Genomic DNA, 111176 nt, shown 5'->3' with positions numbered 1-111176 from the left:
CCGGCTACATCGGCAGCGTAGTGACGGCCGCCCTGCTGGCCGGCGGTCACGACGTCACCGTGCTCGACGACCTCTCCACCGGGCACGCCGACGCGGTGCCGTCGGGCGCCACCCTGGCGGAGGTCTCGCTGCACGACTCGGCTCCCGTGCTCGCCGAGGTCCGGCCGGACGCGGTGCTGCACTTCGCGGCGAAGTCGCTGGTCGGTGTCTCGCAGCAGCAGCCCGAGGACTACTGGCACACGAACGTCGGTGGGTCGCTGGCGCTGCTGGAGGCGATGCGGGCGGCCGGCTGCCGGCGGATCGTCTTCTCCTCCACGGCCGCGACGTACGGGGAGCCCGACGTCGTCCCCATCCGCGAGGACTCCCCCACCCGCCCGACGAACACCTACGGCGCCTCCAAGCTCGCCGTCGACCACATGCTGACCTCCTACGCCGTGGCCCACGGGTTCGCCGCGGTGAGCCTGCGCTACTTCAACGTGGCCGGCGCCGCGTTCGGGCTCGGCGAGCGGCACGCCACCGAGACGCACCTCATCCCGCTCGCGCTGCAGGTCGCGGCGGGGCAGCGCCAGTCGCTCACCGTCTACGGCCGCGACTACCCGACGCCGGACGGCACCTGCATCCGCGACTACGTGCACGTCGAGGACCTCTCCGACGCCCACCTGCTGGCCCTGCCGGCCCCGGCGGACGGCGAGCACCGGATCTACAACCTCGGCAACGGCCGCGGCTTCTCGGTGCAGGAGGTGGTCGACGCCGCCCGTGAGGTGACCGGGCACGAGATCCCGACGGTCGACGGCGACCGCCGCCCGGGTGACCCGGCGCAGCTGGTGGCCTCCAGCGACCGCATCCGCGCCGACCTCGGCTGGACGTCGCGGCACACCGACCTGGTCGGCATCGTGCGCGACGCCTGGGAGGTCGCGCGGTCCCGCTAGGTGGTCGCCGCCTCGCCGTCCTCGTCCGCGCCGTCCTCCGCGGCCGACGTCGGCGGCGGGTCGACCCGGAGCCGTGCGATCCGGCGCCCGTCGAGCTCGAGCACGGTGATGGGCCGGCCCTCGACCTCGATCGAGTCGCCGACCTCGGGGAGCCGGCCGAGCTCGGCCAGCACGAAACCGGCGGCGGTCTCGTAGGGGCCCTCGGGCAGCTCCAGCCCGGTGGACTCGGTGAAGTCGTCGAGGTTGAGCAGCCCGTCGACCTCGCGCGGGGCGTCGGGCGCGGGACGGGACTCGGGCTCGACCTCGGCGTCGTACTCGTCGTAGATCTCCCCGATGACCTCCTCGATGAGGTCCTCGAGGGTCACGATGCCGTCGGTGCCGCCGTACTCGTCCACGACGATGGCCAGGTGCTGGTTCTCCCGGCGCATCTCGGACAGCGCGGTCAGCACGGCGGCGGTGCCGGGGAGCCGCTTGACCTCGCGGGCCAGGTCCCCGACGGTCGCGGCGCGGCCGGCCGGGTGGCTGGGGAGGAACAGGTCGCGCACGTGCACGAAGCCGACGACGTCGTCCTCGTCGCGGCCGGACACCGGGAAGCGCGACCAGTTCGAGTCCGCGACCAGCTTGGCCGCCCGGCTGGCGGTCATCGAGGCGTCGAGGAAGCCGACCTCGGTGCGGGGCGTCATCACCTCGCGCACCTCCCGCTCGCCGGCGCGGAACACCTCGTCGATCAGCCGGCGCTCGTCGCTGCTCAGCGACTCGTGCGCGGCCACGAGGTCGCGCAGCTCCTCCTGGCTGATCGACTCACCGCTGGCCTTCGGGTCACCGCCGAGCAGCCGCACCAGGCCGTTGGTGGACTTCGACAGCAGCCAGATGACCGGCCGGGAGAGCTTGGCGATCGCGTTGAGCGGCGCGGCGACGATGAGCGAGAAGCCCTCGGCCCGCTGCAGGGCCAGCCGCTTGGGCGTCAGCTCGCCGACGACCAGCGAGACGTAGCTGATCGCGATCGTGACCAGGACCAGCGCCAGCGTGCCGGACAGCCCCTCGCTCATCCCCCGCGTCTGCAGCCAGTCGGCCAGCGGCTGGGAGAGCGTGCTCGCACCGAAGGCCGCGGAGAAGAAGCCGGCGAGGGTGACGCCGACCTGGACGGCGGCGAGGAACTGGTTGGGGTCCTTGAGCAGCCTCTGGACCGCCAGCCCCCGGCGGCCCTGCTCGGCCATGGCGCGCACCTGGGACTCGCGCAGGGAGACCAGGGCGATCTCCGCGCCGGCGAAGGCACCGCCGATCATCACGAAGACGACGACCATGACGATGTTGAGCCATACGTCGCTCACCGGCGGCGTGCTCCTCGGGGATTCCGGGTTCGGGTGGACGGGGTGGAGCCCCTCCATGGTGCCTGGTCGCACGCCGCCCGGCCGGGGCGCGCACCGCTCCACGACCCTGCGGGGTGGAGAAGTGACTCAGGTCTCGTGAACTCTCGGTAGTTCATCCCTTACGGTTGGTCTCGACTTGATAACGAAAAGTGATCATGCCGTGGAGTTCCCTGTGCGTCACCGTTCTTCCAGCCCCTCGCTCGCCGCGCGCCTGGCCGCCCCGGGCCTCCGCGCCCGGCGCCTGATCGGCGGCGCGCTGCGCGGTCGCGCCGGCCGGCTGGGTCTCGGCCTGGTGCTCGTCCTCGCCGTCACCGGTCTGGTGCTCGCGGCTCCCGTGGTCTCCGGGGCGCAGGACGCCGACGTCGCCCTCGACTCGTCGTCGTCCGCGTCGTCGTCCGCGTCGTCGTCCGCGGCGCCCAGCAGCTCGCCGGTGGTCATGGGCATCGACGGCAAGCCGACGTCGTCCCACTTCGCCAGCGCGTCCGCGTCGGTGACCGTGACCCCCGAGGGCACCCGCACCGAGGCCACCGGCCGGGGACCGGCCAACCCGGACACCGGCGCGGGCTCACCCAGCGCGCCGGTGCCCCCGGCCGAGACCACCGCCGCGCCGGCTCCGGCCGAGACGCCGGCCGCGACGGTCGAGGAGCCGGCCCCCGCACCCGCACCCGCGCCTGCTCCCGACCCCGAGCCGGCGCCCGCGCCCGCGCCGGCTCCGGTGGCCGCCGCCGTCCCTGCGGGCGGGGCGCGCGAGAGCCAGGTGCTGGCCATGGTCAACCAGGAGCGGGCGGCCGTCGGGTGCGGGGCCGTGTCGGCCGACGCGGGGCTGGCCCGCGTCGCCGCCGCGCACAGCGCCGACATGCGCGACCGCGGCTTCTTCGCCCACACGAACCTGTCCGGGCTGGATCCCTTCGACCGGGCGCGGGCGGCCGGCCTCTCGGCCCGCGCGGAGAACATCGCGCAGGGCCAGCCGGACGCCGCCGCGGTGATGGACGCCTGGATGAACAGCTCCGGGCACCGGGCCAACATCCTCGACTGCAGCCTCACCCGGCTCGGTGTGGGCATCGCCGACGGCGGCGGCGGCCCCTGGTGGACCCAGCTCTTCGGCTGACCCGCACCATCGCGCCGCAACTGCGGGGAACGTGCCCCTCCGGCAGCGGCGCCAGGGACTACTTCCCTGCAGTTGCGGCGCGGATCAGCGCCCGCACCCGCCGGACCAGCGTGACGGGTTCCCGGAGGTCGGCGGCCGTCACGTGGAGGACGGTCCAGCCGGCGGCCGTCAGCCGGTTGAGCCGACGGCGGTCCGCCGCGAACTGGCCGTCCTCGGCGTGCCAGGCGCCGTCGTACTCGATCGCCAGGCGGAGCTCGGGATAGGCCAGGTCCACCCGGCCCGCGAACTCACCGCCCGGCCCGCGCACCACGTGCTGCGGCACCGGCGGGAGGCCCGCCAGCGTCAGGATCACGCGGAGCCGGGACTCCGGCTGCGACTCCGCCCGCCGGTCCGCGAGCTCCACCGCCCGCCGGGCCTGCACCGAGCCCCGGCCGCCGCGCGCCGCGGCCGCAGCGCGCAGCGCGGCGTCCCCGACGACGCCGGCGCGGAGCAGGACGTCGAGCGCGGGGACCGCCTCGAGCAGCGGCTCCCACCGGGCGATGTCGAGCGCCGTGCGCAGCCCCGTGGTGAACCGCCAGCCGTCGGACTCGACGACCTCGGACGGCGGCACGACGACGCGGCGCACCCGCATGCCCTGGACCGGCCCGCACCGCTCGCCGGCCGGCAGCGTCGCCTCGACCGGGCCGGCGCGGTCGGCCAGTCCGGTCGCCCCGTGCAGGTAGGCCGCCGTCCGCCCGCTGAAGACGGCGCCCGGTGGCAGCAGCAGCCGGGCGCCCCGGATGCGGACGCCCAGGGAGTCCGGGAGCCGGGCGTCGGCGTACACGCCCCGGAACAACCGGCGCCAGGCGGAGCTGCGCAGAGCGCCGGGCGTCAGGATGCCGTCCGCCACGACATCACGCCCGCGGAACACGGCGCCACGCAGGGCTTCCGGGCGCTGAGCGGCGGGCACCGGAAGAGCGTGCCCGACCGGGCGGTGTCGCCGCGGTCGTCGTCCACAGGCAGCAACTGCGGGGCACTTGCGCCTCCGACGCCGGGCGGAAGGACAACTTCCCCGCACGAGGCGTGCGGCGACGGCCCCGGAACGCGCAGCGGCCCCGGCACCCGGGAGGGTGCGGGGGCCGCCGTGCGTCAGTCGCTACGTCAGGCCATGGCCTTCTGCAGGTTGCTGTCGATGGCCGCCAGGAAGTCCTGGGTGTTCAGCCACGGGCTGTCCTTGGAGATCAGCAGCGCGAGGTCCTTGGTCATCTGACCGCCCTCGACGGTCTCGATGCAGACCCGCTCGAGGGTCTCGGCGAACCGGGTGACCTCGGGCGTGCCGTCCAGCTTGCCGCGGTGGGCCAGGCCCCGCGTCCAGGCGAAGATCGACGCGATCGGGTTGGTCGAGGTCTCCTTGCCCTGCTGGTGCTGCCGGTAGTGGCGGGTCACCGTGCCGTGGGCGGCCTCGGCCTCGACGGTGCGGCCGTCGGGGCTCATCAGCACCGAGGTCATGAGGCCCAGCGAGCCGAAGCCCTGCGCGACGGTGTCGGACTGGACGTCGCCGTCGTAGTTCTTGGCGGCCCACACGTAGCCGCCCTCCCACTTGAGCGAGGCCGCGACCATGTCGTCGATGAGCCGGTGCTCGTAGGTGATGCCGGCGGCGTCGAACTTGTCCTTGAACTCGGCCTCGAAGACCTCCTGGAACAGGTCCTTGAAGCGGCCGTCGTAGGCCTTGAGGATCGTGTTCTTGGTGGAGAGGTAGACCGGGTAGCCGCGCTGCAGGCCGTAGTTCATCGAGGCCCGCGCGAAGTCGCGGATCGACTCGTCGAGGTTGTACATCGCGAGCGCGACACCGGCGCCCGGCGACTGGAAGACCTCGTGCTCGATGGGGGCCGAGCCGTCCTTCGGCGTGAAGGTCACCGTCAGGGTGCCCTCGCCCGGGAAGCGGAAGTCGGTGGCGCGGTACTGGTCGCCGAAGGCGTGACGGCCGACGACGATCGGCTTGGTCCAGCCCGGCACCAGGCGCGGGACGTTCTGCATGATGATCGGCTCGCGGAAGATGACGCCGCCGAGGATGTTGCGGATCGTCCCGTTCGGGGACCGCCACATCTTCTTGAGGCCGAACTCCTCGACCCGCGCCTCGTCCGGCGTGATCGTGGCGCACTTGACGCCGACGCCGTGCTTCTTGATGGCGTTCGCGGAGTCGATGGTGATCTGGTCGTCGGTCGCGTCGCGCGACTCGATGCCCAGGTCGTAGTACTCGAGGTTCACGTCGAGGTACGGGAGGATCAGCTGGTCCTTGATGAACTGCCAGATGATCCGCGTCATCTCGTCGCCGTCGAGCTCGACGACGGTGCCCTCGACCTTGATCTTGCTCACGTCAACTGCTCTCTCTCTGCGGTGGTGATCTCCTCGAACGGCCCCTTCCCGGGCCCCACCCCGAGCGTGCGAGGGGCGGGGAGGAAGGGGTCCTTCCTCAGAGGTCTGCGATGTCGGCCTGCTTGGCGCGGACGGCCTCGGCGGCCTCCCGCAGCCCGGCGAGCTCGCTGTCGGACAGGTTTCCTTCGACGACCCGGCGCACGCCCTCGCGCCCGATCTCGGCCTCGACCCCCAGGTAGACCCCGGAGATGCCGTACTGGCCGTCGACCCAGGCGCACACCGGCATGACCGCGCCGGAGTCCTCCATCACGGCCTTCGCCATGCGGGCGGCGGCCGCCGACGGCGCGTAGTACGCCGAGCCGGTCTTGAGCAGGGCCACCACCTCGGCGCCGCCGTTGCGGGTGCGGTCGACCAGGTGGGCGATGCGGTCGGCCGCCAGCACGTCGGTCAGCGGCTTCCCGTCGACGGTGCACCGGGAGGGCACCGGGACCATGGTGTCGCCGTGCGAGCCGAGGGTCAGCGTCTGCACCGAGGCGACGGGGACGCCGAGCTCCTCGGCGACGAAGTTGGTGAAGCGCGCGGTGTCGAGCATGCCGGCCTGGCCCATGACCCGTTCCTTCGGGAAGCCGGTGGCCAGCTGCGCGAGCGCGGTCATCTCGTCGAGCGGGTTCGAGACGACGATGACGACGGCGTCGGGCGAGGTGCGGGCGATGTTCTCGGAGACGTCCCGCACGATCTTCGCGTTGGTCTCGATGAGGTCCATGCGGCTCATGCCGGGCTTGCGCGGCAGGCCGGCGGTGACGACGACGACGTCGGACCCCTCGGTGCCCTCGTAGGAGCCGCCGCCGACACCGACCACGCGGGTCTCGAAGCCCTCGATCGGGCGGGACTGGTTCATGTCCAGCGCGAGCCCCTCGGGCTTGCCCTCGACGATGTCGGTCAGCACGACGGTCTTGAACGTGTCGTACTCGGCCAGACGCAGAGCGGTGGTGGAGCCATAGAAGCCGGCCCCGACGACGGTGACCTTGCCCTTCCTGGACTTCTCTGCCATGGCCGCCAACCTAGCCCGGAGGGCGCCCTTCCGCCTCAGCGGGTCGCTCGCCGGGGTCAGGCGGCGGGGATGGCGAGGGCGATGCCGGTGAGCGCCACGCCGGCCCCGGCGAGCAGCACGACGTCCACCGGCCGGCTGCGGACGGCGAGGAAGCCCAGCCGTCGGACCGGGAGCAGCAGCCGCAGCAGCGCCGCGGCCACCAGCGCCAGCCCCATGACCACGAGCCCCATGCGCCAGCGCTCGAGGGTGACCAGGAACAGGCCCAGGCCCACCACCGCGAGCACGGCCAGCAGCGGGAGCTGCCGGACGAGCCCGGCCAGGAACGGCCGGCGGACGTAGAGCGGCGGGCGGGTCACGGTCAGCCGGCCGCCGCGGCGGCCCGCTCCGCCGCGAGGACGACGTTCTGCAGCAGCATCGCCCGCGTCATCGGACCGACGCCGCCCGGGTTGGGGGCCACGAAACCGGCGACGTCGAGCACGTCCTTCGCCACGTCACCCGCGATCTTGCCGTCGACCCGGCTGACGCCGACGTCCAGGACGGCGGCGCCCGGCTTGACCATGTCGCCGGTGATCAGCCCCGGCACCCCGGCGGCGGCGACGACGACGTCGGCCTGCCGCACGTGCGCCGCGAGGTCGCGGGTGCCGGTGTGGCACAGCGTCACGGTGGCGTTCTCCGACCGCCGGGTGAGCAGCAGGCCGAGCGGGCGGCCCACGGTGATCCCGCGGCCGACGACGACGACCTCGGCACCGGCGATCGGCACCCCGTAGCGGCGGAGCAGCTCGACGATCCCGACCGGCGTGCACGGCAGCGCCCCGGGCACGTTGAGCACCAGCCGGCCGAGGTTGACCGGGTGCAGGCCGTCGGCGTCCTTGGCCGGGTCCATCGCCTCGAGGACGGCCGACTCCGACACCTGCGGGGGCAGCGGCAGCTGGACGATGTAGCCGGTGCACGCGGGGTCGGCGTTGAGCTCGGCGACGACGGCGAGGACCTCGTCCTGGGTCGCGGACGCCGGCAGCTCGCGCTGGATGCTGGCGATGCCGACCTGCGCGCAGTCGGAGTGCTTGGCGTTCACGTACCAGCGGCTGCCCGGGTCGTCGCCCACGAGCAGGGTGCCCAGCCCCGGCCGGTGACCGGCCGCGGTCAGCGCCGTCACGCGCTCGGTGAGCTCGGTGCGGATCGCCGCCGCCGTCGCCTTGCCGTCCAGGATCGTCGCGGGCACGCCGGACAGTGTGCCCGAGACGCCGTCGCGGCCCTACGCTCGGTGCTGACGGCACGTCACCCCGCGGAAGGTGCGCCATGACCGAGCGCGACCAGTCCCCTGCCGGCGCGAGCCCCTACGGCGCCGCGCCCCCGCCCGCCGGTCCCCCGTCGGACCCGACCGCGCCCGCCTACTCCGCCGAGCCGGTCGCCTTCCGCGGACCCGAGAGCCTGGGCGGGCTGCTGCTCATCCTGGCCGGCATCGCGGCGGCGATCAGCCTGCTGCTGGAGTGGCTGGCCGACCGCGACGTCACCGGGTGGGACCTCGTCAGCGACGCGTTCGACGACCTCGGCGGCATCTTCGACGACGGCGGCTGGCAGCCCCTGGCCGTCGTGCTGGGCGGCGGCGTGCTGCTCGTCCTCGGCATCCTCATGTGGCTGCCGGCCCGCACGCACCGCTTCCTCGGCCTGCTGGGGCTCGTCGTGAGCGGCGTCGTGGTCGCCGCCTGCGTGGTGCCGCTGTCGGACGCCGACTGGGACCTCGGCTTCTTCGGGCCGGGCTTCTGGTGCGCGCTGGCCGTCGCCGTCCTCGGGGTGCTCGGCAGCCTCAAGGCGCTGCTCACCGGCCCCCGCTACGCGACGAGGTAGCGCTCAGCCCTCGACGCGGGCCCCGTGCGCGCGGGCGAACTGCACCGCCTGCGCGAGGTCGAGCTGCACGTCCGTGAGCTCGAACGAGCGCCAGTTGACCTCGTCGGTGGAGGCGCCGCGCAGGTCCGCGCCGGCCAGCTTCGCCCCCTGCAGCCGCGCCCGGTCGAGGTCGGCGAAGCCGAGGTCGGTGCCCCGCAGGTCGGCGTCGGTGAGGTCGGCCTCGCGGAACCGCTGCCGCGACAGGTCCAGCGCGGACAGGTCCACCCCGCGCAGCGAGGTCCACGACCAGTCGCACCCGGTCGCGGTCATCGGCCGCAGCTGGGCGCCGGGGAACTGCGAGCCGGTGAGCTTGCAGCCGTCGAAGGTGGTGTCGAACAGCCGAGCGCGGTCGAAGCGGCAGGAGAGGAACGCCGTCCCCAGGTGCCGGGAGCCGCCGAGCCGGACGCCGGTGAGCACGCACTCCTCGAACACGCAGCGCCGGGTGACCAGCTCCTCCAGCCCGGCGTCGTCGAACCGGCACCGGGTGAATGTGACGCCGTCGAGCTCGGCGCCCCACCAGTCGACGCGGGCGAAGTCCTCCCCCTCGACGTGCGCGCCCGGGTCCGGCGGCCGCACGTGCGGCCGGGGCGAGTGCCTCAATGGGCGAAGTGGCGGGTGCCGGTCAGGTAGAGCGGCACGCCGGCCGCGGCCGCCGCGGCGACGACCTCCTCGTCGCGCACCGACCCACCGGGCTGGACGACGGCGCGCACGCCGGCGTCGAGCAGCACCTGGAGCCCGTCGGCGAAGGGGAAGAAGGCGTCGGAGGCGGCGACCGAGCCCGCGGCCCGCTCCCCCGCCCGCGCGACCGCCAGCCGGGCGGAGTCCACCCGGTTGACCTGGCCCATGCCCACGCCCACGGTGGCGCGGTCGTGGGCCAGCAGGATCGCGTTGCTCTTCACCGCGCGCACCGCCCGCCAGGCGAAGACGAGGTCGTCGAGCCCCGCGGCGTCGAGCGGCTCGCCGGTGGCCAGCGTCCACGTCGTCGGGTCGTCGCCGGCGGCGTCGATCCGGTCGGCGGTCTGCAGCAGCAACCCGCCGCTGATCGGCCGCAGCTCCGCACCGGCCCCCGGCAGGTGCGGCAGGCGCAGCAGGCGGATGTTCTTCTTCCCGGTCAGCACGGCCAGCGCGTCGTCGGTGAACGACGGCGCGACGACGACCTCGGTGAAGATCTCGGCCACCTGCTCGGCCATGGTCAGGTCGACCTCGCGGTTGGCCGCGATCACGCCGCCGAAGGCCGACAGCGGGTCGCAGGCGTGCGCCTTGCGGTGCGCGGAGGCGATGTCGGGGCCGACGGCGATGCCGCACGGGTTGGCGTGCTTGATGATCGCCACGCAGGGGTCGGCGTGGTCGTGCGCGGCCCGCCAGGCGGCGTCGGTGTCGACGTAGTTGTTGTAGGACATCGCCTTGCCGTGCAGCTGCTCGGCGTGCGCCAGGCCGGGCGCGGCCGCACCCCGGTACAGCGCCGCGCCCTGGTGCGGGTTCTCCCCGTAGCGCAGCACGTCGGCCCGCTCCCAGCTCCCGGCGACCCACTCGGGGAAGTCGCTGCCCGGGTCGGGCGCCAGCACGCTGCCCATCCAGGAGGCGACGGCGATGTCGTAGGAGGCGGTGTGCCGGAACGCGGCGACCGCGAGCCGCTGCCGCTCCGCGAGCGTGAAGCCGCCCTCGGCCACCGCGGCCAGGACGTCGCCGTACCGCGCCGGGTCGACGACGACCGCGACCGACGGGTGGTTCTTCGCCGCGGCGCGGACCATCGCCGGGCCGCCGATGTCGATCTGCTCCACGCACTCGTCGGGGCTCGCGCCCGAGGCGACGGTCTCGGTGAAGGGGTAGAGGTTGACGACGACGAGGTCGAAGGCCGCGACGCCGAGCTCGGCCAGCTGAGCCACGTGCTCGGGCTTGCGCCGGTCGGCCAGGATGCCGGCGTGCACCGCCGGGTGCAGGGTCTTCACCCGGCCGTCGAGGCACTCCGGGAACCCGGTGACCTGCTCGACGGGCGTCACGGGGACGCCGGCGTCGGCGATCCGGCGGGCGGTGGCGCCGGTGCTGACCAGCTCCACCCCGGCGGCGGCCAGCCCGCGGGCCAGGTGCTCGATGCCGCTCTTGTCGTAGACGCCCAGCAGGGCGCGGCGGATGGGCGTGCGCTCGGTCATCGGTCGCTCTTCCTCGTCTGTCCGGAGGTGACCAGCGCAGCCACCGTCGTCACCAGGAGCTCGCGCTCCACGTCCTTGATCCGCTCGTGCAGGCGGGCCTCGTCGTCGTCCGGGAGGACCGGTACCTCGCGCTGGGCCAGCACCGGCCCGGTGTCGACACCCGCGTCGACCAGGTGCACCGTCGACCCCGTGACCGTCGCGCCCGCGGCCAGCGCGTCGCGCACCGCGTGCGCGCCCGGGAACGCCGGCAGCAGCGCGGGGTGGGTGTTGATCAGCCGGCCGCCGAACGCCTCGAGCACGGCGGGACCGACGATCTTCATGAACCCGGCGGAGACCACCAGGTCGGGCTCGAAGGCAGCGATGGCGGCCGCCAGCGCCCGGTCCCAGGCGGCGCGGTCGGGGTGCGCCGGCAGCGGCTCGACGAAGGTCGGGACGCCGCGCTGCCGGGCGTGCTCGAGGCCCGGCGCCTCGCGGTCCGCGCCCACGGCCACGACGTCGGCCGGGTACGCGGGATCGTCGGTGGCGGCCAGCAGGGCGGCGCACAGCGAACCGGCGCCGGACAGCAGCACGACGACCCGGGCCCGCGCAGGAGGCAGCGGGGCAGGCACGACGCCGACCCTATAAGGACGCCGTCAGGGGCGAGCGCGCCACCGGCCGACCGCGGCCGCCACGGCCGCGGCGATCCCCGCCTGGGCGGCCACCGCGAGGGCGGTGGACAGCGGCGGCGCCCCGACGGTGCCCAGGGCGCCGTCGCCCAGCGAGCCGCCCGCGATCCAGACCAGGACGCCGGAGGCTGCGCCGAGCAGGGCCCCGGCGAGCAACCCGACCAGGCCGGCCACCACCGAGCCGCCGTCCTCCGGCCGGAGCCGCCGGCCGACCGTCGCCCCGGCCACCAGGCCGGCCAGCGCCGGGACGGCCTGGGACGCGAACGCCAGCAGGGGCACCGCCTGGGTGTCGGGCAGCGCCGCCAGCAGCGGCAGGGCGGGCACGGGGGCGAGCGTCACCCCGTGCACCGAGACGAGCGTCCCGGTGCCGACGGAGAACCCCGGTCCCGCGGCCAGACCGAGCACGGCGGCCGCCGCGTTCGGCAGCAGCAGCAGGCTGAGCCCGAGCAGGCCGACCGCCCCTGCCCCCGCTCCGCCCAGCGATCCGGACAGCGCGGCGTAGCCGTCGGCGTCGGCGGCCAGCGCCACGGCGACGACCGCGGTGCAGAGCGCGAGGGCGGCGAGCAGACCGGCGAGCACGCCGCGCAGCAGCGGCCGGACCGCCCCGGGCAGGCGGTCCAGGGCGACGTCGAGCAGGCCGGACTCCCGCCACACGCCCCACCCGGCGGCGGCCAGCGCGAGCAGGACCGACCCCGCCAGCGTGCGGCCGAGCGAGACGCGGGCTCCGGGGTCGGCGAGTGCGAGGGCGACCCCGACGGTGAGGACGACGTGCGTGGTCACCAGGACCCCGGCGGCGCGCACGGCGTCCCGGGACTCGTGCAGGTCGCCGAGCTGCACCACGGCTCGGCCGGCGCGGGAGAGGCCCCAGGCGATGCCGAGGGTGAGCAGCAGCGGCGCCAGCACGATGGGCCCGGAGGCCACCGTGATGCCGGCTCCCTGGGCGAGCAGCCAGAGCCGGCCGGCCAGCGCGATCGAGCTGCCGGTCGAGAGACCGCCGGTGGGGTCGAGGGTCGAGACGACGCCGACGGCGAGCGACAGACCGGCGAGCCCGGCCAGCGTCACGGCGGCTCCCGCGGCGAGGGCCAGCCAGACCATCGGCAGCCGTCGGCCGTCCCCGACGTCCGGACCCGTGCGGGGCAGGCGTGCGAGCAGGGAGACCACGTCCTCCACTGTCGCAAGCGCCGGCGGCGGATCGACGCCGCACGCGCCGGGCGGACGCGATCCGGTGCGCCACGCCACCGGGCGGGCCGGACGTCGTCAGCGGGCTGTGATCAGCCCGCCACGCTCAGCCGCCGGAGCCGCCGGTCGCGGGCGGTGGTCCCTGCGGCGGCCCCTCCGGCGGGGGCGCCTGGGCGGGCGGCGGCGGTGGGAGGGGTTGCCCGTACGGCTGCGGCGACGGCGGCTGCTGCCAGGACCCCTGCTGCCACGGCTCCTGCGGGCCGGTCGGGGGCGGGCCCGCCTGACCCGGGGGGCCGAACGCCGGCCCGGGCCGGTTGACCCACTGCGCCGCACCCGCGACCGCACCGGGGACCTTCGCCCGGTTCCGCAGCGCCGGCAGCAGCGACAGCACCGCGGCCACCAGCAGCGCGAGCGACGTGAGCAGGGTCAGGAACGCCATGACGCTGAACGAGCCGCCGTCGAGGCCCTCGGCGACCTGCCCGTCGAGCGTGAGCGTCTGGACCCAGGTGGTGAAGGTGAGCACGAAGGCCAGGCCGGTGAGCAGGACGGCGACGCCCTCCCGCGGGAACGACACCTGGACCACGTGGCCCTTGCCGAGGGCCGGGAGGAGGGCCCACACGGCGGCGAGGACGAGCAGCACCCACGCGCACACCACCAGCGCGGACGAGTACCCGATCGAGACGGCGAAGGGGAAACCGAAGAACTCCGAGGAGACCGAGCTGTCGAAGCCGTTGACCGAGACGGGGCTCTCGTCGCTGCTCATCCACGGCAGCAGCGCGAAGAGCAGGTAGAGCGCCGCGCCGCCCAGGAGCACCCAGTCGACCACCCGGGGACGCCGCCGGGCGGACGCCGGCGGCACCGGCGGGGGCGCGTTCCAGCCACCGGGCCGGCCGGCCGGTGCACCGTACGGCTGCCCAGGAACGCCGTGGGGCTGCTGGCCGTACGGCTGCTGCCCGTAGGGCTGGCCGTAGGGCTGCTGCCCCTGCGCCGGGTCGTAGCCGCCCGGTGGCGGCTGGCTGGTCATCCCGCGGCGCTCCTCGGTTCGTCGTTCGATCGGTGTGCGCATCGTCGGGCGCGGTCCCCGGGTGCGCAAGGCGCCGGGCGGGTTCGTCACCCGGCGGGACGCCGCTGCCCGGCACCCCGCGAGGGGGTACCGGGCAGCGGTGGACGTGCTCGGGCGGTCAGGCGCCGACGAGCTCGCGCATGAGCGTGGCGGTCTCCGAGGGGGTCTTGCCCACCCGGACGCCCGCGGCCTCGAGGGCCTCCTTCTTCGCCTGCGCCGTGCCGGCCGAGCCGGACACGATCGCACCGGCGTGGCCCATGGTCTTGCCCTCGGGGGCGGTGAAGCCCGCGACGTAGCCGACGACCGGCTTGGTGACGTTGGCCTTGATGAAGTCCGCGGCGCGCTCCTCGGCGTCGCCGCCGATCTCGCCGATCATCACGATGGCCTCGGTCTCCGGGTCCTCCTGGAAGGCCTGGAGGGCGTCGATGTGCGTGGTCCCGATGACCGGGTCGCCGCCGATGCCGATCGCGGTGGAGAAACCGATGTCCCGGAGCTCGTACATCATCTGGTAGGTCAGCGTGCCCGACTTCGACACCAGGCCGATCTTGCCCTGCTTGGTGATGTTGGCCGGGATGATGCCGGCGTTGCTGCGCCCGGGGCTGATCAGGCCGGGGCAGTTCGGGCCGATGATCCGGGTCGAGCCACCCTGGGCGTGCGCCCAGAAGTAGGTCGAGTCGTGCACCGGGATGCCCTCGGTGATGACCACGGCGAGCCCGATCTGGGCGTCGATGGCCTCGATGACGGCGGCCTTGGCGAACGGCGGCGGCACGAAGATGACGCTGACGTCGGCCCCGGTCTCCTTCATCGCCTCGGCGACGCCGCCGAAGACGGGCACGCTGGCGCCGTCGAAGTCGACGCTCGTGCCGGCCTTGCGCGGGTTCACGCCACCGACGATCGCGGTGCCGGAGGCGAGCATGCGCTGCGTGTGCTTGCTGCCCTCCGAGCCGGTCATGCCCTGGACGATGACCTTGCTGTTCTCGTTGAGGAAGATCGACATCTGCTGTGTCCTAGTCCGGAGTCGGGGCGATCAGGCGGCGAGCTCGGCGGCCCGGCGCGCGGCGCCGTCCATCGTGTCGACCACGGTCACCAGCGGGTGGTTGGCCTCGGCGAGGATCCGGCGGCCCTCCTCGACGTTGTTGCCGTCGAGGCGGACGACGAGGGGCTTGGTGGCCTCGTCACCGAGGATGCTCAGCGCGGAGACGATGCCGTTCGCCACGGCGTCGCAGGCGGTGATGCCCCCGAAGACGTTGACGAACACGCTCTTCACGGCCGGGTCGCCCAGGATGATGTGCAGCCCGTTGGCCATGACCTCGGCCGAGGCGCCGCCGCCGATGTCGAGGAAGTTGGCCGGCTTGACGCCGCCGAACTCCTCACCGGCGTAGGCGACGACGTCGAGGGTGCTCATGACCAGGCCGGCGCCGTTGCCGATGATGCCGACCTCGCCGTCGAGCTTGACGTAGTTGAGGTCCTTCTCCTTGGCGGCGGCCTCGAGCGGGTCGGCGGCGGCCTTGTCCTCCAGGGCGGCGTGCTCGGGGTGCCGGAAGCCAGCGTTCTCGTCGAGGGTCACCTTGGCGTCGAGGGCCAGGACGGTGCCGTCCGGCGCCTTGGCCAGCGGGTTGACCTCTACCAGGGTGGCGTCCTCCTTGCTGAAGACGTCCCACAGCTGCACGGCGATCGCGATGACCTGGTCGCGCACCTCGGGGGCGAACCCGGCGGCGTCCACGATCTCGGCGGCCTTGGCGGCGTCGACGCCCTTGCTGGCGTCGACGGGGATCCGGGCCAGGGCCTCGGGGCGCTCGACGGCGAGCTGCTCGATCTCCATGCCGCCCTCCTTCGAGGCCATGGCCAGGAAGGTGCGGTTGGAGCGGTCGAGCAGGTAGGAGAAGTAGTACTCCTCGGCGATGTCGCTGGCCTGGGCCACCATCACGCGGTGGGTGATGTGCCCCTTGATGTCCAGCCCCAGGATGTCCTGGGCGCGGGCGCGCGCCTCGTCGGCGTCGGCCGCCAGCTTGACGCCGCCGGCCTTGCCGCGGCCGCCGGTCTTCACCTGCGCCTTGACGACGACCTGGGTCCCGATCTCGCGGGCGATCGCCTCCGCCTGCTCGGGGGTCTCGGCGACGCCGCCGGGGAGCACGGGCACGCCGTGCGAGGCCAACAGGTCACGGGCCTGGTACTCGAAGAGATCCACGAACAGGCACCGTAGCCCTGCCGTAACCCGCCCGCCGCTCCGGGCGTTGAGGTGGTGGGCCCGTCGTGGTTGGCATCACACGATTCCTCACCCGATGGCGGCAGATCGGACGCCGGACCCGCCGCACCGCCGCCGCACGCCGACGACGAGGAGCCCCTGTGCGCCGATCCGCGACCGCCCTGCTCAGCGCTGCCGTGACCGCCGGGGGGACGGTCGCCCTCGCCCCACCGGCCGCCGCCGACATGGCGCCGCGCGACCTCACCATCACCGTCACCGGGCTGGGGCCGGAGAACCGGACCTGCCGGATCGACGCCGACCTGTACGTGCCGGCCGGGGTGGACGCCGCGCACCCGGCGCCCGCGCTGCTGGCGACCAACGGCTTCGGCGGCACGAAGGCCGACCAGGCCGACCTCGCGCAGGGGTTCGGTGAGCACGGCTACGTCACGCTCTCCTACACCGGCCTCGGCTTCGTCGACGGCGACCTGTGCCCCATCACCCTCGACGACGTGGAGCACGACGGCGCCGCCGCCGGCCAGCTGCTGCGCTTCCTGGGCGGCGACCCGTCGATCGAGGCGGTCGACGACGCGACCGGCGAGCGGGTCGTGGTGGACCAGGTCGTCCGGGAGGACCGGCCGCGCCGGGGCCGCCCACCGGTGCACGATCCGCAGGTCGGCATGCTCGGCGGCTCGTACGGCGGCCAGATCCAGTTCGCGGCCGCGGCGGCCGAGCGCCGGGCGGGGACCGACCGCCTGGACGCCATCGTCCCCTCGATCACCTGGAACGACCTGGCCTACTCGCTGGCCCCGGAGAACAGCGGCCTGCCCGGCGGCACGGCGGCGTCCGGCTCGCTGCGGTCGTCGTCGGCCGGCGTCTTCAAGTACCAGTGGGCGGCGTTGTTCACCGCGCTCGGCGCGATCAACGGGGCGCAGGACCTCGCCGCCCTGCGCGATCCGGCGCGCTGGCAGGCGTTCGCCCGTACCACGTGCGTGAACTTCGAGCCCGAGGTGTGCCGGGCGCTCGCCGAGGTGGCACTGCAGGGCCACCCCAGCCAGGCGTCGATCGACTTCCTCCGCTCCAACTCGGTGGCGAGCTACGTGGACCAGGTGCGGGTGCCGGCGCTGCTGGTGCAGGGTCAGGCCGACACGCTGTTCAACCTGCAGGAGTCGGTCGCCACCTACACGGCGCTGCGGGAGCAGGGCACGCCCACCGCGCTGGTCTGGCAGTCCTCCGGGCACAGCGACTCCACGTCGGCCCCCGGCGAGATGGACCTGCGCCACCCGCAGGACAGCTACCTCGGCGCCCGCGCCCTGGCCTGGCTGGACCACCACGTGCGCGGCCTCGGCCCGGAGCCGGCGACGGACTTCTCCTTCCACCGCGACTGGGTGCAGGCCGCCGGCGGCTCGATCAGCGAGGCCTACGGGGTCGCGCCGACCTACCCCCTCGGGCGCGAGCTGACCTACCACCTGTCCAGCACCGCGCCGGGCGGTGGCGATCTGGTGCCCGACCAGCGGCAGGTGCGGCGTGGCACGAGCGGCTACGGCAGCGCGGGGCCGTTCGGGCCCAACTACACCGAGACGTCGTTCCTCGACCAGACCGGGCCGGTCACCGACCCGGCCGGGACGGCCGTCCGGTTCGCCACCGAGCCGCTGGCCCGGCCGCTGGACGTCGTCGGCTCCCCCCGGCTGACCGTGCAGCTCGGCTCGCCGGCCGTCGCGGCCACGCAGCTCGGTGGTCCCGGTGGGCAGCTGGTCGCGTACGCGAAGGTCTACGACATCGGGCCCGACGGCGCCGTGGAGCTGCCGAACCGGCTGATCTCCCCGGTGCGGATCGGGGACGTGACCCGCCCGGTCACCATCGAGCTGCCGGGCATCGTGCACCGCTTCGCCGCGGGCCACCGGCTGGCGGTCGTGCTCGCCGGCGGCGATCTGGCCTACCGCGGAGCCACGCTCCCGCAGCCGGTCACGATCACCACCGGGGCCGGCGCCGTCCAGTCGCTGACGGTGCCGGTCGCCTAGGCCGGGTTCACGTGCCGGCGGGGGTCCCCACGTGCGTCCGCACCCAGTCGACGATGTCGGTGGTGGTGGCCCCCGGCGTGAAGATGCGGGTGACGCCGAGGCGCTCGAGCTCGGGGATGTCCTCGTCCGGGATGATCCCGCCGCCGAAGACGACGACGTCGTCGACGCCGCGCTCGCGCATGAGCTCGGTCAGGCGCGCGAACAGCGTCATGTGCGCCCCGGAGAGGACGGACAGCCCGACCGCGTCGGCGTCCTCCTGCACCACGGTCTCCACGATCTGCTCCGGCGTCTGGTGGAGGCCGGTGTAGACGACCTCCATGCCCGCGTCGCGCAGCGCGCGGGCGACGACCTTGGCGCCCCGGTCGTGCCCGTCGAGGCCCGGCTTGGCGATGACCACCCGGATGCGTTCGTCCACGGCAGGCAGCCTAGTGACCTGCGCTACGCCGGAGCCGCCAGGCGAGTGCGGTGAGCGCGACGTAGGCCAGGCCGGCCACGACCAGTCCCCCGCCGGGCAGCGTCCAGTCGAGCTCGTCGCTGGCGAGCGCGTCGCGCCAGCCGGTCAGCCCGGCGGTCAGCACCGCCACCGAGAGAGCCAGCAGCCCACCCACCACGGCGAGCCGCGGCCGCAGCGACGGGGCCACCACCGAGCAGAGCACCACCGCACCGGCGAGCAGCAGCCCGCCCAGCAGCGCCAGCCCGGGGCGCTCGAGCAGCGCCTGCGGGCCCTCTCGGGTCACCACGACGACGAGGCCGGTGGCCGGGTCGGTGACGAGGTCGTCCGGGACGTCGGCCGCCGGCAGGGAGAGGCACAGCACGGTGCCGACGCCGAGCAGCACGGCCGCCCCCGCCAGCACGCCGCGCACCGGGTCGAGCGGTCCCCCGTCGTCCATCACCGTCCGCCCCCAGGCGGAGACGGCCAGCGCGCCCGCCGCCACGGTCAGGCCGAGCGCCGCGACCCCCAGCAGCCAGCCCGGGCCCCTCGCGATCCCGCTGGTCAGCACGAGCTCCCCGGCCAGCACCTCGACGGCGGGGCGGGAGGTCGACGTGCTGCCGCGGTAGAACTCGATGAGCAGCTGGCCGAGGGCGAGCGCGCCGCCCACGGCCGCGTAGGCGAGCCCGAACTTCGGAACCGCGCCCCGGGCGAGCACGACGCCCACCGCGACGGTGACGAGCGGCGCGAGCAGCGCGACGAGGGCGCTGCCGAACCCGCCCGCGTGCGCCAGCGAGCGCCCGTCCACCTCGAGGTACGTGGGGAACGCCGCCGCCGCGCCGAGCAGCCCGGCGAGGACCAGCAGGACGCCGGTCAGCCGCGCCGCCGGGGGGACGGCGCCCACCACGAGCCCGTCGCGGGCGGCCGGCGGCTGCGCCGGACCGGCGGCGCCACGGCCGGACGGCCGCGGGGACGGGCGGGTGCGCGACGACCGGGCCCGGTCGCGGGCGGCCCCGGTGCGGGCGTCGCGGGCGGCCACGCGGTTCCCCCTTCTCCTTCGATCACGAACCGGCCTCGATGGCCGACCCGCGGGGGGCGTCTGTGTGACACCCGCCACACACGGGTATTACCGTCGGGTGAACGGAGCACAGGAGCGTGCATCCGCCACCGGCACGGTCGAGCCCGGGCACCGCCGGTGGGAACAGACGGGGAGGAACGTCATGCGCCCATCGAGCACCCCGGGCTCCCGACCAGAGTCGCACACCGACGGCTCCGCGGAGGGCGCGCCACGAGCTGTGCTCCGGGCGCTCTGCAGCCCCGCGACGCTGGCCGGCGGGCTCACCGAGCTGGCCTGGGTGGGCGCGCACGTCCTCATGTACCCGCTCGGGACCCGCACCGAGCAGCTCCGCCCCGACCCGCGCTCCCGCCCCGGCAGCCAGTCCCCCGCCGCCCGCGCGCTCTTCGCCGCCGATCCGCTGGCCGCCCGCACCCCCGTGCTGCTCGTGCACGGCCTGGTCGACAACCGCTCGATCTTCGCGGTGATGCGCCACCGCCTCCGGCGACGCGGCTTCGGCTCCGTCTGCTCGTGGAACTACAGCCCGCTGCTCCGCGACGTCGCCCGCGGGGCGCAGGAACTCGGCGAGCACGTCGAGCAGATCTGCGCCCGGACCGGGCACGACCGCATCCACGTGGTCGGGCACAGCCTCGGCGGCCTGATCGCCCGCCACTACGTGCAGCGGCAGGGAGGCGACCGGCGCGTGGACGCGCTGGTCACCCTCGGCACGCCGCACGGCGGATCGCTGCTGGCGCACGCCCTGCCGACGCCGATGGTCCGCCAGCTCCGACCCGGATCGCCCGTCCTCCGCGAGCTGGCCGAGCCGGTGCAGCGGTGCGACACCCGGCTGACGGCGATCTACAGCGACCTGGACCAGATGGTCCTGCCCACCAGCGCGGGCCGGTGCGACCACCCCGACCTCGGGGCGCGCAACGTGCTGGTCCGGGGCGTGGGGCACATGTCGCTGCCGATCCACCGCGGGGTGCTCGACGAGGTGGCCATGACCCTCGCCGGCGCCGAGCGCACGCCGGCCCCCGCCCCGATCCGCACCGTCGCCTGACGGTCGTCATCACGACCTGTAGACATCGCGACACGTCGCGCCAGGTGCTTGGTCGGGCCCTGACGCATCGTTACGGTTCGATCACGGCGCCGGTGACCACCGGCGGGTGACCGCCCGCGGGCGACCACCCTCCAGCCGCCGCCGCTCCCCCGGCGGAACGCCGTCCGGCGCCCGACCGCGGGAGCGCTCGTCGGGAAGGTGCGCCGTGTCTCGCAGCAGTGCGCCCCACGTGCTCGACCGTCCTGCGGTCGAGCGGGCCGCCCTCGCGCGACCGCTCATCCCCCGGCCCCGCGCCGCGGCAGCGGCAGCCGAGGCCGAGCCCCCCACCGAGGCCGCCCCGCTGCCCGAGAGCACCGGGTCCCGGACGCGCCGCCTCCGCCTCCCCCAGCCCCCCGGCCGCCGCGCGCACCTCTGGTTCACCGCGCTCGTGGCCGGCGCCCTGCTGGCCGCCGCGCCCGCCGTGCTCGGCACCGGCGGGGACGAGGTCACCGTGTCGGCCTCCGACCTGGGCCTCGGCGTCGCGACGGACGTCAGCTTCAGCGGCGGGGTCGACGACGCCGGCGTCCGCCGCGGCATCACCGAGGCCGAGGCGCAGGCCCGCCTGGGCGAGCTCGCCGCCTCCCGCGCCGCCCGCGCGCCGAAGACCGTCCTGCCGGTCACCGGCCGCCTCACCACCTGCTTCTGCAAGCGCTGGGGAACCATGCACTACGGCCTGGACCTGGCCGCACCCCTCGGCACCCCGATCTACGCGGCCAGCGACGGCGTGGTCATCAAGGCCGGCCGCGCCTCCGGCTACGGCAACGCCGTCTACATCCAGGACGCCGACGGCAACGTGCACATCTACGGGCACATGCGCTACTACAACGTCTCCGCCGGCGACATCGTGCACGCCGGCGACCAGATCGCGAAGGTCGGCAACGAGGGCCAGTCCACCGGGCCGCACCTGCACTACGAGATCCACCGCGGCGGCATGGACGGCCGCCCGACCGACCCCAAGGTGTGGCTGGCGGAGCGCGGCGTCGGGCTGTGATTCCTGTCGGCCTCCGGCCGACACCGCGGCCAGGTGCCGTTCCCCTCCTGCTTTGAGCCGTGCTTGCTCGCTCGTCGGCGACCCTCCGGGCCCTGACACCGTCGTCCTCCGGAAGACCGCGGCCACGTGCCGTCCCGACACCGCTGAGCCGCTTCGTCCCTCGATCGCGGAGGCCTCCGGCCCCCACTCCTCGGGACCGGACCAGTCCTCCTACAACTTCACGAGTGGGGCGTAGCGGAGAACGAGGCGCTTGGTGCCGCCGGAGCCGAAGTCGACCGTCGCCTGGGCCTTGTCACCCGCACCGTTGACCTCGACGACGGTGCCGAGGCCGAACGCGTCGTGGCTGACCCGGTCGCCGACGTCGACGGAGATGACCGGGCGGTTGCCCGCGCCGCCGCGCAGCCCACCGGTCGACAGACCGGTCGAGGCGACCCGCGCCTGCGCGGAGGAGTACCCCGTGAGCGGGGCGGCCTCCTTGCGCTCCCAGTGCACGGTGTCGCCCGGCAGCTCGTCGAGGAACCGGGACGGCGGGTTGTAGGCCGGCTGGCCCCAGCTGGTGCGCACCGTGGCCCGCGACAGGAACAGCCGCTGCCGGGCCCGGGTGATGCCCACGTAGGCCAGCCGGCGCTCCTCCTCCAGCTCGCGGGGATCACCGAGCGCCCGCAGGTGCGGGAAGACGCCGTCCTCCATGCCGGTGAGGAAGACGACCGGGAACTCCAGCCCCTTCGCCGTGTGCAGGGTCATCAGGGTGACCACGCCCGCCTCGTCACCGGAGACCGGGATCTGGTCGGCGTCGGCGACCAGCGACACCTGCTCGAGGAAGTCGGTGACCGTTCCGTTCGGGCTGGCCGCCTCGAACTCGGCGGCCACCGAGATGAGCTCGTTGAGGTTGTCGACCCGGCCCTCGTCCTGCGGATCGGTGCTCGCCTGCAGCTCGGTCAGGTAGCCGGTGCGGTCGAGGATGCTCTCCAGCAGCGCCGCAGGCCCGGAGCCGGTCTCCACCAGCTGCTCGAACTCCTCGAGCAGCGCGACGAACTCCTGGATCGCCTTGAGCGAGCGGGTGGCGAGCTCGCCGACCTCGGAGCAGCGTCGCAGCGCCGCGGCGAACGGGATGCGCTCGCGGTCGGCGAAGTTCTCGACGCACGTCTCGGCGCGCTCGCCGATGCCGCGCTTCGGGGTGTTGATCACCCGGCGCAGGCTGACCACGTCGGCCGGGTTCGCCACGACCTTGAGGTAGGCCAGCGCGTCGCGGACCTCCTTGCGCTCGTAGAAGCGCACGCCGCCCACGACCTTGTAGGGCATGCCGACGCGGATGAAGACCTCTTCGAACACGCGCGAGGCGTTGTTCGTGCGGTAGAAGACCGCGATGTCGGCAGGCCTGAACTGGCCCTCGTCGACCAGCGCGTCGATCTGCTCGGCCACCCAGGCGGCCTCGTCGTGCTCGTTGTCGGCGACGTAGCCCTCGATCAGCTCGCCGTCGCCCGAGTCGGTCCACAGGTTCTTCGGCCGGCGGCCGGTGTTCCTGGCGATCACCGTGTTCGCGGCCTTGAGGATGCGCTGCGTGGAGCGGTAGTTCTGCTCCAGCAGGATCGTCGTCGCCTGCGGGTAGTCGCGCTCGAACTCGTCGATGTTCCGGATGGTCGCCCCGCGGAAGGCGTAGATCGACTGGTCGGCGTCGCCGACGACGCACAGCTCGGCCATCGGCACCGGCCCCTCGCCGGTGCCCACCAGCTCGCGGACCAGCATGTACTGCGCGTGGTTGGTGTCCTGGTACTCGTCGACGAGGACGTGCCGGAACCGGCGGCGGTAGTGCTCGGCGACGTCGGGGAACGCCTGGAGCAGGTGCACCGTGTTCATGATCAGGTCGTCGAAGTCCATGGCGTGCGCCTCGCGGAGCCGCCGCTGGTAGAGCGTGTACGCCTCCTTGAGCACCTTCTCCGGCGCCGTCTGGGGGCTGAAGGACTCCTCGTCGACCAGCTCGTTCTTCAGGTTGGACACCTGGTTGGCCAGGCTCCTGCCGGGATACCGCTTCGCGTCGAGGTCGAGGTCGCGGGCGACCATCGTCATCAGCCGGACCGAGTCGCCCTGGTCGTAGATCGTGAACGAGGACTTCAGGCCGAGCTTGGCCGCCTCGGCGCGCAGGATGCGCACGCACATCGAGTGGAAGGTCGACACCCACATCGCGCGGGCGCGCGGGCCGACCAGCGCCGCCACGCGCTCCTTCATCTCCCCCGCGGCCTTGTTCGTGAAGGTGATCGCGAGGACCTCGCCCGGCTGCACCCCGCGGGCGCCCAGCAGGTAGGCGATGCGGTGGGTGAGCACCCGGGTCTTGCCCGATCCGGCGCCGGCGACGATGAGCAGCGGCCCGCCCTCGTGGACGACGGCCTGGCGCTGCGGGCCGTTGAGGCCGGCGAGCATGCGGTCGAGCTCGCGCCCCACCTGGCCCTTGGCCGATCGCTGGAGGGCGGCTGTACCCGGCAGGGCTTCCTGGACGCTGCTCATGACCACATCACTGTAAGCCGACCGGGGGACACTCCCCGGCGGCGGAGAACCCCAGCCACACCCGTCCCAGAGCGCCCGTGGCGGTTCCGGCCGGGCCTGTGGCAGACTCCGGCACGTGCTCGCCACGGTCAGCTTTTACTACGGCCACCGGGATCCGGTGTCCGTCACCGCTGGCTGAGCAACCGCCGCAACAGACGCCCCGGGCCCGAAGAGCCCCGGGGCGTTCGTCGTCTCAGGGGCCCTGCGGACCACCAGCCCCCGAAGGACACCCCATGAGCAGCCAGACCCCCGCCCCTGTCGCCGTCACCGGTTCCGACGTGGAGCGGATCGCCGAACTGCGCGCCGAGATCGACGCCTGCGACGCCGAGATCATCGCGCTGGTGCAGCGGCGGCTCGCCGTCTCCCGTCAGATCGGCGCCCTGCGGTCCGCGAGCGGCGGCACCCGGCTCAACCTCTCCCGCGAGCAGCAGGTGCTCGCCCGGTTCCGCGCCGCGCTCGGTGACGACGGCGCCGCGCTCGGCATGATGCTGCTCCGCCAGGGCCGCGGCCGGCTCTGAGCTGCGCGGCGGTGCCTCAGAGCCAGGCGCGCCAGACCAGCGAGTCGTCGTCGCCGAGCGCCGCGGCCTCCTCGACGTCCCCGGGGCAGCACCCGGCCAGGTCGTCGCCGAGGGCGCGGGCGAGCTCCAGCGCCGCCGCCGGGTCGTCGGCCGTCACCTCGGTCGACGCCCGCACCACGGCGCGGTCCGGCTCCCGCCACACCCGCATGTCGTCGTCGCCGGGGCGCAGCGCGGCGGTCACCCTGCCGACGACGGCGTCGTCCACCGCCGCCCGGGCACGCAGCGCGGCGTAGATCGTGAAGCTCGGCACCGGCCGAGTGTCCCGGACCGCGTCCCCGCCGCTGTATCCGGGCCGGTCGGTGCCGCCTCTCCGGGACATGTCCGCCCCGTCGCCCGTGCCCCCGTTCCGGTACCCGCTGCCGCCCGACGTCGCCGAGCGGATCCGCGCGACCGCACCGCCCGCGCGCCCGTCGCGGTTGCGGCGGCTGCAGCGCCACCGCGGGTCCGCCTACCGCGCGCTCGTCCTCCCCGGCTGAGCCGAGCTGCCCGGCAGCGCTGCGCCATCCCCGCCGTGATCCCGCGGGCGGCACCGCTGCCGGGCGCGGGCCGGCCGGCTGCTCGCACCGCGGTCGGCCGGTCCGCACCCCCGGATCTAGGCTCCGCGCGTGACCTCCCCGCCGCCCTCCCGCCCCGCCGAGCACGTGGAGCGGGCGCTCTGCGTCCTGGCCCACCCCGACGACGTCGACTTCGGCTCCGCCGGCACGGTGGCCACGTGGACCGCGGCCGGCACCGAGGTCGTCTACTGCATCGTCACCGACGGCGACGCCGGAGGGTTCGACGAGACGCCCCGCGACCGGATGGGACCGCTGCGCCGGGAGGAGCAGCGCGCCGCCGCGAAGGAGGTCGGGGTCGAGGACGTGCGGTTCCTCGGCTACCCGGACGGGCGGCTGGAGCTGACCCTGGACCTGCGCCGCGACATCACCCGGGTGATCCGCCAGGTGCGGCCGCAGCGGGTGCTCACCAGCTCGCCCGAGCGGTTCTGGGAGCGGATCGGCGCCAGCCACCCCGACCACATGACCGTCGGCGAGTCGACGCTGCGCGCGGTGTACCCCGACGCCCGCAACCCGTTCGCCTTCCCCGAGCTGCTCGCCGACGACGGCCTCGACGCCTGGACGGTGCCGGAGGTGTGGTTGGGCGCGAGCCCCCGCGCCGACCACGCCGTCGACGTCACCGAGGTCGCGGACCGCAAGTTCGCCGCGCTGAGGTCGCACGTCACCCAGGTGAGCCACCAGCCGGAGGGGCAGCTGGAGGAGTTCGTCACCGGCTGGATGCGCGAGACCGCCCGGCGGTTCGGGTTGCCCGAGGGCCGGCTCGCCGAGGCGTTCCACGTCGTCCACACCGCCTGACCGATCAGTTCCGGCCGGGCCCGCGGTCCCATCCCGGACGGGGACGACGAGGAGGCGGCGTGGACCAGGGCGAGCGCATCGCGGCAGCGGTGACCGCGGCGGTGGCGGACGGGCAGGTGCCCGGAGCGGCGTGGCGGGTCGACCGCCACGGCACCGTGCTGTCCCGCGGCGCGGCGGGCGTGCACACCCCCGGCTCGGAGGACGCGGTCACGCCGGAGAGCGTCTTCCGGATCGCGTCGACGACCAAGCCGGTCGTCGCGGCGGTGGCGATGGCGCTGGTCGACGACGGCGTCCTCGACCTGGAGGCGGCGGTGGACGGCCTCCTGCCGGAGCTCGCCGACCGGCAGGTCCTCGTCGACGCCGCGGACGCCGGCGCCGGCACGGTGCCCGCCCGGCGGCCGATCACCGTGCGCGACGTGCTCACCTTCCGGCTGGGTCTGGGCATCGACTTCACCGCGCCCTGGCCGTCACCCACGCTGACGGCGCTCGCCGAGGCGGGGCTGCCCGTCGGGCCGCCGTCCCCGCAGTCCGCCCCGCCGCCCGACGAGTGGCTGCGGCGGCTCGCCACCGTTCCGCTGGCGCACCAGCCGGGCGAGCGCTGGCTCTACCACGCGGGGGCCAGCGTGCTCGGCGTGCTCGTCGCCCGCGCCGCCGGCCGGCCACTGCCCGAGCTGCTCGCCGAGCGGGTGCTGGTGCCGCTGGGCATGGGCAGCACCGGCTTCGGGGTCCCGGTCCCCGCCCGGGACCGGCTGGGCCCGCACTGGGCCCCGCCGGGTCCGGAGGGCGCGCGCGAGGTCTACGACCCCGCGGACGGGCAGTGGTCGCGGCCGCCCGCCTTCCCGGACGGCGGGGACGGGCTGGTGTCCACCGTCGACGACCTCGCCGCCTTCGCCCGGATGCTGCAGACCGGAGGTGGCCCCGTGCTCAGCCCCCGGGCGGTGCGCGCGATGACCACCGAGCAGGTCGGACCGGTGGACGACGAGGGCGGCGGCTGGGGCCTCGGTATCGGCGTGCGCACCACCGACGAGCCGGGCGGCCGGCACGCCGGTTCCTACGGCTGGGACGGCGGTCTGGGCAGCTCCTGGTGGACCGATCCGGTCACCGGGGTGACGGCGGTGCTGCTCACCAACCAGATGTGGAGCTCCCCCCAGCCACCGCCGCTGTTCGAGGCGTTCCGCGCGGCGGCGTTCGCGGTCTAGCTCGCGGCCGGCATCGCTGCCAGGCTGCGCGCATGACGGACTCCTGGGAGGACCTGGTCGAGCGCACCCGCGGTGGCGACGTCACCCCCGGGACGATGTTCGGCTGCGTCGGGCTCCGCACCGGGCGGAGGTTCTTCGCGATCCGGTGGCACGAGCAGCTGGTCGTGAAGCTGCCGCCCGCGCGGCGGGACGAGCTCGTCGGCGCGGGCGCCGCCGAACCGTTCGAGCCGATGCCGGGCCGGCCGATGAACGGCTGGGTCGTGCTCGCCGGCGCCGTCGACCCGGACCCGGTGGTCAGCGAGGCCCGCACGTGGGTGGAGTCCCAGCCCCGGTAGTCAGAGCAGGCGGTTGGTCGCCGCCCAGCGGGTGAGCTCGTTGCGGTTGGACAGCTGCAGCTTGCGCAGCACGTTCGACGCGTGGGACTCGACGGTCTTCACGGAGATGAACAGCCGCGAGCCGATCTCCCGGTAGGTGTAGCCGCGGGCCAGCAGCTGCATCACCTCGCGCTCGCGGGCGCTGAGCAGGTCCAGCCCCGGATCGGTCGCCTCCTCGGCGGCCGGCTCGGGGGCGACCGCGCCCCCGGCGGCGAAGGCGTCCAGGACGAACCCGGCCAGCCGGGGGCTGAAGACGACGTCGCCGTCGGCCACCCGGCGCACGGCGTCGAGGAGGTCGGGCCCGGAGATCGTCTTGGTGACGTAGCCGCGGGCGCCCGCGCGGATGACGGCGATGACGTCCTCGGCGGCGTCGGACACCGACAGCGCCAGCCAGCGCACGTCCGGCAGCTCGGCCCGCAGCGCCTCGAGCACCGCCCGGCCGCCACCCCCGGGCAGGTGCACGTCGAGCAGGACGACGTCGGGCCGGGTCGCGCGGATGCCGGCGATCGCGCTGTCGGCGTCCGGGGCCTCCCCGACCACCGTGACCGCGTCGCCGAGCTCGGCGCGCACGCCGGTCCGGACCATCGCGTGGTCGTCGACGACGAACACCCGGGGCGTTCCCGATCCGCTCATGCCGTGCTCCTCACATCCGCGTCCCGCGGGAGCACCAGCTCCACCTCGGTCCCCTCCCCCACGACCGACCGCACCTGCGCGGTCCCGCCCAGCCGGGCCAGCCGGCCGCTGACCGAGTCGCGCAGCCCCCGGCGGTCCGACGGCACCGTGTCCACGTCGAACCCCTTGCCCCGGTCGCGGACGAACACCGAGACCCGCTGGGGGGTCACCTCGGTGTACAGGTCCGCGCCGGTCACGCCGGCGTGCTTGGCCACGTTGACCAGCGTCTCCCGGGTGGCCGCGCCGAGCGCCGCCAGGGCGTCGTCCACCGGGGCGTCGCCGACGACGACGGGGTCGACGACGAGTGCGTGGTCGGCCTCGACCTCGGCCACGATGCCGGCCACCAGGCCGGCCCAGGTGCCGCCCCGCCGGACCACCTCGGGGTCGTACAGCCAGGCGCGCAGCTCCCGCTCCTGGGAACGGGCCAGCCGGCCGACCGCCTGCGGCTCGTCGGCGTGCCGCTGGATCAGCGCGAGCGTCTGCAGCACCGAGTCGTGCAGGTGCGCGGCGACCGCCGCGCGCTCCTCCGACCGGACCCGCGCCGCCCGCTCCTCGTCCCGCGAGTCCAGCAGCCGCCGCCACAGCGGGGCGCTGGCCAGCACCACGCCGACGAGGATGGCCAGCGTCGCGGCGAAGCCGTTGCGCGCGTTGGCCAGCTGCCCGGTCGTCGCCAGGAGGAACACCAGCCCGGCCCCGGCGAGCAGCACCCCGCCGAACAGGGTCCACCGCGTGCCGGGGACGGCGAGGGTGCGGTCGGTGTCCAGCTGCCGCCAGATCACCGCCAGCCCGGCGCCGACCAGCACGAGGGGCAGGACGACGTCGCTGCTCGTCCACTGGGTCAGCTGGCCCAGCAGGCTGGTCGCCACGATGGCCACGACCACGGTGGCGATCCACTGCCGCGCGCCCCGGGGCCGCCAGCCCGGGGTGACGGGTGCCTCCGGCTCGTCGCCCGGCGCGGCCACCGGCATGGTCAGCCACAGGAGCGCGTAGGCGACGATGCCGATGCCGATCGTCGCCAGGACGATGAAGGCGATCCGGACCACGAGCGGGTCCTGCCGCAGGTGCGCGGCAGTTCCCGCGGCGACACCGGCGATGGCCCGCCCCGATCGGGGCCGGGCCAGCGGCGGGCGCGGTGCGGCGCCGGGCACGGTCGTGGTCACGGTAGGGATCGTCGCACCGCCCGATCACCGGCCGGTACCGGTGATCACCCCGGAAGAGGAACCAGGGTCGGTTGGGGGCCTTCCCTGATGGTCCGGCCGCGGTCCGGTCGGCACTCTTGGTCCCATGACATCGGCACCACCTCCTCCGCCGCCGGCCCCGCCGCTGGAACCGCCGGCCTGGCAGCCCCCGCCGCCCCCACCCGGTCCGCCCGCGCGGCCGCAGCTGCGGCGCAGCCGCACCGACAAGGTGCTCGGCGGCGTCAGCGGCGGGCTGGCCGAGTACAGCGGGATCGACGCCCTGCTCTGGCGCGTGGGCTTCGTGGCCCTGGCCCTGGCCGGTGGCACCGGCCTGCTGGTCTACCTGCTGCTCTGGCTGCTCATGCCGGCCACCCCGGTGGGAGCCGGACCGGACGAGCGGCCGGTCCGGGTCAGGACGCCGGCCGGGCCCCGGTCGCCGCTACCGGGCGTGACGCTCGCGGCGCTGCTCATCGTGCTGGGCACGCTGGCGCTGGTCTCCCGGTTCACCGGCTGGGAACCCGACGCCACCCCCTTCCTCGGGGCCGCGCTGATCGTCGTCGGTGCCGCGCTGGTGGTCGCGGCGTTCTCGACCGGGCGCACCGCCCGCGGAGGGCTCATCGCCGTCGGCGCCGTCCTCTCGCTGGCGCTGATCGCCGCGGAGTCCGTCCCGTGGGACCGCGCCTCCGGTGGTGTCGGCGACCGGAGGTACGCACCCGCCGTCGCCGACGACGTGCGCCGGGTCTACGACGGCGGCCTCGGCAACATGACCGTCGACCTGTCCGAGGTGGACGTCAGCGACCTGGACGAGCCGATCCGCACGCGGGTGGACCAGGGCCTCGGTGACCTCGAGGTGGTCATCCCCCGGGACGCCGACGTCCGCGTGACGATCGACAGCGGCCTCGGGGAGACGCGCATCTTCGGCACGCGGGGCCTGACCGAGGGGACCTTCGAGGGCACCGGCCCGGGTTCCTGGGTCGACGACGGCGAGCCGGAGATCGTCCTGGACGTCGACGGCGGGATGGGCAACGTGGAGGTGATCCGTGGCTGACTACAGCGAGTTCCCGACCACGCCGACCGGCTGGCAGGAGCGCCAGGCCGAGGAGTGGCAGACCGTCACGCCGCTGGAGACCGAGGACGGGAGGCCGCAGCGCCGCCGTCCCGACCTCGGCGCGCTGGTCCCCGGACTCATGTTCATCGCCCTGGCGGTCGTGCTGATGTCGCCGGTGGACCTGCCGGAGGAGCTGCTCGACGGCGGGCTGGCCTGGATCGTGCTCATCGTCGCCGGCGTCGCGCTCCTGGTCAGCGAGCTCCGGCGCGCGAGGCGGCGGCGCCGCTGACCGGACGACGAGGGCCCGGGGAGCGCACCGCTCCCCGGGCTCTCGTCGTGCCGGCTCAGCCCGTGGCGAAGATCAGCGCCACGGTGCCGGCGTAGACCAGCGGGAGCACCAGGCCCTCGAAGCCGATGCCCTTCCGGTCCCGCACCACCAGGCCGCCGGCCAGCACGGCGGTCATGAGCATGGTGCCGCCGAGCAGCACCAGGCTCTGGTCGCCGGCGTCCCGGTAGACCGGGCCCTCCAGGTAGAAGACGTCGGCCATCGCGATCATCAGCGTGTCGAAGGTGTTGCCGCCGATGATGTTGCCGACCCCCAGCGTGGGGGTTCCCATCCGGACGGCGGTGACGAGCACGACGAGCTCGGGCAGCGAGGTGATCGCGGTCGTGAAGGTGAAACCGACCAGCGTGCTGGGCAGACCGGTGGCGGCGATGACGCCGAGCCCGGCCTGCCCGATGACCCACCCGGCCACGCCGACCACCAGCCCGAGAGCGGCGAGCTGCAGCCACAACGACGACATCCGGGCCTGGCTGGCGCCGGGTCCCTCGCCGGCCCGCTCGGTCGCGGTCGTGAGCACCGGTTCCCACATCGGCGACCGCTGCAGCCTCCGGAGCAGGTGCAGCCCGTACCCGTAGGCGACCGGGATGAGCAGGGTGACGGGGTGGATCCAGCCCAGGCGCAGGTCCGGCGTGGCGTAGGCGATGACGGGGACCGCGAGCAGCGCGACCAGGATCAGCGCCTGCAGCAGGTTCTCCAGCGAGGCGGCCGCGTGCTCGAGGTTGGCCCGGCGGTAGACCAGGTCGGCGAGCGCCAGCCACACCGTCTGCACGGCCACGCCGCCGATGGGGTTGGCCAGGCCGAATCCGGGGTCGCCCTCGAGCGATCCGGTCACGGTGGTGACGATCCCCGGCAGCGAGGTCACCGCGCCGAGCAGCAGCGCGCCGCCGAGGGCGTCACCCAGGCCGGTGCGCTCGGACAGCGAGTCGGCGACGCGGGTCAGCCGCACCCCGGCCGCGACGATCACGACGGCGGTGGCGGCCAGGGCCAGCCAGCTCGGCAGCAGCGGCCACGGCGCGCCGGTCACCGCTGCTCTCCGCTCGCCGCCGACACCTGGCCCACCCCACCACGAGCCGGGCGCAGCCGCACGACCGGTGGTGGGACCCCAGGCCCGGCGCGGGGACGGCTCAGGGCTGACGTTCGACGGCGGCGCAGAACGCCAGCGCCCGCGTCCACAGCAGCTCGGTCGCCGGCGCGTCGTGCTCCCCGGGGAGGCTCGGGTCGGTGAACAGGTGGCCGGCCACCGGGTACTCGAACACCTCGACCGGCGCCCCGGATGCTCGCGCGGCGGCCAGGAAGTCCTCGTCCCACTCCCGGTGGCGCATCGGGTCGCCCTCCGCGGAGTGCAGCTGAACCCGGACGGCGAACGGCCACGCAGCCGCGCCCAGCACCGCCAGCGGCAGCGCGCCCGAGACCATCAGGACGCCGGCGCAGCGCCCTTGGAGCGCCACGTGCTCGGCCATGCCGGCACCGTTGGAGAAGCCGGCTGCCACGAACCCGTCGGGGAGGTCGGCGACCCCCTCGAGGGCGGCAGCCATGAGGGCAGGGAACCCGACGCGCTCCACGTGCGCGCCGGCCTCGGCGTAGTCGTCGAAGACCAGCCCGTCGTACTGGTCGACGACGTGCACCCGGTGGCCTGCGGTGCGCAGGCGGTCGGCGGCGTCGATGATCCCCGGACGGACGCCGAGGACGGAGTGGAAGAGCGCGATCGAGTCATGGGGCCATGGTCCGGCCGGTCGGGTGACACCGTCCTGTCACCGTTTCTGCGACGATCTGCCGGTGAACCGCACCGACCGGATGCACGCCCTCGCCGAGGAGCTGCGCCGCGCGGGCGCACGGGGGCGGACGGCGCAGCGGCTCGCCGACTGGCTGGAGGTCTCGCCGAGGACGATCAAGCGGGACGTCTCCGCCCTGCAGCAGGCGGGTGTGCCGATCTGGGCCAGCGGCGGGCCGGGTGGCGGCTACGTCCTCGACGCCGCCGCGACGCTCCCCCCGGTGAACCTCACGCCCGCCCAGGCCGTCGCGGTGGCGGTCGCCCTGGCGGGGGCGTCGGACGCCCCGTTCGCCGCCGACGGCCGGACGGCGCTCGAGAAGGTGCTGGACGTGATGGGGCCCGGCGCGCGGCAGGAGGCGGAGCGGCTCGGCGGCCGGGTGTGGGTCCGGGGCGGTCGCGGGCGGCCCGCTCCCGCGGCGGTGCTCGAGGAGGCGCTGCTGCGCGGACGGGTGGTGGCCATCCGCTACCGGGACGGGGAGGGGGCGGTGTCCCGTCGCCGGGTGGAGCCGCACCTGCTCGTGCGGACCGGGGACCGGTGGTACCTCATCGGGTGGTGCCAGGACCGGCAGGCGCCGAGGTGGTTCCGCTGGGACCGGATCGAGACCGCCGATCTGACCACCGAGCCGGCGCCCGAGCGGGATCCCGCCCTGTTCGGGACCCCACCCCCGGACGCCCACGCCGTCCGCGTCCCGGTCCTCTGAGCCCGAGCGCCAGCGAGGGCTCAGGCGGTGACGTGCTGGAGCGGCCCTCCTGCAGGGACCCGGCCCGAGCGTCAGCGAGGGTTGGGGGGCAGGAGGGTCCTTACTCCCACTCGATGGTGCCGGGCGGCTTGCTCGTGACGTCGAGGACCACGCGGTTGACCTCTTCGACCTCGTTGGTGATGCGGGTCGAGATCCGGGCCAGCACGTCGTAGGGCAGCCGGGTCCAGTCGGCGGTCATGGCGTCCTCGCTGGACACCGGCCGCAGCACGACCGGGTGGCCGTAGGTGCGGCCGTCGCCCTGCACGCCGACCGAGCGGACGTCGGCCAGGAGGACCACCGGGCACTGCCAGATTTCCCGGTCCAGGCCGGCGGCGGTGAGCTCGGCGCGCACGATGGCGTCGGCCTTGCGCAGCGTGTCCAGCCGCTCCTGGGTGATCTCACCGACGATGCGGATGCCCAGACCCGGGCCCGGGAACGGCTGCCGCCAGACCATCGCCTCGGGCAGGCCGAGCTGGACGCCGACCTCGCGGACCTCGTCCTTGAACAGGGTCCGGAGCGGCTCGACGAGGGTGAACTGCAGGTCCTCGGGCAGCCCGCCGACGTTGTGGTGGCTCTTGATGTTCGCCGTCCCGGTGCCGCCACCGGACTCGACGACGTCGGGGTAGAGGGTGCCCTGCACCAGGAAGTCGATCGTGTCGCCGTGCGCCTTGGCGTCGCCGACGACGTCCAGCGCGGCCTGCTCGAAGACCCGGATGAACTCGCGGCCGATGATCTTCCGCTTCTCCTCGGGGTCGCTGACCCCGGCCAGCGCGGTGAGGAACTGCTCGCGGGCGTCGACGACGCGCAGGTCGACGCCGGTGACGGCGACGAAGTCGCGCTCGATCTGCTCGGTCTCGCCCTCGCGCATCAGCCCGTGGTCGACGTAGACGCAGGTGAGCCGGTCACCGATGGCGCGCTGCACGAGCGCGGCGGCGACGGCGGAGTCCACTCCCCCGGACAGCGCGCACAGCGCCCGCCCCTCGCCGACCTGCGCGCGGATCCGCTCGACCTGCTCCTCGACGACGTTGGCCATCGTCCAGGTCGGCTCGAGGCCGGCGATGTCGAACAGGAAGTGCTCGAGCACCGTCTGCCCGTGCGCGGTGTGCCGCACCTCCGGGTGGAACTGGACGCCGGCCAGCTTGCGGTCGACGTCCTCGAACGCGGCCACCGGCGCACCGGTCGAGGTGGCGGTGACGGTGAAGCCGGGCGGCGCCGCGGCGACGGCGTCCCCGTGGCTCATCCACACGTTCTGCTCGATCGGCAGGTCGCCGAACAGGCGCGCCTGCGTCGTGACGGTGAGCGGCGTTCCGCCGTACTCGCGGTCGCCGGTGCGGGCGACCGTGCCGCCGAGCGAGGCGGCCATGGCCTGGAAGCCGTAGCAGATGCCGAAGGCGGGGACGCCGGACTCGAAGAGCGTCGGGTCGACCTGCGGGGCCCCGGGCGCGTACACGCTGGACGGGCCGCCGGACAGGATGATCGCAGCGGGCTTGCGGGCCACGATCTCCTCGGCCGGCACCTCGGAGGAGACGATCTCGGAGTAGACGCCGGCCTCGCGGATCCGCCGGGCGATGAGCTGGGCGTACTGCGCGCCAAAGTCGACGACGAGGACGGTGGGGAAGTCCATCAGTCGCCGGACCCGCCGATCACCAGATCCACGCGCTGGAACTCCTTGAGGTCGCGGTAGCCGGTCTTGGCCATCGTGCGGGCGAGCGCGCCGAACAGGTTGGTGCGCCCGTCGGCGGCCTCGGCCGGGCCGAGCAGCACCTGCGACAGCGAGCCGGCCGGCTCGACCGGGGCCGAGGTCGCGCCGCGCGGCAGCCGCGGGTGGGCGGCGACCGAGTCCCACCAGATGCCGCCGCCGGGGGCCTCGGCCGCGATGCGCAGCGGCTCGCCGAGCTGGACGGCGTCGGCACCGCAGGCCAGGGCCCGGGCGATGGCGCCGCTGGTCTCGATCCGGCCGTTGGCGATGACGTGCACGTAGCGGCCGCCGGTCTCGTCGAGGTAGTCGCGGCGGGCCGCGGCGGCGTCGGCGATCGCGCTGGCCAGCGGCACGCGGATGCCCATGACCGTGTCGCTCGCGGAGAAGCTGTCGGCGCCGACGCCGACGATCACGCCGGCCGCGCCGGTGCGCATCAGGTGCAGCGCGGTCTGGTAGTTCGCCGCGCCGCCCACGATCACCGGGACGTCGAGGTCGGCGATGAACTCCTTGAGGTTGAGCGCGTCGCCCTGGGTGGTGACGTGCTCCGCGGAGACGATCGTGCCCTGGATGACCAGCAGGTCGACGCCCGCGGCCAGCACGGTCGGGGCCAGCTGCAGCGTGTGCTGCGGCGAGACGCGGACCGCCGTCGTCACCCCGGCGTCACGCATCTCCTTGATGCGGGCGGTGATCAGGTCCGGCTTGACCGGCTCGCAGTACACCTCCTGCAGCAGCGACACCGGGGGCGGCCCGTCGCCGGCGGCCGCGCGCAGCCGGGCGTACACCGGCTCCGGGTCGTCGTAGCGGGTCCACAGGCCCTCGGCGTTGAGCACGCCCAGGCCGCCGGCCTCGCCGACGGCGATCGCCGTGGCCGGGCTGACGACGGCGTCGCTCGGGCTGGTGACCAGCGGGATGCCGAAGCGGAAGGCGTCGATCTGCCAGGCGGTCGAGACGTCGTCGACGTCCCGGGTGCGCCGGGACGGGACGATCGAGACCTCGTCGAGGTCGTAGCCGCGGCGGGCGAAGCGGTTGAGCCCGATCTCGACGGTGTCGCGCGCGCTCATCAACGTCCCCGGTAGTTCGGTGCCTCGACGGTCATCTGGATGTCGTGCGGGTGGCTCTCGACCAGGCCCGCGGAGGTGATGCGGGTCAGCTGACCTCGCTCCTTCAGGTCGGTGATCGTGGCCGCGCCCGCGTAGCCCATGGAGGCGCGCAGGCCGCCGACGAGCTGGTGGGCGACGCCGGCGAGCAGGCCGCGGTAGGGCACCTGGCCCTCGATGCCCTCGGGGACGAGCTTGTCGTCGGAGAGCACGTCGTCGGCGAAGTAGCGGTCGCGGCTGAACGACTGGTTGCCGCGCTTCTGCATCGCGCCCAGCGAACCCATGCCGCGGTAGGTCTTGTACTGCTTGCCGTTCATGAAGACCAGCTCGCCCGGGGCCTCCTCGACGCCGGCGAACAGCCCGCCGATCATCACCGTGTCGGCGCCGGCCACGAGGGCCTTGGCGATGTCGCCGGAGTACTGCAGGCCGCCGTCGGCGACGACGGGGACGCCGGCCGGTCCGGCGGCCAGCCACGCCTCGTAGATCGCGCTGACCTGGGGGACGCCGACGCCGGCGACCACGCGGGTGGTGCAGATGGAGCCCGGGCCGACGCCGACCTTCACCGCATCGACCCCGGCGTCGACGAGCGCCTGCGCACCGGCGCGGGTGGCGACGTTGCCGCCCATGACCTCCACGCCGTTGTCGCCGCCGAAGTCCTTCTTGACCCGGGCGACCATGTCCAGCACGGCGCGCTGGTGCCCGTGGGCGGTGTCGACGACGATGATGTCGACCCCGGCCTCGACCAGCAGGCCGGCGCGCTTGTAGGCGTCCTCGCCCACGCCGACCGCGGCACCGACGACCAGGCGGCCGTCGGCGTCCTTGGTGGAGTTCGGGTACTGGTCGCGCTTGACGAAGTCCTTGACGGTGATCAGCCCGCGCAGCCGGCCGGCGTCGTCGACGATCGGCAGCTTCTCGACCTTGTGCTTGCTGAGCAGCGCCAGCGCCGTGTCTGCGTCGACGCCCACGGGCGCGGTGACCAGCGGCATCGGCGTCATGACATCGCGGGCGAGCCGGTTCTGGTCGGTCTCGAAGCGCATGTCGCGGTTGGTCACGATGCCGAGCAGCACACCGTCGGCGTCGACCACGGGGGCGCCGGAGATCCGGTAGCGGGCCGACAGCGCGTCGACCTCGGCCAGGGTGTTGTCGGGCGAGCAGGTGACCGGGTTGGTGATCTGCCCCGACTCCGACCGCTTCACCAGGTCGACCTGGCCCGCCTGGTCCTCCGCGGCGAGGTTGCGGTGCAGGACGCCCATGCCGCCCACGCGGGCCATGGCGATCGCCATGCGCGCCTCGGTGACGGTGTCCATCGCGCTGGACAGCAGCGGCACGGCGAGCCGGATCCGCCGGGTCACCTGGCTGCTGGTGTCGACCTCGGCCGGGACGACGTCGGAGGCGCCGGGTACCAGCAGGACGTCGTCGTAGGTGAGACCGAGCGGGGCGAACTTCGCCGGCAGCTCGGGTACGAATTCGGGCTGCATGTGGGCCGCCACCCCTCCAGGATCGCCGTGGGACTCCGGCCGGCACCCCCACCGGGCGCAGGAAGTCCGCCTCGATCGTAGGCGGCGGCAGCCGAGGGGGGTCGTGCCGCCTGCCCGGAGGGCTACCGTGGGCACGTGTCTGCGTTCGACGACGGTTCCGGGTTCGACTTCGGCTCCGCCGGCCCCGACTTCGGCGGCGACCGGCCGGCCCCGCCGCCGCTGACCATGGAGGAGCGGGCGGGCGTGCTCGACGACCTCGCCGAGCTCGAGGTCTTCCGCACCCTGCTGGAGCCCACCGGCGTCAAGGGGATCGTCGTCGACTGCCCCGACTGCGACGAGGAGCACCACGTCGACTGGGCGCTGATGCAGGCCAACCTGCGCCAGCTGCTCGAGGAGGGCCAGACCGGCCGGCACGAGCCGCCGTTCGACCCCAACCCGGACGACTACGTGAGCTGGGACTACGCCAGCGGCTACGCCGACGGGGTGGCCGCGCTCGCCGAGCGCGACGAGCCCACCGGCCGCCACGGCGCCGGCGGCAAGCACTCCCGCGACGACTGAGCACCTCGTCGTCCTCCGGACGACACCGCGGCCAGGAGCCGTCCCCCTGGCGAGCTGAGCGCGTCCTTCGCGCCTGCGCGGAACCCTCCGGGCCCCACTCGACGCGATCGGGCGGCTGTCGCGGATTCCTGGCCGCCGGGTCGATCATCGGCGCCGTCGTCGAGGGTCTGTTCCGGCTGCTCGTGGTCGGCGTCGTCCTGTTCGTGGCGACGGCGGCCTACGGCTGGGTCAAGCGGAACACCCGCGTCTGAGGGCGCCCGGAACGTGCTGAGGGCCCTCTCCCGAGCGGGAGAGGGCCCTCAGCCGGTCCTGGCCGGAACTCAGCTCATGACGCCGCGGCGGAAGCCGATGGCGACCGCCTCGGCGCGGTCCTTGGCACCCAGCTTGCGGAACAGCCGGCGGGCGTGGGTCTTGATGGTGTCCTCGGACAGGTAGAGCTCCCGGCCGATCTGGGCGTTGCTCTTGCCCTGGCTCATACCGGTGAGCACCTGCATCTCGCGCATCGACAGCGCGACCGCCGGAGCCGCGTCGCGCACCGTCGAGCGGACGGTGGTCGGGGCCGAGCCGGCCAGGGGTGCGGCCCCGCTCCAGGCGTGCGCAGGGGCACCGGCACCCACCTGCTGCGGGATCCGGGCGCCCTCCGGGCGCAGCCCGACGCGGGACAGGCCCAGGCCCATCTCGACCGGGGTCGCGTCCCAGCGCAGGTAGCCGCGGGCACCGAAGGCGACGGCGGCCCGCACGCTCTCGGCGTCGTCGGGCGCACCGAGCACCAGCACCGGCAGCCCGGGGTTGGCCCGCAGCGCCTGGGTGGCGGCGGTCAGCCCGGTGTCGACGGCGCGCTGCGTGCCGACGATGAGCACGTCCGGGGTGCGGGTGGCCAGGCGCGACAGCAGGGACGCGGGGTCGCCCACCACCTCGACCCGGCCGACGAACGGCAGGGCCACCAGCCGCGAGGCGACGTCGTCACGGACCCGCCGGCGCTCGTCGTACACCCACACGGTGGCACCGCTGGTGCCGCCCGCACGCATCCTGTCGTCGATCACGCCTGCTCCTCGCTCCGCCCGGCACACGCGCTGCCGGGGCCGAACCGTCCGGGTCCCACCCGGTCGGGGGTCGCTCCGGCGGGGGCTCCCCGGGTGGGGAGCCCGCCGCCTTCGCGCTGGTCGCGCCGGGGATCCGGGTTTCTCCCCCTCCCGGATTCGGCACGACTCCGTCCCACCTTGATCGAGTCCAGGAGCGGGCAACAGCCGCCCTCACCCCCGGGGGTGAGGTCCCCTGAACGGGCGTCGGGGCGAAAAGTTGCGATCACCGCGTGTTTGACCATGGGGGGCCTCGGGCACCGGGCCCTTGCAGCCGGGAGCCCCTCCGGCGCGATCGAAGCCCTGGAGGAGACATGGCCGACATCCGCAGACTCCCGACGCCCGTCGCCGAGGTCTGGGACTGGCAGCTCCACGGCGCCTGCCGTGGCGAGAACACGTCCCTCTTCTTCCACCCCGACGGCGAGCGCGGGCCGGCCCGGGCGCGGCGGCAGGCCGCGGCCAAGGCCGTCTGCGCGAAGTGCCCGGTCGTCGACGCCTGCCTCAAGCACGCGCTGTCGGTGCGCGAGCCGTACGGCGTCTGGGGCGGGATGAGCGAGGAGGAGCGGGCGCGGCTGATCTCGGCCGAGCCGGCCGCGGTGGCCGCCGGGGTCTAGCTCCCCACGAACGCCGAGAGGGCCCGGTCCAGGACTTCCTGGACCGGGCCCTCTGTCGTGCGCTGCTGGAACGGCCTCCCTCAGGGGCCCGCCGCGAGCGTGCGAGCGGTGGGGGGAGGGAGGTCCTCCGTCAGTGCGAGTGCCCGTGGCCGCCGTGCGAGTGGCCGTGGGTGTGGTGCCCACCGGCACCGTGGTCGTGCTCCTCCTCCGGCGCCTCGACGACGGCGGAGTCGGTGGTCAGGACCATCGCCGCGATGGAGACGGCGTTGCCGAGCGCGGCCTTGGTGACCTTGACCGGGTCGATGACGCCCTGGGCGGCCAGGTCGCCGTACTCCCCGGTGGCGGCGTTGAAGCCCTGGCCCTTGCCGGCCTCGCGGATCTTGCTGACGACGACGCGGCCCTCGAACCCGGCGTTCTCCGCGATCTGCACCGCGGGGGCGTCCAGGGCGGTGCGGACGGCGCGGGCGCCGGTCAGCTCGTCGCCGGTCAGGTCCAGGGCGTCGATGGCCGCCGCGGCGTGCACCAGCGCCGAGCCACCGCCGGGGATGACCCCCTCCTCGACCGCCGCGCGGGTGGCCGCGATGGCGTCCTCGATGCGGTGCTTGCGCTCCTTGAGCTCGACCTCGGTGGCCGCGCCGACCCGGATGACGCCGATGCCACCGGCCAGCTTGGCCAGCCGCTCCTGCAGCTTCTCGCGGTCCCAGTCGGAGTCGGTCGCCTCGATCTCGCGGCGGATCTGCGCGACGCGGTCGCCGATCGCCTCGGACGTGCCGCCGCCGTCGACGATGGTCGTGGCGTCCTTGGTGACCGTGACCCGGCGGGCGGTGCCGAGCACCTCGAGGCCGACCTGGTCGAGCTGGAGGCCGACGTCCTCGCTGACCACCTGGCCGCCGGTGACCACGGCGAGGTCGGTCATGAACGCCTTGCGCCGGTCGCCGAAGTACGGCGACTTCACCGCGACCACCTTGATGGTCTTGCGGATGGAGTTGACGACCAGGGTCGACAGCGCCTCGCCCTCGACGTCCTCGGCCACGATCAGCAGCGGGCGGGCGCCGCCGGACAGCAGCTTCTCGAGGAGCGGCAGCAGATCGGCCAGCGCGCTGATCTTGCCGCTGACCAGCAGCACCAGGGCGTCGTCCAGGACGGCCTCCATGGCCTCCTGGTCGGTGACGAAGTACGGCGAGAGGTAGCCCTTGTCGAACTGCACGCCCTCGGTGACGTCCAGCTCGGTGTTCAGGGTGTTGCTCTCCTCGACGGTGATGACGCCGTCCTTGCCGACCTTCTCCATCGCCTCGCCGATCAGCTCGCCGACGGTGGCGTCCTGCGCGGAGATGGTGGCGACGCCGGCGATCGCGGCGCGCTCCTCGACCGGGGTCGCGGCGGCGTCGAGGGCGGCGTGCACGGCGTCGACGGCGGCGCGCATGCCGCGGCCCAGCGCCATCGGGTTCGCGCCGGCAGCGACGTTGCGCATGCCCTCGTGGACGAGCGCCTGGGCCAGGACGGTCGCGGTGGTGGTGCCGTCACCGGCGACGTCGTTGGTCTTGGTGGCGACGTTCTTGGCCAGCTGGGCGCCGAGGTTCTCGTAGGGGTCCTCGAGGTCGACCTCGCGGGCGATCGTGACGCCGTCGTTGGTGATGGTCGGCGCCCCGAACTTCTTGTCGAGGACGACGTTGCGGCCGCGCGGGCCGATCGTCACCTTGACGGCGTCGGCCAGCTTGTCGACGCCGCGCTCGAGGGCCCGGCGGGCGTCCTCGTTGAACTTGATGATCTTGGCCATGGGGCCCTTCCGATCAGATGTCGCTGGACGAAGACGACCGCCCCGGGGCCCGAGGAATCGGGACGCCCGGGGCGGTCGGTGGGTGCTTCGTGGAGCCGGTGACTAGGAGGTCACTTCTCCACGACGGCGAGCAGGTCGCGGGCGGAGAGCACGAGGTACTCCTCGCCGGCGTACTTGACCTCGGTGCCGCCGTACTTCGAGTAGATGACCACGTCGCCGACGTTCACGTCGAGCGGGACGCGGTTGCCGTTGTCGTCGATGCGGCCGGGGCCGACGGCGACGACGGTGCCCTCCTGGGGCTTCTCCTTGGCGGTGTCCGGGATGACCAGACCGGAGGCGGTGGTGGTCTCGGCCTCGTTGGCCTGGACCACGACCCGGTCCTCCAGCGGCTTGATGCTGACCTTGGTAGCGGTCGTCACGTCGGTGACGCCCCCTTCGGTGTCGGACGGCAGGGATGTGTTGCGATGCTGTGGCACGGGATCCGGGCACCCGCCGTCGCGGGGGTCGGGCGCCAGCCCGTGTCGATTGGCACTCTACCTACGAGAGTGCCAGCCGCTCAACCTGGTCCCCGGGGTGGGTGACCGCCGCGAGCGCGAGGTCGTGCGCCAGGCTGTGCCGGTGGACCGGCAGACCGAGGACCAGGCGGCCGAGACGGTGCGCCAGCTCCGCGCCCTGATGACGCCGGAGGGCGCGGGGGCCCTCGGCCGGGCGGCAGCCCTGCTGGACGCGGGCACGGACGCCGTCGCCGCGCTGACGCGGCTGCGGGCCGAGGTCGGCGCGGACCTGGCGGGCCCGGCGTGGGGCATCGCCCGCCAGCGGCAGAAGGCCCGGGCGACGTTCGGCGCCGACGCCGACCGGTTGCTCTTCACCGGCGACACGCTGGAGCAGGCCGGACGACCGGAGCTGGCGGCCCGCCGTGCCACCCGGCTGCTCGCCGGTGGCGCGGACTCCGTCGCCGACCTCGGGTGCGCGGCGGGCACCGACACGATCGCGCTGGCGCGGGCGGGCGCCCGGGTGCTGGCCGTCGACCTCGACCCGGTCGCCCGGGAGCTCACCGCGGCCAACGTCGAGGCGCTGGGCCTGGCCGACGACGTCTGGGTGGTCGCCGGCGACGCCGTGGAGCTGGTCGACGCGGCCCGCGGCGGTGAGGTGGCCGGGTGCGGCGCCGCCGTCCTGGACCCCGCGCGGCGGGCGGGCGGCAAGCGGCAGCTGGACCCCGACCGGTGGTCGCCACCCTGGTCGACCGTCGCCGCGCTGCTGGAGAAGGTGCCGACGTCGGTGGTCAAGGTGGCGCCGGGGCTGGACCACGAGCGGGTGCCCGTGGGGGTCGAGGCCGAGTGGGTGTCGGTCGGGGGTTCCATCGTCGAGGCGCTGCTCTGGGGTCCGGCCGTCTCGGCGACCTGGCGGCGGGCCACCGTGGTCCGCGCCGGGGAGGTCCACGAGCTCACCGCGGACGCCGACCCCGGCCCCGCCGCGCCCGGGCCGGTGCGCGGCTGGCTGCACGAGCCGGACCCCGCGGTCATCCGCTCCGGGCTGGTGTCCCTGGTGGCCGCCGATCTCGGCGCCACCCTGGTCGACCCGACGATCGCCTACCTGACCTCCGACCGACCGGACGACGGTCCGTGGACGGCCGGGTACCGGGTCGACGAGGTGCTGCCGTTCAACCTCAAGAAGCTCAGGGCGCTGCTGCGGGCCCGCGGCGTCGGCCGGGTCGTGGTCAAGAAGCGCGGCTCGGCGATCGAGCCCGAGACGCTGGCCCGTCAGCTGCGCGGGGACGGCTCCGCGACGGCGACCGTCGTCGTCACCCGCGTGGCCGGCGCCCCGACCGCACTCGTCTGCGACGTGACCTGACGTCACGTGGAGCCGCACCGGGTGACCGCTGGCCGCGCCAGGAGGCGGCTGCACGTCAGGCGGCGCGGCTCAACCCCCGATGGCCGGGGCCCGGACGCCCGGCGGACCCCACGCTCCGGCGTCAGCGGCTGACGACGTCGATCGGCAGGGAGCTGTCGGCGCCGAGGTCCGGGGCCGACGGCGCCACGCCCGCGGAGACCAGCCGCGAGCCCAGGGCGGCCACCATCGCGCCGTTGTCCGTGCACAGCTTCGGGCTGGGCACGCGCAGCACGATGCCGGCCTTCGCGCAGCGCTCCTCGGCGAGCGCCCGCAGCCGCGAGTTCGCCGCCACTCCCCCGCCGAGCACCAGGTGGTCGACGCCGTGGTCCCGGCAGGCGCGCACCGCCTTGGCGGTCAGCACATCGGCGACCGCCTCCTGGAACGAGGCGGCGACGTCGGCCACCGGCACCGGCTCGCCCGCGCGCTCGCGGGCCTCGATCCACCGGGCCACGGCGGTCTTGAGCCCGGAGAACGAGAAGTCGTAGGCCGGGTCGCGCGGGCCGGTGAGCCCGCGGGGGAAGGCGATCGCGGCCGGGTCGCCGTCCCGGGCGGCGCGGTCGATCGGCGGGCCGCCCGGGAACGGCATCCCGAGCACGCGGGCCACCTTGTCGAAGGCCTCCCCCGCGGCGTCGTCGATGGTGCGGCCCAGCGGCTGCACGTCCTGGGCGAGGTCGGGCACGAGCAGCAGCGAGCTGTGCCCGCCGGAGACCAGCATCGCGATCGACGGCTCGGCCAGCCGGCCGTGCTGGAGCTCGTCGACGGCGACGTGCGCGGCCAGGTGGTTGACCCCGTAGAGCGGCTTGCCCAGCGCGAGGGCGTAGGCCTTGGCCGCGGCCACCCCGACCAGCAGTGCGCCGGTCAGCCCGGGGCCGCTGGTCACCGCCACCGCGTCGACGTCGGCCGCGGAGACCCCCGCATCGGCCAGGGCCCGGTGCACGGTGGGGACCATGGCCTCGAGGTGCGCCCGCGAGGCGATCTCCGGCACCACGCCGCCGAAGCGCTCGTGCTCGGCCATGGAGGTCGCCAGGGCGTCGGCGAGCAGCGTGTGCCCCCGGACGAGCCCCACGCCGGTCTCGTCGCACGAGGTCTCGAACCCGAGCACCAGCGGTTCGTCAGCCACGGAGCAGCTCCCTCTTCATCACGACGGCGTCCTCACCGCTGGGCTGGTAGTAGCCGCGGCGGCGGCCGATCTCGGTGAACCCGCGTCGCCGGTACAGCCCCTGCGCGACCTCGTTGTCCGCCCGCACCTCGAGCAGCACGACCGGGCTGCGGCGGTCGGCCTCGGCCAGCAGCGCGTCGAGCAGCCGGGCGCCGATCCCCTCGCCCTGCCGCGCGGTGCTCACCCCGATCGTGGCGACGTGCGCCTCGTCGTCGTAGGCGATCAGCCCCGCGTAGCCCACGACCTGCTCGCCGTCCTCGGCCACCAGGTAGTGCCGGGTGTCGGTGCGCGCCAGCTCGTCCTGGTACATCGCCCGGGTCCACGTGTCCGGGGCGAACAGCTCCTCCTCCAGCACCATGACCGCGGGCAGGTCGGTCAGGCGCATCGGTCGCAGCCGCACGGTCACGGCTGCGACACCGCCTTGATCGACGTCGGCGGCACCGCGTCGGGACGGCGCAGGTACAGCGGGAGCAGGGGCGCGGCGGATCCCGGGTCGGCGAGCTGGCCGGTGGCCGCGCGCAGCAGCCCGGCGGTGGTCACCTGGGCCGGCTCCACCGGACCGCCGAGGCGCTCGCCGAACGCGGGGTCGCCCACGAAGGGGCCGGGTCGCCCCAGCTGCTCCGGGCGGACGACGCCGGGACCGTCGGCACGGGCACCGGAGGCGTCGTAGGCGGCCCAGTAGACCTCCTTGCGGCGGGCGTCGGTGACGACCGTGCGCTCCCCGGCCCCGATCGCGTCGAGCGAGCAGACCCCGATCACCGGGATCCCGCGGGCGTCGGCCAGCGCCGCGGCGGTGACGACGCCGACGCGCAGGCCGGTGAAGGGGCCGGGACCGAGGCCGGTCACGACCGCCTCGACGTCGCCGAGCGCCACGCCCGCGTCGGCGAGCACGACCTGGATCGCCGGGGTCAGCAGCTCGGCGTGCCGGGTGCCGGACGGGACGGCGCGCTCGGCCAGCACCTCGGTGCCCTCCGGGGTCCACCGTGCCAGCCCGGCCAGCAGGGTCGGGGTGGCGGTGTCGAGCGCGAGGACGAGCACGACCGCCCAGGGTAGTGCGCCCCGGCCCGGCGGCTCCGCGGCGGCCGGTGCGGCGTCCCCTCCCGGCGGTCCCGTGCCGGCGTGATGCGTCCGGCGCAGAGAGGTCAGGCCGGGCGTTCGTGGACCAGCTCGAGCCCGTCGTCCTCGTCGATATGCTCGCCGACGAGGACGAAGCCCTCCGACCGCACCAGCGCCAGCGAGGCCGCGTTGGTGGGCGCCACCGAGGCACGCACCACGGTGACCACCGGGTCCCGGGCCGCCCGGTCCAGCAGGACGTGCAGCGCCGCGCGCGCGTAGCCGCGCCGCCGGTGCGCCGGGTCGATCGCGTAGCCGACCTCCACCACGCCGCCGTCGTCCGGCGGACCGTGGAAGCCCGCCCGGCCCACGGCCGCGCCCGTCGCGAGGTCCCGGACGACGGCGGTGACCCACGCGGCGCTCGGCGGATCGCCGGCCACCTGGTGCGCCCGCAGCGACCACACCCAGCGGCAGTCCGGGCCGGCCAACCAGGCGCTCAGCGGGATGCCCGAGGACCGCTCCGCGCCCGACCGGTCACCGGCGGCCAGCGCCTGCAGCGCCGCGGCCGGCAGCTGCACCAGGGTCACCCCGGGGGTCATGCCAGCCGCTCGTCCCAGCTCCGCCCGTACGGGACGAGGGTGACGACGCGGACGTCGTCGTCCCGGCGCTCCAGCCGCACCTCGAGGTGCTCGTCGGCCAGCTGCTCGACCAGGCCCTGGCCCCACTCGACGACCGTCACCGAGTCCGCGACCGTGACGTCGAGGTCCAGGTCGTCGACGTCGGCCATCCCGCCGAGCCGGTAGGCGTCCACGTGCACCAGCGGGACCCGGCCGCCGCCGTGCACACGGGCGATGACGAACGTCGGCGAGCTGACCGGCTCGCGCACGCCCAGCGCGCGGCCGATGCCGCGGGTGAGCGCGGTCTTCCCCGCGCCCAGCGGACCGGCCAGCACGACCAGGTCACCCGGCCGGAACAGCGCGGCGAGCTGCTCGCCCAGCAGCTCGGTGTCCTCGACGGTGGGCAGCACGTGCTCGCGGTTCACGCGGCTCCTCGCAGGCTCTCGGCGACGGCGGTGAGATCGGCCAGCAGACCGGCCCGGGGGGCGCCCTTCGGCCCGAACCGGATCGCCGCCGACGGGTGGTAGGTGGCCCAGACCGCGCGTCCGTCGACCTCGTGCGGTCGGCCGCGCACCGCCCCGAGCACCGTGCGCGGGCCGAGGAACCACGTGGCCGACGACAGCCCGAGCGCCACGACCACGCGGGCGTCGAGCAGCTCCAGCTGCCGCCGGAGCCAGCCGCTGCAGCGCTGCACCTCCGGTGCCTTCGGCGTCCGGTTGCCCGGTGGCCGGCACTTCACGATGTTGAGGACGGCGGCCTGGCCGCGGTCCAGCCCGGCCTCGGCGAGCAGCTCGTCGAGCAGCGCCCCGGACCTCCCGACGAAGGGCCGGCCGGTCTCGTCCTCGGTGGCGCCCGGCGCCTCGCCGACCAGGACGAACCGGGGGCGACCGGCCGCGGGGACGTCCCCGACGACGACGTGCTGCCGGGCGGCGGCCAGCTCGGGGCAGGCCACGCACGGGCGCGCCGCCGCGGCCAGCGCGGCCCAGTCCCCGGCCGCCGCGGCGGTCCGGGCGACCTCGTCGGCGGCCGCGTCGAGGCGGGGCGGACGGGGGGCGGCCACGCCAGCACCCTACGGGCGGCCCCCGGCCGGCCGCGGGCCGGTCAGCCGCGGAGCGAGCCGGCCTGCGCCTCGGCCGCGACGCGCCGGATCAGCCCGGTGAGCGCCGCGTTCACCGCGTCCGGCCGTTCGAGCAGCACCATGTGCCCGGCGTCCGGGACGACGACGACCTCCGGGTCCCTCAGCCGATCCGCGATCAGCTCGCTGTGCTCCTTGGGGATCATCCGGTCGGCGTCGCCGGTGAGCACCAGCGTCGGGATGCGGCGCAGCGGCGCCAGCGACCCGGTCTCGTCCAGGCCGGCCAGCGCCGGGTAGAACTCCGCGATCACGTCGACCGGGGTCCCGGCGATCATCGCGTCGACGTAGTGCACCAGGGCCGGGTCGACGTCGGAGGAGGCGAAGGACAGCGCCCGGGTCGCGGCCGACACGATGTCGGCCGCCAGCCGCCGGGTGCGCTCGGCGAACGCGGGACGGCGGCGCATGGTCCAGGCGGCGACCGGCAGCAGGGTCGCGCGGACCCGGGTGAGGAACTCCGGGAGCCCGAAGTCGAGGTCGGCGAGGTTGCCGCTCGACGTGGACAGCAGCGCAGCGCCCACCACCCTGGAGCCGAAGAGCTCCGGGTGCAGGGCGGCCAGGCCCATGATGGTCATGCCGCCCATCGAGTGGCCGACGAGGACGACCGGCCCGCGCGGCACCCGCGCCTCCAGGACGGCGGACAGGTCGCGGGCCAGCTGCTCGATCGTCGAGTGCTCGTGCGGGCCGCGGGTCGAGGCGCCGTGCCCGCGCTGGTCGTAGAACACCAGCCGCGCTCTGGGCCGGTGCCCGTTCGCCGTGGCCAGCTCCGCGCCGAGGGTGCGCCGCTGGAAGGCCCACGACGCCATGGAGAGCGTGTAGCCGTGCACGAAGACGACCGTCAGCGGCGCGTCCCGCGGGCCGATCTCCTCGACCGAGAGCAGCACGCCGTCGTCGGCCTGCACCAGGGCGCTGCGGTCGGCCGCCCGCGCCGCACCGCCGAGCGGATCGGTGGCGCGCAGCCGGGCCTCGGGGACGCCGGCCAGGTCCGCCGGCCGCGGCCCGCCGGCCGCCACCCGCCGGGCGGCGATCCGGGTGAGCGCGACACCGGCGGCCGTCCCGGCCGCGGCCAGGCCCAGGACCGCGCCGACGACCCCGGCGGTGTGCCCGCGGGAGTGGGCCGGCTTCTCCGACCGCGCCATCAGACCGCGCCCGCCGAGCCCACGTAGCGGCGGGTGAAGCGGCCGCCGATGCGGGTGACCAGCTCGTAGTGGATGGTGCCGGCCGCGTCGGCCCACTGCTGCGCCGTCGGCTCGCCGTCGTCGCCCGGGCCCCAGAGCACGACCTCGTCGCCGGGCGCGACCGCGTCGTCCCCCAGGTCGAGCACGAACTGGTCCATGCAGACCCGGCCGGCGACGGTGCGCTGCGCGCCGGCCGCGAGGACCGGCGCCCGGTTGCCCACCGCCCGCGGGATGCCGTCGGCGTAGCCGACCGGCACCAGCGCCAGCGTGGTCTCCCGCTCCGTCGCGTAGGTGTGCCCGTAGGAGACACCGGCGCCGGCCGGCACCCGCTTGGTGTGCGCCACCTGCGCCCGCACGGTCATCGCGGGCCGCAGCCCGTGGACGGCGGGGTCCCCGCCCATGGGGTCCAGGCCGTAGAGGGCGACGCCGGGCCGGACCATGTCGAACCACGTGCCCGGCAGCGCGATGGTGGCCGCCGAGTTGGCCAGGTGCCGCCGGGCGTCGGTCAGGCCGGCCGCGCGGGCCACCGCCACCGCCTCCTCGAACACCCGCACCTGCGCGGCGATCGTCGGGTGGGTCGGCGCGTCCGCGTAGGCCATGTGGCTCCACAGCCCGGTCACCACGACGTCGCCGTCGGCCTGCGCCCGCGCCGCCGCCTGCACCAGCGCGGGCCACTCGTCGGGGGTCGCGCCCTCGCGGGACAGCCCGGTGTCGACGGCCAGGTGCAGGCCGGCGGTGCGCCCGGTGGCCCGGGCGGCCGCGACGACCTCGTCCAGCCCCCACCCGGCGTTGACCGAGACCTCCACGTCGGCCTCGAGGGCTGCCGCGAAGTCCGCCCCCGGGCCGTTGAGCCAGGCCAGCACCGGCGCGGTCACGCCTGCGGCGCGCAGCGCCAGCGCCTCCTCGACGACGGCGACGCCCAGCGCGTCCGCCCCGCCGGCGAGCACCGCGCGGGCGGCCGGCAGCAGCCCGTGGCCGTACCCGTCGGCCTTCACCACGGCCATGAGCGGCCGGCCGACCCGCTCGCGCAGCACCGCGGTGTTGGCGGCGATGGCATCGAGGTCGACGACCACCTCGGCCCGGTTCGGCTTCGCGTTCGTCACGCTCCCGAGTCTCCCAGGCGCGGCGACGGGAACCCGTGCACGCGCCCGACCGCCTCGGGGAGGTGGCGGACGAGGTCGCCCGCGATCAGCGGACCGCGCCGTGCCGCGAGCTGCCCCGTCCGGCCGTGGAGGTGGGCGGCGGCCGCGGCCGCGACGGCAGGGGGCCGGCCGGTGGCCAGCAGGGCGCCGGCGATGCCGCTGAGCACGTCCCCGGTGCCGGCCGTGGCCAGCCAGGCGGTGCCGGTGCCGTTGACGAAGGCTGTGCCGTCGGGGTCGGCGACCACCGTCGCGTCGCCCTTGAGCAGGACGACGGCGCCGAGGTCCGCGGCCAGCCGGCGGGCCGCACCGATCCGGTCGTCCCCGACGTCGCTGCCGAAGCGGGCGAACTCACGGTCGTGCGGCGTCAGCACCGTCGGTGCGTTCCGCCGGCGCACCAGCTCCGGCTCCCGCGCCAGGAGGGTCAGCCCGTCGGCGTCCACGAGCACCGGCAGGTCGGTGGCCAGCACCTCGGCGAGCACGCCGCGGGCGTCGTCGTCGGTGCCCATGCCCGGGCCGACCACCCACGCCTGCACGCGGCCGGCATCGGACGGCCGGCCCTCGCTGACGATCGCCTCGGGCCACGCGGCGCGCACCCCCGCGGCCGCGGTCCCCGCGTAGCGCACGAGCCCCGGGCGGGTGCGCAGCGCCGCGCCCGTGCACAGCACTCCCGCGCCCGGGTACGTGGCCGAGCCCGCGACCACACCCACCACGCCCTGCGAGTACTTGTCGTCCCCGGCCGTCGGCGGTTCGAGCACGTCCGCGACGTCGGCGTCGGTGAGCTGCCAGGCAGTGGCCGGGGGCAGGTGCGGGCCGAGCCCGATGTCCACCAGGTGCACCTCGCCGGCGTGGCCGCGACCCTCGCCCACGACCAGGCCGCGCTTGACCGCGCCGAAGGTGACCGTGTGCATGGCGGGGAACGCCGTCCCGTCGACGGCGCCGGTGCCCGCGTCGATCCCGCTGGGGACGTCGACCGCCACCGTGACGGCCGTCCCCTCGGCTGCCGCGGCCGCCAGCGCCGCAGCGTCGGGCCGCAGGCCGCCCTGCCCACCGATGCCGAGCATCCCGTCGAGCACGAGGTCGGCCCGGCCGGCCAGCCGCCCGGCGCCCGGGTCGGTGGCGGGCACCGCGCGCCCGCCCGCCCGCCGCAGCGCCGCGAGCCCTCCCTCGTGCGCCCGGTCGGGGACCAGCAGGACGGCGGTGGCCCGCGCGCCGCGGGCGGCCAGGGCGGCTCCGGCGAAGAGCGCGTCGCCGCCGTTGTTGCCGCTGCCCACGAGCAGCACCACTGCGCGGCCGTAGACGGGGCCCAGCAGCCGGCCGCAGACCGTGGCCAGCCCGGTGGCGGCCTGCTGCATGAGCGGCCGGCCCTCGGCGAGCAGCGGGGCCTCCGCCGCCCGAACCTCGTCGGGGGTGAACAGGCCGATCACGGCTCGACCCGGGCGACGCCCTCGGCGACGACCACCGCCGAGGCGATGCCGCCGTCGTGGCTGAGCGACACGTGCCACGAGGAGACGCCGAGCTGCGCGGCGCGACCCGCGACCGTGCCGCGCACCTCGAGGTGCGGGCGGCCGTGCTCGCCGACGGTCACCTCGGCGTCGTGCCAGCGCAGGTCGCCGGGTGCGCCCAGCGCCTTGGCCAGCGCCTCCTTGGCGGCGAACCGCGCGGCCAGGGACTCCGCGGTGCGCGGGTTCCCCGACTGCGTGCGCTGCTCGGCCGCGGTGAACAGCCGGTCGCGCAGGGCAGGCGTGCGCGCCAGCGTCTCCGCGAACCGCTCGACCGGCACGACGTCGATCCCGACCCCGATGATCACGCGGTCAGTCTGCCTGGCGCCCGGCGTCCTGGCTCACCGCTCGGGGTCCTGGCTCACCATCGGTGCTGAGCCAGGACCCGTGGTGATCAGGTCTCCTGATCACCACGGGACTCACTCCACGGTGACGGACTTGGCCAGGTTCCTCGGCTGGTCGACGTCGAAGCCGCGGGTGTCGGCGATCTCGCAGGCCAGCACCTGCAGCGGCACGGTGGTCACCACCGGAGCCATGAGCGTCGGCGTCCGCGGCACCCGGATCAGGTGGTCGGCGAAGGGCACGACGTCGTCGTCCCCCTCCTCCGCGATCACGATGGTGCGGGCGCCGCGGGCGCGCACCTCCTGGATGTTGGAGACGACCTTGCCGTGCACCGACTCGCGGCTGCGCGGCGACGGGACGATGACGATGACCGGCGTGCCCTGGTCGATGACCGCGATCGGCCCGTGCTTGAGCTCACCGGCGGCGAAGCCCTCGGCGTGGATGTAGGCGAGCTCCTTGAGCTTGAGCGCGCCCTCCAGGGCGACCGGGAACCCGACGTGCCGGCCGAGGAAGAGGATGGTGCCCGCGTCGGCCAGCGACCGGCCGAGCGCCCGGACGTCCTCCATGCTGGTCAGCACCTGGGCGACGGCCTCGGGCAGGCGGCGGAGGTCGTCGACGATGGCGGCGACCTCGTCCTCGTACTTGATCCCGCGCACCTGCGCGAGGAACAGGCCGACGAGGTAGCAGGCCACGATCTGGGCGAGGAACGCCTTGGTCGACGCGACCGCGATCTCCGGTCCGGCGTGGGTGTAGAGGACGGCGTCGGACTCGCGCGGGATGGTCGACCCGTTGGCGTTGCAGATGGCCAGCACGCGGGCCTTCTGCTCCTTGGCGTGCCGCAGCGCCATGAGGGTGTCCATCGTCTCGCCGGACTGGCTGATGACGATGACCAGCGTCGAGCGGTCCAGCACCGGGTCGCGGTAGCGGAACTCGCTGGCGACCTCCACCTCGACCGGGATGCGGGTCCAGTGCTCGATGGCGTACTTCGCGATCAGCCCGGCGTGGTACGAGGTGCCGCAGGAGACGACGAAGATCTTGTCGATGTCGCGCAGCTCCTGGTCGGACAGGCGCACCTCGTCCAGGACCAGCTCGCCGTTCTCACCGAGCCGGCCGAGCAGGGTGTCGGCGACGGCCTGGGGCTGCTCGGCGATCTCCTTGAGCATGAACCAGTCGTAGCCGCCCTTCTCGGCGGCCGCGGCGTCCCAGTCGACGGTGTAGGCCTTGGGCTCGGCGATCGCGCCGGAGAAGTCGGTGACGGTCAGGCCGCGGGAGCGGTCGATCTCGACGACCTGGTCCTGGCCGAGCTCGCGCGCCTCGCGGGTGTGCCCGATGAAGGCGGCGACGTCGGATCCCAGGAAGTACTCCCCGTCGCCGACACCGACGACCAGCGGGCTGCTGCGGCGGGCGGCCACGAGGGTGTCGGGCTCGTGCACCGAGGACGCGACGAGGGTGAACGCACCCTCGAGCCGGCGGCAGACCGCGCGCATGGCCTCGGCCAGCCGGCCCTCGCCCTCGGGGGTCGCCGCGTAGGCGCGGGCCAGCAGGTGAGCGGCGACCTCGGTGTCGGTCTCGGACTCGAACTCGATGCCGGCGTCCTCGAGCTCGCCGCGCAGCACGGCGAAGTTCTCGATGATCCCGTTGTGGATGACCGCGACGGTGCCGTCGGCGGACAGGTGCGGGTGGGCGTTGCGGTCGGTCGGGCCGCCGTGGGTGGCCCACCGGGTGTGCCCGATGCCGACGGTCGCCGCCGGCAGCGGACGCTCGGCGAGCACCTTCTCCAGGTTGGCGAGCTTGCCGGCCTTCTTCGCCGAGCTCAGCTCACCGTCCGCGACGACGGCGATGCCCGCCGAGTCGTAGCCCCGGTACTCCAGCCGCCGGAGCCCCTCCAGGACCACGTCCGTGGCGTCCTGGGGTCCGACGTATCCAACGATGCCGCACATTTGGACCAGAGTACCGGCGGTGGCGGACCGATCCGTCCGAACGGGCCGCGCCCTCCCCCCACGGGGACCCGGGGACCACAGCCGTCACAACCGCCCCGGCGGGGTCCTACTCGACCGACGCGACGACTTCGGCGAGGCGCCGGGCGACCTCGTCGGCCTGCTCCTGGGTGGGGGCCTCGACCATCACGCGGACCAGCTGCTCGGTACCCGAGGGGCGCAGCAGCACGCGGCCGGCGTCGCCGAGCTCCGCCTCCACCGCGTTGACCGCCTCGGCCACCGCGTCGCTCTCGGAGACGGCGAGCCGGTCGCGCACGGGGACGTTGACCAGCACCTGGGGCAGCCGCTGCACCACGGAGGCCAGCTCGGCCAGCGAGGCGCCGGTGCCCGCCATGCGGGACAGCAGCGCCAGGCCGGTGAGCATCCCGTCGCCGGTGGTGGCGTGGTCCAGGAAGACCAGGTGACCGCTCTGCTCGCCACCCAGGCTCAGGCCGCGGGCGCGCAGCGCCTCGAGCACGTACCGGTCGCCGACGGCGGTGGTCTGCACCGCGATGCCGGCGTCGCGCATGGTGTGGTGGAAGCCGAGGTTGCTCATCACCGTCGCGACGACGGTGTCCTCCTTGAGCGCGCCGCGCTCGTGCATGGCCAGGGCGCAGATCGCCAGGATGGCGTCGCCGTCGACCAGCTCGCCGTCGGCCGTGACGGCCAGGCAGCGGTCGGCGTCGCCGTCGTGCGCGATGCCGAGGTCGGCACCGTGCTCGCGCACGGCCTCGGTGAGCGGGCCGAGGTGGGTGGAGCCGATGCCGTCGTTGATGTTCCAGCCGTCGGGGTCGCAGCCGACGGCGTGCACGGTCGCGCCGGCGCGGCGGTAGACGTCGGGCGCGAGGCCGGCCGCGGCGCCGTGCGCCCCGTCGACCACGAGGGTCAGCCCGGTGAGCGGCTGGTCGACCGTGCCGAGCAGGTGGGCGACGTACTCGTCGGCCGCCTGCGGGAGGTCGCGCACGCGGCCGATGCCGGCACCGGTCGGGCGGTGGTCGCTCGAGCCCCCCGCGGCGATGGCCTGCTCGATCGCGGCCTCCGCGGCATCGGGCAGCTTGTGCCCGCCCCGGCTGAACAGCTTGATGCCGTTGTCGGGCATCGGGTTGTGGCTGGCCGAGATCATCACGCCGAGGTCGGCGCCGGTGCTCCCGGTGAGGTGGGCGAGCGCCGGGGTCGGCACCACGCCCGCGCGGAGCACCTCGGCGCCCGCGCTGGTGAGGCCCGCCACGACGGCGGCCTCGAGCATCTCCCCGCTGGCGCGGGGGTCACGGCCGACGACCGCGACGGGACGCGAGGTCCCGTCGCGGTCGGCGAGCACGGAGGCGGCGGCACGCGCCACCGCCAGGGCCAGCTCCGGCGTGAGGTCGGAGTTGGCCCGACCCCGGACGCCGTCGGTCCCGAAGAGGCGACCCACGGACGTGCCGGTCAGCGCTTGGAGTACTGGGGCGCCTTGCGGGCCTTCTTGAGGCCGTACTTCTTGCGCTCCTTGACCCGGGCGTCCCGGGTCAGGAAGCCGGCCTTCTTGAGCGCCGGGCGGTCGTCGGCCTCGAGCTCGATGAGCGCGCGGGCGATCGCCAGGCGCAGCGCACCGGCCTGGCCGGTGACGCCGCCGCCCTTGAGCAGGCCCACGACGTCGTACTGCTCGGCCTTCTCCAGGGTGACGAACGGCTCACGGATGAGCTGCTGGTGCACCTTGTTCGGGAAGTACTCCTCGAGGGTGCGGCCGTTGAGCTTGAACTGACCGGTGCCGGGCAGCAGCCGCACGCGGACGACGGCCTCCTTGCGCCGGCCGACGGTCTGCACCGGACGCCCCTCGGCGTCGGTCAGGGTGAGAGGGCTGGTCACTGGGCCACCTGCTTGATCTCGAAGGTCTGGGGCTGCTGGGCGGCGTGCGGGTGCTCGGGCCCGGCGTACACCTTCAGCTTCTTGAGCATCTGACGCCCGAGGCTGTTGTGCGGCAGCATGCCCTTGACGGCGCGCTCGATGACGCGGTCGGGGTGCGTGCGCAGCTGGTCGCCCACGGGGATGGTCTTGAGGCCGCCCGGGTGACCCGAGTGGCGGTAGGCCATCTTCGTGTCCCGCTTGGAGCCGGTGAGGGCGACCTTGCCGGCGTTGACGATGACGACGAAGTCGCCGACGTCCACGTGCGGGGCGTACTGGGGCTTGTGCTTGCCGCGCAGGAGCTGCGCGGTCTGGCTGGCCAGTCGACCGAGCACCACATCGGTGGCGTCGATGACGAGCCAGGCCCGGTCGACCTGACCGGGCTTAGGGGTGTACGTGCGCACGGCGCTCGTGTCCTCCGTCGTCGTCGGGATGCTGGTGGTTCGCCTCGCCGAGCACGGGAGACGGATCTGCACGCGCGGCACCAGCCGGCACGCGCGCCAACCGAGCACCCTACCAGCCGTGCAGGACCGACCGGTCACACCACTTCACGCAGCAGCCCCGTCGTCACGTCGAACACCGTGCCCCGCACCTCGCGGGAGAGCAGGTAGGGGCTCTCCCGGATCAACCGCATGGACTCCCGCACGTCGTCGTCGACGTCGGTGAAGGCGCGTGCCGCCCACGGCGGGCGGCGGCCGGTGGCCTGCTCGACCATGTCGGCGAAGGAGATGTCGTCGGTGGCCTGCAGGCCGCACTCCGTGTGGTGCACCAGCACGATCTCCCGGGTGCCCAGGGCGTGCTGGGAGATGGTCAGCGAGCGGATCACGTCCTCGGTGATCACACCACCGGCGTTGCGGATGACGTGCGCGTCACCGATGTCCAGGCCGAGCACCCCGAACAGCGGGATGCGGGAGTCCATGCACGCCACGACGGCGACCTTGCGGGCCGGTCGCACCGGCTTGCTGCCCGGGAACTGCTCCGCCCACCGCTCGTTCGCCTCGAGCATCCGGTCGATCTCGGCCACGCGTCCTCCTCACCCACGACGGTCGGGACGGACCATAACCGGCGGCGGGGGGACCGGCGCGCCGTCGATCGGCCAGGATGGGTCCGTGCGCACCGTCGAGGAACATCAGGCAGTGGTCACCGCGCTGCTGCCCGCGCTGCCCGAGGAGGCGGTGCCGCTGGCCGCCGCGCACGGCCGGGTGCTGGCCCGCGACGTCGTCGCCGCCGTGGCGCTGCCCGGCTTCGACAACTCGGCGATGGACGGCTACGCCGCGCGGTGGGACGACGTCTCGGCGACGGCGCAGGGCCCGGTCCGCCTGCCGGTGGCCGAGGACATCCCCGCCGGGCGCACCGACGTCGTCCCCCTGGCACCCGGCACGGTGCACCGGATCATGACCGGGGCGCCGCTCCCCCCGGGCGCCGACGTCGTCGTCCCGGTGGAGCTGACCGACGCCGCCACCGACGTCGTGGAGATCCGCGAGTCGCCCGCGCCGGGTACCCACCTGCGGCGGGCCGGTGAGGACATCGCCGCCGGCGCGGTGGCCCTGTCGGCCGGCTCCCCGCTGGGCGCCGCGCAGCTGGGCCTGGCCGCGGCGGTCGGCGTGACCGAGCTGCCGGTGCGCCGCCGCCCCCGGGTGCTGATCCTCTCCACCGGCAGCGAGCTGGTCGCACCGGGCGAGCCGCTGGCGCCGGGGCAGATCTACGAGTCCAACTCGCTGCTGCTCGCCGCGGCCGTCGAGGAGGCCGGCGGGATCCCGCGGCGGCTGCACTTCGTGCCCGACGACGTCGACCAGTTCCTGACCACCGTCCGTGCGCAGCTGGCCACGGCCGATCTGCTGGTCACCAGCGGCGGGGTGAGCGCCGGTGCGTACGAGGTGGTCAAGGACGCGTTCCGCGGCCTGGGCACGGTGGAGTTCGCCAAGGTCGCCATGCAGCCCGGTGGTCCCCAGGGCGCGGGCACCGTGGACGGCGTCCCGGTGGTGACGCTGCCCGGGAACCCGGTGAGCTCGTTCGTCTCCTTCGAGGTCTTCGTGCGACCCGCGCTGCGCCGCGCGCTCGGCCACGCCTCCCCCGACCGGCTGCGCGCCCCCGCCCGCCTGACCGGCCCGCTCCGCTCGCCCGCGGGGCGGCGCCAGTTCCTCCGCGGCCGCTACGAGGGCGGCGAGGTGTCGCAGGTCGGCGGCCCCGGCTCGCACCTGGTCGCGCACCTGGCCCGCGCCAACTGCCTGGTCGTCGTCCCCGAGGACGTCACCGAACTGCCCGCCGGCGCCGAGGTCGACGTCGTGCTGATCGAAGGAGCCCTCCAGTGAGCGACGCCCGCCTGACCCACGTGGATGAGACCGGTGCCGCGCGCATGGTCGACGTCAGCGCCAAGGCGGTGACCGCGCGCGAGGCGACGGCGGCCGGGCGGGTGCTGGTCAGCCCCGAGGTGGTCGAGCTGCTGCGCGGCCGGGGGGTGCCGAAGGGTGACGCGGTGGCCGTGGCCCGCATCGCCGGCATCGCCGGCGCGAAGCGCACCCCGGACCTGGTGCCGCTGTGCCACCCGATCGCGCTGCACGGGGTGACCGTCGACGTCGAGGTCGCCGACGAGGCCGTGGAGATCACCGCCACCGCGCGGACCGCCGACCGCACGGGCGTGGAGATGGAGGCGCTGACCGCGGTCACCGTGGCCGGCCTGACGATGATCGACATGGTCAAGGCCGTCGACCCACGGGCGTCGATCACCGACGTCCGGCTGCTGCGCAAGTCCGGCGGGAAGAGCGGGGAGTGGACCCGGTGAGCGCCCAGCTCCCGCCCGACGCCCGCGCCGTCGTGCTCACCGCCTCCAACCGCGCCTACGCCGGGGTCTACGAGGACCGCAGCGGCCAGGCTCTGGCGGAGGGGCTGGTGGCGCTCGGCTTCGACGTGGAGGGGCCGCACGTGCGGCCGGACGACGCCGCCGAGCTGGAGGCGGTCCTGCGCAACGCGGTCGACGACGGGTTCGACGTCGTCCTCACCACCGGGGGCACCGGCCTCTCCCCCACCGACGTCACCCCGGAGGCGACCCGCGCGGTGCTCGAGCGGGAGGCACCCGGGCTGGCCGAGGCGGTGCGCCGGTACGGGGCGGACAACGGTGTCCCGACGGCGGTGCTCTCCCGCGGCCTGGCCGGGATCGCGGGCCGCACCCTGATCGTCAACCTGCCCGGCTCGACCGGGGGCGTGAAGGACGGGCTGGCCGTCCTCGGCCCCCTGCTCCCGCACGTCGTCAGCCAGCTGCGGGGAGGCGACCACCGGTGATCGGCAGGCTCGAGAAGACCGTGCTGGACTGCCCCGACCCGCGGGCGCTCGCCGCGTTCTACGGCGAGCTGCTGGGGATGCGGGTGAACGAGGACACCGACGGCGAGTGGGTCGTCATCGGCCGCGAACCGGGGATGCGCGAGCTCGCCTTCCAACGCGATCCGGGTTACCGGCCCCCGACCTGGCCGGACCCCGACCGCCCGCAGCACGAGCACCTCGACATCCGGGTCGGCGACGTGGAGGCCGCCGAGCGCGCGGTGCTGGGCCTCGGCGCCCGGGTCCTGCAGGGCGAGTCCGGGACCGGGTTCCGGGTCTACGCCGACCCGGCCGGGCACCCCTTCTGCCTCGTCTACTGAGGCAGCTCGATCCGCTCGGTGCAGGTGTAGACGTTGCACCCGTCGCCGCGCAGGAAGCCGACGAGGGTGATGCCGACCTCGCGGGCCAGCTCCACCGCGAGCGACGACGGCGCCGACACCGCGGCGAGCACCGGGATGCCCGCCATCGCCGCCTTCTGGGTGAGCTCGAAGCTCGCCCGCCCGCTCACCATGAGCACGTGCCCGGCCAGGGGTAACCGGCCCGCGCGCACGCCGTCGCCGATGACCTTGTCGACGGCGTTGTGCCGGCCGACGTCCTCGCGCAGCGCCACCAGCTCGCCGGCCGAGGTGAACAGGCCCGCCGCGTGCAGCCCGCCGGTCTTCTCGAACACCTGCTGCTCGGCCCGGAGCCGGTCCGGCAGCGCCAGCAGCACCTCCAGCGGCAGGCGCACCGGGTCGGCGGCGACGTCGAACGCGGTCTTGGTGCGGATCGCGTCGATGCTGGCCTTGCCGCAAACGCCGCAGGAGCTGGACGTGTAGAAGTTCCGCTCCAGGCCGGTGTCGGGGATCGGCACGCCGGGGGCGAGGTCGACGTCGACCACGTTGTAGGTGTTCCGCCCGTCGGCGTCCACCGAGTCGCAGTAGCGCAGACCGGCGACGTCCTGCCCGCCGGCGATCACGCCTTCGGTGGCCAGGAAGCCGTGCACCAGGTCGAAGTCGTCGCCCGGCGTGCGCATCGTGACCGCCAGCGGCGCGCCGCCCAGGCGGATCTCCAGCGGCTCCTCCGCGGCCACGGTGTCCGGCCGGGTGGTGTGCTGCGGGCCGCGGATGCGCAGCACCGGCGTCCGGCTCGTCACTCGTCCCACGGGAGCGACGGTACCCACGCCGCGCCCGTACGGTGAGGCGGTGGAGCCGCTGCCGCCCTGGACCGCCCTCGTGCTGGCCGGTGGCCGGGGGGAACGGATGGGCGGGCAGGCGAAGCCGCAGCTCGAGGTGGGCGGCCGGACCATGCTCGCGACCGTCCTCGCCGCCGTCGCCGACGCCGCCGCGCGGGTGGTCGTGGGGCCGCCCCAGCCGGTCCCGGACGGTGTCGTCGTCCTCCGGGAGGAGCCACCCGGCGGCGGGCCGGTGGCCGCGCTGCGGGCCGGCCTGCCGGAGGTCGGCACGGAGGTGGTGGTGCTGCTCGCCGCCGACCTCCCGTTCCTGACCGCGGACCTCGTCACGGGACTCCGGTCCCGGCTCGAAGCGGCTCAGCTGGTTGAGGTCGGCCATGAGCGCGGTGGCGGCGCCCGGGTACTGGATCTTGACCGCCACGTCGCGGCCGATGCCGACGGCGTCGTGGTGGTCGACGAGACCGGGCGCGACCAGCACCTGCTCGGCGCGTGGCGGACTGCTGCCCTGCGCGCGGCGCTGCCCGGGGACGGCGGCCCGTCGTCGCTGCGCCGGGTGCTGGCCCCGCTGTCGGTCCGGCGGTGGCGCCCCGACGTCGCACCCGGCAGCCCGCCACCGTGGGCCGACTGCGACACCCCCGCTGATCTGGCGCGCGCCCGGGCGGTAGCCGGCCGCCTGGGCGGGTAGGGGCCCGACCATGCGCGTCGTCGTCGCCGGAGCACACGGGCAGGTCGCCCGCCGTCTCGGCCGTCTGCTGTCCGCCCGCGGGAACACCGTCGTGGGCCTGATCCGCAACCCCGACCACCGGGCCGACCTCGAGGCCGACGGCGTCGAACCCGCCGTCGTCGACCTGGAGACCGCCACCGTCGACGAGGTCGCCCGGGCGGTGTCCGGCGCCGATGCGGTCGTGTTCGCCGCGGGTGCCGGCCCCGCCAGCGGTCCCGAGCGCAAGCACACGGTCGACCACGGCGCCGCGGTCACGCTCGCGGACGCCGCCGAGCAGGCGGGCGTCCGGCGCTACCTGCTGGTCTCCTCGATGGGCGTGGAGCAGGCGCGGCAGGGCACGCCGCAGGGCATGGACCCGGTGATGGCTGTCTACCTGCAGGCGAAGCTGCGCGCCGAGGACGAGATCCTCCCCCGGGAGGCGCTGGGCGTGACGATCGTGCGCCCCGGTGGCCTCACCGACGACCCGGGCACCGGGCGCGTGCGGCTCGAGCACGGCGTCCCGTACGGGCAGGTGCCGCGCGACGACGTCGCCGCGGTGCTGGCCGAGCTGCTCCTGCAGGGCAAGGACGGCGAGGTGGTCGAGCTCGTCGCCGGCGACACCCCCGTCGCCGACGCAGTCGCCGCTCTCCCGTGATCAGCTGCGGCGGGCGCGGGTGACGGTCGCCCGGGCGGCGAGCATGTCGTCGGGCGGGTAGTCCACGCGCACGAGCGCCAGCCCACCCGCCGGGGCGACGGGCACCTCGCTGGCCCGCTCGGTGCGCGCCAGCAACGTCGCCGGCCACTCCGGCGGACGACGGCCCTCGCCGACGGCCAGCAGCGCGCCCACCAGGCTGCGCACCATGGAGTGGCAGAACGCGTCGGCCGACGCGGCGATCGTGATGACGTCCCCGTCGCGGACGACGTCGAGCGCCAGCAGCGTGCGGATCGTCGTCGCCCCCTCGCGGCGCCGGCAGTAGGCGGCGAAGTCGTGCTCGCCGAGCAGCAGCCCCGCAGCCGCGGCCATCCGCGTCGCGTCCAGCGAGCGCGGCCAGGCGGCGGTGTCGAGCCGGCGCAGCGGCGGGGGGCCGGCAGGTGAGTCGCTGAGCCGGTAGACGTAGTGCCGGCCGAGTGCGGAGAACCGGGCGTCGAAGTCCGGGTGGGCCTCCTCCACCGCGGTCACCGCGATGTCCGGTGCCAGCACCCCGCGCAGCCGGCGGACCAGCCGGCCCCGGTGCTCGTCCCACACGTCGCGCGGGACGTCGCAGTGCGCCACCTGGCCGGTGGCGTGCACGCCGGCGTCGGTGCGTCCCGCCACCGTCAGCTCCACCGGCCGGCGCAGGACGGTGGCCAGCGCCTGCTCCAGGTCGCCCTGCACGGTGCGCTGGCCGGGCTGGCGGGCCCAGCCGTGCAGCGCCGTGCCGTCGTAGCTGATCGCCAGTCGAACGCGGACGAGCCCGCCCCCCTGGTCGGGGGCGGGCTCGTCCGGGTGCTGCGCGGTGCAGGGCTCGGCACCCACGTGATCTGCGGTCAGCAGCGGATCACTTCGGGTCCGGGGCGGACTCGCCGCCCTGGTACTGCTGGCTCGCGGTCGCGGCGTCGCCGAGCTCGGCGGCCTCGATCTCGGCCGCGGCGGCCGCGGCGACCTCCGGCGAGAGCGCCGGGTCCTCCACGACGGCCGCGTTCTGCCGCTGCGGCTCCGGGGTGACGTCGCCGTCGTCCTGGCGCTCACCGTCGGGGTTGAAGACGTCGGTGACGATCTCCTGCGCCTCGTCGGTCACCGAACCGTCGGTCACCGCCGGCGAGGTGTCCCCACCGGGGCCGGTCGACTCACCCTCGAACGTGGCCCCCTGGTCGCCACCACCGGCGGAGACGCCGGCAGCGCCCGCGCCCGTCACGTCCTCGGGCGAGCTCATCGGGTGCCGTCCGTGCCCTCGGCGTCGTCGGCGACCTCGTCGGGGCTGTCCGCCGAGTCGGCGCTGTCGGCGGAGTCGGCCGAGTCGGCGCTCTCCGCGGACTCCGCGCTGTCGGTGGCCTCGTCGGCGTCGGCGGTCTCGACCGCGTCCGCGGTGACCTCACCGGACGCGGCGGCAGCGCCGGCACCCGAGGCGAACTGCGTGCCACGGGCGCGCTCGGCCTCGCCGACGGCCTGCTGGGCCACGGTGAGAACCTCGACCAGCTCGATGACGGCCATCGGGGCGTTGTCGCCCTTGCGGGGGCCGACCTTGGTGATCCGCGTGTAGCCACCGGGACGGTTCTCGTAGCGAGGACCGATCTCGGCGAACAGGGTGTGCACGACGTCCTTGTCGCGGATCGTCGTCATCACCTGACGGCGGGCGTGCAGGTCGCCGCGCTTGGCGAAGGTGACCAGCTTCTCGGCCAGGGGACGCAGCCGCTTGGCCTTGGCCTCGGTGGTGGTGATCCGCCCATGCTCGAACAGCGAGGTGGCCAGGTTGGCCAGCATCAGCCGCTCGTGCGCGGGGGACCCGCCGAGACGGGGACCCTTGGTGGGGGTGGGCATGTCGGTCCTTCCTCAGGCTGCCGGCCGGTGCGAGCGCGGCTGCGTTCCGTGGTGGTGCTGTCCTAGCTGTGCGGTGGTGCGGCGAGCCAGGAGGGCCGGCCGGACGGCGGGCGTCCCGCCGTCCGGCCCGCGCCTCAGAGCTGCTCGGTCTCCTGGTAGGAGCCCTCGTCGTACTGCGCCTGGTCGTAGCCGGCGGCGTACTCGCCGGTGCCCTGGTAGGCGTCGGTCTCGTAGCCCTCGTCGTAGCTCTCGATCGAGGTGGGGATGAACCCGGGCGGGCTGTCCTTGAGCGCCAGGCCCATGGCCGCCAGCTTCATCTTGACCTCGTCGATCGACTTCGCGCCGAAGTTGCGGATGTCGAGCAGGTCGGCCTCGGAGCGGGTGACGAGCTCACCGACGGTGTGCACGCCCTCGCGCTTGAGGCAGTTGTAGGACCGGACGGTCAGGTCCATGTCCTCGATCGGCATCGAGAAGTTGGCGATGTCGGCGGCCTCGGCCGGGCTGGGCCCGACCTCGATGCCCTCGGCGTCGACGTTCAGCTCGCGCAGCAGGCCGAACAGCTCCACCAGGGTCGACCCGGCGGACGCGATGGCGTCGCGCGGGGCGATCGACGGCTTGGTCTCGACGTCGACCACGAGGCGGTCGAAGTCGGTGCGCTGCTCGACGCGGGTGGCCTCGACGGCGTAGGTGACCTTGAGGACCGGCGAGTAGATCGAGTCGACGGGGATGCGGCCGATCTCCTGGCCGGGCTGCTTGTTCTGCGGGGCCGGCACGTAGCCGCGGCCGCGCTCGACGACCAGCTCGACCTCCAGGCGACCCTTGCCGTTCAGGGTGGCGATGTGCAGGTCGGGGTTGTGCACCTCGACCCCCGCCGGCGGAGCGATGTCCGCGGCGGTGACCTCACCCGGGCCCTGCTTGCGCAGGTACATGGTCACCGGCTCGTCGGAGTCGGAGCTGACGACCAGGCCCTTGAGGTTGAGGATGATCTCGGTGACGTCCTCCTTGACGCCCGGCACGGTGGTGAACTCGTGCAGGGTGCCCTCGATGCGGATGCTGGTGACAGCGGCACCGGGGATGGACGACAGCAGCGTGCGCCGCAGCGAGTTGCCGAGGGTGTAGCCGAAGCCGGGCTCGAGGGGCTCGATGACGAACCGCGAGCGCGACTCGGTGATCGTCTCCTCGGTCAGCGTGGGGCGCTGTGCGATGAGCATTGCGTTTCTCCTCCATGTCCTCCGGCACCCGCCATATGACGCCGTGAGGGGGTGGTGCTGGCTCCGGCGGGCATCTGTCCGCCCGCCGGAGCCGGTGGTGCTCTCGAGCTCTTACTTGGAGTAGAGCTCGACGATCAGCTGCTCCTGGACCGGCGTGTCGATGACCTGCCGGGCCGGGATGCCGTGGACCAGCACGCGCAGCTGGCTGCTGATGACCTCGAGCCACGCGGGCACGGGGCGCTCGCCGGCGCGGGCCTGGGCGACCTCGAACGGCAGCATCGTGCGCGACTTCTCGGCCACCTCGATGATGTCGTTCTCGCTCACGCGGTACGACGGGATGTCGACCTTGCGGCCGTTCACCCGGATGTGGCCGTGGCGCACCAGCTGGCGGGCCATGTCACGGGACTCGGCGAAGCCGGCCCGGTAGACCACGTTGTCCAGGCGCGACTCCAGGATCTGGAGCAGGACCTCACCGGTCTTGCCGCTCTTGCGGTTCGCCTCTTCGTAGTAACCGCGGAACTGCTTCTCCAGCACGCCGTAGATGCGGCGCGCCTTCTGCTTCTCGCGGAGCTGGAGCAGGTACTCGCTGTCCTTGGTGCGGCCGCGGCCGTGCTCGCCCGGCGGGTAGGGCCGGATCTCGATCGGGCACTTCGCGGACTCGCACTTGCTGCCCTTGAGGAACAGCTTCATCTTCTCGCGCCGGCACATGCGGCAGTCGGCTCCGGTGTAACGGGCCACGTCTATCTACCTCGTTCGATCTCGTCGGTGGCCGGTCAGACCCGGCGGCGCTTCTTGGGGCGGCAGCCGTTGTGCGGCTGCGGCGTCACGTCCTGGATCTGGCCGACCTCGAGGCCCGTGGCCTGCAGGGAGCGGATGGCCGTCTCGCGACCGGAGCCAGGGCCCTTCACGAAGACGTCGACCTTGCGCATGCCGTGCTCCTGGGCCTTGCGCGCGGCGTTCTCGGCAGCCATCTGCGCCGCGAACGGCGTGGACTTGCGCGAGCCCTTGAAACCGACGTGGCCGGCGGACGCCCAGCTGATCACGTTGCCGTTCGGGTCGGTGATCGACACGATCGTGTTGTTGAACGTGCTCTTGATGTGCGCGGCGCCGTGGGCGACGTTCTTCTTCTCCTTGCGGCGGACCTTCTTGGCACCAGCCGCGGTGCGAGCCCTGGGAGGCATGTCTCTCCGGTTTCCTTCAGTTGCTGTGGCCTGGGGTTGCTGCCGTGCGGCAGCACACGTGTCGCGCCATCACTCCCGCCCTCACGGGTCGCCGTGGCGGCGCGTCGACGTGCTGTGGGTCAGCGGGCCTTCTTCTTGCCCGCGATGGTCTTGCGCGGGCCCTTGCTCGAGCGCGCGTTCGTCTTGGTGCGCTGGCCGTGGACGGGGAGCCCACGACGGTGACGCAGCCCCTGGTAGCAACCGATCTCCACCTTGCGGCGGATGTCGGCGGCCACCTCGCGGCGCAGGTCACCCTCGACGCGGAAGTGCTCGTCGATGTAGTCGCGCAGCTTCAGCAGGTCCTCGTCGCCGAGGTCCTTGACGCGCAGGTCCGGGCTGACGCCCGTCGCGGCCAGGGTCTCCTTGGCGTGGGTCTTGCCGATGCCGTAGATGTAGGTCAGCGCAACCTCGAGCCGCTTCTCGCGGGGGAGGTCGACGCCTGCCAGTCGTGCCATGTCCTAGGTGCTCCCTGTTTGTTCGACTCAGCCCTGGCGCTGCTTGTGCCGGGCGTTGTCGCAGATGACCATGACCCGGCCGTGCCGGCGGATCACCTTGCACTTGTCGCAGATCTTCTTCACCGACGGCTGGACCTTCACCGGTGCCGCCCCTCATTCCTCGATCGTGTGCCGGCCGCGTCCCTGCCGGTGGGCAGGCGCTGGCCGAGCGGTTACTTGTAGCGGTAGACGATGCGACCGCGGGTCAGGTCGTAGGGCGAGAGCTCCACGACCACGCGGTCCTCGGGCAGGATGCGGATGTAGTGCTGCCGCATCTTGCCGCTGATGTGGGCGAGCACCCGGTGCCCGTTCTGCAGTTCGACCCGGAACATCGCGTTGGGCAGCGGCTCGACGACGCGACCCTCGACCTCGATGGCCCCGTCCTTCTTCGCCATGCCCTACACGCACTCCTTGACTCGGTGGTACTCGTCCTCGCCCCCGCCCACGGGTGGACCCCGGACGACGAGCTCGGTGGTTGCAGAACAGATGGTGCAAAGCGCTCTCGCAGAGGGCGTTCCCCGTCACGCGGCCACAGCACGACGAAGGAACGGCGCTAGCGCCACAGGGAATCGTACCTGACGGCACACCAGTTCCCAACCGCCCCCCGTGAGGGCTGGGCTACACCGTCCTGGGCGCCGTCAGGAGCGCGGCGTGACCCCGAAGGGCGCCAGGCCGGCGACGCCGCCGTCCTCGGCGGTCAGGACCCACGGCCCCTCGGGGGTGATGGCCACGGTGTGCTCGAAGTGGGCGGCCCGCGAGCCGTCCTTGGTGACGACCGTCCAGCCGTCGTCGAGCTCGGCGGTCGCCGGGTCGCCGACGGTCACCATGGGCTCGATCGCGAGCACCAGCCCGGGCACCAGCTTGGGACCGCGGCCGGGACGCCCGTAATTGAGCACGTGCGGGTCCTGGTGCATCTCCGTGCCGATGCCGTGACCGCCGTAGTGGTCCACGATCCCGTACGGGTGCTCGTGCGACCGGATGGACTCCTCGACCGCGTGGCTGATGTCGGTCAGCCGACCGCCGGCGACGGCCCGCGCCAGCCCGGCCCACATCGACCGTTCCGTCACCTCGATCAACGCCGCGTCCTCGGCCGACGGCTCCCCCACCGTCACCGTCACCGCGGAATCGCTGTGCCAGCCGTTGAGGATGGCTCCGCAGTCGATGGAGATGTTGTCGCCCTCGGCGAGCACCCGGTCGGGGCTCGGGATGCCGTGCACGACCTCGTCGTTCACCGAGGCGCAGATCGTGCCCGTGAAGCCGTGGTAGCCCAGGAAGTTGGGCACCGCCCCCTGCGAGCGGATGTGGTCCTCGGCGACCGCGTCCAGCTCACCGGTGGTGACACCGGGGCGGACGGCGGCCTTCACCGCCGCCAGCGCACCGGCGGTCACGAGACCGGAGGCGCGCATCAGCTCGATCTCGTGCGCCGTCTTGATCTGGATCATGCGTCCACTCCACTTCGCGAGCAGCGGGAGGCGAGCGAGGATGCCTGCCGTCATCTGCCGCGCCACTCCTTCGACCGGGCCGGAGCCCGGCGGTCAGACAGCAGCCGGCTGCCCGGGCTCGCCGTCGTCGTCCGCGCCCAGGGCACGCAGCGCACGGGCGGTGACCTCCTCGACCGAACCGATCGCGTCGATCCGGGACAGCAGGCCCACGCCCTCGTAGAACCCGGACAGCGGGGCGGTCTGTTCCCGGTAGACCTCGAGGCGGTGCCGCACGGTCTCGGGCTTGTCGTCGTCGCGCTGCACCATCTGGCCGTCGACCAGCATGCGGCGACCGGAGAGCCGGCGCACCAGCTCCTCCTCCTCGACGACGAGCTCGAGCACCCGATCCAGGCCGTGCCCCAGGTCCTCGAGCGAGGAGCGGAGCTGCTCGGCCTGCGCGATGGTGCGGGGGAACCCGTCGAGCAGGAAACCCCCCTTGGCGTCGGGCTCGGCCAGCCGGTCCTTGACCATCGCCACGGTGATCTCGTCGGGCACCAGGTCGCCGGCGTCCATGTAGCTCTTGGCCTTGAGGCCGAGCTCGGTCTGGCCGCTGACGTTGGCCCGGAAGATGTCACCCGTCGAGATGGCGGGGACGCCCAGCCGACCGGCGATGATCTGCGCCTGGGTGCCCTTGCCCGCTCCGGGGGGCCCCAGCAGGACGACGCGCACTACTTCAGGAACCCTTCGTAGTTGCGCTGGTTGAGTTGCGTCTCGATCTGCTTCACCGTCTCCAACCCCACTCCGACCATGATCAGCACCGCGGTCCCGCCGAACGGGAAGTTCTGGTTCGCCCCCTCCTGCGTGACCGACAGGAAGAGGTTGGGGAGGACCGCGACCAGGCCCAGGTAGATCGACCCGGGCAGGGTGATCCGCGACAGCACGTACTGCAGGTACTCCGCCGTCGGGCGACCGGGGCGGATGCCGGGGATGAAGCCGCCGTAGCGCTTCATGTCGTCGGCCCGCTCCTCCGGGTTGAACGTGATCGACACGTAGAAGTACGTGAAGAAGATGATCATCGCGAAGTAGATCGCGACGTGCACCGGGCTGCTCTGGTCGATGATGTAGTTCTCGAAGAACCGGCGGACCCCGCCGGTCTCGTCGCCCTGCAGCTGGGTGATCAGCTGGGGCAGGTACAGCAGCGACGAGGCGAAGATGACCGGGATGACGCCGGCCTGGTTCACCTTGAGCGGGAGGTAGGTCGAGGTCCCGCCGTACATCCGGCGGCCGACCATGCGCTTGGCGTACTGCACCGGGATGCGTCGCTGCGCCTGCTCGACGAAGACGACCGTGCCGATGATGACCACCGCGAACGCGCAGACCACGGCGAAGACGAGACCGCCGCGGCTCTGCAGGATGGAGCCGCCCTCGGCCGGGATGCGGGCCGCGATCGAGGTGAAGATCAGCACGGACATGCCGTTGCCGATCCCCTTCTCGGTGAGCAGCTCGCCCAGCCACATGATCAGGGCCGTGCCGGCGGTGAGGGCGACGACCAGGATGACCGTGGTGGCCACCGAGTCCGACGGGATGATCTCCTCGGAGCAGCCGGGGAACAGCTGGCCGCTGCGCGCGAGGGCGATGATGCCGGTGCTCTGCAGCACGGCCAGGGCGATCGTCAGGTAGCGGGTGTACTGGGTCAGCTTGGCCTGACCCGACTGCCCTTCCTTCTTGAGCTGCTCGAACCTCGGGATGACCACGACCAGCAGCTGCACGATGATGCTGGCGGTGATGTACGGCATGATGCCGAGCGCGAAGACCGACAGCCGCAGCAGCGCTCCACCGGAGAACAGGTTCACCAGCGAGTAGATGTCGCGCTGCGACCCGGACTGGGCAGCCTCGAGGCAGTTGTTGATGGCCTCGACCGAGACCCCGGGACCGGGCACCTGGGCGCCCAGCCGGTACACGGCGATGATCGCCAGGGAGAACAGCAGCTTGCGCCGGAGATCTGGCGTCCGGAACGCCGCGGCGAACGCCTGCAGCACGAGCCCTCCCTTGTCGGTCGAGTGAGCGTAACAATCGGCCCGCCCCGCACGGGTGCGGGGCGGGCCGATGAGGCCCCGTCCCGGGCCCCACCCCGAGCGTTCGGGGTGGGGTGGACGGGGATCTGTCAGATGCGGGTGGTGCTGCCCCCGGCCGCGCCGATCTTCTCGGCAGCGGACGCGGAGAAGGCGTGGGCGTGGACGTGCACCTGCACGCCGCCCAGCTCGCCGGTGCCGAGCACCTTGACCGGCTGGCCGCGGCGGACCGCGCCCACCTCGGCCAGGGTGTCCGGGTTGACCGAGCCGCCCTGCGGGAACAGCGCCGCGATCCGGTCGAGGTTGACGACCTGGAACACGACCTTGTTGTTGTTCTTGAAGCCCGAGAGCTTCGGCAGCCGCATGTGCAGCGGGGTCTGCCCACCCTCGAACCGGGCGGACGTGTTGCCCCGCGCGCCGGTGCCCTTGGTGCCGCGACCGGCGGTCTTGCCCTTGGAGCCCTCACCGCGACCCACGCGGGTCTTGGGGGTGTGGGCGCCGGGGGCCGGACGCAGGTGGTGAACCTTCAGAGTCATAGCGAGTCTTTCCTCAGACCTCTTCGACGGTGACCAGGTGCGGCACCGTCGCGACCATCCCACGGATCTCGGGACGGTCCTCCTGGACGACCGAGTCGTTGATCCGCTTGAGGCCCAGCGAACGCAGCGTCTGCCGCTGGTTGGGCTTCGTGCCGATGGCCGACTTGACCTGGGTGACCTTCAGCTGCGCCATCTCAGACCCCCTGACCCGCACGGGCACGGAGCATGGCGGCCGGGGCGACGTCCTCCAGCGGCAGACCGCGGCGGGCCGCGATCTCCTCGGGACGGACGAGGTCCTTCAGCGCCTGCATCGTGGCGTGCACGATGTTGATCGGGTTCGACGAGCCGAGGCTCTTCGAGAGCACGTCGTGGATGCCGGCGCACTCGAGCACGGCACGCACCGGGCCACCGGCGATGACACCGGTACCGGGGCTGGCCGGCTTGAGCAGCACGACACCGGCCGCCGCCTCACCCTGCACGGGGTGCGGGATGGTGCTGGCGATGCGAGGCACCTTGTAGAAGTGCTTCTTGGCCTCCTCGACGCCCTTGGCGATCGCCGCGGGCACCTCCTTGGCCTTGCCGTAGCCGACGCCCACGGTGCCGTCACCGTCGCCCACGATCACCAGGGCGGTGAAGCTGAAGCGCCGACCACCCTTGACGACCTTGGACACGCGGTTGATGGCGACCACGCGCTCGATGTAGTTGCTCTTCTCGGCGGGCGCGCCACCGGGGCCCCGCCCGCCGTCACGACGGTCACGGCGGTCGTTGCCGCCGCCGGCGCCGCCGCCGCGTCGCTGTGGTCCTGGCATCAGACGTCCCTCTCGATCTGCTCGCTCGTGCTGGTGTGGGTGGTCATCAGAAGTCCAGCCCACCCTCGCGGGCACCGTCGGCCAGAGCGGCGATGCGCCCGGCGTAGCGGTTGCCCCCGCGGTCGAAGACGACCGCCGAGATGCCGGCGGCCTTGGCGCGCTCGGCGACGAGGGCGCCCACCTGGCGGGCCAGGGCGGACTTGTCGCCCTCGGCGCCGCGGAGGCTGGCGTCCATCGTCGACGCGCTCACCACGGTGCGGCCGACGGTGTCGTCGACGACCTGCACGTGGATGTGGCGCGAGCTGCGCTTGACCACCAGGCGCGGACGCTCCGGCGTGCCGGAGACCCGCTTGCGCAGCCGGTTGTGGCGGCGCAGCCGCGAGACGCGGCGCGCCGTGCTGATGTCGGTGCCGACGGGCTTGTGGACCCGGCCGGCCTTCTCTGCCTGAGCCATCACTTACCCGTCTTCCCGACCTTGCGCTTGACGACCTCGCCCTGGTACCGCACGCCCTTGCCCTTGTACGGGTCGGGCTTGCGGATCTTGCGGATCTTGGCTGCGACCTCGCCCACCAGCTGCTTGTCGATGCCGCTGACCCGCAGGCGGGTCGGGGACTCGACCGCGAAGGTGATGCCCTCGGGGGCCTTCACCGGGACGGGGTGGCTGAAGCCCAGGGCGAACTCGAGGTCCGAGCCGCGCGCCTGGACGCGGTAACCGACACCGACGATCTCGAGGGTCTTGGTGTAGCCCTCGGTGACACCGGTGATCATGTTGGCGATGAGCGTCCGCGAGAGCCCGTGCAGGGCGCGGTTCTGCCGCTCGTCGTTGGGGCGCTGCACCCGCAGCGTGCCGTCCTCGTCGCGCTCGACGGTGATCGGCGCCGCGACGGTGTGGGCCAGGGTGCCCTTGGGGCCCTTCACGCTCACCGTCTGGCCGTCGATGGCGACGTCCACACCACTGGGCACGGCGATCGGGAGTCGTCCGATCCGTGACATCTCTTGCTCCCCTTACCAGACGTAGGCGAGGACTTCCCCACCCACGCCCTTCTTGTTCGCCTGCTTGTCGGTCAGCAGCCCGGTGGAGGTCGAGATGATCGCCACGCCGAGGCCGCCGAGCACCTTGGGCAGGGCGGTCGACTTCGCGTACACCCGCAGACCCGGCTTGGACACCCGCCGGACTCCGGCGATGCTGCGCTCGCGGTTGGGGCCGTACTTCAGGTCGACGACCAGCTGCTTGAAGGTGGTGCCGTCCTTGTCGACGTCGTCGACGCGCCAGCCGGCGATGTAGCCCTCCTGCTGGAGGATCTCGGCGATGTGCGTCTTGAGCTTCGACGACGGCATGACCGCGGAGTCGTGGTACGCCTGGTTGGCGTTCCGCAGACGCGTCAGCATGTCCGCGATCGGGTCGGTCATGGTCATGGCGTGTGGTGCCTCTCTCGCCGCGGTTCCTCATGCCCCGGGTCTTCCCGGACTTGGGGCGTGGGCCTCTCGGCGATCAGTGGTGCTTCGGTTGTGATCCGGCCCGGGTGGACCGAGGCCGTGCTGCTTACCAGGAGCTCTTCTTCACGCCGGGGAGCTCCCCGGCGTGCGCCATCTCCCGCAGGCAGATCCGGCACAGGCCGAACTTGCGGAAGACCGCGTGCGGACGACCGCACCGCTGGCAGCGGGTGTAGCCGCGCACCTTGAACTTGGGGGTGCGGGCCGCCTTGTTGATCAGCGCCTTCTTGGCCATTGCTTCTCTCCTGCCCGGCTCAGCGGACGGTCGTGACGACGGGCTGGCCGGCGAAGGGGAAACCGAGCTGGCGGAGCAGCTCGCGACCCTCCTCGTCGGTGGTCGCGGTGGTGACCAGCGTGATGTCCATGCCGCGGGGGCGGTCGATCTTGTCGACGTCGATCTCGCGGAACATGGACTGCTCGTTCAGCCCGAACGTGTAGTTGCCGTGGCCGTCGAACTGCTTGGCGTTCAGGCCGCGGAAGTCGCGGATGCGGGGCAGGGCCAGCGACAGCAGCCGGTCCAGGAACTCCCACATGCGGTCACCGCGGAGGGTGACCTTCGCGCCGATGGGCATGCCCTCGCGGAGCTTGAACTGCGCGATGGACTTGCGGGCCCGGACGACGGCCGGCTTCTGGCCGGTGATGGCGGTGAGGTCGCGGACCGCGCCGTCCATCAGCTTCGCGTCGCGGGTGGCCTCGCCGACGCCCATGTTGACGACGATCTTCGTCAGGCGCGGGATCTGCATGACGTTGTCGTAGCCGAACTCCGACTGGAGGGCCGGCACGATGTTCTCGCGGTAGTTGGCGAGCATGCGGGGCAGCTCACGGGTGGGTGCGCTCATGATGCTCAGAGGTCCTTACCGGTGCGCCGCGAGACCCGGATACTGCGGCCTTCCTCGTCCTTGCGGTAACCGACCCGGGTCGGCTTGTCCTCGGAGTCGATCACCATCACGTTGCTCACGTGGATGGGCGCCTCCTGCGTGACGATCCCGCCCTGCTGGGCCCCGCGCTGGTTCGAGCTGATGCGGGTGTGCTTCTTCACCCGGCCGACGCCCTCCACCAGCACCTTCTGGAGCTTGGGGTAGGCGGCGATGACACGACCCTTCGCGCCCTTGTCCTTGCCGGACAGGACCACGACCGTGTCGCCCTTCTTGACCTTCATCGACGGGGTCTTCCCGCTGGCTGCCTGAGCCATGATCACAGCACCTCCGGAGCGAGCGAGATGATCCGCATGAACCGCTTGTCGCGCAGCTCGCGGCCCACGGGGCCGAAGATGCGCGTGCCGCGGGGGTCGCCGCTGTCGCGGATGATGACCGCGGCGTTCTCGTCGAAGCGGATGTAGGAACCGTCGGGACGACGGCGCTCCTTCACCGTGCGGACGACGACCGCCTTGACGACGTCGCCCTTCTTGACGCCCGCGCCGGGGATCGCATCCTTCACGGTGGCGACGATGACGTCACCGATACCCGCGTAGCGCCGCCCGGAGCCGCCGAGAACCCGGATGCAGAGGATCTCCTTCGCACCGGTGTTGTCGGCGACCCGCAGTCGCGACTCCTGCTGGATCACTGCTACTCCCAAATCTTCGTGGTGACAGCCGGGCCGGAACGGTGAACCGGCTGTCCGGTCTCCCGCGTGCGGACGCACCGGCGGCTGAGCCGCCGGTGCGTCCGAGCACGGGAACCGGGATGTGCGCGCACCCCTCCGAGGAGGTGCGGTGCGCGCCAGTCGACCAGCGTACCTGGTCGCCCGGAGGCCCCGCAGGGCCGCCTGTTTACTTGGCCTTCTCGACGACCTGGACGAGCCGCCACCGCTTGGTGGCCGACGTCGGCCGGGTCTCCATGATCTGGACGCGGTCGCCGATGCCGGCGACGTTCTCCTCGTCGTGGACCTTCAGCTTGCTGGTCCGGCGGATGACCTTGCCGTAGAGGGCGTGCTTCACGCGGTCCTCCACCTCGACGACGATCGTCTTGGCCATCTTGTCGCTGACCACGAGGCCCTCACGGACCTTGCGGTACCCACGCCCGGCCAGGCCGGGGCCCGTGGACTCCTGGGTCTCGCTCATGCCACACCCTCGTTCGGGGCGACCGAGAGACCCAGCTCGCGCTCGCGCATGATCGTGTAGATCCGGGCGATGTCGCGGCGGACGGTCTGCAGTCGCCGGTTGTTGTCCAGCTGGCCGGTGGCCACCTGGAACCGCAGGTTGAACAGTTCTTCCTTGGACTCGCGCAGCCGCGAAGCGAGCTCGTCAGCAGAGAGCTCGCGCAGCTCGGGAGCGGTCAGACCAGCGGCCATCACACTTCTCCTTCACGCGTGATGAAGCGGCACTTCATCGGCAGCTTGTGGATCGCGCGGCGCATGGCCTCGCGGGCCACGGGCTCGGCCACACCGGAGAGCTCGAAGAGCACCCGGCCCGGCTTCACGTTGGCGACCCACCACTCGGGCGAACCCTTACCGGAACCCATGCGGGTCTCGGCCGGCTTCTTGGTGAGCGGGCGGTCGGGGTAGATCGAGATCCACACCTTGCCGCCACGGCGGATGTGCCGGGTCATGGCGATACGGGCCGACTCGATCTGCCGGTTCGTCACGTACGCCGGCTCGAGGGCCTGGATGGCGTACTCACCGAAGTTGATCTCGGTGCCGCCCTTGGCCCGGCCGGAACGGCTCGGGTGGTGCTGCTTGCGGTGCTTGACGCGCCGTGGGATGAGCATGGCTCAGCTCTCCGTGTTCTCGGTCGCGGCGGCCGTGGTCTCGGCGGCCGCGGTGGCCTCCGGACCGGCGACCTCGGCGACGGTCGTCTCGGGAGCGACGTCGCCCGACGTGGCGGCGACGGTGCTCTCGGCGGTGTCGGCCACCGGCCCGGTCGTGGTCTGGGCGGCGGCGCGGCCGGCCTCGGTGCCACCGGCGGTGGTGCCGGAGGAGCCGGAGCGGCGCGGGCGCTGGGGGCGCTCGCGGCGCTGGCCCTGCCGGGCGGCGAGGGCCTCGAGGGCCTCGCGCTCGGCACGGGAGCCGCTGACGTCACCCTTGTAGATCCACACCTTCACGCCGATGCGGCCGAAGGTGGTGCGGGCCTCGTAGATGCCGTAGTCGATGTTCGCGCGGAGCGTGTGCAGCGGCACGCGACCCTCGCGGTAGAACTCCGACCGGCTCATCTCGGTGCCGCCCAGGCGCCCGGAGCACTGCACCCGGATGCCCTTGACCTGCGGGCTGCGCTGGGCCGACTGCATGGCCTTGCGCATGGCGCGGCGGAAGCTGACCCGGCTGGAGAGCTGCTCGGCGACGCCCTGGGCGACCAGCTGCGCGTCCGACTCGGGGTTCTTGACCTCGAGGATGTTCAGCTGCACCTGCTTGCCGGTGAGCTTCTCGAGCTCGCCGCGGATGCGGTCGGCCTCGGCGCCGCGGCGACCGATGACGATGCCGGGACGCGCGGTGTGGATGTCGACACGGACCCGGTCACGGGTGCGCTCGATCTCCACCTTGGAGATGCCGGCCCGCTCCATGCCCTTGGACATGAGCTTGCGGATCGCGACGTCTTCCTTGACGTAGTCCTTGTACAGCTTGTCCGCGTACCACCGGGACTTGTAGTCGGTGGTGATCCCGAGTCGGAACCCGTGCGGGTTGACCTTCTGACCCACTAGCGGGTCCCTCCCCTCGTGTTGCTGGTCTGCTGCGTGGCCGGGCCGGTCTGACCCGTGTCGCGGCGCGCCTTGCGCGACTTCTGCGCCAGCTCGGCGCTCGCCGCGACCTCGGCGACCTCGACCGTGATGTGGCAGGTCCGCTTGTTGATGCGGAACGCCCGGCCCTGCGCACGCGGACGGATCCGCTTGAGCGTCGGGCCCTCGTCGACGTAGGCGGCGCTGACGACCAGCGCAGCCGGGTCGAGCTGCAGGTTGTGCTCGGCGTTGGCCACCGCGCTGGCGACCACCTTCGCGACCGGCTCGCTGGCGGCCTGCGGGGCGAACCGCAGCAGCGCCAGGGCCTCGTCGGTCGGCAGGTAGCGGATCAGGTCCACCACCCGACGGGCCTTCATGGGGGTCACGCGGACGAACCGGGCCGTAGCCCGGGCGACCGGCGCCTCCTGTCCCACCTGGGAAGTCATCTGTATCTCTCTCTACCTGGTCAGCCGCGCCGCGACCGGCGGTCGTCCTTGACGTGCCCACGGAAGGTGCGCGTGGGCGCGAACTCGCCGAGCTTGTGCCCGACCATCGCCTCGGTCACGAAGACCGGGACGTGCTTGCGGCCGTCGTGCACGGCCAGCGTGTGACCGAGCATGTCGGGGATGATCGTCGAACGACGCGACCAGGTGCGGATCACGTTCTTGGTGCCCTTTTCGTTCTGGGCGTCCACCTTCTTGAGCAGGTGGTCGTCGACGAACGGGCCCTTCTTCAGGCTGCGTGGCATGTCTGTCGGCTCCTATCCCGCTCAGCGCTTCTTGTTGGCGCGCCGGCGGCGCACGATCATCGCGTCACTGGCCTTGCGCTTGCGCGTCCGGCCCTCCGGCTTGCCCTTCGGGTTCACCGGGTGACGACCACCGGAGGTCTTGCCCTCACCACCACCGTGCGGGTGGTCGACCGGGTTCATGGCGACACCGCGGACGGTCGGGCGCTTGCCCTTCCACCGCATGCGGCCGGCCTTGCCCCAGTTGATGTTCGACTGCTCGGCGTTGCCCACCTCGCCGACGGTCGCGCGGCAGCGCACGTCGACGTTGCGGATCTCGCCCGACGGCATGCGCAGCTGCGCGAACCGGCCCTCACGGGCGACCAGCTGGACGCTGGTCCCCGCGGAGCGGGCGATCTTGGCGCCGCCACCGGGACGGAGCTCGATGGCGTGAACCACCGTGCCCACCGGGATGTTCCGCAGCGGCAGGTTGTTGCCCGGCTTGATGTCGGCCGACGGGCCGCACTCGACCAGGTCGCCCTGCTTCAGGCGGGCCGGGGCGATGATGTAGCGCTTCTCCCCGTCCGCGTAGTGCAGCAGCGCGATGCGCGAGGTGCGGTTCGGGTCGTACTCGATGTGCGCGACCTTGGCCGGCACGCCGTCCTTGTCGGCCCGGCGGAAGTCGATCACCCGGTAGGCGCGCTTGTGGCCGCCACCCTGGTGACGAGCCGTGACCTTCCCGTGGACGTTGCGCCCGCCACGACCGTGCAGCGGTCGGACCAGCGACTTCTCGGGGTGGTCGCGGGTGACCTCGGCGAAGTCGGCGACGCTGGAGCCGCGGCGGCCCGGCGTCGTCGGCTTGTACTTGCGGATAGCCATTGCTGACTCAGTCCCGTCTTCTATCTCTGGTCCGTCGTCCCGGGCGCTCAGGCGCCCGGACCGCCGAAGATCTCGATGCGGTCGCCAGGCGCCAGCGAGACGATGGCGCGCTTGGTGTCCTTGCGCTTGCCCAGCTTGTTGCCCTTGCTGCGCTTGCGCTTGCCCTGGCGGTTGATCGTGTTCACGCCGAGGACCTTCACGTTGAAGATCTGCTCGACCGCGATCTTGATCTGGGTCTTGTTGGCCTCGGGCAGCACGACGAACGTGTACTGGTTCTCGTCCAGCAGCCCGTAGCTCTTCTCGGAGATCACCGGGGCGAGCAGGACGTCCCGGGGGTCGCGGACGCTCATGCCTGCTCCTCGGTGGTCTCGTCAGCGGACTCGTCGGCGGACTCCGCCGACGCGGCCTTCTTGGCGGGGGCCTTCTTCGCCGCGGCCTTCTTGGCCGGGGCCTTCTTCGCCGGGGCCTCGGCCGCGACGTCGGCGTCGGTGGTGCCCTCGCCGGCGGCGGGGGCGATCGACGGCACGGCGTCCGGGATGTCGGCCGTGGTGAGGTCCGGCAGCTGCACGCCCTTGCCCTTGGCCGGGCCGGCCACGAACTCGGCCAGCGCGGTCTCGGTGAAGACGACCTCGTCGGCCACCAGCACGTCGTAGGTGTTGAGCTGGCCGGCCTCGATCAGGTGCACCTGCGGCAGGTTGCGCAGGCTGACCCAGTTGAGGACGTCGTCGTGGTCCAGGACCACGAGGACCTTGGCGGCCTGGGTGATCGCGGTGAGCGTCGCCAGGGCGTCCTTGGTCTTCGGGGCGTCGCCCTCGACGAATGCCGAGACGACGTGCACGCGACCCTCGCGAGCCCGGTCGGAGAGGGCACCGCGCAGCGCGGCGGCCTTCATCTTCTTCGGGGTCTTCTTCGAGTAGTCACGCGGCTGCGGGCCGTGGACGGTGCCACCCCCGGTGAACTGCGGCGCACGGATCGAGCCCTGGCGGGCGCGACCGGTGCCCTTCTGGCGGTAGGGCTTGATGCCACCGCCGCTGACCTGGCCGCGGGTCTTCGTCGCGTGGGTGCCCTGGCGGGCGGCGGCCAGCTGGGCCACGACCACCTGGTGCATCAGCGAGATGTTCGCGTCGGCGTCGAAGAGCTCGCCGGGCAGCGTGACGCTGCCGGAGGTCTCCCCCGCCGGGGTGCGCACGTCGACCTGGCGGTCGGTGCGCGTCTCGGTCGACTGGGTCACTTGGTGTCACTCCCCACGGGGCCACCCTTGACGGCCGAACGGACCAGCACGAGGCCGCCCTTCGGACCGGGGATGGCGCCCTTGATCAGCAGCAGACCGCGCTCGGCGTCCACCTTGTGGACGCGCAGCGACAGGGTCGTGGTCTTGACCGCACCCATGCGGCCGGCCATGCGCAGGCCCTTGAAGACGCGGCCGGGCGTGGACGCGCCACCGATGGAACCCGGCGACCGGTGCTTGCGCTGGGTGCCGTGCGCGGCGCCGAGGCCCTTGAAGCCGTGACGCTTCATGACACCGGCGGTGCCCTTGCCCTTGCTGGTGCCGATGACGTCGACCTTGGTCACGCCGTCGAACACGTCGGTGGTCAGCTCCTGGCCGACCGTGTACTGCCCGGCGTCCTCGGTGCGCAGTTCGACCAGGTGCCGCCGCGGCGTCACGCCCGCCTTGGTGAAGTGCCCGCCCTCGGGGCGGTTCACCTTGCGCGGGTCGATCTCACCGAAACCGAGCTGGACGGCCGAGTAGCCGTCGACCTCGGGGGTGCGCACCTGGGTCACCACACACGGGCCCGCCTTGACGACGGTCACCGGCACGAGGCGGTTGTTCTCGTCGAAAACCTGGGTCATCCCCAGCTTCTCGCCGAGGAGCCCGCGAAATGTGCTCGCCATGTCTGCTGACTGCCCTTACTGGATGTTGACGTCGACCGAGGCCGGCAGGTCGATGCGCATGAGCGCGTCGACCGTCTTCGGCGTCGGGTCGAGGATGTCGATGAGCCGCTTGTGCGTCCGCATCTCGAAGTGCTCGAACGAGTCCTTGTACTTGTGCGGCGAACGGATCACCGCGTACACGTTCTTCTCCGTCGGCAGAGGCACCGGGCCGACCACACGCGCTCCGGTCTTGGTGACCGTCTCCACGATGCGCCGCGCCGAGGCGTCGATCGCCTCGTGGTCATAGGCCTTCAGCCGGATGCGGATCTTCTGTCCCGCCATCGCTGTCTTCTGCTCCTGCCGATCGGTTGTGAAAGTTCGAGTGGGTCTGCTGACCCGGGGTGGGTCCGGGGCACGGGGCCCCGGACCCTGGCCGGGCGGCGGCCGCTCGTCGCGGCCGCCGCCCGCCGGGGGTGTTACTTGAGGATCTTGGTGACGCGGCCGGCGCCCACGGTCCGACCACCCTCGCGGATGGCGAACTTCAGGCCCTCCTCCATGGCGATGGGCTGGATGAGCTCCACCGTCATCTCGGTGTTGTCGCCGGGCATGACCATCTCGGTGCCGGCGGGCAGGGTCACCACACCGGTCACGTCCGTCGTCCGGAAGTAGAACTGGGGACGGTAGTTGTTGAAGAACGGCGTGTGACGGCCACCCTCGTCCTTCGAGAGGATGTAGACCGAACCCTCGAAGTTGGTGTGCGGGGTGATCGAGCCGGGCTTCACGACGACCTGGCCGCGCTCCACGTCCTCGCGCTTGATGCCGCGGAGGAGCAGACCGACGTTGTCACCGGCCTGGCCCTGGTCGAGCAGCTTGCGGAACATCTCGACGCCGGTGACGGTGGTCTTGGTCGAGGAGTCCTTGATGCCGACGATCTCGACCTCCTCGTTCACCTTGACGATGCCGCGCTCCACGCGACCGGTCACGACGGTGCCGCGGCCGGTGATGGTGAAGACGTCCTCGACGGGCATGAGGAACGGCTTGTCGATGTCGCGCTCCGGCTCGGGGATCGCGGTGTCGACGGCGTTCATCAGCTCCATGAGCTTGTCGCCCCACTCGGCGTCGCCCTCGAGCGCCTTGAGCGCCGAGACGCGGACCACGGGGACGTCGTCGCCCGGGAACTCGTACTCGGACAGCAGCTCGCGGACCTCCAGCTCGACGAGCTCGAGGATCTCCTCGTCGTCGACCATGTCGGCCTTGTTGAGCGCCACGACGATGTAGGGGACACCGACCTGGCGGGCCAGGAGCACGTGCTCCTTGGTCTGCGGCATCGGGCCGTCGGTGGCGGCGACCACCAGGATGGCGCCGTCCATCTGCGCCGCACCGGTGATCATGTTCTTGATGTAGTCGGCGTGACCCGGGCAGTCGACGTGCGCGTAGTGACGGTTCTCCGTCTGGTACTCGACGTGCGCGATCGAGATCGTGATGCCGCGGGCCTTCTCCTCGGGCGCCTTGTCGATCTGGTCGAAGGCGGACGCCTCGTTGAGGTCCGGGTACTTGTCGTGCAGGACCTTGGTGATCGCCGCGGTCAGCGTCGTCTTGCCGTGGTCGATGTGCCCGATGGTGCCGATGTTGACGTGCGGCTTGGTCCGCTCGAACTTGGCCTTGGCCACTGGGTTCCTCTCCTCGTGGTTACGCAGGTGGTGCGTGCTCTGGGGGGTGGGGCTGTGCTCGGGGCCGGCGGCGTGCCGCCGGCCGGTTACTCGCCGGTCGCCTTGGCGATGATCTCCTTGGCGACGTTGGCCGGGACCTCGGCGTACGAGTCGAACACCATGGTGTAGCTCGCCCGTCCCTGGGTGCGGCTGCGCAGGTCGCCCACGTAGCCGAACATCTCCGAGAGCGGGACCAGGGCCCGGACGACGCGAGCGCCGGAGCGCTCCTCCATCGCCTGGATGATCCCGCGCCGGGAGTTCAGGTCGCCGATGACGTCACCCATGTAGTCCTCGGGCGTGACGACCTCGACGGCCATCATCGGCTCGAGCAGGGCCGGGTCGGCCTTGCGCGCGGCCTCCTTGAAGACCATCGAGCCGGCGATCTTGAAGGCCATCTCCGAGGAGTCCACCTCGTGGTACTGGCCGTCGATCAGGCTGGCCTTGACGCCCACGACCGGGTAGCCGGCGAGGATGCCGTACTGCATGGCGTCCTGGATGCCCTGGTCGACCGACGGGATGTACTCCCGCGGGACGCGGCCACCGGTGACGGCGTTCTCGAACTCGTAGGTGGCCGAGTCGCCGCTGATCGGCAGCGGCTCGAGGGTCACCTGGACCTTCGCGAACTGGCCCGACCCACCCGTCTGCTTCTTGTGGGTGTAGTCGTACTTCTCGACGGCCCGGCGGATCGTCTCGCGGTAGGCCACCTGCGGCTTGCCGACGTTGGCCTCGACCTTGAACTCGCGCCGCATGCGGTCGACGAGGATCTCCAGGTGCAGCTCACCCATGCCGGAGATGACGGTCTGGCCGGTCTCCTCGTCGAGCTTGACCTGGAAGGTCGGGTCCTCCTCGGCCAGCTTCTGGATGGCCGTGCCCAGCTTCTCCTGGTCGCCCTTCGTCTTCGGCTCGATCGCCACCGAGATGACCGGGGCCGGGAAGGTCATCGACTCGAGGATCACCGGGTTCTGCGGGTCGCAGAGGGTGTCACCCGTCGTCGTCTGCTTCAGGCCCACGACGGCCACGATCTGGCCGGCGCCCACGCCCTCGCGCTCCTCGCGCTTGTTGGCGTGCATCTGGTAGATCTTGCCGATCCGCTCCTTGCGGTCCTTGGTGCTGTTGAGCACCGGCGAACCGGAGGAGAGACGACCGGAGTACACGCGGACGTAGGTCAGCTTGCCCAGGTGCTGGTCGGTCTGGATCTTGAAGGCCAGGGCCGAGAACGGCTCGTCCTCGTCCGCGTGGCGCAGCACCTCGGTCTCGCCGTCCAGGGCGGTGCCCTTGATCGACTCGATGTCCAGCGGGCTGGGCAGGTAGTCGGTGACGGCGTCGAGCAGGGGCTGGATGCCCTTGTTCTTGAACGCGGTGCCGGTCAGGACCGGGTTGACCTGCGCGGCGATGGTCGCCTTGCGGATCGCGGCCTTGAGGCGGTCGACGTCGATCTCCTCGCCACCGAGGTAGGACTCCATGAGCGAGTCGTCGAAGTCTGCGATGTTCTCGAGGAGCTTCTCGCGGTACTCGGCGGCCTGGTCGGCGAGCTCGGCCGGGATCTCCTCGACGGAGTAGTCCTCGCCCATCTGGGTCTCGCCGCGCCACGTCAGCGCGCGCATCTGCACCAGGTCGACGACGCCGATGAAGTCGGCCTCGGCACCGATGGGCAGCTGCAGCACCAGCGGGTTGGCACCCAGGCGCTCGACCATCATGTCGACGCAGCGGAAGAAGTTCGCCCCGGTGCGGTCGAGCTTGTTGACGAAGCACATGCGCGGGACGCCGTACTTCTCGGCCTGCCGCCACACCTGCTCGGTCTGCGGCTCGACGCCGGCGACACCGTCGTAGACCGCGACGGCGCCGTCGAGCACCCGCAGCGACCGCTCCACCTCGACGGTGAAGTCGACGTGCCCGGGGGTGTCGATGATGTTGATGTCGTAGCCGTTCCAGGAGCACTTCGTCGCGGCCGACGTGATGGTGATGCCGCGCTCCTGCTCCTGCTCCATCCAGTCCATCGTGGCCGCGCCGTCGTGGACCTCACCGATCTTGTACGTGATACCGGTGTAGAAGAGGATGCGCTCCGTCGTCGTCGTCTTGCCGGCGTCGATGTGCGCCATGATCCCGATGTTGCGGGTCTTGGCGAGCTGGGCCTCGTTGCTGGCCATGTCCTTACTCCTCTTGCCTGGTGTCCGTGTGCGGGTCCGGGGATCGCCCGGGAGTCCCGCCGACGGCGGGCGCTGGTCGGTGGGTTACCAGCGGTAGTGCGCGAAGGCCTTGTTCGACTCGGCCATCTTGTGCGTGTCCTCGCGACGCTTCACCGCGGCACCGAGACCGTTGCTCGCGTCGAGCAGCTCGTTCATCAGGCGCTCGGTCATCGTCTTCTCGCGACGGGCCCGGCTGTACTGGATCAGCCAGCGCAGGCCGAGGGTGGTGCTGCGCGAGGCGCGGACCTCGACCGGGACCTGGTAGGTCGCACCACCGACGCGGCGGCTGCGGACCTCGAGGGCCGGCTTCACGTTGTCCAGCGCGCGCTTGAGCGTGACGACCGGGTCGGTGTCGGTCTTGGCGCGGCAGCCCTCGAGGGCGCCGTAGACGATCGACTCGGCGACCGAGCGCTTGCCGTCGACCAGCACCTTGTTCACCAGCTGGGTCACCAGCGGCGACTGGTACACCGGGTCGGCGACGAGCGGGCGCTTCGGCGCGGGGCCCTTGCGCGGCATTAGCTCTTCTCCTTCTTCGCGCCGTAACGGCTGCGAGCCTGCTTGCGGTTGCGGACACCCTGGGTGTCCAGCGAGCCACGGATGATCTTGTAGCGCACGCCCGGCAGGTCCTTCACGCGGCCGCCGCGCACGAGCACCATCGAGTGCTCCTGCAGGTTGTGGCCGACGCCCGGGATGTAGGCGGTCACCTCGATGCCACTGGTGAGGCGGACGCGAGCGACCTTGCGCAGCGCCGAGTTCGGCTTCTTCGGCGTCGTCGTGTACACGCGCGTGCAGACGCCGCGGCGCTGGGGGGAACCCTTCAGCGCCGGGGTCTTGGTCTTCTCGACCTTGTCCTCGCGGCCCTTGCGGACCAGCTGGTTGATCGTGGGCATGGGTGGCCTGGATCTCCTACCTGCGCTGGGGTGGTGCTCGTCGAATTGCTACTGGCTTCGTGCTGTCGTGCTCGGGTGCCGGGCCCGTGCGGGCCGCCCGCTCCCGGCCGTGGGCCACCGTCCGGCCCCCGCGGTCGGGCGTGTCGCCCTTCCCAGGACCGGCCCGTGGTCGGACCGAACTCGGTTGCCCCTCGCGACTCGGCGCCGCCACCCTCCGGCGAGGCCGGGAGGTGGTCCCCGGCGGCCACGAGGTCGTCGACCTCCGGCCACCCAGGCGCACCGCGAACGGGAGCTGGCCCAGGGCACCCTGGGCACGGCTGACCACGATACCCGTGCCTCCGAGGCCGGTCAAAGCCGGGTCCCTCACACGCACGGCCGCAAGGCCCGCCGCCGTCCACCGGAGCGGACGCCACCGGGAGAACCCCGTCCACCGGGGATCGATTCCCCGCCGGCCGGAGGTCCCCGGGATCGCTCCGGAGCTGAGGCACGGTACCCCGTCCCGCCCCGCGGCGGGAGCAGCGGCGCCGCGCGCCGCGCCGCGCCGCGGGTTGCGATCCGCCGCCGTCCGGGAACTGTCGGACCACCGGCCTAGCGTCGCCGGCCTCGACGAGCATCGGAGAACCACCGTGCACCCTGATTCGGCCCGCGAGCTGAAGGCCCTGCTGCTGGAACGGCTGCGGTCGATGCCGTCGGCACGGGACCACGGTCCCGGGGAGGGCCCGCACGTGGCGGTCGGCCTGGCGCCGGCCGGCGGGGGCCGGGCCCGGGTGGCGGTCCGGCTGGAGCGCGAGGCCGACCGCGCGGTGCTGCCCGACCTGGGTGCGTCGGCGGGGTCGGAGCTCGACGTCCGGGTCATCGGGCGGGTGCACGCCCTCTCCTCCCCCACACCCGGTGAGCTGCAGGGGAGGGTGCGCCCGCTGCGTCCCGGGCTCTCCGTCGCGCACCCGGACGTCACCGCCGGGACCCTCGGCGGCCTCGTGCGCGTCCCCGGCGGGCTGGCGGTGCTGTCCAACAACCACGTGCTCGCGGCCAGCGACGCCGCCCGGGTCGGGGACCCGGTCCTGCAGCCGGGACCGGCCGACGGCGGGAGCGCGGCCGACCGGGTGGCGACGCTCGCCGCCTTCCAGCGGTTCAGCGCCGAGGGCAACCTGGTCGACGCGGCGGTCGCGACGCTCGACGACGGGGTGGAGGCCGATCCCGGGGCGGTGCCCGGCGGTCCGCTGACCGGGCCGCTCCCCCGGCCCGACGGCATCGAGCCCGACGAGGAGGTCGAGAAGGTGGGGCGCACGACCGGGCACACCCGGGGCCGGATCACCGCGGTCGAGGTGGACGGGGTCGCGGTGCAGTACGACCGGGCGATCTTCTCCTTCGACGACCAGGTCGAGATCGAGGGCCTCGCCGGCGGCTTCAGCGCCGGCGGGGACAGCGGCTCGGTCATCTGGCGCAGCCGCGACCGCGCCCCGTTCGCGCTCCTGTTCGCGGGCAGCGACACCGGGGGCAGCCAGGGCACGGGGGTCACCTTCGCCAACCCGCTCGCGACGGTGCTCGACCTGCTGGCCGCGGAGTGGGTGGCGGAGCTCCGGGGGTAGGTCGCCCCGCCGAGGGTGTCCTCCGGGCTCGGGGAGGGGCACCATGGGTGCATGACCGACCGGGCCGCGGCGAGCGCCGCCAAGACCGCGCTGGCGCACCGCCTCTCGGGCGACCCCGGCGTCGTGGGGATCGGGCTGGCCCGGCGGGCGAGCGGGTACGTGCTCAAGGTGAACCTGGCCGACCCCGCCGTCGCGCCCCGCGTCCCCGGCGACGTCGACGGCGTGCGCGTGGTGACCGAGGTGATCGGGACCGTCCGCCCGCTGTGACGGCCCCTGCAGGGGCCCACCGCGGGCCTGCGAGCGGTGGGGGGCCGGGGGTCGTCCTCCGCTAGCCTGCGCGAATGCGTATCGGTATCCAGGCCAGTTACAGCGGTGGGTTCCAGGAGACCGCGGCGGAGATCCGCGACCTCGAGTCCGCCGGGCTCGACGTCGCGGCGGTGGCCGAGGTCTACACGTTCGACGCGGTCAGCCAGCTGGGCTACCTCGCCGCCGTCACCGAGCGGGTCGAGCTGCTCAGCGCCATCTTCCCGATCTACAGCCGCACCCCCGCGCTCACGGCGATGACCGCGGCCGGGCTGGACTTCGTCTCCGGCGGCCGCTTCACCCTCGGCCTGGGTGCGTCCGGTCCGCAGGTCATCGAGGGCTGGCACGGCGTCCCCTACGACGCGCCGCTGCAGCGGACCCGGGAGGTCGTGGAGATCTGCCGCCAGGTGTGGCGCCGCGAACGGCTCGACCACCAGGGCAAGAAGTACACCGTGCCGCTGCCCGCCGACCAGGGCACCGGCCTGGGCAAGCCGCTCAAGCTGATCAACACCCCGGTCCGCGAGCGCATCCCCGTCATGCTGGCCGCCCTGGGGCCGAAGAACGTCGAGCTCGCGGCGGAGATCGCCGAGGCGTGGGAGCCGATCTTCTTCTACCCCGAGAAGGCGGCGACGGTCTGGGGCGAGTCGCTCGCAGCCGGCAAGGCCAAGCGCGACGCCGCCCTGGGCGACCTGCAGGTGATCACCGGCGTCCCGGTGGCCATCGGCGACGACGTGGAGCCGCTGCTGGAGTTCGTGAAGCCGGCGCTGGCCCTCTACATCGGGGGCATGGGCGCCCGCGGCAAGAACTTCTACAACGACCTCGCCGTCCGGTACGGCTACGAGGCCGAGGCGAAGACCATCCAGGACCTCTACCTGGACGGCAAGAAGGACGAGGCCGCGGCCGTCGTCCCCGACGACCTGGTGCGGGCCTCCTCGCTGATCGGCCCCGAGGGGTACGTCGCCGAGCGGATCGCCGCCTTCGCCGAGGCCGGCGTCACCACGCTGATGCTGCAGCCCCTCGACGGCTCCCGCGAGGCCCGGCTCAAGACCGTGGAGACCATGAAGCGCCTCGCCGGCTGAGCGGAGTTCCCTGCTTCATGTACAGAAAGCAGGGACGCGAAAGGGCCCCCGAGTCGGATGACTCGGGGGCCCTTTCGTCACTGCCTAGCTAGGGGTTCAGCCCCGCCAGTCGTACTCCTCGAGACGCACGGCCTCGCCGGTGCCCTGACCGAAGACGTCGGGGCTGTAGTACTGCCCGTCGTCGTAGCCGGCCATGGTGTAGACGGCGGCCCGCGCCTCCTCGGTCGGCTCGACCGTGATGTTCCGGTAGCGGCTGATGCCCGTACCCGCCGGGATCAGCTTTCCGATGATCACGTTCTCCTTGAGGCCGAGCAGGCTGTCGCTCTTGCCCTGGATCGCGGCGTCGGTGAGCACCTTGGTCGTCTCCTGGAAGGAGGCGGCCGACAGCCACGACTCGGTTGCGAGCGAGGCCTTGGTGATGCCCATGAGCACCGGACGGGCCGAGGCCGGCTCGCCGCCCTCGGCGACGACGCGACGGTTCTCGGTCTCGAACAGCGTCCGCTCGACCAGCGCACCGGGCAGGAACTCCGTCGCGCCCGAGTCGATGATGGTCACCCGCTTCAGCATCTGCCGGATGATCACCTCGATGTGCTTGTCGTGGATCGACACACCCTGCGACCGGTAGACCTCCTGGACCTCCCGGACCAGGTGCAGCTGCACCTCGCGGGGGCCCATGATCCGCAGCACCTCGTGCGGGTCGACCGCACCCTCGGTGAGCTGCTCGCCGACCTCGACGTGGGCGCCGTCCTCGACCCGCAGCCGCGAACGACGCGACAGCTTGTCGTAGACGACCTCGTCGGAGCCGTCGTCCGGGGTGATGGTGAGCTTGCGGAACTGCTCGCCGTCCTCGATCCGCACGGTGCCGGCCAGCTCGGCGATCGGGGCCTTGCCCTTGGGGACGCGGGCCTCGAAGAGCTCCACCACACGCGGCAGACCGTGGGTGATGTCCTCACCCGCGACACCACCGGTGTGGAAGGTGCGCATCGTCAGCTGGGTGCCCGGCTCGCCGATCGACTGGGCGGCGATGATGCCGACCGCCTCGCCGACGTCCACCAGCTTGCCGGTCGCCAGCGACCGGCCGTAGCAGGTGGCGCAGGTGCCGAGCAGCGACTCGCAGGTCAGGACGCAGCGGACCTTGACCTCGGCTACCCCGGCGTCGATCAGCGTCTGGATCAGGACGTCACCCAGGTCGGCGTTCGCCGGGGCGATGACCGTCCCGTCCTCGGCCACCACGTCGGCGGCCAGGGCGCGGGCGTAGACGCTGGTCTCCACGTGCGCATCGCGCGTGACGACGCCGTCGACGACGGTGCCGATCGGCATGATGACGCCGCGGTCGGTGCCGCAGTCCTCCTCGCGGATGATGACGTCCTGCGAGACGTCGACCAGCCGTCGGGTCAGGTAACCCGAGTCGGCGGTCCGCAGCGCGGTGTCGGCCAGACCCTTGCGCGCACCGTGCGTGGAGATGAAGTACTCCAGCACCGACAGACCCTCCCGGAAGTTGGCCTTGATCGGCCGCGGGATGATCTCGCCCTTCGGGTTGGCGACCAGACCGCGCATACCGGCGATCTGGCTGATCTGCATCATGTTGCCTCGGGCGCCCGAGTTGACCATGACCCAGACCGGGTTGGTGGTCGGGAAGTTGTCCACCATCGCCTGGCTGACCTCGGCCCGCGCGCGGGTCCAGATCTCGATCAGCTCGCCACGACGCTCGGCGTCGGTGATGACGCCGCGCTCGTACTGCTTCTCGATCTTGGCGGCCTCGGCCTCGTGCCGGTCCAGGATCTCCTGCTTGACCGGCGGGGTCACGACGTCGTCGATGGCGATCGTGACGCCCGAGCGGGTCGCCCAGCGGAAGCCGGCCGACTTGAGGGCGTCCAGCGTCGCCGCGACCTGCACCTTGGGGTAGCGCTCGGCGAGGTCGTTGACGATCGCCCCGAGCTCCTTCTTCGGCACCTGGTAGTTGACGAAGCGGTAGTCCTCGGGCAGGGCCTCGTTGAACAGCACCCGGCCCAGCGAGGTCTCGACCAGCGCCGGGGCACCCGGCGTCCAGTCCTCCGGCTGCGTCCAGGCCTCGTTGACCTTGCCGTTGTCCACGCCGAACACCTCGTCGAGGCGGATCAGCGCACGCTCCTGCAGGCCCAGCGCGCCCTTGTCGTAGGCCATGACGGCCTCGGCGGCGGACGAGAAGGAGGCCGGCGTGCCACCGTCGGCCTCGTGCCGCGAGGGCACGAGCGTCGTCAGGTGGTACAGGCCCAGCACCATGTCCTGGGTCGGCGCGGTGATCGGGCGACCGTCGGCCGGCGACAGGATGTTGTTGGACGACAGCATCAGGATCCGGGCCTCGGCCTGGGCCTCGGCCGACAGCGGCAGGTGCACCGCCATCTGGTCACCGTCGAAGTCCGCGTTGAACGCGGTGCAGACGAGCGGGTGGATCTGGATGGCCTTGCCCTCGACCAGCTGCGGCTCGAAGGCCTGGATGCCCAGGCGGTGCAGCGTCGGCGCGCGGTTGAGCAGCACCGGGTGCTCGGTGATGACCTCCTCGAGCACGTCCCACACGACCGGGCGGGCGCGCTCGACCATGCGCTTGGCGGACTTGATGTTCTGCGCGTGGTTGAGGTCGACCAGCCGCTTCATGACGAACGGCTTGAAGAGCTCGAGGGCCATCTGCTTGGGCAGACCGCACTGGTGCAGCTTCAGCTGCGGGCCGACGACGATGACCGAACGGCCGGAGTAGTCGACGCGCTTGCCGAGCAGGTTCTGGCGGAACCGGCCCTGCTTGCCCTTGAGCAGGTCGCTCAGGGACTTCAGCGGCCGGTTGCCCGGACCGGTGACCGGACGCCCGCGGCGGCCGTTGTCGAACAGCGCGTCCACGGACTCCTGGAGCATCCGCTTCTCGTTGTTCACGATGATCTCGGGCGCGCCGAGGTCGAGCAGGCGCTTCAGCCGGTTGTTCCGGTTGATGACGCGGCGGTACAGGTCGTTCATGTCGCTGGTGGCGAAGCGGCCACCGTCGAGCTGCACCATCGGGCGCAGGTCCGGCGGGATGACCGGGACGCAGTCCAGCACCATGCCCATGGGCGAGTTGCGGGTCTGCTGGAACGCCGCGACGACCTTGAGCCGCTTGAGCGCGCGCAGCTTGCGCTGGCCCTTGCCGCTGCGGATGGTCTCGCGCAGCGAGGCGGCCTCGGCGTCGAGGTCGAAGCCGGCGAGCAGCTTCTGCAGCGCCGCGGCACCCATGCCGCCCTCGAAGTACTCGCCGAAGCGGTCGCGCAGCTCGCGGTAGAGGCCCTCGTCGGCGATGAGCTGCTTGACCTCGAGCTTGCGGAAGGTGTCCATCACCTCGTCGAGGCGGTCGATCTCCCGCTGCGCGCGGTCGCGCAGCTGGCGCATCTCGCGCTCGCCGCCCTCGCGCACCTTGCGGCGCACGTCGGACTTGGCACCCTCGGCCTCGAGCTCGGCCAGGTCGGCCTCGAGCTTCTGCTGACGGGCCTCGACGTCGGCGTCGCGCCGGCCCTCGAGGTTCGACTTCTCGGCGCTGATCTCGGCCTCGATGGTCGGGAGGTCGCGGTGGCGCGCCTCGTCGTCGACCGAGGTGATCATGTAGGCCGCGAAGTAGATGATCTTCTCGAGGTCCTTGGGCGCCAGGTCGAGCAGGTAGCCCAGACGCGACGGCACACCCTTGAAGAACCAGATGTGGGTGACCGGCGCGGCCAGCTCGATGTGGCCCATCCGCTCGCGACGCACCTTGGCGCGGGTGACCTCGACGCCGCAGCGCTCGCAGATGATGCCCTTGAACCGGACCCGCTTGTACTTACCGCAGTAGCACTCCCAGTCCCGGGTGGGACCGAAGATCTTCTCGCAGAAGAGACCGTCCTTCTCCGGGCGCAGGGTCCGGTAGTTGATGGTCTCGGGCTTCTTCACCTCACCGTGGCTCCACTGGCGGATGTCGTCGCCGGTGGCCAGCCCGATGCGGAGCTCGTCGAAGAAGTTGACGTCGAGCAAGGTGTGACCCCTTTCAGGGGCTAGTGCTTCGCTTCTATGGCTTGGAGGGGGGAGCCGGCCGGCCCCGACTGCTCAGGGCCGGCCGGCTGCCGATCAGACGTCCTCGACGGAGCTCGGCTCGCGGCGGCTGAGGTCGATGCCCAGCTCCTCCGCGGCCCGGAAGACCTCGTCGTCGGTGTCGCGCAGCTCGATCGCCTGCCCGTCGCCGGACAGCACCTCGACGTTGAGGCAGAGCGACTGCAGCTCCTTGAGCAACACCTTGAACGACTCGGGGATGCCCGGCTCGGGGATGTTCTCGCCCTTGACGATCGCCTCGTACACCTTGACGCGGCCGAGGATGTCGTCGGACTTGATGGTGAGCAGCTCCTGCAGCGCGTAGGCCGCGCCGTAGGCCTGCATCGCCCAGCACTCCATCTCGCCGAAGCGCTGACCACCGAACTGCGCCTTACCACCCAGCGGCTGCTGCGTGATCATCGAGTACGGGCCGGTCGAGCGGGCGTGGATCTTGTCGTCGACCAGGTGCAGCAGCTTCAGGATGTAGACGTAGCCCACCGAGATCGGCTCGGGGAACGGCTCGCCGGAGCGGCCGTCGAACAGCCGCGCCTTGCCGGTCTCCTGGACCATCCGGTTGCCGTCCCGGTTCGGGATCGTCGAGCCGAGCAGGCCGATGATCTCGTCCTCCTTGGCGCCGTCGAACACCGGCGTCGCGGTCCGGGTGCCGGGCGCGGCGGCCTTCGCGGCCTCGGGCAGGTTCTTCGCCCACTCCGGGTCGCCGTTGACCTCCCAGCCCTGCTTGGCGATCCACCCGAGGTGGGTCTCCAGCACCTGGCCGACGTTCATGCGGCCGGGCACGCCGAGCGGGTTGAGGACGATGTCCACGGGGGTGCCGTCCTCGAGGAACGGCATGTCCTCCTGCGGCAGGATCTTCGAGATGACGCCCTTGTTGCCGTGGCGCCCGGCGAGCTTGTCGCCGTCGGAGATCTTGCGCATCTGGGCGACGTAGACCCGGATCAGCTCGTTGACGCCGGCGGGCAGCTCGTCGCCGTCCTCGCGCGAGAACACGCGGACGCCGATGACCTTGCCGGACTCACCGTGCTTGACCTTCAGCGACGTGTCGCGCACCTCGCGCGCCTTCTCGCCGAAGATCGCGCGGAGCAGGCGCTCCTCGGGGGTCAGCTCGGTCTCGCCCTTCGGCGTCACCTTGCCGACGAGGATGTCGCCCGGGACGACCTCGGCACCGATGCGGATGATGCCGCGCTCGTCGAGGTCGGCGAGGACCTCCTCGGAGACGTTCGGGATGTCCCGGGTGATCTCCTCGGCGCCGAGCTTGGTGTCACGCGCGTCGACCTCGAACTCCTCGATGTGGATCGAGGACAGGACGTCGTCCTGCACGAGGCGCTGCGACAGGATGATCGCGTCCTCGTAGTTGTGGCCCTCCCACGGCATGAAGGCGACGAGCAGGTTCTTGCCCAGCGCCATCTCGCCCTGGTCGGTGCAGGGACCGTCGGCGATGACCTGGCCGACCTCGACGCGCTGGCCCTCGTCGACGACGGGGGTCTGGTTGATCGAGGTGCCCTGGTTCGAGCGGCGGAACTTCAGCAGCCGGTAGGTCTGCCGGGTGCCGTCGTCGGCCATGACGGTGACGTAGTCGGCGGTGGAGTCCTCGACCACACCGGCCTTCTCCGCCACGACGACGTCGCCGGCGTCGACGGCGGCCCGCAGCTCCATGCCGGTGCCGACCAGCGGGGCCTCGCTGCGCAGCAGCGGCACCGCCTGCCGCTGCATGTTGGCGCCCATGAGCGCGCGGTTGGCGTCGTCGTGCTCGAGGAACGGGATCATCGCGGTCGCGACCGAGGTCATCTGCCGCGGCGAGACGTCCATGTAGTCCACGTTCTCGGGGGCGAGGTAGTCGACCTCACCGCCCTTGGTGCGGACCAGGACGCGCTCCTCGGCGAGGCGACCCTGCGCGTCGAGCGGGCTGTTGGCCTGCGCGACGACGAAGCGGTCCTCCTCGTCGGCGGTCAGGTAGTCGATCTGGTCGGTGACCTGGCCGTCGACGACGCGCCGGTAGGGCGTCTCGATGAAGCCGAACGCGTTGACCCGGCCGTAGGAGGACAGCGAGCCGATCAGGCCGATGTTCGGGCCTTCCGGCGTCTCGATCGGGCACATCCGGCCGTAGTGGCTGGGGTGCACGTCGCGGACCTCCATGCCGGCCCGCTCGCGGCTCAGACCACCCGGACCCAGCGCCGACAGGCGGCGCTTGTGGGTCAGGCCCGCGAGCGGGTTGGTCTGGTCCATGAACTGGGACAGCTGGCTGGTGCCGAAGAACTCCTTGATGGAGGCGACGACCGGCCGGATGTTGATCAGGGTCTGCGGCGTGATCGCCTCGACGTCCTGGGTCGTCATCCGCTCGCGGACCACGCGCTCCATGCGGGAGAGGCCGACCCGGATCTGGTTCTGGATCAGCTCGCCGACGGTGCGCAGGCGGCGGTTGCCGAAGTGGTCGATGTCGTCGACGCCGTGGTCGGGCTCGCCGGCGTGGAGGCGCACGACGTACTCGATGGTGGCGACGATGTCGTCCTCGGTCAGCGTGCTGGTGCTCTGCGGCACCTCGACGCCCAGCTTCTTGTTGACCTTGTAGCGGCCGACCTTCGCCAGGTCGTAGCGCTTCGGGTTGAAGAAGAGGTTCTCCAGCAGCGCCTGCGCCGACTCGCGCGTCGGCGGCTCGCCCGGCCGCAGCTTGCGGTAGATGTCGAGGAGGGCCTCGTCCTGCCCGGCGACGTGGTCCTTCTCGAGGGTGGCGAGGACGGTGGGCGACCACTGGAAGTGCTCGCGGATCCGGTCCTCGGTCCAGCCCAGCGCCTTGAGCAGCACGGTGACCGGCTGGCGGCGCTTGCGGTCGATGCGGACGCCGACGGTGTCGCGCTTGTCGACGTCGAACTCCAGCCACGCACCGCGGCTGGGGATGACCTTGGCCGAGAAGACGTCCTTGTCGGAGGTCTTGTCCAGGGTCTTGTCGAAGTAGACGCCGGGGCTGCGGACCAGCTGCGAGACGACGACGCGCTCGGTCCCGTTGATGACGAAGGTGCCCTTGTTCGTCATGATCGGGAAGTCGCCCATGAACACCGTCTGCGACTTGATCTCGCCGGTGGTGTTGTTCATGAACTCGGCGGTGACGAACAGCGGCGCCGCGTAGGTCATGTCCTTGTCCTTGCACTCCTCGAGGGACGCCTTGACGTCCTCGAAGCGCGGGTTGGAGAAGGACAGCGACATCGAGCCGCTGAAGTCCTCGATCGGGGAGATCTCCTCGAGGATCTCGGCGAGGCCGCCGACGGCGGACTCCTGCTCCTCGGGCGAGAGCGTGGCCCGCCACTCGGGGCTGCCGATCAGCCAGTCGAACGAGGCGGTCTGCAGGGCGAGCAGATCCGGGACCTCGAGCGGCTCGGAGATCTTGGCGAACGAGACGCGGAGCGGAGCGCCGGGGATCTTCTGCTGGTCGGCCTCGCCGGTGCGGGGGCCGGCCTGCGGCGCGGGGGCGGTGCGGGTGGTGCCGGACTCGGTGGTGCTGGGGTTGATGCTGGTGGGGCGAGAGCCTGCCAAGATGCGTCCTTCCAAGGACCTCACGACGTGCGGGCGGTGGGTGCGGGTCGTCCTGGGTCGTCGTCGGTAATGGCGAGGCTGTCCGCGACGGCGGGCACCCGCTGGGACGGTCGACGAGGAGGCTCCGCCCGGTGGGATCCCGGGCAGCCGTCGTGACCCGTCTTCGCGGGCAGGCAGTCAGAGGGCAGCGCAACCGGAGACCCTACCCCTGCTGTTGCACGATGTCCACGTCGGGGGTACCGGTGCGACCGGTGCCACATCCGCGCGGACCGTGCTGGCCGGGAGACCGGCCGGCAGGGTGGTGCGCCGGGCCCATGATGCCAAAGCGGGCGCCCCGGTGGGACCGCCACGCCGCGGCCGGTCAGCTGGTCGTGAGCTGGGTGAGCTCGCTGATCTTCCAGTCGCCGTCGACCTGGAGCAGCCGGATACGCAGGGTCTGCACGCAGGACTGGGCGCCCTCGGGCGTGACCGAGCACTCCGATCCCTCGGGCGCCTCGCCGTTGCCGCTGGTCACCGACTTGGCCACGTACGAGCCGAAGACGACCACGGTCGCGGTGTCCTGGGCGTCGTTGACGTCCTGGAGCGCGACGTCGAGCACCTCGTAGCTGGTTGTCGCCGACACCTGTTCGTAGGTCTCGATGATCCCGCCCTGCCCGAGCTCCGCCTCGTACTGCTCGCGCAGGTCGCCGGTGAGGACGGCGAGCTTGCGCTGCACGCTCCCCTCGGAGTCCTGGTAGTCGTAGGCGTAGAGGTCCTCGACGGCGCTGCGCGCGGCGCTGAACACCGACGGGTCCACGTACCGGGGGTTCAGCCGCTCGTAGGTCAGCCAGGCCACGCCGGCGGCGGCGACCAGGCACAGCACGGCGAGCAGGGCGGCGAGCGCCGGGAAGCGGCGTCGGTCCCCCTCGGCGGCCGGCGTGCCGGCCGGCTCCCGCGCGGCCGTGCGCCGGCCGGTGGCGGTGCTCGCCGCGACCGGTGCCTCCTCGCGCTCGCGCCGGCTGCCGGCGACCCGGGGCCGCGGCGAGGGGCGCGCGGCGCGCGCCTGGGGGGTCGGCCGCGGGCGCGGCGTGGGGCGGGACCGGTCCTCCGGCGTCTGGGTCACGCGGTCACCGTCCCGAGATCCCGGACAGCATCCAGCGGCCGTCCACCTTCTGCAGCTCCACCTGGATGCGGTACTTCACGACCTGCGCCTGCTCGGCGACCGCGCTCTCCTGCGTCGACTGGATGACCAGCAGGGCCGTCGCGGCGGAGCCGTCGGCCTCGGTGACGCCCGCGCCGATGACCTCGGTGCTCACCACGGCCTGGGCCTCGGTGATCTGGTCGCGGCGCTCCTGCAGCTGCGCGACGGTCTCCTCGCGCAGGTCGCCGACGGCGATGCCCTCGACCTCGGCGATGTCGTCGTCGAGGGTCAGGTGGTCGAAGGAGGTCAGGTCGACCACGCCCGCTCGCGCCGCGAGCAGCGCCTCGTCGTGGTCGGCGGTGGTCACCGCCGAGCTGCCGGTGCGGGTGGCCCACAGCCACCCGCCGACGGCCAGCAGCGCGACCAGCAGCACGGCGAGGACGGGGACGAGCGGCAGGGTCGGACGGCCGCCGCGGCTGCGGCCGGGGGTCTCCTCGGCCGGCGTGGTGCCCTCAGCCCGCGCGTCCCCCTCCGCCGCGGGGAGCGGCTCGGGGGCGGTGCCGTCGATCGTTCCGGTGTCGGGCACCTCGCCGGGTGAGGTCTCCGTCGTCGTCACGTCGTCCTCCTCCCCTGCGCGCGTCCGGGCGTCGCTGGTCACCCGCGGTCCTCCTCGTCGTCTCGTGGTCGCCGGCGGCACACCGCTCAGCCCGCCGTGCGGGCGAACGGGACCGCGCCGCCCAGCAGGCCGCCGAGCAGGTCGTCCAGCCCACCCAGCAGACCGTCGAGGAGGCTACCGAGCGGCGGCAGGGATCCGGCGCCGCTCTGCGGACCGGAGCCGGCCACACCACCCGATCGGCCGATGTTCTGCTCGCCGCGGATGTTCGAGCCGTTCTCGTCGACGTCGTCGCCGGGGTTCGGGTCCGCCCCGTTGACGACGTCGCACCGGACCTGCTCGACGTCCGCGCTCGCCACGGCGTCGACGCTGCGCGTCTGCCCGGTCCCGTAGTAGCCGGAGGTGCAGGCGTGCGGGTCACCGGCGTTGAGGACGAACCCGAAGTGGGCCCGCATCTCCCCGCCGTCGTTGCGCACCACGCTGAAGCCGCCGGAGACGACGTCGGGGTAGGTGACCAGCAGCTGCTCGACGCCGTCCAGGCGCGGGATGGTCACCTCGTTGAGGATGTCCACGTTGCGGACGAGGGACCCGAGACCGGGCCCGGCGCGCTCGACCAGGTCCTGGAGCGCCTGCCCGCCGTCCGGGGCGTTGACCAGCAACCCGCGGATGTCCTGGTCGCTGCTCACCAGCGTGTCGCTCACCGCGCGCAGGTCGCTGGCCCACTGCTGGATCGCCGAGCGGCTGGCCACCTGCGTGTCGAGCACGGTGCGGCCGTCGGTGATCAGGGCCAGGGTCTGCGGCAGCGACTCCTCGGCGCGGGTGAGCAGCAGGTCGCCGTTGTCGATCAGCCGGCCCAGGTCGTCGCCGGCCCCGTTGAACGCCTGGCCCAGCTCGTCAACGACCGTGCGCAGGTCGTCCTGGTCGATCGAGCCGACCAGCCGGTCGACGTCGAGCAGCAGCTGCTCCACCGGCACCGGGATGCCCGTGCGGTCCTGCGGGATGACCGACCCGTCCTCGAGGTAGGGCCCCTCGTCGTCGTCGGGCTGCAGGTTCACGTACTGCTCCCCCACCGCGCTGCGGGTGGCGACGATCGCCCTCGTGCCGGCGGGGATGGGGTCGGTGTCGGGCTCGATGTCCATGACGACGCGGACGCCGTCCTCGAGCAGCTGCATGTCGCTGACCCGGCCCACGGAGACGCCCCGGTAGGTGACCTCGGCGTTGACGAAGATGCCGCCGGAGTCCTCGAAGTCCGCCGCCACCTCGTAGCCGCTGCCGAGCACCAGCCGGTCCAGGCCCACGTAGTTGAAGCCGAGGTAGGCCATGCCGAGGACGGCGACGGTGAGGAAGGCGATCAGCTGGAGCTTCGTCGTGCGGGTGATCACGGCCGGCCTCCCTGGAGGAGCGGGAGACCCAGCAGGCCCCCCGGCGACTGGGGCCCCGGCAGCAGACCGGTGACACCCTCGGGCAGGAGGCTGAACGTCGAGGCGTCGGGCGAGCCACCGCTCCCGCCGGTGGTGCCCTGGTTGCCGGGCGGCGTGCCCGGCTGACCGCAGGTGTCGCCCGCCAGGTCCTGGGGCTCGAGCTCCTCGAGCGCCCCGGTGACCGGGTCGACCAGGTAGCGGCACAGCGCCTGGGTGAGGTCCAGCTCCAGGGTCGCCGTCATGTTGGCGAAGAGCGCGTACCCCCCGGTCCGCTGGTCGACCCGGTAGTTCAGCGGCACGTCCCCGCCGTCGCCGGCGCCCAGCACGGAGCTGGCCGGGAAGGGGTAGGTGAGCAGCAGGTCCAGCGAGCCGGCCAGGTCCGGCCCCGCGGCGGCGAGCTGGGTGAGGATCGGCTGCAGGAGCCGCAGGTCCTCGACCGTGTTCTCCCCGGCCTGCTGGATGATCCGGGTCCCGACGTCGCCGAGACGGGCCAGGCTGTCGAGCATCTGCACCAGCAGGTCGCGCTGCTGCGTGATGACGTCGAGGCCCGGGCCGATCGTGTCGAGGGCGGTCTCGAGCGTGCCGGTGCGCTCGGCCAGGGTCCCGGCCAGCGCGTTCACGCTGTCCAGCGCCCGGTTGATCTCCGACTTCTGGTCGTCCAGCCCGCCGATCAGGGTGTCCAGCTGCTCCAACGTGGCGCGCAGGTCCGACTCGCGGCCCTCCATGACGTCGCCGAGCTCGCGGCTGATGGTCTGCAGCTGGGCCAGGCCGCCGCCGTTGAGCACCAGCGAGAGCGCGCCCAGGAGCTCCTCGACCTCGACGTTCCGGTTGGTGCGCGCCAGCGGGATCAGGGCGCCGTCCTCGAGCGTGCCCTGCGCCTGCTCACCGCCCGGCGCGGCGAGCTCCACGTACTTCTCCCCCAGCAGCGAGGACTGCTGGATCATCGCCACCGCGTTGGCCGGCAGCTCGACGTCGCCGTTGACCTTCAGCGTGACCCGTGCCGTCCAGTCGTCGCCGAGCTCGATCTCCTCCACCCGGCCCACGGGGACGTCCGCGACCCGGACGCCGGACTGCGGCACCAGGTCCAGGACGTCGAGGAACTCCACCTCGACCGTGTACGGGTCGTCACCCAGGTCGGCGCCGCCGGGCAGTCCGAACGAGTAGGCCCCGCGGAAGCCGCAGCCGGTGAGCAGCACCAGGGCCGCCGCGGCTGCCGCGGTCCGCGCGACGGGGCGGTTCACTGCTGGCCCCCGACGCTCGGGAAGCCGAGCAGCGGGCCCGACGCCGGCGCCGATGCGCCGCCGAACAGGGCCGTGAGCAGCTCCTGGAGGTCCGGGACGCCGTCGCCGTCGACGTCGTCGTAGGCGCCGTCGGCGTTCGCGTCGCCGGAGAGCAGCCGGCTGCAGATCCCGTCCAGCCGCGGCAGCTGCAGGCCGGGCGTGGCCGGGTCGAGGTCCAGATCCACCTGGAGCCGTCCGGCCGAGGACAGGATCTGGCAGACCATGACCTCGGGGCTGGTCGCCCCCAGCGAGTTGTCCCGGGTGTCGAGCGTGCCGTAGTCGGGGTTGTAGGCGTGGGACAGGTTGCCCAGCGCCGCGGGCGCCACGTCGAGCACCTCGGCCAGCGCCGACCGCTGCTGCACCAGGGCCAGGGTGACGTCGGCCAGCTTGTCGACGTTCGTGCTCAGCAGGTTGGTGTTGTCCCGCACGAAGCCGGCGACGTCGCCCAGCGCGGCCGACAGCAGCCGGACGGCCTCGGCCAGGTCCTCCCGCTCGGACTCGAGCAGGTCGGCGACCGCGGCCATGTTGTCGTTGAACTGCCCGACCTGGGCGTCGATCGTGGCCAGGGCGCTGGTGAAGGTCTGCAGGTTGTCGATCGAGTCGAACAGCCCGTCCCGGTTCTCCGCCAGCGTCTCGACCGCCTGCGAGAAGCCGGTGAGCGTGCGGTTGAGGTCGTCGCCGGTGCCGTCGAGGTTCTCCGCGCCGGTGGCCAGCAGGTCCTGCAGCGCGCCGTCGGCGTTGGCCCCGGTCGGGCCGAGCGCCACGGAGAGCTCGTCGAGCGCGCCGTACACCTGGTCGAGCTCCACCGGCGTCGCGGTGCGCTCCAGCGGCACCTCGGCGCCGTCCTCCATCGTCGCGCCGCCGGAGTAGACCGGCGAGAACTGGACGTAGCGGTCGGAGACCAGCGAGGGGGCGAGCACGACGGCGTCGGCGTCGGCCGGGATGTCGTAGTCCTCGTCGATGAGCATCTCCACCCGCACGCGGTCGCCCTCCGGCTCGACGGCGGTGATGTCACCGACCTCGATGCCCAGGATCCGCACGTCCGAGCCGGGGTAGAGCCCCACCGTCTGCCCGAACCAGGCCGTGACCCGGTACTGGCCGGCCGGCTTCAGGATCGTCCAGCCGACCGCCACGACCAGCACGAGCGCGGCGGCCAGCGCGACCCCGCGCTGCAGCGAGCCGCTCATCAGTTGCCCTCCGCACAGCTGATCGGGAGGCCCGCCACACCCGGGCCACCGCAGATGACGCTGCCGACGACGCCGGGCAGCAGGTTGTCCACGAAGCTGTCGAACCACCGGCCGTTGCCCAGGGTGTTGGTGAACACCCGGACGAACGGCGCGAGGTTGTTCACCGTCTGCGCCAGGTTGTCGCGGTTGCGCGCGAGGATGTCGGTGACCGTGCCGAGCTGCTGCAGCGCCGGGGTGAGCGCCTCGCGGTTGTCGGCCACCAGACCGGAGAGCTCGGTGCTCAGCCGCTGGGTGTTGGTGAGGATCGAGTCGATCAGCTGCCGCCGCTCCTGCACCTCGGTGAGCAGCGTGTTGGAGTCGAGGATCAGCTGGGTGAACTCCCCGTTCCGGTCGGCCAGGACCTCGGTGACCGAGCGGGTGGCCGTCAGCAGCTGCTCGAGCTGGGCGTCGCGCGAGGCGATCGTGTCCGACAGCCGGGCCAGGCCCTCCAGCGAGGTGCGCACCTCGTCCGGCGTCTCGGCGAAGGTCTCCGAGAGCACCTCGAAGGAGCTGGCCAGCTGGGCGGTGTCCAGCTCCTCGACGGTGGTCGAGAGGTCGGCGAAGGCCTCGACGACGTCGTAGGGCGAGGCGGTCCGCTCCAGCGGGATCGGCTGCTCCGGGTCGAGCTCCCCGGCCCCGCGCGGTACGAGCGCGACGTACTTCGCGCCGAGGACGGTCTCGATCTTGATGGCGGCCTCGGAGCGGTCGCCGACGAAGGCGTCCTCCACCCGGAACTCGACCATCACCGCGCCGTCCTCCAGGGACAGCTTCTCCACCTGGCCGACCTTGACGCCGGCGACCCGCACCGGGTCGTCGGGGCGCAGCCCGGCGGCCTCCGAGAACTGGGCGCGGTAGACCGTGCCGCCACCGATGAGGGGCAGCGACTGGGCGTTGAACGCCAGGAAGACCAGCACCGCGATGACGGTGAGGCTGATCGCGCCGATGGTGACCGGGTTGCGGTCGCGGAAGGGCCTGGGGTGCCGGGCCATCAGCCGCACCCCCGCTCGCCGTTGCTCAGGCCGTCGGCCGGGACGTTGACGCCGATCTCCTCGCCGGTCGCGGGGTCGGTCGCCGGCAGCACGAGGTAGCCGCTCGCCCCGCACAGGAAGAAGTTGAACCAGCTGCCGTTGATGGCCGTCCGCGTGATCAGGTCGATCTTGGTCGGCGCCAGCTGCAGGAAGCCCTCCAGGACGTCCCCGGTGTCGGCGAGGTTGCCGGACAGCTCGCCGAGCGCCCGGATGTCCGCGGCCAGCGGAGCGCGGGCGTCCTCGAGGAAGCCGGTGGTGGTCGCCGCGAGCTGGTCGACGGTCTGCAGCGAGTCGAAGATCGCCTCGCTGTCGCCGGCCAGCCCGGTCACGAACTGCTGCAGGCTCACGATCAGCCCGGAGAGCTGCTCGTCCCGGGCGGCCACGGAACCGAGCACCGTGCTCAGGTTGTCGATGACGCTGCCGATCACCGCGTCCTTGTCGGCGAGCGAGTCGGTCAGCGAGGCGACGTGCGCCAGCAGCCCCTCGATCGTGGCGCCCTCGCCCTGGAAGACCTGGATGATCTCGTAGGACAGCCGGTTCATGTCCGCCGGCGAGAGCGCCTGCAGCAGCGGCTGGAACCCCCCGAACAGGGTGGTCAGGTCCAGCGCCGGCCGCGTCTGCGCCAGCGGGATGACGTCGTCCTCCTCGAGGGTCCGACCGCCGGAGCCGTCGCCCTCGGTGAGCGCGACGTACCGCTGGCCGACGAGGTTGCGGTACTTGATCGTGGCCCGCACGCCCGCGGGCAGGGGCACGTCGGCGCTGACCTCCAACTCCACCTCGGCGGTCGGCCGCTCGGTGGTCTCGGCCAGGCCGATGCCGGTCACCTGCCCGACCCGCACGCCGGCGATCCGGACCTCGTCGCCCTTCACCAGGCCGGCCACGTCGCTGAACTCCGCGCGGTAGACGACCTGCTCGCCGTAGCCGGCGTTGGAGATGGTGCTCACCAGCACGTAGCTGGCCAGCACGGTCACCAGGATGAAGACGACCAGCTTGGTCAGCGGCCCGCCCAGACCGCGCAGCGCGCCCCTCACCGGAACGCCACCTGGGTCCCGCGCAGCAGCGGCGCCATCGTCGAGGCGGCGAGGTCGCTCACGTCCGCGGGCTCCCGTCCGGTCTGGTAGGCGAGGATGTTGCGCACGAAGTCCAGCTCCGCTGTCGATCCGGCCAGGCTGGGCGGCAGGGAGTTGCCCAGCTGCGGGTTGTTGGGGTCGCCCGCGCCCTCCGGGACGTCCTCCGGTCCGCGACCGCCCAGGCAGTTGGGGTTGCCCGAGAGCGGGTTGTCCGGGGAGTCGACGCCGTCCAGCGGCGGGACGGGGCAGTAGTACTCGCCCTGGGCGGCCGCCGCGATCAGCCCGTCGATGTCGGTCAGCCCCCGGCAGTCCGGCCCGCTCTGGTCCAGGTACTCGGGCTGGTCACCCGGCACGTAGGGGTTGCGGGGCGGCAGCGTGACGGTGATGTTCAGGTTCAGCGCGGGATCCCCGTCGGCGCCGAACGCCTCGCTGATCATCGGGTTGAACCGGGTCAGGCCGTCGAGCAGGCAGGGGTACTCGGGCGAGTACTCGGCGAAGACGCCGAGCACCGGCCGCGACGTCGCCGCCAGCGAGATCAGGTTGGCCTCGTTGGTCTCGAGGAAGCCGGCCGTGACCGCGCCGGCGGCGTCGCCGACGCTGAACGTGCGGCGCAGCTGCTCGGACTGGTCGACCAGCGTCGTGCTCGTGACGGCGAGGTTGTCCAGCACCGCGAGCAGGTCGTCGGCCGCCGACTCGTAGGTGTCGGCGAAGTCGGCGAGGCCGGAGATGTCGGCCTGCAGGTCGGGCAGCACCGTGTTCAGGTCGCTGACGTAGGTGCCGACCGAGGCCAGGTTCTCCCCGAGCGAGTCGCCGCGACCGCGCAGGGCGTCGGCCACCGCGCCGAGGGTGTAGGAGAGGTCGGCCGGCTCCACCGCCTGCAGCAGCGGGAGCAGGTCGTCGACCACCCGCTGCAGCTCGATGGCGTTCTCGCTGCGGTCCTGGCCGATGACGTCGCCCTCGGCCAGGCGCTCGGCCGTCGGCTGCTCGGGGATCTCCAGGGAGACGAAGCGCTCCCCGAACAGCGTCTTGGGCAGCAGCCGCGCGGTGACGTCGGCCGGGATCTGCTCCACGGCCTCCGGCTTGAGCGCCAGCTCGATGCGCGCGCCGTCCATGTCCGCCGACACGTCGCGCACCTCGCCCACGATCACGCCGCGGACCTTGACGTCGGACGCCTCCTTGAGCTGGTTGCCCGCGGTGTCGGTCTCCAGCGTCACCTCGACGACGTCGGTGAACGCCTTGTTGTAGGTGGCCACCGCCAGCCCGAGCAGCGTCACCAGGACGACGAGGAACGCCAGCCCCTGGATGCGCCGGCGGAGGACCGCCCCTCTCCCGGAACTCATCGCCGCGTCACCCCGCGATCCGCACGGTCGTCGTGGAGCCCCAGATGGCCAGGGACAGGAACAGGTCGATGACCATCACGGCCACGATGGAGAAGCGCACCGCGCGACCCACGGCCAGGCCGACACCCGCCGGCCCGCCGCTGGCGCGGTAGCCGTAGTAGCAGTGGCTCAGGATGATCACCACGGCGAAGACCAGCACCTTGCCGAAGGACCAGAAGACGTCCACCGGTGGCAGGAACAGGTTGAAGTAGTGGTCGTAGGTGCCCGGGGACTGCCCGTAGGCCTGCGTCGTGATGGTGCGGGTGGCGAAGTAGCTGCTGAGCAGCCCGAGCACGTAGAGCGGGACGACGGCGATGAAGCCGGCCACGATGCGGGTGGTGACCAGGAAGGGCAGCGACGGCACGCCCATCACCTCGAGGGCGTCGATCTCCTCGTTGATCCGCATGGCGCCGATCTGGGCGGTGAAGCCGCAGCCGACGGTGGCCGACAGCGCCAGCCCGGCCACCAGCGGGGCGATCTCGCGGGTGTTGAAGTACGCCGAGAGGAAGCCGGTGAACGCCGAGGTGCCCAGCTGGTCCAGCGCCGCGTAGCCCTGCAGGCCGACCTCGGTGCCGGTGAAGAACGACAGGAACGCGATCACGCCGACCGTGCCGCCGATGACCGCCAGGGCACCGCTGCCGAAGGTGACCTCGGCCAGCAGCCGCATGACCTCGCGCATGTAGCGCCGCAGGGTGCGCGGGGTCCAGGCCAGCGCGCGGCCGTAGAACCCCAGCTGGTCGCCGAGGTCCTCCAGGGTGTCCAGCGGCCGGCGGCCGACCCGCTTGATCCGGCGCCAGCCCAGCCGGAACCGGTCGGTGGTGGACAGGAGCGCCATCACGCCCCCTTCGCCGGGACGAGCTGGAAGTACAGCGCCGTCATGACGAAGTTGACCGCGAACAGCAGCAGGAAGGTGATGACGACGGACTGGTTGACCGCGTCGCCGACGCCCTTGGGCCCACCTCCGGCGTTGAGCCCCTTGTAGGACGCGACGATGCCGGCGATCAACCCGAAGACCAGCGCCTTGATCTCGCCGGACCAGAAGTCGGCGACCTGGGCGAGCGCGCTGAAGGAGGCCAGGTAGGCCCCCGGCGTCCCGCCCTGGAGGACGACGTTGAAGAAGTAGCCGCCGGCGACGCCGACGACGCTCACCAGGCCGTTGAGCAGGACGGCGACCAGCATCGCGGCGAGCACCCGGGGCACCACGAGGCGCTGGATGGGGCTGATGCCCAGCACTTCCATGGCGTCGATCTCGTCGCGGATCTTCCGGGCGCCGAGGTCGGCGCAGATCGCCGAGCCGCCCGCGCCGGCGATCAGCAGCGCGGTGACGATCGGGCTGGCCTCGCGGAGCACCGCCAGCACCGCCGCGGAGCCGGTGAACGACTCGGCGCCGAGCTGCCGCGTCAGCGAGCCCAGCTGCAGCGCGATGACGGCGCCGAACGGGATCGCGACCAGGGCCGTCGGGACGATGGTGACGCTGGCGACGAACCAGGTCTGCTGGATGAACTCGCGGATCTGGAACGGCCGCTTCGGCAGCGCCCGCATGGTGTCGAGCGCGAACGCGAAGAGGTTGCCGCTGGCCTTGAGGGGCCGGGTCGGTGAGAGCTTGCCGTCGAGCAGCCCGGGCGCGCGGGGCTCCTCGGTGGCGGTCACGCCTCGTCCCCCTGCCGGGGGATCACCGCGGTGGCGGTCGAGCCGGCCGGCCGGCCGTCGATGCCGTGCGCGCCGGCCTCCGGGGCCCAGTGCCGGCCGCCGGCGCGGGTCGGCTCGAAGGCGCCGGAGTCGGCCATGGCGAGCAGGTCGTCGGGCAGCGACTTGCGGATCTCGGCCGCCGTCTGCTCGTCGAACTCGTGCAGCATCCGGGCCACCCGCTCCTGCCGGCGCCGCTCGGCCTTGCGCTCGGGCAGGCCCTCGGTGGGGGTCAGCTGCGGCGGGACGGCGTCGCCGCCGGAGGCACCCTTGGGGCCGACGCCGTTGTGCGCGTCGCCGCCGCGGGCCTCCAGCGCGGCCATCTCGGCCTCGACCTGCGCGACGTCCTTCTCCTCGGACATGCCGATCGGGCCCTCGCGGCGGCCGTTGAGGAACTGCCGGACGACGGGCTCCTGCGAGGTGAGCAGCTGCTCGCGGGGACCGAACATGACCAGGTTGCGGCGGAACAGCAGACCCAGGTTGTCGGGCACGGTGCGGGCGGTGCCGATGTCGTGCGTGACGATCAGGAAGGTGGCGTCGATCTGCGCGTTGAGGTCGACGATCAGCTGGTTGAGGTACGCCACGCGCACCGGGTCGAGGCCGGAGTCGGGCTCGTCGAACAGGATGATCTCCGGGTCGAGCACGAGCGCGCGGGCCAGCCCGGCGCGCTTGCGCATGCCACCGGAGATCTCACCGGGGAGCTTCCCCTCGGCGCCCTGCAGGCCGACCATGTCCATCTTCTCGAGGACGATCCGCTTGACCTCGGACTCGCTCTTCCTGGTGTGCTCGCGGAGCGGGAAGGCGATGTTGTCGTAGAGGTTCATCGACCCGAACAGCGCGCCGTCCTGGAACAGCACGCCGAACAGCTTCCGGACCTCGTAGAGCTTGTGCTCGCTGGTCCGCACGATGTCGGTGTCGTTGATGACGATCGAGCCCTTCTCGGGCTTGAGCAGACCGACCAGCGACTTGAGGAACACCGACTTGCCGGTGCCGGACGGGCCGAGGAGCACGGAGATCTCCCCGGGCGGCAGCGTGAGCGTGACGTCGCTCCAGATGTTCTGGCTGCCGAACGACTTCGTCAGCCCCTCGACCTGCACTGCGACGCCCACGACACCTGCCTCCCGCTCCGGCTGCGCTGCCGGTTCCCCGCCCCGCCGCGTTGGCGAGCCCCGGCAGTGTGCGGCAGTTCGGAGCCCTCCGCATCCGGACGGTTCCGGGCCGCACCCACTACCGGTGAGTAACGAATGCCCGGGGCAGAGGTTACGTGTGTCACGCAGTTCCCGTGACCCGGGTCTCCGTGCACCGCCCGGACGGGGGTCCTCCGACCGGGAGAACGCAGCAGGGCCGCCCTCCCGGAGGAGGACGGCCCTGCTGTCGAGCGGTGGTGCTCACCCGGCGAGCGCCGGGTGGGGGGTCACTTGACGGTGACGGTGGCGCCGGCGCCCTCGAGGGCGGCCTTGGCCTTCTCCGCGGCGTCCTTGGCGACCTTCTCCAGGATCGGCTTCGGAGCGTTGTCGACCAGGTCCTTGGCCTCCTTGAGGCCGAGCGAGGTCAGACCGCGCACCTCCTTGATGACCTGGATCTTCTTGTCGCCGGCAGCCTCGAGGATGACGTCGAACTCGTCCTGCTCCTCGGCGGCGGCAGCGCCACCGTCGCCGCCACCGGCGGCGGGAGCGGCCGCGACGGCCACGGGGGCAGCAGCGGTGACCTCGAAGGTCTCCTCGAACTGCTTCACGAAGTCGGACAGCTCGAGGAGGGTCATCTCCTTGAACGCGTCGAGCAGCTCGGCGCTGGAAAGCTTGGCCATCTGTATCTCCTTGTGGGTCAGGCGTCGCTGGCCGCGGCGTCCGCGGCAGCGTCGGTGGTGTCGGGGGTGGTGTCAGCAGCAGCGGTGTCGTCGGCGGCAGGAGCGGCGGCCTCGGCCGGGGCGTCGGCGGCCTTCTTCTCCTGCAGCGCGGCGGCCAGACGGGCGACCTGCGACAGCGGGGCCTGGAACAGCCCGGCAGCCTTGGTCAGGTTGCCCTTCATCGCGCCGGCCAGCTTGGCCAGCAGGACCTCACGGGGCTCGACGTCGGCGAGGCGGGTGACCTCGGCGGCGTCGACCGTGCGTCCGTCGACCACGCCGCCCTTGACGACGAGCAGCGGGTTGGCGCGCGCGAAGTCACGGATGGCCTTGGCCGCGTTCACCGGGTCGCCCTCGATGAAGGCGATCGCGGTGGGGCCGTTGAGCAGCGGGCCGAGGTCGGAGAAACCGACCGAGTCCGCTGCCCGCTTCGTCAGGGTGTTCTTGACGACGGCGTAGCTGCTGCCCTCACCGAGGGAACGGCGCAGCTCGGTCAGCTGCGCCACGGTCAGCCCGCGGTACTCGGTGAGCACCGCCGCACTCGAGTTCTGGAACCGCTCGGTGATCTCGTCGATCACCGCGGCCTTCGCCTGCGTGGGCATGGGCCTCCTCTCGTCTGTCGGGCGACCACCGGCCGTTGCACGACCTCGTGCGATCACGCGATGCGATGAGGGCCCCGGAGACGAGGAACGCCCCGGCGCAGGGCGCACGGGGCGAGGGGCGGGCGCGAGCACCTGCCGATCGAACCGTCCTCCTGCGCGGGTCGCCCGGAGCTCCGGGACCTTCGATCGCACGCGGACGTGCGACGACCTGCGGTCTTGGGGGGAACGTCGACGAGAGTACACGACGCACGACGAGGGCCCCGCCGCGCGGGTGCGCAGCGGGGCCCTCGTGAGGTGGTGCGGCCTTACGCGGTGGGCTCGTCCACCGTCAGGTTGCGGGTGCGGTTCGGGTCGACCGGGATGCCCGGGCCCATGGTCGTCGAGATGGTGACCTTCTTGACGTACCGCCCCTTGGCGGCCGACGGCTTGGCGCGCAGCACCTCGTCGAGGGCGGCGGCGTAGTTCTCGACCAGCTTGGTCTCGTCGAAGGACGCCTTGCCGATGACCAGGTGCAGGTTGGCCTGCTTGTCGACGCGGAAGTTGATCTTCCCGCCCTTGATGTCGTTGACGGCCTTGGTGACGTCGGGGGTCACCGTGCCGGTCTTCGGGTTCGGCATCAGGCCGCGGGGGCCGAGGATGCGGGCGATCCGGCCGACCTTGGCCATCTGGTCCGGCGTCGCGATCGCGGCGTCGAAGTCCAGGAAGCCGCCCTGGATGCGCTCGATCAGGTCGTCCGAGCCGACGACGTCGGCGCCGGCGGCCTCGGCCTCGGCGGCCTTGTCACCGGTCGCGAAGACGATGACGCGGGCGGTCTTGCCGGTGCCGTGCGGCAGGTTGACCGTGCCGCGGACCATCTGGTCGGCCTTGCGCGGGTCGACGCCCAGGCGCATGGCGACCTCGACGGTGGCGTCGTAGGACGTCGTCGACGTCTCCTTGGCCAGCTTGGCGGCCTGGAGGGGGCTGTAGAGGTTCTCGCGGTCGACCTTCTCCGCGACCGCGCGGTACTTCTTGCCGTGCTTCGCCATGGTGGTTCCTCTCCGGGGGCTCGCCGCGACGGCGGAGCCCCGGTCGTGTGGTTCACGGGCCTGGCGTGGCCCTCCCACGGGTGACGTGCTGGAACGGCCTCGGTGCAGGGATCCGGCCCACGCGGAGCGTGGGCTGGGGGGCACCGGGGTCCTTATACGACCGTGATGCCCATCGACCGGGCGGTGCCGGCGATGATCTTCTCGGCCTGGTCGAGGTCGTTGGCGTTGAGGTCGGCCATCTTGGTGGTGGCGATCTCGCGGACCTGGTCACGGGTGACCGTGGCGACCTTGGTCTTGTGGGGCTCGCCCGAGCCCTTCTCGACACCGGCGGCCTTGAGCAGCATGCGCGCGGCCGGCGGGGTCTTGGTGACGAACGTGAACGACCGGTCCTCGAAGACCGAGATCTCGACCGGGATCACGTTGCCGCGCTGCGACTCGGTCGCGGCGTTGTAGGCCTTGCAGAACTCCATGATGTTGACGCCGTGCTGGCCGAGCGCCGGACCGACGGGCGGCGCGGGGGTGGCCGCACCGGCGTTGATCTGGAGCTTGATGACCGCGGTCAACCGCTTCCTGGGGGGCATGACTTCCTTCTATCTCGGGTGGTTCAGCTCGCGACGCCGGGGCGTCAGATCTTGCTGACCTGGTTGAACGACAGCTCGACGGGCGTCTCGCGGCCGAAGATGGAGACCAGGACCTGCAGCTTCTGCTGCTCGGCGTTGATCTCGTTGATCGTGGCCGGCAGGGTGGCGAACGGCCCGTCCATGACGGTCACCGACTCCCCGACCTCGAAGTCGACGACGGCGACCGGGGCGGCACCGCCGGTGGCGGCGGCGACCTCGCCGGCCGGGGCCTTGGCGGCCTGCGGCGCGACGGCCGGCGCCAGGATCTTCACGACCTCGTCGACCGACAGCGGCGAGGGCTTGGAGGTGGCACCGACGAACCCGGTGACGCCCGGGGTGTTGCGGACCGCGCCCCACGACTCGTCGTTGAGCTCCATGCGCACCAGGAGGTAGCCGGGCAGGACCTTGCGGTTGACCTGCGTGCGCTTGCCGTTCTTGATCTCGGTGACCTCCTCGGTGGGCACCTCGATCTGGTAGATGAAGTCCTCGACGTCCAGCGACTGGATGCGCGCCTCGAGGTTGGTCTTCACCTTGTTCTCGTAGCCGGCGTAGCTGTGCACGACGTACCAGTCGCCGGGCATCATCCGCAGCTTCTTGCGCAGCGCCTCGGTCGGGTCCTCGTCCTCGGCCTCGACCTCGGCGGCCGGGGCGGGGTCGACCAGCGGGTCGGTGACCAGGCTGTCGGGGTCGCCGCCCTCGATCTCCGGGGTGACGTCCGAGATCTCGGTGTCGGTGTCGAGGTCGGCGGTGTCGCTCGACCCCTCGGCCGCACCGGTCTCGCCGGCGCCGGTCTCGACGTCGGCGCTGCCGCGCTCGTCGAAACGGGCGTCGTCCAGGTCGATGCCGTCGACCGCGCTGTCGGTGTCGAAGGGCTCGCGGGGGTCGGTCACAGGTTCTCTTCCTTGTCAGGGGGCGTGCGGGCGGGCGGAGGTCAGCCGAAGACGGCGATCACGCCCTGGGAGAACAGCAGGTCCAGCCCGGCCACCAGCGCGACGATGAACGCCACGAAGACGATGACCACCGTCGTGTACGTGATCAGCTCGCGCCGGCCCGGCCAGATGACCTTGCGCAGCTCCGCGACGACCTCGCGGAGGAACCGGGCGAGCGAGCGCTTCCGGCGGATCTCGTCGGCGCGCGCCCGCTCGGCAGCCGCGCGCGAGCGGGTGCCGGTGCCCTCGCGGTCCGCGGGGCGGGACGCGCTGCGCGCGGCCCGGCGGGACCGGGTGGCGACCGGCTCGTCCTCGTCGTCGTCGCCGGCGGTGATCCGGCCGCCGCGACGGCGAGCGGGGGTGGCCACGACCTTGTCCTCGTCCGCGGACGCCTCGGC

The 111176-nt window shown here is 73.0% G+C and carries 121 protein-coding genes and 4 pseudogenes (2 of these 125 only partly in view); 26 read left to right on the top strand and 99 right to left on the bottom strand.

Features of this window, described 5'->3' with window-relative positions; translation table 11 throughout:
• On the top strand, positions 1-929 hold the 3' portion of the coding sequence (gene galE, locus DQ241_RS04145; protein WP_113828815.1) for a UDP-glucose 4-epimerase GalE. It extends 25 nt beyond the left edge of the window; the window shows 929 of its 954 coding nt (coding positions 26-954); the start codon falls outside the window, past its left edge; its stop codon occupies positions 927-929.
• Here galE and DQ241_RS04140 read toward each other — a convergent pair.
• Positions 926-2260 carry a hemolysin family protein gene (locus tag DQ241_RS04140; protein WP_113828814.1) on the bottom strand — a complete coding sequence of 445 codons (1335 nt, stop codon included), beginning with the start codon at positions 2258-2260 and terminating at the stop codon, positions 926-928. The two genes, galE and DQ241_RS04140, sit on opposite strands and share 4 nt — an antisense overlap.
• Positions 2261-2459: 199 nt before the next feature.
• On the opposite strand from DQ241_RS04140, the gene DQ241_RS21035 reads away from it, so the two are divergent.
• Positions 2460-3407 carry a CAP domain-containing protein gene (locus DQ241_RS21035; RefSeq protein ID WP_233492188.1) on the top strand — a complete coding sequence of 316 codons (948 nt, stop codon included), beginning with the start codon at positions 2460-2462 and terminating at the stop codon, positions 3405-3407.
• Positions 3408-3465: 58 nt separating this feature from the next.
• On the opposite strand, the gene DQ241_RS04130 is transcribed toward DQ241_RS21035, so the two are convergent.
• The 5 genes from DQ241_RS04130 to DQ241_RS04110 form a co-directional block, all read right to left on the bottom strand.
• Positions 3466-4296 carry an endonuclease domain-containing protein gene (locus DQ241_RS04130; RefSeq protein ID WP_233492187.1) on the bottom strand — a complete coding sequence of 277 codons (831 nt, stop codon included), beginning with the start codon at positions 4294-4296 and terminating at the stop codon, positions 3466-3468.
• 251 nt (positions 4297-4547) lie between these two features.
• Positions 4548-5762, bottom strand: a complete 1215-nt coding sequence (locus tag DQ241_RS04125; protein WP_113828812.1) for an NADP-dependent isocitrate dehydrogenase — start codon at positions 5760-5762, stop codon at positions 4548-4550.
• A 97-nt stretch (positions 5763-5859) separates the two neighbouring features.
• On the bottom strand, positions 5860-6813 hold the full coding sequence (mdh, locus tag DQ241_RS04120; RefSeq protein WP_113828811.1) for a malate dehydrogenase: 954 nt from the start codon (positions 6811-6813) through the stop codon (positions 5860-5862).
• 56 nt (positions 6814-6869) lie between these two features.
• Positions 6870-7169: a DUF3017 domain-containing protein gene (locus DQ241_RS04115; protein WP_113828810.1), complete on the bottom strand. Its 300-nt coding sequence runs from the start codon at positions 7167-7169 to the stop codon at positions 6870-6872.
• Positions 7170-7171: 2 nt separating this feature from the next.
• Positions 7172-8032: a bifunctional methylenetetrahydrofolate dehydrogenase/methenyltetrahydrofolate cyclohydrolase gene (locus DQ241_RS04110; RefSeq protein ID WP_113828809.1), complete on the bottom strand. Its 861-nt coding sequence runs from the start codon at positions 8030-8032 to the stop codon at positions 7172-7174.
• Between the two features lie 77 nt (positions 8033-8109).
• On the opposite strand from DQ241_RS04110, the gene DQ241_RS04105 reads away from it, so the two are divergent.
• On the top strand, positions 8110-8658 hold the full coding sequence (locus DQ241_RS04105; protein WP_113828808.1) for a hypothetical protein: 549 nt from the start codon (positions 8110-8112) through the stop codon (positions 8656-8658).
• 3 nt (positions 8659-8661) lie between these two features.
• Here DQ241_RS04105 and DQ241_RS04100 read toward each other — a convergent pair whose 3' ends face one another.
• The 7 genes from DQ241_RS04100 to sucC all read right to left on the bottom strand — a co-directional run bounded on the left by DQ241_RS04100 (position 8662) and on the right by sucC (position 15942).
• Positions 8662-9297, bottom strand: coding sequence for a pentapeptide repeat-containing protein (locus tag DQ241_RS04100; RefSeq protein WP_113828807.1), 636 nt, complete (start codon positions 9295-9297; stop codon positions 8662-8664).
• Positions 9294-10847: a bifunctional phosphoribosylaminoimidazolecarboxamide formyltransferase/IMP cyclohydrolase gene (purH, locus tag DQ241_RS04095; protein ID WP_113828806.1), complete on the bottom strand. Its 1554-nt coding sequence runs from the start codon at positions 10845-10847 to the stop codon at positions 9294-9296. The genes DQ241_RS04100 and purH overlap by 4 nt, the downstream gene beginning before the upstream one ends.
• Positions 10844-11455, bottom strand: a complete 612-nt coding sequence (gene purN / locus DQ241_RS04090; RefSeq protein ID WP_113828805.1) for a phosphoribosylglycinamide formyltransferase — start codon at positions 11453-11455, stop codon at positions 10844-10846. Before purN ends, purH begins: the two co-directional genes overlap by 4 nt.
• 24 nt (positions 11456-11479) lie before the next feature.
• Positions 11480-12673, bottom strand: coding sequence for a DUF6350 family protein (locus DQ241_RS04085; RefSeq protein ID WP_147252322.1), 1194 nt, complete (start codon positions 12671-12673; stop codon positions 11480-11482).
• Between the two features lie 124 nt (positions 12674-12797).
• Entirely contained in the window at positions 12798-13715 is a 918-nt protein-coding gene (locus tag DQ241_RS04080; RefSeq protein ID WP_113828803.1) for a hypothetical protein, read from the bottom strand.
• 157 nt (positions 13716-13872) lie between these two features.
• On the bottom strand, positions 13873-14751 hold the full coding sequence (sucD, locus tag DQ241_RS04075; RefSeq protein ID WP_113828802.1) for a succinate--CoA ligase subunit alpha: 879 nt from the start codon (positions 14749-14751) through the stop codon (positions 13873-13875).
• A 30-nt stretch (positions 14752-14781) separates the two neighbouring features.
• Complete coding sequence (sucC, locus tag DQ241_RS04070) at positions 14782-15942, bottom strand: ADP-forming succinate--CoA ligase subunit beta (RefSeq protein ID WP_113828801.1); 1161 nt, start codon at positions 15940-15942, stop codon at positions 14782-14784.
• A 158-nt stretch (positions 15943-16100) separates the two neighbouring features.
• On the opposite strand from sucC, the gene DQ241_RS04065 reads away from it, so the two are divergent.
• Entirely contained in the window at positions 16101-17957 is a 1857-nt protein-coding gene (locus DQ241_RS04065; protein ID WP_113828800.1) for a CocE/NonD family hydrolase, read from the top strand.
• Positions 17958-17964: 7 nt separating this feature from the next.
• On the opposite strand, the gene DQ241_RS04060 is transcribed toward DQ241_RS04065, so the two are convergent.
• Together DQ241_RS04060 and DQ241_RS04055 are read right to left on the bottom strand one after the other, a co-directional pair.
• Positions 17965-18372, bottom strand: coding sequence for a cobalamin B12-binding domain-containing protein (locus DQ241_RS04060; protein ID WP_113828799.1), 408 nt, complete (start codon positions 18370-18372; stop codon positions 17965-17967).
• Between the two features lie 10 nt (positions 18373-18382).
• A complete protein-coding gene (locus DQ241_RS04055) occupies positions 18383-19426 on the bottom strand; it encodes a hypothetical protein (protein ID WP_233492186.1) in 1044 nt (347 codons plus the stop codon).
• Between the two features lie 181 nt (positions 19427-19607).
• Here DQ241_RS04055 and DQ241_RS04050 point away from each other — a divergent pair, with 181 nt between their 5' ends.
• Together DQ241_RS04050 and DQ241_RS04045 are read left to right on the top strand one after the other, a co-directional pair.
• A complete protein-coding gene (locus DQ241_RS04050) occupies positions 19608-20501 on the top strand; it encodes a triacylglycerol lipase (protein ID WP_113828798.1) in 894 nt (297 codons plus the stop codon).
• A gap of 205 nt (positions 20502-20706) precedes the next feature.
• Positions 20707-21531, top strand: coding sequence for a M23 family metallopeptidase (locus DQ241_RS04045; protein ID WP_113828797.1), 825 nt, complete (start codon positions 20707-20709; stop codon positions 21529-21531).
• Between the two features lie 210 nt (positions 21532-21741).
• Here DQ241_RS04045 and pcrA read toward each other — a convergent pair whose 3' ends face one another.
• Complete coding sequence (pcrA, locus tag DQ241_RS04040) at positions 21742-24033, bottom strand: DNA helicase PcrA (protein ID WP_113828962.1); 2292 nt, start codon at positions 24031-24033, stop codon at positions 21742-21744.
• Positions 24034-24305: 272 nt separating this feature from the next.
• Here pcrA and DQ241_RS04035 point away from each other — a divergent pair, with 272 nt between their 5' ends.
• Complete coding sequence (locus tag DQ241_RS04035; RefSeq protein WP_113828796.1) at positions 24306-24590, top strand: chorismate mutase; 285 nt, start codon at positions 24306-24308, stop codon at positions 24588-24590.
• Positions 24591-24606: 16 nt separating this feature from the next.
• Here the strand turns inward: DQ241_RS04035 and DQ241_RS04030 are convergent, their stop codons facing one another.
• A complete protein-coding gene (locus DQ241_RS04030) occupies positions 24607-24900 on the bottom strand; it encodes a hypothetical protein (protein ID WP_113828795.1) in 294 nt (97 codons plus the stop codon).
• Between the two features lie 67 nt (positions 24901-24967).
• On the opposite strand from DQ241_RS04030, the gene DQ241_RS20500 reads away from it, so the two are divergent.
• From DQ241_RS20500 to DQ241_RS04015, 4 genes are all read left to right on the top strand, one after another.
• Positions 24968-25126 (top strand): hypothetical protein, encoded by a 159-nt coding sequence (locus DQ241_RS20500; RefSeq protein ID WP_158545867.1) that lies wholly within the window; start codon positions 24968-24970, stop codon positions 25124-25126.
• A gap of 129 nt (positions 25127-25255) precedes the next feature.
• Entirely contained in the window at positions 25256-25996 is a 741-nt protein-coding gene (locus DQ241_RS04025; protein WP_113828794.1) for a PIG-L deacetylase family protein, read from the top strand.
• 59 nt (positions 25997-26055) lie between these two features.
• On the top strand, positions 26056-27195 hold the full coding sequence (locus DQ241_RS04020) for a serine hydrolase (RefSeq protein ID WP_158545866.1): 1140 nt from the start codon (positions 26056-26058) through the stop codon (positions 27193-27195).
• 32 nt (positions 27196-27227) lie between these two features.
• Positions 27228-27530 (top strand): TfoX/Sxy family protein, encoded by a 303-nt coding sequence (locus DQ241_RS04015; RefSeq protein ID WP_113828792.1) that lies wholly within the window; start codon positions 27228-27230, stop codon positions 27528-27530.
• Here the strand turns inward: DQ241_RS04015 and DQ241_RS04010 are convergent, their stop codons facing one another.
• Both DQ241_RS04010 and DQ241_RS04005 read right to left on the bottom strand, forming a co-directional pair.
• Positions 27531-28202 carry a response regulator transcription factor gene (locus DQ241_RS04010; protein WP_113828791.1) on the bottom strand — a complete coding sequence of 224 codons (672 nt, stop codon included), beginning with the start codon at positions 28200-28202 and terminating at the stop codon, positions 27531-27533.
• The gene (locus DQ241_RS04005; RefSeq protein WP_113828790.1) at positions 28199-29401 is read right to left on the bottom strand and encodes an ATP-binding protein; all 1203 of its coding nucleotides are present in this window, start codon (positions 29399-29401) and stop codon (positions 28199-28201) included. The genes DQ241_RS04010 and DQ241_RS04005 overlap by 4 nt, the downstream gene beginning before the upstream one ends.
• 124 nt (positions 29402-29525) lie before the next feature.
• Between DQ241_RS04005 and DQ241_RS04000 the strand changes: the two genes are divergently transcribed.
• Both DQ241_RS04000 and DQ241_RS03995 read left to right on the top strand, forming a co-directional pair.
• Positions 29526-30467, top strand: coding sequence for a PspC domain-containing protein (locus DQ241_RS04000; RefSeq protein WP_113828789.1), 942 nt, complete (start codon positions 29526-29528; stop codon positions 30465-30467).
• Positions 30460-30756 carry a hypothetical protein gene (locus DQ241_RS03995; protein WP_113828788.1) on the top strand — a complete coding sequence of 99 codons (297 nt, stop codon included), beginning with the start codon at positions 30460-30462 and terminating at the stop codon, positions 30754-30756. The genes DQ241_RS04000 and DQ241_RS03995 overlap by 8 nt, the downstream gene beginning before the upstream one ends.
• A gap of 55 nt (positions 30757-30811) precedes the next feature.
• Here the strand turns inward: DQ241_RS03995 and DQ241_RS03990 are convergent, their stop codons facing one another.
• The gene (locus DQ241_RS03990; RefSeq protein WP_233492185.1) at positions 30812-31834 is read right to left on the bottom strand and encodes a sodium:calcium antiporter; all 1023 of its coding nucleotides are present in this window, start codon (positions 31832-31834) and stop codon (positions 30812-30814) included.
• Positions 31835-31934: 100 nt separating this feature from the next.
• A pseudogene (locus DQ241_RS03985) lies at positions 31935-32534 on the bottom strand (dienelactone hydrolase family protein); the annotation flags it as partial.
• Between the two features lie 52 nt (positions 32535-32586).
• On the opposite strand from DQ241_RS03985, the gene DQ241_RS03980 reads away from it, so the two are divergent.
• Positions 32587-33282: a YafY family protein gene (locus DQ241_RS03980; RefSeq protein WP_113828786.1), complete on the top strand. Its 696-nt coding sequence runs from the start codon at positions 32587-32589 to the stop codon at positions 33280-33282.
• Positions 33283-33382: 100 nt separating this feature from the next.
• Here DQ241_RS03980 and guaA read toward each other — a convergent pair whose 3' ends face one another.
• Genes guaA through guaB form a run of 3 tightly spaced genes read right to left on the bottom strand, consistent with a single transcriptional unit; the run spans position 33383 to position 37595 of the window.
• Positions 33383-34945, bottom strand: coding sequence for a glutamine-hydrolyzing GMP synthase (guaA, locus tag DQ241_RS03975; RefSeq protein ID WP_113828785.1), 1563 nt, complete (start codon positions 34943-34945; stop codon positions 33383-33385).
• Complete coding sequence (locus tag DQ241_RS03970; RefSeq protein WP_113828784.1) at positions 34945-36081, bottom strand: GuaB3 family IMP dehydrogenase-related protein; 1137 nt, start codon at positions 36079-36081, stop codon at positions 34945-34947. Before DQ241_RS03970 ends, guaA begins: the two co-directional genes overlap by 1 nt.
• Positions 36081-37595, bottom strand: a complete 1515-nt coding sequence (gene guaB, locus DQ241_RS03965; RefSeq protein WP_113828960.1) for an IMP dehydrogenase — start codon at positions 37593-37595, stop codon at positions 36081-36083. Before guaB ends, DQ241_RS03970 begins: the two co-directional genes overlap by 1 nt.
• Positions 37596-37730: 135 nt before the next feature.
• On the opposite strand from guaB, the gene DQ241_RS03960 reads away from it, so the two are divergent.
• Positions 37731-38153 carry a DUF5319 family protein gene (locus DQ241_RS03960; protein ID WP_113828783.1) on the top strand — a complete coding sequence of 141 codons (423 nt, stop codon included), beginning with the start codon at positions 37731-37733 and terminating at the stop codon, positions 38151-38153.
• A 320-nt stretch (positions 38154-38473) separates the two neighbouring features.
• Here DQ241_RS03960 and DQ241_RS03955 read toward each other — a convergent pair whose 3' ends face one another.
• Positions 38474-39181 carry a response regulator transcription factor gene (locus tag DQ241_RS03955; RefSeq protein ID WP_199584077.1) on the bottom strand — a complete coding sequence of 236 codons (708 nt, stop codon included), beginning with the start codon at positions 39179-39181 and terminating at the stop codon, positions 38474-38476.
• A gap of 365 nt (positions 39182-39546) precedes the next feature.
• Between DQ241_RS03955 and DQ241_RS03950 the strand changes: the two genes are divergently transcribed.
• The gene (locus DQ241_RS03950) at positions 39547-39846 is read left to right on the top strand and encodes a WhiB family transcriptional regulator (protein ID WP_113828781.1); all 300 of its coding nucleotides are present in this window, start codon (positions 39547-39549) and stop codon (positions 39844-39846) included.
• A gap of 130 nt (positions 39847-39976) precedes the next feature.
• Here the strand turns inward: DQ241_RS03950 and groL are convergent, their stop codons facing one another.
• Both groL and groES read right to left on the bottom strand, forming a co-directional pair.
• The gene (gene groL / locus DQ241_RS03945) at positions 39977-41623 is read right to left on the bottom strand and encodes a chaperonin GroEL (RefSeq protein ID WP_113828780.1); all 1647 of its coding nucleotides are present in this window, start codon (positions 41621-41623) and stop codon (positions 39977-39979) included.
• Between the two features lie 110 nt (positions 41624-41733).
• Positions 41734-42042 (bottom strand): co-chaperone GroES, encoded by a 309-nt coding sequence (groES, locus tag DQ241_RS03940; RefSeq protein WP_014377938.1) that lies wholly within the window; start codon positions 42040-42042, stop codon positions 41734-41736.
• Between the two features lie 199 nt (positions 42043-42241).
• On the opposite strand from groES, the gene DQ241_RS03935 reads away from it, so the two are divergent.
• Entirely contained in the window at positions 42242-43474 is a 1233-nt protein-coding gene (locus DQ241_RS03935; protein WP_233492184.1) for a class I SAM-dependent methyltransferase, read from the top strand.
• Between the two features lie 121 nt (positions 43475-43595).
• On the opposite strand, the gene tsaD is transcribed toward DQ241_RS03935, so the two are convergent.
• From tsaD to DQ241_RS03860, 15 genes are all read right to left on the bottom strand, one after another.
• Positions 43596-44633 (bottom strand): tRNA (adenosine(37)-N6)-threonylcarbamoyltransferase complex transferase subunit TsaD, encoded by a 1038-nt coding sequence (gene tsaD, locus DQ241_RS03930; RefSeq protein WP_113828779.1) that lies wholly within the window; start codon positions 44631-44633, stop codon positions 43596-43598.
• On the bottom strand, positions 44626-45078 hold the full coding sequence (gene rimI, locus DQ241_RS03925) for a ribosomal protein S18-alanine N-acetyltransferase (RefSeq protein WP_233492183.1): 453 nt from the start codon (positions 45076-45078) through the stop codon (positions 44626-44628). Before rimI ends, tsaD begins: the two co-directional genes overlap by 8 nt.
• Complete coding sequence (tsaB, locus tag DQ241_RS03920) at positions 45075-45710, bottom strand: tRNA (adenosine(37)-N6)-threonylcarbamoyltransferase complex dimerization subunit type 1 TsaB (RefSeq protein WP_113828778.1); 636 nt, start codon at positions 45708-45710, stop codon at positions 45075-45077. The genes rimI and tsaB overlap by 4 nt, the downstream gene beginning before the upstream one ends.
• A 104-nt stretch (positions 45711-45814) precedes the next feature.
• On the bottom strand, positions 45815-46324 hold the full coding sequence (locus DQ241_RS03915; RefSeq protein WP_113828777.1) for a GNAT family N-acetyltransferase: 510 nt from the start codon (positions 46322-46324) through the stop codon (positions 45815-45817).
• A complete protein-coding gene (tsaE, locus tag DQ241_RS03910; protein ID WP_113828776.1) occupies positions 46321-46767 on the bottom strand; it encodes a tRNA (adenosine(37)-N6)-threonylcarbamoyltransferase complex ATPase subunit type 1 TsaE in 447 nt (148 codons plus the stop codon). The genes DQ241_RS03915 and tsaE overlap by 4 nt, the downstream gene beginning before the upstream one ends.
• Positions 46764-47402 carry a uracil-DNA glycosylase gene (locus tag DQ241_RS03905; RefSeq protein ID WP_113828775.1) on the bottom strand — a complete coding sequence of 213 codons (639 nt, stop codon included), beginning with the start codon at positions 47400-47402 and terminating at the stop codon, positions 46764-46766. The genes tsaE and DQ241_RS03905 overlap by 4 nt, the downstream gene beginning before the upstream one ends.
• A 41-nt stretch (positions 47403-47443) precedes the next feature.
• Positions 47444-48613, bottom strand: a complete 1170-nt coding sequence (locus DQ241_RS03900) for an alpha/beta fold hydrolase (RefSeq protein ID WP_113828774.1) — start codon at positions 48611-48613, stop codon at positions 47444-47446.
• Entirely contained in the window at positions 48613-49755 is a 1143-nt protein-coding gene (gene alr, locus DQ241_RS03895) for an alanine racemase (protein ID WP_113828773.1), read from the bottom strand. The genes DQ241_RS03900 and alr overlap by 1 nt, the downstream gene beginning before the upstream one ends.
• The gene (locus DQ241_RS03890; RefSeq protein WP_199584027.1) at positions 49752-51218 is read right to left on the bottom strand and encodes an NAD(P)H-hydrate dehydratase; all 1467 of its coding nucleotides are present in this window, start codon (positions 51216-51218) and stop codon (positions 49752-49754) included. The genes alr and DQ241_RS03890 overlap by 4 nt, the downstream gene beginning before the upstream one ends.
• Positions 51215-51601: a holo-ACP synthase gene (locus tag DQ241_RS03885; protein WP_113828772.1), complete on the bottom strand. Its 387-nt coding sequence runs from the start codon at positions 51599-51601 to the stop codon at positions 51215-51217. The genes DQ241_RS03890 and DQ241_RS03885 overlap by 4 nt, the downstream gene beginning before the upstream one ends.
• A 111-nt stretch (positions 51602-51712) precedes the next feature.
• Positions 51713-53575 carry a glutamine--fructose-6-phosphate transaminase (isomerizing) gene (glmS, locus tag DQ241_RS03880; protein WP_113828771.1) on the bottom strand — a complete coding sequence of 621 codons (1863 nt, stop codon included), beginning with the start codon at positions 53573-53575 and terminating at the stop codon, positions 51713-51715.
• A gap of 106 nt (positions 53576-53681) precedes the next feature.
• On the bottom strand, positions 53682-55025 hold the full coding sequence (gene glmM, locus DQ241_RS03875) for a phosphoglucosamine mutase (RefSeq protein WP_113828770.1): 1344 nt from the start codon (positions 55023-55025) through the stop codon (positions 53682-53684).
• A gap of 11 nt (positions 55026-55036) precedes the next feature.
• The gene (gene rpsI / locus DQ241_RS03870) at positions 55037-55456 is read right to left on the bottom strand and encodes a 30S ribosomal protein S9 (RefSeq protein WP_113828769.1); all 420 of its coding nucleotides are present in this window, start codon (positions 55454-55456) and stop codon (positions 55037-55039) included.
• Positions 55453-55896: a 50S ribosomal protein L13 gene (rplM, locus tag DQ241_RS03865; protein WP_113828768.1), complete on the bottom strand. Its 444-nt coding sequence runs from the start codon at positions 55894-55896 to the stop codon at positions 55453-55455. The genes rpsI and rplM overlap by 4 nt, the downstream gene beginning before the upstream one ends.
• Positions 55897-56030: 134 nt before the next feature.
• Positions 56031-56516, bottom strand: a complete 486-nt coding sequence (locus DQ241_RS03860; RefSeq protein ID WP_113828767.1) for a carbonic anhydrase — start codon at positions 56514-56516, stop codon at positions 56031-56033.
• An 85-nt stretch (positions 56517-56601) separates the two neighbouring features.
• Here DQ241_RS03860 and glp point away from each other — a divergent pair, with 85 nt between their 5' ends.
• Genes glp through DQ241_RS03840 form a run of 4 tightly spaced genes read left to right on the top strand, consistent with a single transcriptional unit; the run spans position 56602 to position 59127 of the window.
• A complete protein-coding gene (gene glp / locus DQ241_RS03855; RefSeq protein WP_113828766.1) occupies positions 56602-57804 on the top strand; it encodes a gephyrin-like molybdotransferase Glp in 1203 nt (400 codons plus the stop codon).
• A complete protein-coding gene (gene moaC / locus DQ241_RS03850) occupies positions 57801-58274 on the top strand; it encodes a cyclic pyranopterin monophosphate synthase MoaC (RefSeq protein ID WP_113828765.1) in 474 nt (157 codons plus the stop codon). Before glp ends, moaC begins: the two co-directional genes overlap by 4 nt.
• On the top strand, positions 58271-58771 hold the full coding sequence (locus tag DQ241_RS03845; protein WP_113828956.1) for a molybdenum cofactor biosynthesis protein B: 501 nt from the start codon (positions 58271-58273) through the stop codon (positions 58769-58771). Before moaC ends, DQ241_RS03845 begins: the two co-directional genes overlap by 4 nt.
• Positions 58768-59127 carry a VOC family protein gene (locus DQ241_RS03840; protein ID WP_113828764.1) on the top strand — a complete coding sequence of 120 codons (360 nt, stop codon included), beginning with the start codon at positions 58768-58770 and terminating at the stop codon, positions 59125-59127. The genes DQ241_RS03845 and DQ241_RS03840 overlap by 4 nt, the downstream gene beginning before the upstream one ends.
• Here the strand turns inward: DQ241_RS03840 and fdhD are convergent.
• Positions 59121-59951: a formate dehydrogenase accessory sulfurtransferase FdhD gene (gene fdhD, locus DQ241_RS03835; protein ID WP_113828763.1), complete on the bottom strand. Its 831-nt coding sequence runs from the start codon at positions 59949-59951 to the stop codon at positions 59121-59123. The two genes, DQ241_RS03840 and fdhD, sit on opposite strands and share 7 nt — an antisense overlap.
• Positions 59952-59991: 40 nt before the next feature.
• Between fdhD and DQ241_RS03830 the strand changes: the two genes are divergently transcribed.
• A complete protein-coding gene (locus tag DQ241_RS03830; protein WP_113828762.1) occupies positions 59992-60663 on the top strand; it encodes a molybdenum cofactor guanylyltransferase in 672 nt (223 codons plus the stop codon).
• Positions 60664-60673: 10 nt separating this feature from the next.
• Positions 60674-61336 (top strand): SDR family oxidoreductase, encoded by a 663-nt coding sequence (locus DQ241_RS03825; RefSeq protein ID WP_113828761.1) that lies wholly within the window; start codon positions 60674-60676, stop codon positions 61334-61336.
• On the opposite strand, the gene truA is transcribed toward DQ241_RS03825, so the two are convergent.
• The 37 genes and pseudogenes from truA to rpsL all read right to left on the bottom strand — a co-directional run bounded on the left by truA (position 61337) and on the right by rpsL (position 84363).
• Positions 61337-62197: a tRNA pseudouridine(38-40) synthase TruA gene (gene truA / locus DQ241_RS03820; protein ID WP_199584025.1), complete on the bottom strand. Its 861-nt coding sequence runs from the start codon at positions 62195-62197 to the stop codon at positions 61337-61339.
• A 22-nt stretch (positions 62198-62219) separates the two neighbouring features.
• Positions 62220-62594: a hypothetical protein gene (locus DQ241_RS20800; protein WP_199584024.1), complete on the bottom strand. Its 375-nt coding sequence runs from the start codon at positions 62592-62594 to the stop codon at positions 62220-62222.
• 257 nt (positions 62595-62851) lie between these two features.
• A pseudogene (gene rplQ, locus DQ241_RS21435) lies at positions 62852-63199 on the bottom strand (50S ribosomal protein L17); the annotation flags it as partial.
• A 134-nt stretch (positions 63200-63333) separates the two neighbouring features.
• Positions 63334-64410: a DNA-directed RNA polymerase subunit alpha gene (locus DQ241_RS03810; protein WP_113828758.1), complete on the bottom strand. Its 1077-nt coding sequence runs from the start codon at positions 64408-64410 to the stop codon at positions 63334-63336.
• Between the two features lie 111 nt (positions 64411-64521).
• On the bottom strand, positions 64522-65148 hold the full coding sequence (gene rpsD, locus DQ241_RS03805; RefSeq protein ID WP_113828757.1) for a 30S ribosomal protein S4: 627 nt from the start codon (positions 65146-65148) through the stop codon (positions 64522-64524).
• Between the two features lie 35 nt (positions 65149-65183).
• Positions 65184-65591 (bottom strand): 30S ribosomal protein S11, encoded by a 408-nt coding sequence (gene rpsK, locus DQ241_RS03800; RefSeq protein WP_026857037.1) that lies wholly within the window; start codon positions 65589-65591, stop codon positions 65184-65186.
• Positions 65592-65710: 119 nt separating this feature from the next.
• Entirely contained in the window at positions 65711-66085 is a 375-nt protein-coding gene (gene rpsM, locus DQ241_RS03795; RefSeq protein ID WP_091770117.1) for a 30S ribosomal protein S13, read from the bottom strand.
• Between the two features lie 27 nt (positions 66086-66112).
• Positions 66113-66226 (bottom strand): 50S ribosomal protein L36, encoded by a 114-nt coding sequence (gene rpmJ, locus DQ241_RS03790; protein WP_012950458.1) that lies wholly within the window; start codon positions 66224-66226, stop codon positions 66113-66115.
• A 71-nt stretch (positions 66227-66297) separates the two neighbouring features.
• Positions 66298-66519: a translation initiation factor IF-1 gene (gene infA / locus DQ241_RS03785; RefSeq protein ID WP_012950459.1), complete on the bottom strand. Its 222-nt coding sequence runs from the start codon at positions 66517-66519 to the stop codon at positions 66298-66300.
• 243 nt (positions 66520-66762) lie between these two features.
• The gene (gene map / locus DQ241_RS03780) at positions 66763-67620 is read right to left on the bottom strand and encodes a type I methionyl aminopeptidase (RefSeq protein ID WP_233492182.1); all 858 of its coding nucleotides are present in this window, start codon (positions 67618-67620) and stop codon (positions 66763-66765) included.
• Between the two features lie 39 nt (positions 67621-67659).
• Positions 67660-68274 (bottom strand): adenylate kinase, encoded by a 615-nt coding sequence (locus DQ241_RS03775; protein ID WP_113828755.1) that lies wholly within the window; start codon positions 68272-68274, stop codon positions 67660-67662.
• The gene (gene secY / locus DQ241_RS03770) at positions 68274-69584 is read right to left on the bottom strand and encodes a preprotein translocase subunit SecY (RefSeq protein ID WP_113828754.1); all 1311 of its coding nucleotides are present in this window, start codon (positions 69582-69584) and stop codon (positions 68274-68276) included. Before secY ends, DQ241_RS03775 begins: the two co-directional genes overlap by 1 nt.
• Before the next feature lie 125 nt (positions 69585-69709).
• Positions 69710-70147, bottom strand: coding sequence for a 50S ribosomal protein L15 (gene rplO, locus DQ241_RS03765; protein ID WP_370444370.1), 438 nt, complete (start codon positions 70145-70147; stop codon positions 69710-69712).
• Between the two features lie 19 nt (positions 70148-70166).
• A complete protein-coding gene (gene rpmD / locus DQ241_RS03760) occupies positions 70167-70346 on the bottom strand; it encodes a 50S ribosomal protein L30 (RefSeq protein WP_113798410.1) in 180 nt (59 codons plus the stop codon).
• A 1-nt stretch (position 70347) separates the two neighbouring features.
• The gene (rpsE, locus tag DQ241_RS03755) at positions 70348-70962 is read right to left on the bottom strand and encodes a 30S ribosomal protein S5 (protein WP_026857030.1); all 615 of its coding nucleotides are present in this window, start codon (positions 70960-70962) and stop codon (positions 70348-70350) included.
• A gap of 46 nt (positions 70963-71008) precedes the next feature.
• On the bottom strand, positions 71009-71416 hold the full coding sequence (gene rplR, locus DQ241_RS03750) for a 50S ribosomal protein L18 (RefSeq protein WP_113828955.1): 408 nt from the start codon (positions 71414-71416) through the stop codon (positions 71009-71011).
• The gene (gene rplF, locus DQ241_RS03745; protein ID WP_113828752.1) at positions 71416-71955 is read right to left on the bottom strand and encodes a 50S ribosomal protein L6; all 540 of its coding nucleotides are present in this window, start codon (positions 71953-71955) and stop codon (positions 71416-71418) included. The genes rplR and rplF overlap by 1 nt, the downstream gene beginning before the upstream one ends.
• A 12-nt stretch (positions 71956-71967) precedes the next feature.
• Positions 71968-72378, bottom strand: a complete 411-nt coding sequence (rpsH, locus tag DQ241_RS03740) for a 30S ribosomal protein S8 (protein ID WP_113828751.1) — start codon at positions 72376-72378, stop codon at positions 71968-71970.
• Between the two features lie 127 nt (positions 72379-72505).
• Positions 72506-72691, bottom strand: a complete 186-nt coding sequence (locus DQ241_RS03735; RefSeq protein ID WP_113828750.1) for a type Z 30S ribosomal protein S14 — start codon at positions 72689-72691, stop codon at positions 72506-72508.
• Between the two features lie 19 nt (positions 72692-72710).
• Positions 72711-73265, bottom strand: a complete 555-nt coding sequence (rplE, locus tag DQ241_RS03730; RefSeq protein ID WP_233492202.1) for a 50S ribosomal protein L5 — start codon at positions 73263-73265, stop codon at positions 72711-72713.
• A gap of 35 nt (positions 73266-73300) precedes the next feature.
• The gene (gene rplX / locus DQ241_RS03725; RefSeq protein WP_113828954.1) at positions 73301-73615 is read right to left on the bottom strand and encodes a 50S ribosomal protein L24; all 315 of its coding nucleotides are present in this window, start codon (positions 73613-73615) and stop codon (positions 73301-73303) included.
• Between the two features lie 35 nt (positions 73616-73650).
• Entirely contained in the window at positions 73651-74019 is a 369-nt protein-coding gene (gene rplN, locus DQ241_RS03720) for a 50S ribosomal protein L14 (RefSeq protein WP_113828748.1), read from the bottom strand.
• A gap of 205 nt (positions 74020-74224) precedes the next feature.
• Positions 74225-74515, bottom strand: a complete 291-nt coding sequence (gene rpsQ, locus DQ241_RS03715; RefSeq protein WP_113828747.1) for a 30S ribosomal protein S17 — start codon at positions 74513-74515, stop codon at positions 74225-74227.
• Positions 74512-74745 (bottom strand): 50S ribosomal protein L29, encoded by a 234-nt coding sequence (rpmC, locus tag DQ241_RS03710; protein ID WP_097194642.1) that lies wholly within the window; start codon positions 74743-74745, stop codon positions 74512-74514. Before rpmC ends, rpsQ begins: the two co-directional genes overlap by 4 nt.
• The gene (gene rplP / locus DQ241_RS03705) at positions 74745-75161 is read right to left on the bottom strand and encodes a 50S ribosomal protein L16 (protein WP_014377986.1); all 417 of its coding nucleotides are present in this window, start codon (positions 75159-75161) and stop codon (positions 74745-74747) included. The genes rpmC and rplP overlap by 1 nt, the downstream gene beginning before the upstream one ends.
• 3 nt (positions 75162-75164) lie before the next feature.
• Positions 75165-76085 carry a 30S ribosomal protein S3 gene (gene rpsC / locus DQ241_RS03700; protein ID WP_113828746.1) on the bottom strand — a complete coding sequence of 307 codons (921 nt, stop codon included), beginning with the start codon at positions 76083-76085 and terminating at the stop codon, positions 75165-75167.
• A 113-nt stretch (positions 76086-76198) separates the two neighbouring features.
• Positions 76199-76549: pseudogene (gene rplV / locus DQ241_RS03695) on the bottom strand (50S ribosomal protein L22); the annotation flags it as partial.
• A gap of 20 nt (positions 76550-76569) precedes the next feature.
• The gene (rpsS, locus tag DQ241_RS03690; protein WP_091929108.1) at positions 76570-76851 is read right to left on the bottom strand and encodes a 30S ribosomal protein S19; all 282 of its coding nucleotides are present in this window, start codon (positions 76849-76851) and stop codon (positions 76570-76572) included.
• A 21-nt stretch (positions 76852-76872) separates the two neighbouring features.
• Positions 76873-77706 (bottom strand): 50S ribosomal protein L2, encoded by an 834-nt coding sequence (rplB, locus tag DQ241_RS03685; protein ID WP_113828744.1) that lies wholly within the window; start codon positions 77704-77706, stop codon positions 76873-76875.
• Positions 77707-77753: 47 nt separating this feature from the next.
• On the bottom strand, positions 77754-78056 hold the full coding sequence (rplW, locus tag DQ241_RS03680; protein WP_113828743.1) for a 50S ribosomal protein L23: 303 nt from the start codon (positions 78054-78056) through the stop codon (positions 77754-77756).
• On the bottom strand, positions 78053-78937 hold the full coding sequence (rplD, locus tag DQ241_RS03675; protein ID WP_113828742.1) for a 50S ribosomal protein L4: 885 nt from the start codon (positions 78935-78937) through the stop codon (positions 78053-78055). The genes rplW and rplD overlap by 4 nt, the downstream gene beginning before the upstream one ends.
• Positions 78934-79599 (bottom strand): 50S ribosomal protein L3, encoded by a 666-nt coding sequence (rplC, locus tag DQ241_RS03670; RefSeq protein ID WP_113828741.1) that lies wholly within the window; start codon positions 79597-79599, stop codon positions 78934-78936. The genes rplD and rplC overlap by 4 nt, the downstream gene beginning before the upstream one ends.
• A 15-nt stretch (positions 79600-79614) precedes the next feature.
• Positions 79615-79920, bottom strand: a complete 306-nt coding sequence (gene rpsJ / locus DQ241_RS03665) for a 30S ribosomal protein S10 (protein WP_014377994.1) — start codon at positions 79918-79920, stop codon at positions 79615-79617.
• Positions 79921-80054: 134 nt separating this feature from the next.
• A complete protein-coding gene (gene tuf / locus DQ241_RS03660) occupies positions 80055-81248 on the bottom strand; it encodes an elongation factor Tu (RefSeq protein WP_113828740.1) in 1194 nt (397 codons plus the stop codon).
• 86 nt (positions 81249-81334) lie between these two features.
• The gene (gene fusA, locus DQ241_RS03655; RefSeq protein WP_113828739.1) at positions 81335-83434 is read right to left on the bottom strand and encodes an elongation factor G; all 2100 of its coding nucleotides are present in this window, start codon (positions 83432-83434) and stop codon (positions 81335-81337) included.
• 84 nt (positions 83435-83518) lie between these two features.
• Complete coding sequence (rpsG, locus tag DQ241_RS03650) at positions 83519-83989, bottom strand: 30S ribosomal protein S7 (RefSeq protein ID WP_113828738.1); 471 nt, start codon at positions 83987-83989, stop codon at positions 83519-83521.
• Entirely contained in the window at positions 83989-84363 is a 375-nt protein-coding gene (rpsL, locus tag DQ241_RS03645; protein ID WP_012950487.1) for a 30S ribosomal protein S12, read from the bottom strand. The genes rpsG and rpsL overlap by 1 nt, the downstream gene beginning before the upstream one ends.
• Before the next feature lie 626 nt (positions 84364-84989).
• Between rpsL and DQ241_RS03640 the strand changes: the two genes are divergently transcribed.
• The 3 genes from DQ241_RS03640 to DQ241_RS03630 all read left to right on the top strand — a co-directional run bounded on the left by DQ241_RS03640 (position 84990) and on the right by DQ241_RS03630 (position 87334).
• Complete coding sequence (locus DQ241_RS03640) at positions 84990-85952, top strand: hypothetical protein (RefSeq protein WP_113828737.1); 963 nt, start codon at positions 84990-84992, stop codon at positions 85950-85952.
• 51 nt (positions 85953-86003) lie between these two features.
• Entirely contained in the window at positions 86004-86219 is a 216-nt protein-coding gene (locus DQ241_RS03635) for a hypothetical protein (RefSeq protein WP_113828736.1), read from the top strand.
• Between the two features lie 74 nt (positions 86220-86293).
• Positions 86294-87334 carry an LLM class F420-dependent oxidoreductase gene (locus tag DQ241_RS03630; RefSeq protein WP_113828735.1) on the top strand — a complete coding sequence of 347 codons (1041 nt, stop codon included), beginning with the start codon at positions 86294-86296 and terminating at the stop codon, positions 87332-87334.
• A gap of 96 nt (positions 87335-87430) precedes the next feature.
• On the opposite strand, the gene DQ241_RS03625 is transcribed toward DQ241_RS03630, so the two are convergent.
• The 19 genes and pseudogenes from DQ241_RS03625 to secE all read right to left on the bottom strand — a co-directional run.
• The gene (locus tag DQ241_RS03625; protein WP_113828734.1) at positions 87431-91336 is read right to left on the bottom strand and encodes a DNA-directed RNA polymerase subunit beta'; all 3906 of its coding nucleotides are present in this window, start codon (positions 91334-91336) and stop codon (positions 87431-87433) included.
• Positions 91337-91429: 93 nt separating this feature from the next.
• The gene (gene rpoB / locus DQ241_RS03620; RefSeq protein ID WP_158545869.1) at positions 91430-94822 is read right to left on the bottom strand and encodes a DNA-directed RNA polymerase subunit beta; all 3393 of its coding nucleotides are present in this window, start codon (positions 94820-94822) and stop codon (positions 91430-91432) included.
• Positions 94823-95297: 475 nt separating this feature from the next.
• Positions 95298-96038 (bottom strand): hypothetical protein, encoded by a 741-nt coding sequence (locus tag DQ241_RS03615; protein WP_113828732.1) that lies wholly within the window; start codon positions 96036-96038, stop codon positions 95298-95300.
• A gap of 4 nt (positions 96039-96042) precedes the next feature.
• Entirely contained in the window at positions 96043-96714 is a 672-nt protein-coding gene (locus DQ241_RS03610; protein ID WP_113828731.1) for a hypothetical protein, read from the bottom strand.
• Between the two features lie 44 nt (positions 96715-96758).
• Positions 96759-98051: an MlaD family protein gene (locus DQ241_RS03605; protein WP_113828730.1), complete on the bottom strand. Its 1293-nt coding sequence runs from the start codon at positions 98049-98051 to the stop codon at positions 96759-96761.
• Complete coding sequence (locus DQ241_RS03600; RefSeq protein WP_113828729.1) at positions 98048-99331, bottom strand: MCE family protein; 1284 nt, start codon at positions 99329-99331, stop codon at positions 98048-98050. Before DQ241_RS03600 ends, DQ241_RS03605 begins: the two co-directional genes overlap by 4 nt.
• Entirely contained in the window at positions 99328-100557 is a 1230-nt protein-coding gene (locus DQ241_RS03595; RefSeq protein ID WP_113828728.1) for an MCE family protein, read from the bottom strand. The genes DQ241_RS03600 and DQ241_RS03595 overlap by 4 nt, the downstream gene beginning before the upstream one ends.
• Positions 100557-101585, bottom strand: a complete 1029-nt coding sequence (locus DQ241_RS03590) for an MCE family protein (protein ID WP_113828953.1) — start codon at positions 101583-101585, stop codon at positions 100557-100559. Before DQ241_RS03590 ends, DQ241_RS03595 begins: the two co-directional genes overlap by 1 nt.
• Positions 101585-102655, bottom strand: coding sequence for an MCE family protein (locus tag DQ241_RS03585; RefSeq protein ID WP_113828727.1), 1071 nt, complete (start codon positions 102653-102655; stop codon positions 101585-101587). The genes DQ241_RS03590 and DQ241_RS03585 overlap by 1 nt, the downstream gene beginning before the upstream one ends.
• The gene (locus tag DQ241_RS03580; RefSeq protein WP_113828726.1) at positions 102652-104034 is read right to left on the bottom strand and encodes an MCE family protein; all 1383 of its coding nucleotides are present in this window, start codon (positions 104032-104034) and stop codon (positions 102652-102654) included. Before DQ241_RS03580 ends, DQ241_RS03585 begins: the two co-directional genes overlap by 4 nt.
• Positions 104035-104041: 7 nt before the next feature.
• Complete coding sequence (locus tag DQ241_RS03575; protein ID WP_113828952.1) at positions 104042-104908, bottom strand: ABC transporter permease; 867 nt, start codon at positions 104906-104908, stop codon at positions 104042-104044.
• A complete protein-coding gene (locus DQ241_RS03570; RefSeq protein WP_199584071.1) occupies positions 104908-105615 on the bottom strand; it encodes an ABC transporter permease in 708 nt (235 codons plus the stop codon). The genes DQ241_RS03575 and DQ241_RS03570 overlap by 1 nt, the downstream gene beginning before the upstream one ends.
• A 104-nt stretch (positions 105616-105719) precedes the next feature.
• Positions 105720-106868, bottom strand: coding sequence for an ABC transporter ATP-binding protein (locus tag DQ241_RS03565; RefSeq protein WP_113828725.1), 1149 nt, complete (start codon positions 106866-106868; stop codon positions 105720-105722).
• 305 nt (positions 106869-107173) lie between these two features.
• Positions 107174-107566 (bottom strand): 50S ribosomal protein L7/L12, encoded by a 393-nt coding sequence (rplL, locus tag DQ241_RS03560; RefSeq protein WP_104530058.1) that lies wholly within the window; start codon positions 107564-107566, stop codon positions 107174-107176.
• A gap of 110 nt (positions 107567-107676) precedes the next feature.
• A pseudogene (rplJ, locus tag DQ241_RS03555) lies at positions 107677-108204 on the bottom strand (50S ribosomal protein L10); the annotation flags it as partial.
• Positions 108205-108509: 305 nt separating this feature from the next.
• Entirely contained in the window at positions 108510-109229 is a 720-nt protein-coding gene (gene rplA / locus DQ241_RS03550) for a 50S ribosomal protein L1 (protein WP_113828723.1), read from the bottom strand.
• Positions 109230-109381: 152 nt separating this feature from the next.
• Positions 109382-109810: a 50S ribosomal protein L11 gene (rplK, locus tag DQ241_RS03545; protein WP_113828722.1), complete on the bottom strand. Its 429-nt coding sequence runs from the start codon at positions 109808-109810 to the stop codon at positions 109382-109384.
• 44 nt (positions 109811-109854) lie between these two features.
• Positions 109855-110739 (bottom strand): transcription termination/antitermination protein NusG, encoded by an 885-nt coding sequence (nusG, locus tag DQ241_RS03540; RefSeq protein ID WP_233492180.1) that lies wholly within the window; start codon positions 110737-110739, stop codon positions 109855-109857.
• 41 nt (positions 110740-110780) lie between these two features.
• Positions 110781-111176 carry the 3' portion of a preprotein translocase subunit SecE gene (gene secE / locus DQ241_RS03535; protein ID WP_113828721.1) on the bottom strand. 126 nt of this gene lie beyond the right edge of the window, so 396 of the gene's 522 nt are visible here — the last part of the coding sequence; its start codon lies beyond the right edge, outside the window; the stop codon is at positions 110781-110783.

This window comes from Blastococcus sp. TF02A-30, assembly GCF_003319185.1.
In the GTDB taxonomy this organism is placed as follows: Bacteria; Actinomycetota; Actinomycetes; order Mycobacteriales; family Geodermatophilaceae; genus Blastococcus.
This window is presented reverse-complemented; position numbering and strand designations above follow the sequence as displayed.

Coding starts and splice junctions, on each gene's coding strand:
- mdh (WP_113828811.1), bottom strand. CDS start 6,813: ATGGCAGAGAAGTCCAGGAAGGGCAAGGTCACCGTCGTCGGGGCCGGC.
- DQ241_RS04105 (WP_113828808.1), top strand. CDS start 8,110: ATGACCGAGCGCGACCAGTCCCCTGCCGGCGCGAGCCCCTACGGCGCC.
- purH (WP_113828806.1), bottom strand. CDS start 10,847: ATGACCGAGCGCACGCCCATCCGCCGCGCCCTGCTGGGCGTCTACGAC.
- DQ241_RS04080 (WP_113828803.1), bottom strand. CDS start 13,715: ATGACCAGCCAGCCGCCACCGGGCGGCTACGACCCGGCGCAGGGGCAG.
- sucD (WP_113828802.1), bottom strand. CDS start 14,751: ATGTCGATCTTCCTCAACGAGAACAGCAAGGTCATCGTCCAGGGCATG.
- DQ241_RS04050 (WP_113828798.1), top strand. CDS start 19,608: ATGCGCCCATCGAGCACCCCGGGCTCCCGACCAGAGTCGCACACCGAC.
- pcrA (WP_113828962.1), bottom strand. CDS start 24,033: ATGAGCAGCGTCCAGGAAGCCCTGCCGGGTACAGCCGCCCTCCAGCGA.
- DQ241_RS04035 (WP_113828796.1), top strand. CDS start 24,306: ATGAGCAGCCAGACCCCCGCCCCTGTCGCCGTCACCGGTTCCGACGTG.
- DQ241_RS20500 (WP_158545867.1), top strand. CDS start 24,968: ATGTCCGCCCCGTCGCCCGTGCCCCCGTTCCGGTACCCGCTGCCGCCC.
- DQ241_RS04015 (WP_113828792.1), top strand. CDS start 27,228: ATGACGGACTCCTGGGAGGACCTGGTCGAGCGCACCCGCGGTGGCGAC.
- DQ241_RS04010 (WP_113828791.1), bottom strand. CDS start 28,202: ATGAGCGGATCGGGAACGCCCCGGGTGTTCGTCGTCGACGACCACGCG.
- DQ241_RS04000 (WP_113828789.1), top strand. CDS start 29,526: ATGACATCGGCACCACCTCCTCCGCCGCCGGCCCCGCCGCTGGAACCG.
- guaA (WP_113828785.1), bottom strand. CDS start 34,945: ATGGACTTCCCCACCGTCCTCGTCGTCGACTTTGGCGCGCAGTACGCC.
- DQ241_RS03970 (WP_113828784.1), bottom strand. CDS start 36,081: ATGAGCGCGCGCGACACCGTCGAGATCGGGCTCAACCGCTTCGCCCGC.
- guaB (WP_113828960.1), bottom strand. CDS start 37,595: ATGCAGCCCGAATTCGTACCCGAGCTGCCGGCGAAGTTCGCCCCGCTC.
- DQ241_RS03955 (WP_199584077.1), bottom strand. CDS start 39,181: ATGCGTGCGGGCGGCACCAGCGGTGCCACCGTGTGGGTGTACGACGAG.
- DQ241_RS03950 (WP_113828781.1), top strand. CDS start 39,547: ATGGCCGACATCCGCAGACTCCCGACGCCCGTCGCCGAGGTCTGGGAC.
- groL (WP_113828780.1), bottom strand. CDS start 41,623: ATGGCCAAGATCATCAAGTTCAACGAGGACGCCCGCCGGGCCCTCGAG.
- DQ241_RS03915 (WP_113828777.1), bottom strand. CDS start 46,324: ATGACCCCCGGGGTGACCCTGGTGCAGCTGCCGGCCGCGGCGCTGCAG.
- DQ241_RS03900 (WP_113828774.1), bottom strand. CDS start 48,613: ATGGCGCGGTCGGAGAAGCCGGCCCACTCCCGCGGGCACACCGCCGGG.
- glmS (WP_113828771.1), bottom strand. CDS start 53,575: ATGTGCGGCATCGTTGGATACGTCGGACCCCAGGACGCCACGGACGTG.
- DQ241_RS03825 (WP_113828761.1), top strand. CDS start 60,674: ATGCGCGTCGTCGTCGCCGGAGCACACGGGCAGGTCGCCCGCCGTCTC.
- DQ241_RS20800 (WP_199584024.1), bottom strand. CDS start 62,594: ATGAGCTCGCCCGAGGACGTGACGGGCGCGGGCGCTGCCGGCGTCTCC.
- DQ241_RS03810 (WP_113828758.1), bottom strand. CDS start 64,410: ATGCTCATCGCACAGCGCCCCACGCTGACCGAGGAGACGATCACCGAG.
- rpsK (WP_026857037.1), bottom strand. CDS start 65,591: ATGCCTCCCAGGGCTCGCACCGCGGCTGGTGCCAAGAAGGTCCGCCGC.
- rpsM (WP_091770117.1), bottom strand. CDS start 66,085: ATGGCACGACTGGCAGGCGTCGACCTCCCCCGCGAGAAGCGGCTCGAG.
- infA (WP_012950459.1), bottom strand. CDS start 66,519: ATGGCGAAGAAGGACGGGGCCATCGAGGTCGAGGGTCGCGTCGTCGAG.
- map (WP_233492182.1), bottom strand. CDS start 67,620: ATGACGGCAGGCATCCTCGCTCGCCTCCCGCTGCTCGCGAAGTGGAGT.
- rpmD (WP_113798410.1), bottom strand. CDS start 70,346: ATGGCGCAGCTGAAGGTCACCCAGGTCAAGTCGGCCATCGGCACGAAG.
- rpsE (WP_026857030.1), bottom strand. CDS start 70,962: ATGCCAGGACCACAGCGACGCGGCGGCGGCGCCGGCGGCGGCAACGAC.
- rplR (WP_113828955.1), bottom strand. CDS start 71,416: ATGGCTCAGGCAGAGAAGGCCGGCCGGGTCCACAAGCCCGTCGGCACC.
- rplF (WP_113828752.1), bottom strand. CDS start 71,955: ATGTCACGGATCGGACGACTCCCGATCGCCGTGCCCAGTGGTGTGGAC.
- rpsH (WP_113828751.1), bottom strand. CDS start 72,378: ATGACCATGACCGACCCGATCGCGGACATGCTGACGCGTCTGCGGAAC.
- DQ241_RS03735 (WP_113828750.1), bottom strand. CDS start 72,691: ATGGCCAAGAAGGCGCTGATCAACAAGGCGGCCCGCACCCCCAAGTTC.
- rplE (WP_233492202.1), bottom strand. CDS start 73,265: ATGCTCGCCAACTACCGCGAGAACATCGTGCCGGCCCTCCAGTCGGAG.
- rplX (WP_113828954.1), bottom strand. CDS start 73,615: ATGAAGGTCAAGAAGGGCGACACGGTCGTGGTCCTGTCCGGCAAGGAC.
- rpsQ (WP_113828747.1), bottom strand. CDS start 74,515: ATGAGCGAGACCCAGGAGTCCACGGGCCCCGGCCTGGCCGGGCGTGGG.
- rpmC (WP_097194642.1), bottom strand. CDS start 74,745: ATGGCCGCTGGTCTGACCGCTCCCGAGCTGCGCGAGCTCTCTGCTGAC.
- rplP (WP_014377986.1), bottom strand. CDS start 75,161: ATGCTCATCCCACGGCGCGTCAAGCACCGCAAGCAGCACCACCCGAGC.
- rpsS (WP_091929108.1), bottom strand. CDS start 76,851: ATGCCACGCAGCCTGAAGAAGGGCCCGTTCGTCGACGACCACCTGCTC.
- rplB (WP_113828744.1), bottom strand. CDS start 77,706: ATGGCTATCCGCAAGTACAAGCCGACGACGCCGGGCCGCCGCGGCTCC.
- rplW (WP_113828743.1), bottom strand. CDS start 78,056: ATGAGCGTCCGCGACCCCCGGGACGTCCTGCTCGCCCCGGTGATCTCC.
- rplC (WP_113828741.1), bottom strand. CDS start 79,599: ATGGCGAGCACATTTCGCGGGCTCCTCGGCGAGAAGCTGGGGATGACC.
- rpsJ (WP_014377994.1), bottom strand. CDS start 79,920: ATGGCGGGACAGAAGATCCGCATCCGGCTGAAGGCCTATGACCACGAG.
- fusA (WP_113828739.1), bottom strand. CDS start 83,434: ATGGCCAGCAACGAGGCCCAGCTCGCCAAGACCCGCAACATCGGGATC.
- rpsG (WP_113828738.1), bottom strand. CDS start 83,989: ATGCCGCGCAAGGGCCCCGCGCCGAAGCGCCCGCTCGTCGCCGACCCG.
- rpsL (WP_012950487.1), bottom strand. CDS start 84,363: ATGCCCACGATCAACCAGCTGGTCCGCAAGGGCCGCGAGGACAAGGTC.
- DQ241_RS03635 (WP_113828736.1), top strand. CDS start 86,004: ATGACCGACCGGGCCGCGGCGAGCGCCGCCAAGACCGCGCTGGCGCAC.
- DQ241_RS03630 (WP_113828735.1), top strand. CDS start 86,294: ATGCGTATCGGTATCCAGGCCAGTTACAGCGGTGGGTTCCAGGAGACC.
- DQ241_RS03595 (WP_113828728.1), bottom strand. CDS start 100,557: ATGAGCGGCTCGCTGCAGCGCGGGGTCGCGCTGGCCGCCGCGCTCGTG.
- DQ241_RS03590 (WP_113828953.1), bottom strand. CDS start 101,585: ATGGCCCGGCACCCCAGGCCCTTCCGCGACCGCAACCCGGTCACCATC.
- DQ241_RS03580 (WP_113828726.1), bottom strand. CDS start 104,034: ATGAGTTCCGGGAGAGGGGCGGTCCTCCGCCGGCGCATCCAGGGGCTG.
- DQ241_RS03575 (WP_113828952.1), bottom strand. CDS start 104,908: ATGGCGCTCCTGTCCACCACCGACCGGTTCCGGCTGGGCTGGCGCCGG.
- DQ241_RS03570 (WP_199584071.1), bottom strand. CDS start 105,615: ATGCGGGCGCTGCCGAAGCGGCCGTTCCAGATCCGCGAGTTCATCCAG.
- rplL (WP_104530058.1), bottom strand. CDS start 107,566: ATGGCCAAGCTTTCCAGCGCCGAGCTGCTCGACGCGTTCAAGGAGATG.
- rplA (WP_113828723.1), bottom strand. CDS start 109,229: ATGGCGAAGCACGGCAAGAAGTACCGCGCGGTCGCGGAGAAGGTCGAC.
- rplK (WP_113828722.1), bottom strand. CDS start 109,810: ATGCCCCCCAGGAAGCGGTTGACCGCGGTCATCAAGCTCCAGATCAAC.